General features: G+C 69.7%; 101 protein-coding genes and 3 pseudogenes (1 of these 104 cut by a window edge). 62 read left to right on the forward strand and 42 right to left on the reverse strand.

All coding sequences use genetic code 11. The features are described 5' to 3' along the window. From EU555_RS18530 to EU555_RS18545, 4 genes are all read left to right on the forward strand, one after another. Positions 1 to 230: the final stretch of a branched-chain amino acid ABC transporter permease gene (locus EU555_RS18530; protein ID WP_135416681.1), read on the forward strand. 646 nt of this gene lie to the left of the window's left edge; the window shows 230 of its 876 coding nt (coding positions 647-876); the start codon falls outside the window, past its left edge; it ends in the stop codon at positions 228 to 230. Between the two features lie 34 nt (positions 231 to 264). Beyond that, the gene (locus tag EU555_RS18535) at positions 265 to 1191 is read left to right on the forward strand and encodes a branched-chain amino acid ABC transporter permease (protein WP_135416683.1); all 927 of its coding nucleotides are present in this window, start codon (positions 265 to 267) and stop codon (positions 1189 to 1191) included. A 34-nt stretch (positions 1192 to 1225) separates the two neighbouring features. Continuing rightward, positions 1226 to 2749, forward strand: coding sequence for an ATP-binding cassette domain-containing protein (locus EU555_RS18540; RefSeq protein ID WP_135416685.1), 1524 nt, complete (start codon positions 1226 to 1228; stop codon positions 2747 to 2749). Between the two features lie 127 nt (positions 2750 to 2876). Further along, a complete protein-coding gene (locus tag EU555_RS18545; protein ID WP_135416687.1) occupies positions 2877 to 3128 on the forward strand; it encodes a DUF6894 family protein in 252 nt (83 codons plus the stop codon). 108 nt (positions 3129 to 3236) lie between these two features. Here EU555_RS18545 and EU555_RS18550 read toward each other — a convergent pair whose 3' ends face one another. Continuing rightward, positions 3237 to 4118, reverse strand: coding sequence for a hypothetical protein (locus tag EU555_RS18550; protein WP_135416689.1), 882 nt, complete (start codon positions 4116 to 4118; stop codon positions 3237 to 3239). Positions 4119 to 4469: 351 nt separating this feature from the next. On the opposite strand from EU555_RS18550, the gene EU555_RS18555 reads away from it, so the two are divergent. The 6 genes from EU555_RS18555 to EU555_RS18580 all read left to right on the forward strand — a co-directional run bounded on the left by EU555_RS18555 (position 4470) and on the right by EU555_RS18580 (position 10824). Beyond that, complete coding sequence (locus EU555_RS18555; RefSeq protein WP_135416848.1) at positions 4470 to 5642, forward strand: glycosyltransferase; 1173 nt, start codon at positions 4470 to 4472, stop codon at positions 5640 to 5642. 38 nt (positions 5643 to 5680) lie between these two features. Beyond that, entirely contained in the window at positions 5681 to 6832 is a 1152-nt protein-coding gene (gene glf / locus EU555_RS18560; protein ID WP_135416691.1) for a UDP-galactopyranose mutase, read from the forward strand. Between the two features lie 109 nt (positions 6833 to 6941). Next, complete coding sequence (locus EU555_RS18565) at positions 6942 to 7436, forward strand: DUF2231 domain-containing protein (RefSeq protein WP_135416693.1); 495 nt, start codon at positions 6942 to 6944, stop codon at positions 7434 to 7436. Next, on the forward strand, positions 7433 to 8761 hold the full coding sequence (locus tag EU555_RS18570; RefSeq protein ID WP_135416695.1) for a PQQ-dependent sugar dehydrogenase: 1329 nt from the start codon (positions 7433 to 7435) through the stop codon (positions 8759 to 8761). Before EU555_RS18565 ends, EU555_RS18570 begins: the two co-directional genes overlap by 4 nt. Before the next feature lie 26 nt (positions 8762 to 8787). Beyond that, positions 8788 to 9465, forward strand: coding sequence for an alpha/beta hydrolase (locus EU555_RS18575; RefSeq protein ID WP_135416697.1), 678 nt, complete (start codon positions 8788 to 8790; stop codon positions 9463 to 9465). 48 nt (positions 9466 to 9513) lie between these two features. Next, positions 9514 to 10824 carry an erythromycin esterase family protein gene (locus EU555_RS18580; protein ID WP_135416699.1) on the forward strand — a complete coding sequence of 437 codons (1311 nt, stop codon included), beginning with the start codon at positions 9514 to 9516 and terminating at the stop codon, positions 10822 to 10824. Between the two features lie 132 nt (positions 10825 to 10956). On the opposite strand, the gene EU555_RS18585 is transcribed toward EU555_RS18580, so the two are convergent. Then, a complete protein-coding gene (locus EU555_RS18585; RefSeq protein ID WP_135416701.1) occupies positions 10957 to 11589 on the reverse strand; it encodes an SGNH/GDSL hydrolase family protein in 633 nt (210 codons plus the stop codon). 98 nt (positions 11590 to 11687) lie between these two features. Then, positions 11688 to 11993 carry an alpha/beta fold hydrolase gene (locus EU555_RS18590; protein WP_135416703.1) on the reverse strand — a complete coding sequence of 102 codons (306 nt, stop codon included), beginning with the start codon at positions 11991 to 11993 and terminating at the stop codon, positions 11688 to 11690. 58 nt (positions 11994 to 12051) lie between these two features. Here EU555_RS18590 and EU555_RS18595 point away from each other — a divergent pair, with 58 nt between their 5' ends. Continuing rightward, positions 12052 to 12546, forward strand: coding sequence for a hypothetical protein (locus EU555_RS18595; RefSeq protein WP_342636482.1), 495 nt, complete (start codon positions 12052 to 12054; stop codon positions 12544 to 12546). Positions 12547 to 12629: 83 nt separating this feature from the next. Here the strand turns inward: EU555_RS18595 and EU555_RS37065 are convergent, their stop codons facing one another. Further along, entirely contained in the window at positions 12630 to 13388 is a 759-nt protein-coding gene (locus tag EU555_RS37065) for a hypothetical protein (protein ID WP_245524361.1), read from the reverse strand. After that, positions 13385 to 13765, reverse strand: a complete 381-nt coding sequence (locus EU555_RS18605; protein ID WP_135416706.1) for an SPW repeat domain-containing protein — start codon at positions 13763 to 13765, stop codon at positions 13385 to 13387. Before EU555_RS18605 ends, EU555_RS37065 begins: the two co-directional genes overlap by 4 nt. A 631-nt stretch (positions 13766 to 14396) precedes the next feature. Between EU555_RS18605 and EU555_RS37740 the strand changes: the two genes are divergently transcribed. Next, positions 14397 to 14651, forward strand: coding sequence for an MFS transporter (locus EU555_RS37740; protein ID WP_205820955.1), 255 nt, complete (start codon positions 14397 to 14399; stop codon positions 14649 to 14651). A gap of 695 nt (positions 14652 to 15346) precedes the next feature. Here the strand turns inward: EU555_RS37740 and EU555_RS18615 are convergent. Continuing rightward, positions 15347 to 16876 carry a glycoside hydrolase 5 family protein gene (locus EU555_RS18615; protein WP_245524362.1) on the reverse strand — a complete coding sequence of 510 codons (1530 nt, stop codon included), beginning with the start codon at positions 16874 to 16876 and terminating at the stop codon, positions 15347 to 15349. Between the two features lie 118 nt (positions 16877 to 16994). Further along, positions 16995 to 18473 (reverse strand): protein adenylyltransferase SelO, encoded by a 1479-nt coding sequence (locus EU555_RS18620; protein WP_135416710.1) that lies wholly within the window; start codon positions 18471 to 18473, stop codon positions 16995 to 16997. A 372-nt stretch (positions 18474 to 18845) separates the two neighbouring features. Here EU555_RS18620 and EU555_RS18625 point away from each other — a divergent pair, with 372 nt between their 5' ends. From EU555_RS18625 to EU555_RS18640, 4 genes are all read left to right on the forward strand, one after another. Further along, on the forward strand, positions 18846 to 19088 hold the full coding sequence (locus tag EU555_RS18625; protein WP_135416712.1) for a hypothetical protein: 243 nt from the start codon (positions 18846 to 18848) through the stop codon (positions 19086 to 19088). Positions 19089 to 19630: 542 nt separating this feature from the next. After that, on the forward strand, positions 19631 to 20374 hold the full coding sequence (locus tag EU555_RS37495) for an SRPBCC family protein (RefSeq protein WP_135416714.1): 744 nt from the start codon (positions 19631 to 19633) through the stop codon (positions 20372 to 20374). Positions 20375 to 20388: 14 nt separating this feature from the next. Then, positions 20389 to 21558, forward strand: a complete 1170-nt coding sequence (locus EU555_RS18635) for a zinc-dependent alcohol dehydrogenase (protein ID WP_135416716.1) — start codon at positions 20389 to 20391, stop codon at positions 21556 to 21558. Between the two features lie 993 nt (positions 21559 to 22551). Beyond that, positions 22552 to 24372, forward strand: a complete 1821-nt coding sequence (locus EU555_RS18640; protein WP_135416850.1) for a PAS domain S-box protein — start codon at positions 22552 to 22554, stop codon at positions 24370 to 24372. A gap of 22 nt (positions 24373 to 24394) precedes the next feature. On the opposite strand, the gene EU555_RS18645 is transcribed toward EU555_RS18640, so the two are convergent. The 5 genes from EU555_RS18645 to EU555_RS36275 form a co-directional block, all read right to left on the reverse strand. After that, a complete protein-coding gene (locus EU555_RS18645) occupies positions 24395 to 24967 on the reverse strand; it encodes a type 1 glutamine amidotransferase domain-containing protein (protein WP_135416718.1) in 573 nt (190 codons plus the stop codon). 206 nt (positions 24968 to 25173) lie between these two features. Then, entirely contained in the window at positions 25174 to 26352 is a 1179-nt protein-coding gene (locus EU555_RS18650) for a peptidoglycan-binding domain-containing protein (protein WP_135416720.1), read from the reverse strand. Between the two features lie 498 nt (positions 26353 to 26850). Further along, entirely contained in the window at positions 26851 to 27645 is a 795-nt protein-coding gene (locus tag EU555_RS18655; protein ID WP_135416722.1) for a Crp/Fnr family transcriptional regulator, read from the reverse strand. A 65-nt stretch (positions 27646 to 27710) separates the two neighbouring features. Then, the gene (locus EU555_RS18660; protein WP_135416724.1) at positions 27711 to 28808 is read right to left on the reverse strand and encodes a two pore domain potassium channel family protein; all 1098 of its coding nucleotides are present in this window, start codon (positions 28806 to 28808) and stop codon (positions 27711 to 27713) included. A 134-nt stretch (positions 28809 to 28942) separates the two neighbouring features. Then, complete coding sequence (locus tag EU555_RS36275; RefSeq protein ID WP_167858602.1) at positions 28943 to 29113, reverse strand: hypothetical protein; 171 nt, start codon at positions 29111 to 29113, stop codon at positions 28943 to 28945. Between the two features lie 328 nt (positions 29114 to 29441). Here EU555_RS36275 and EU555_RS18665 point away from each other — a divergent pair, with 328 nt between their 5' ends. The 5 genes and pseudogenes from EU555_RS18665 to EU555_RS37070 form a co-directional block, all read left to right on the forward strand. After that, on the forward strand, positions 29442 to 30617 hold the full coding sequence (locus EU555_RS18665; protein WP_135416726.1) for a zinc-dependent alcohol dehydrogenase: 1176 nt from the start codon (positions 29442 to 29444) through the stop codon (positions 30615 to 30617). Between the two features lie 18 nt (positions 30618 to 30635). Beyond that, positions 30636 to 31235 (forward strand): hypothetical protein, encoded by a 600-nt coding sequence (locus tag EU555_RS18670; RefSeq protein ID WP_135416728.1) that lies wholly within the window; start codon positions 30636 to 30638, stop codon positions 31233 to 31235. A 457-nt stretch (positions 31236 to 31692) separates the two neighbouring features. After that, complete coding sequence (locus tag EU555_RS18675) at positions 31693 to 31977, forward strand: hypothetical protein (protein WP_135416730.1); 285 nt, start codon at positions 31693 to 31695, stop codon at positions 31975 to 31977. Between the two features lie 537 nt (positions 31978 to 32514). After that, a complete protein-coding gene (locus EU555_RS18680) occupies positions 32515 to 33459 on the forward strand; it encodes an AraC-like ligand-binding domain-containing protein (RefSeq protein WP_135416732.1) in 945 nt (314 codons plus the stop codon). 603 nt (positions 33460 to 34062) lie between these two features. Beyond that, positions 34063 to 34194: pseudogene (locus EU555_RS37070) on the forward strand (LysR family transcriptional regulator); the annotation flags it as partial. Here EU555_RS37070 and EU555_RS18690 read toward each other — a convergent pair. Both EU555_RS18690 and EU555_RS18695 read right to left on the reverse strand, forming a co-directional pair. Beyond that, the gene (locus tag EU555_RS18690) at positions 34152 to 35150 is read right to left on the reverse strand and encodes a DMT family transporter (RefSeq protein WP_135416734.1); all 999 of its coding nucleotides are present in this window, start codon (positions 35148 to 35150) and stop codon (positions 34152 to 34154) included. The pseudogene EU555_RS37070 and the gene EU555_RS18690 sit on opposite strands and share 43 nt — an antisense overlap. 678 nt (positions 35151 to 35828) lie before the next feature. Continuing rightward, entirely contained in the window at positions 35829 to 36551 is a 723-nt protein-coding gene (locus EU555_RS18695; protein WP_245524363.1) for a sensor histidine kinase, read from the reverse strand. Positions 36552 to 36855: 304 nt separating this feature from the next. Here EU555_RS18695 and EU555_RS18700 point away from each other — a divergent pair, with 304 nt between their 5' ends. Beyond that, the gene (locus EU555_RS18700) at positions 36856 to 37185 is read left to right on the forward strand and encodes a hypothetical protein (protein ID WP_135416738.1); all 330 of its coding nucleotides are present in this window, start codon (positions 36856 to 36858) and stop codon (positions 37183 to 37185) included. A 172-nt stretch (positions 37186 to 37357) separates the two neighbouring features. Here EU555_RS18700 and EU555_RS18705 read toward each other — a convergent pair whose 3' ends face one another. Together EU555_RS18705 and EU555_RS18710 are read right to left on the reverse strand one after the other, a co-directional pair. Then, positions 37358 to 37759, reverse strand: a complete 402-nt coding sequence (locus EU555_RS18705) for a response regulator transcription factor (RefSeq protein ID WP_135416739.1) — start codon at positions 37757 to 37759, stop codon at positions 37358 to 37360. A 173-nt stretch (positions 37760 to 37932) separates the two neighbouring features. Further along, on the reverse strand, positions 37933 to 38601 hold the full coding sequence (locus EU555_RS18710; RefSeq protein ID WP_135416740.1) for a response regulator transcription factor: 669 nt from the start codon (positions 38599 to 38601) through the stop codon (positions 37933 to 37935). 453 nt (positions 38602 to 39054) lie between these two features. Here EU555_RS18710 and EU555_RS18715 point away from each other — a divergent pair, with 453 nt between their 5' ends. Together EU555_RS18715 and EU555_RS18720 are read left to right on the forward strand one after the other, a co-directional pair. Continuing rightward, on the forward strand, positions 39055 to 39813 hold the full coding sequence (locus EU555_RS18715) for an SDR family oxidoreductase (RefSeq protein WP_135416741.1): 759 nt from the start codon (positions 39055 to 39057) through the stop codon (positions 39811 to 39813). Positions 39814 to 39876: 63 nt separating this feature from the next. Further along, on the forward strand, positions 39877 to 41259 hold the full coding sequence (locus EU555_RS18720) for a mercuric reductase (protein WP_135416742.1): 1383 nt from the start codon (positions 39877 to 39879) through the stop codon (positions 41257 to 41259). 8 nt (positions 41260 to 41267) lie between these two features. Here EU555_RS18720 and EU555_RS18725 read toward each other — a convergent pair whose 3' ends face one another. Together EU555_RS18725 and EU555_RS18730 are read right to left on the reverse strand one after the other, a co-directional pair. Continuing rightward, positions 41268 to 43781, reverse strand: coding sequence for an MFS transporter (locus EU555_RS18725; protein ID WP_135416743.1), 2514 nt, complete (start codon positions 43779 to 43781; stop codon positions 41268 to 41270). A gap of 330 nt (positions 43782 to 44111) precedes the next feature. Continuing rightward, positions 44112 to 46964 (reverse strand): ATP-binding protein, encoded by a 2853-nt coding sequence (locus EU555_RS18730; RefSeq protein WP_135416744.1) that lies wholly within the window; start codon positions 46962 to 46964, stop codon positions 44112 to 44114. A gap of 292 nt (positions 46965 to 47256) precedes the next feature. Here EU555_RS18730 and EU555_RS18735 point away from each other — a divergent pair, with 292 nt between their 5' ends. From EU555_RS18735 to EU555_RS18815, 17 genes are all read left to right on the forward strand, one after another. Beyond that, positions 47257 to 48213: a GlxA family transcriptional regulator gene (locus EU555_RS18735; RefSeq protein ID WP_135416745.1), complete on the forward strand. Its 957-nt coding sequence runs from the start codon at positions 47257 to 47259 to the stop codon at positions 48211 to 48213. 154 nt (positions 48214 to 48367) lie between these two features. Next, positions 48368 to 49336, forward strand: a complete 969-nt coding sequence (locus tag EU555_RS18740) for a GlxA family transcriptional regulator (RefSeq protein ID WP_135416746.1) — start codon at positions 48368 to 48370, stop codon at positions 49334 to 49336. Positions 49337 to 49501: 165 nt separating this feature from the next. Further along, the gene (locus EU555_RS18745; protein WP_135416747.1) at positions 49502 to 49948 is read left to right on the forward strand and encodes a (2Fe-2S)-binding protein; all 447 of its coding nucleotides are present in this window, start codon (positions 49502 to 49504) and stop codon (positions 49946 to 49948) included. A gap of 12 nt (positions 49949 to 49960) precedes the next feature. Next, complete coding sequence (locus EU555_RS18750; protein ID WP_135416748.1) at positions 49961 to 52204, forward strand: xanthine dehydrogenase family protein molybdopterin-binding subunit; 2244 nt, start codon at positions 49961 to 49963, stop codon at positions 52202 to 52204. 442 nt (positions 52205 to 52646) lie between these two features. Next, positions 52647 to 53003: a carboxymuconolactone decarboxylase family protein gene (locus EU555_RS18755; protein WP_135416749.1), complete on the forward strand. Its 357-nt coding sequence runs from the start codon at positions 52647 to 52649 to the stop codon at positions 53001 to 53003. Positions 53004 to 53029: 26 nt separating this feature from the next. Beyond that, a complete protein-coding gene (locus EU555_RS18760) occupies positions 53030 to 53845 on the forward strand; it encodes an alpha/beta fold hydrolase (RefSeq protein ID WP_245524364.1) in 816 nt (271 codons plus the stop codon). Positions 53846 to 53859: 14 nt separating this feature from the next. Beyond that, on the forward strand, positions 53860 to 54588 hold the full coding sequence (locus EU555_RS18765; protein ID WP_135416751.1) for a hypothetical protein: 729 nt from the start codon (positions 53860 to 53862) through the stop codon (positions 54586 to 54588). A 79-nt stretch (positions 54589 to 54667) separates the two neighbouring features. After that, positions 54668 to 55234, forward strand: coding sequence for a histidine kinase dimerization/phosphoacceptor domain -containing protein (locus EU555_RS18770; protein WP_245524382.1), 567 nt, complete (start codon positions 54668 to 54670; stop codon positions 55232 to 55234). Positions 55235 to 56717: 1483 nt separating this feature from the next. Then, the gene (locus EU555_RS18775) at positions 56718 to 56942 is read left to right on the forward strand and encodes a hypothetical protein (protein ID WP_135416753.1); all 225 of its coding nucleotides are present in this window, start codon (positions 56718 to 56720) and stop codon (positions 56940 to 56942) included. 153 nt (positions 56943 to 57095) lie between these two features. After that, positions 57096 to 57302, forward strand: coding sequence for a hypothetical protein (locus tag EU555_RS18780; RefSeq protein ID WP_135416754.1), 207 nt, complete (start codon positions 57096 to 57098; stop codon positions 57300 to 57302). Positions 57303 to 57356: 54 nt separating this feature from the next. After that, positions 57357 to 57875, forward strand: coding sequence for an ion channel (locus tag EU555_RS18785; RefSeq protein ID WP_135416755.1), 519 nt, complete (start codon positions 57357 to 57359; stop codon positions 57873 to 57875). Positions 57876 to 57961: 86 nt separating this feature from the next. Next, entirely contained in the window at positions 57962 to 58177 is a 216-nt protein-coding gene (locus tag EU555_RS18790) for a hypothetical protein (RefSeq protein WP_135416851.1), read from the forward strand. Positions 58178 to 58187: 10 nt separating this feature from the next. Then, a complete protein-coding gene (locus EU555_RS18795) occupies positions 58188 to 58439 on the forward strand; it encodes a hypothetical protein (RefSeq protein ID WP_135416756.1) in 252 nt (83 codons plus the stop codon). A 138-nt stretch (positions 58440 to 58577) separates the two neighbouring features. Beyond that, a complete protein-coding gene (locus EU555_RS18800; protein WP_245524365.1) occupies positions 58578 to 59105 on the forward strand; it encodes a response regulator in 528 nt (175 codons plus the stop codon). Next, on the forward strand, positions 59098 to 59745 hold the full coding sequence (locus tag EU555_RS18805; RefSeq protein ID WP_135416757.1) for a BON domain-containing protein: 648 nt from the start codon (positions 59098 to 59100) through the stop codon (positions 59743 to 59745). Before EU555_RS18800 ends, EU555_RS18805 begins: the two co-directional genes overlap by 8 nt. 90 nt (positions 59746 to 59835) lie before the next feature. Beyond that, a complete protein-coding gene (locus EU555_RS18810; RefSeq protein WP_135416758.1) occupies positions 59836 to 60642 on the forward strand; it encodes a universal stress protein in 807 nt (268 codons plus the stop codon). Positions 60643 to 60783: 141 nt separating this feature from the next. Next, complete coding sequence (locus EU555_RS18815) at positions 60784 to 61128, forward strand: host attachment protein (protein ID WP_245524383.1); 345 nt, start codon at positions 60784 to 60786, stop codon at positions 61126 to 61128. Between the two features lie 67 nt (positions 61129 to 61195). Here the strand turns inward: EU555_RS18815 and EU555_RS18820 are convergent, their stop codons facing one another. The 3 genes from EU555_RS18820 to EU555_RS18830 are packed head-to-tail and all read right to left on the reverse strand — an operon-like array spanning position 61196 to position 63214. Further along, a complete protein-coding gene (locus EU555_RS18820) occupies positions 61196 to 62056 on the reverse strand; it encodes a universal stress protein (RefSeq protein ID WP_135416759.1) in 861 nt (286 codons plus the stop codon). A gap of 16 nt (positions 62057 to 62072) precedes the next feature. After that, entirely contained in the window at positions 62073 to 62399 is a 327-nt protein-coding gene (locus tag EU555_RS18825; protein ID WP_135416760.1) for a c-type cytochrome, read from the reverse strand. Then, positions 62399 to 63214, reverse strand: coding sequence for a universal stress protein (locus EU555_RS18830; RefSeq protein ID WP_135416761.1), 816 nt, complete (start codon positions 63212 to 63214; stop codon positions 62399 to 62401). The genes EU555_RS18825 and EU555_RS18830 overlap by 1 nt, the downstream gene beginning before the upstream one ends. A gap of 143 nt (positions 63215 to 63357) precedes the next feature. Here EU555_RS18830 and EU555_RS18835 point away from each other — a divergent pair, with 143 nt between their 5' ends. Beyond that, positions 63358 to 65964 (forward strand): phosphoketolase family protein, encoded by a 2607-nt coding sequence (locus EU555_RS18835; protein WP_135416762.1) that lies wholly within the window; start codon positions 63358 to 63360, stop codon positions 65962 to 65964. 98 nt (positions 65965 to 66062) lie between these two features. Here the strand turns inward: EU555_RS18835 and EU555_RS18840 are convergent, their stop codons facing one another. The 8 genes from EU555_RS18840 to EU555_RS18875 all read right to left on the reverse strand — a co-directional run bounded on the left by EU555_RS18840 (position 66063) and on the right by EU555_RS18875 (position 72221). After that, positions 66063 to 66353 carry a DUF6894 family protein gene (locus EU555_RS18840; protein ID WP_135416763.1) on the reverse strand — a complete coding sequence of 97 codons (291 nt, stop codon included), beginning with the start codon at positions 66351 to 66353 and terminating at the stop codon, positions 66063 to 66065. 197 nt (positions 66354 to 66550) lie between these two features. Beyond that, positions 66551 to 67027: a hypothetical protein gene (locus EU555_RS18845; RefSeq protein ID WP_245524366.1), complete on the reverse strand. Its 477-nt coding sequence runs from the start codon at positions 67025 to 67027 to the stop codon at positions 66551 to 66553. A gap of 10 nt (positions 67028 to 67037) precedes the next feature. Further along, positions 67038 to 67688 carry a BON domain-containing protein gene (locus tag EU555_RS18850; protein ID WP_135416764.1) on the reverse strand — a complete coding sequence of 217 codons (651 nt, stop codon included), beginning with the start codon at positions 67686 to 67688 and terminating at the stop codon, positions 67038 to 67040. Between the two features lie 62 nt (positions 67689 to 67750). After that, positions 67751 to 68095 carry a DUF1476 domain-containing protein gene (locus tag EU555_RS18855; RefSeq protein WP_135416765.1) on the reverse strand — a complete coding sequence of 115 codons (345 nt, stop codon included), beginning with the start codon at positions 68093 to 68095 and terminating at the stop codon, positions 67751 to 67753. A gap of 43 nt (positions 68096 to 68138) precedes the next feature. After that, positions 68139 to 68831, reverse strand: coding sequence for a helix-turn-helix domain-containing protein (locus EU555_RS18860; RefSeq protein ID WP_135416766.1), 693 nt, complete (start codon positions 68829 to 68831; stop codon positions 68139 to 68141). 722 nt (positions 68832 to 69553) lie between these two features. Then, entirely contained in the window at positions 69554 to 69940 is a 387-nt protein-coding gene (locus EU555_RS18865; protein WP_245524367.1) for a response regulator transcription factor, read from the reverse strand. Between the two features lie 87 nt (positions 69941 to 70027). Beyond that, on the reverse strand, positions 70028 to 70636 hold the full coding sequence (gene fixJ, locus EU555_RS18870; protein ID WP_135416768.1) for a response regulator FixJ: 609 nt from the start codon (positions 70634 to 70636) through the stop codon (positions 70028 to 70030). Continuing rightward, positions 70626 to 72221 carry a PAS domain-containing sensor histidine kinase gene (locus EU555_RS18875; protein WP_135416769.1) on the reverse strand — a complete coding sequence of 532 codons (1596 nt, stop codon included), beginning with the start codon at positions 72219 to 72221 and terminating at the stop codon, positions 70626 to 70628. The genes fixJ and EU555_RS18875 overlap by 11 nt, the downstream gene beginning before the upstream one ends. Before the next feature lie 707 nt (positions 72222 to 72928). On the opposite strand from EU555_RS18875, the gene EU555_RS18880 reads away from it, so the two are divergent. From EU555_RS18880 to copM, 5 genes are all read left to right on the forward strand, one after another. Beyond that, the gene (locus EU555_RS18880; protein WP_135416770.1) at positions 72929 to 73387 is read left to right on the forward strand and encodes a hypothetical protein; all 459 of its coding nucleotides are present in this window, start codon (positions 72929 to 72931) and stop codon (positions 73385 to 73387) included. Positions 73388 to 73473: 86 nt separating this feature from the next. Next, a complete protein-coding gene (locus EU555_RS18885; protein ID WP_135416771.1) occupies positions 73474 to 75225 on the forward strand; it encodes an efflux RND transporter periplasmic adaptor subunit in 1752 nt (583 codons plus the stop codon). A gap of 13 nt (positions 75226 to 75238) precedes the next feature. Further along, positions 75239 to 78385 carry an efflux RND transporter permease subunit gene (locus EU555_RS18890; protein ID WP_135416772.1) on the forward strand — a complete coding sequence of 1049 codons (3147 nt, stop codon included), beginning with the start codon at positions 75239 to 75241 and terminating at the stop codon, positions 78383 to 78385. 40 nt (positions 78386 to 78425) lie between these two features. Beyond that, positions 78426 to 78794 (forward strand): hypothetical protein, encoded by a 369-nt coding sequence (locus EU555_RS18895; RefSeq protein ID WP_135416773.1) that lies wholly within the window; start codon positions 78426 to 78428, stop codon positions 78792 to 78794. A gap of 23 nt (positions 78795 to 78817) precedes the next feature. Then, positions 78818 to 79255 carry a CopM family metallochaperone gene (gene copM, locus EU555_RS18900; protein WP_135416774.1) on the forward strand — a complete coding sequence of 146 codons (438 nt, stop codon included), beginning with the start codon at positions 78818 to 78820 and terminating at the stop codon, positions 79253 to 79255. 34 nt (positions 79256 to 79289) lie between these two features. Here the strand turns inward: copM and cueR are convergent, their stop codons facing one another. Further along, entirely contained in the window at positions 79290 to 79718 is a 429-nt protein-coding gene (cueR, locus tag EU555_RS18905) for a Cu(I)-responsive transcriptional regulator (protein ID WP_135416775.1), read from the reverse strand. 199 nt (positions 79719 to 79917) lie between these two features. Between cueR and EU555_RS18910 the strand changes: the two genes are divergently transcribed. After that, positions 79918 to 82332 carry a heavy metal translocating P-type ATPase gene (locus EU555_RS18910; RefSeq protein WP_135416853.1) on the forward strand — a complete coding sequence of 805 codons (2415 nt, stop codon included), beginning with the start codon at positions 79918 to 79920 and terminating at the stop codon, positions 82330 to 82332. 13 nt (positions 82333 to 82345) lie between these two features. On the opposite strand, the gene EU555_RS18915 is transcribed toward EU555_RS18910, so the two are convergent. Continuing rightward, positions 82346 to 82642: a hypothetical protein gene (locus EU555_RS18915; RefSeq protein ID WP_135416776.1), complete on the reverse strand. Its 297-nt coding sequence runs from the start codon at positions 82640 to 82642 to the stop codon at positions 82346 to 82348. 122 nt (positions 82643 to 82764) lie between these two features. On the opposite strand from EU555_RS18915, the gene EU555_RS18920 reads away from it, so the two are divergent. Together EU555_RS18920 and EU555_RS18925 are read left to right on the forward strand one after the other, a co-directional pair. Then, on the forward strand, positions 82765 to 83427 hold the full coding sequence (locus EU555_RS18920; RefSeq protein ID WP_135416777.1) for a methyltransferase family protein: 663 nt from the start codon (positions 82765 to 82767) through the stop codon (positions 83425 to 83427). A gap of 13 nt (positions 83428 to 83440) precedes the next feature. Then, the gene (locus EU555_RS18925) at positions 83441 to 83671 is read left to right on the forward strand and encodes a DUF2933 domain-containing protein (RefSeq protein ID WP_135416778.1); all 231 of its coding nucleotides are present in this window, start codon (positions 83441 to 83443) and stop codon (positions 83669 to 83671) included. Positions 83672 to 83940: 269 nt separating this feature from the next. Here EU555_RS18925 and aqpZ read toward each other — a convergent pair. Next, a pseudogene (gene aqpZ / locus EU555_RS18930) lies at positions 83941 to 84533 on the reverse strand (aquaporin Z); the annotation flags it as partial. A 234-nt stretch (positions 84534 to 84767) separates the two neighbouring features. Beyond that, complete coding sequence (locus tag EU555_RS18935) at positions 84768 to 86645, reverse strand: mechanosensitive ion channel family protein (RefSeq protein WP_135416779.1); 1878 nt, start codon at positions 86643 to 86645, stop codon at positions 84768 to 84770. 239 nt (positions 86646 to 86884) lie between these two features. Between EU555_RS18935 and EU555_RS18940 the strand changes: the two genes are divergently transcribed. Together EU555_RS18940 and EU555_RS18950 are read left to right on the forward strand one after the other, a co-directional pair. Beyond that, positions 86885 to 87472 (forward strand): HdeD family acid-resistance protein, encoded by a 588-nt coding sequence (locus EU555_RS18940; RefSeq protein ID WP_135416780.1) that lies wholly within the window; start codon positions 86885 to 86887, stop codon positions 87470 to 87472. A gap of 581 nt (positions 87473 to 88053) precedes the next feature. Then, entirely contained in the window at positions 88054 to 88914 is an 861-nt protein-coding gene (locus EU555_RS18950) for a universal stress protein (protein WP_135416781.1), read from the forward strand. 300 nt (positions 88915 to 89214) lie between these two features. On the opposite strand, the gene EU555_RS18955 is transcribed toward EU555_RS18950, so the two are convergent. Beyond that, positions 89215 to 91170, reverse strand: a complete 1956-nt coding sequence (locus EU555_RS18955; protein ID WP_135416782.1) for a heavy metal translocating P-type ATPase — start codon at positions 91168 to 91170, stop codon at positions 89215 to 89217. A 178-nt stretch (positions 91171 to 91348) separates the two neighbouring features. Between EU555_RS18955 and EU555_RS18960 the strand changes: the two genes are divergently transcribed. From EU555_RS18960 to EU555_RS18975, 4 genes and pseudogenes are all read left to right on the forward strand, one after another. Next, positions 91349 to 92074, forward strand: coding sequence for a CBS domain-containing protein (locus EU555_RS18960; RefSeq protein ID WP_135416783.1), 726 nt, complete (start codon positions 91349 to 91351; stop codon positions 92072 to 92074). Between the two features lie 41 nt (positions 92075 to 92115). After that, complete coding sequence (locus tag EU555_RS18965; RefSeq protein ID WP_135416784.1) at positions 92116 to 92853, forward strand: CBS domain-containing protein; 738 nt, start codon at positions 92116 to 92118, stop codon at positions 92851 to 92853. A gap of 118 nt (positions 92854 to 92971) precedes the next feature. Continuing rightward, the gene (locus EU555_RS18970) at positions 92972 to 93319 is read left to right on the forward strand and encodes a phasin family protein (protein ID WP_135416785.1); all 348 of its coding nucleotides are present in this window, start codon (positions 92972 to 92974) and stop codon (positions 93317 to 93319) included. 19 nt (positions 93320 to 93338) lie between these two features. Next, positions 93339 to 93509: pseudogene (locus tag EU555_RS18975) on the forward strand (alcohol dehydrogenase catalytic domain-containing protein); the annotation flags it as partial. Between the two features lie 108 nt (positions 93510 to 93617). On the opposite strand, the gene EU555_RS18980 reads toward EU555_RS18975, so the two are convergent. After that, positions 93618 to 94112: an Hsp20/alpha crystallin family protein gene (locus EU555_RS18980; protein ID WP_135416786.1), complete on the reverse strand. Its 495-nt coding sequence runs from the start codon at positions 94110 to 94112 to the stop codon at positions 93618 to 93620. A gap of 100 nt (positions 94113 to 94212) precedes the next feature. Next, positions 94213 to 95028 carry a universal stress protein gene (locus EU555_RS18985; protein WP_135416787.1) on the reverse strand — a complete coding sequence of 272 codons (816 nt, stop codon included), beginning with the start codon at positions 95026 to 95028 and terminating at the stop codon, positions 94213 to 94215. Positions 95029 to 95212: 184 nt separating this feature from the next. Here EU555_RS18985 and EU555_RS37080 point away from each other — a divergent pair, with 184 nt between their 5' ends. Both EU555_RS37080 and EU555_RS18995 read left to right on the forward strand, forming a co-directional pair. Continuing rightward, positions 95213 to 95995 (forward strand): phosphate acyltransferase, encoded by a 783-nt coding sequence (locus tag EU555_RS37080; RefSeq protein WP_245524368.1) that lies wholly within the window; start codon positions 95213 to 95215, stop codon positions 95993 to 95995. Further along, on the forward strand, positions 95992 to 97179 hold the full coding sequence (locus EU555_RS18995) for an acetate/propionate family kinase (protein ID WP_135416788.1): 1188 nt from the start codon (positions 95992 to 95994) through the stop codon (positions 97177 to 97179). Before EU555_RS37080 ends, EU555_RS18995 begins: the two co-directional genes overlap by 4 nt. A 266-nt stretch (positions 97180 to 97445) precedes the next feature. Here EU555_RS18995 and EU555_RS19000 read toward each other — a convergent pair whose 3' ends face one another. The 4 genes from EU555_RS19000 to EU555_RS19015 all read right to left on the reverse strand — a co-directional run bounded on the left by EU555_RS19000 (position 97446) and on the right by EU555_RS19015 (position 103094). Next, positions 97446 to 97703: a hypothetical protein gene (locus EU555_RS19000; protein WP_135416789.1), complete on the reverse strand. Its 258-nt coding sequence runs from the start codon at positions 97701 to 97703 to the stop codon at positions 97446 to 97448. Positions 97704 to 97842: 139 nt separating this feature from the next. Continuing rightward, positions 97843 to 99453, reverse strand: a complete 1611-nt coding sequence (locus tag EU555_RS19005) for a bifunctional aminoglycoside phosphotransferase/ATP-binding protein (RefSeq protein WP_425375130.1) — start codon at positions 99451 to 99453, stop codon at positions 97843 to 97845. Continuing rightward, the gene (mgtA, locus tag EU555_RS19010; RefSeq protein WP_245524369.1) at positions 99450 to 102041 is read right to left on the reverse strand and encodes a magnesium-translocating P-type ATPase; all 2592 of its coding nucleotides are present in this window, start codon (positions 102039 to 102041) and stop codon (positions 99450 to 99452) included. Before mgtA ends, EU555_RS19005 begins: the two co-directional genes overlap by 4 nt. A gap of 210 nt (positions 102042 to 102251) precedes the next feature. After that, complete coding sequence (locus EU555_RS19015; protein WP_135416792.1) at positions 102252 to 103094, reverse strand: universal stress protein; 843 nt, start codon at positions 103092 to 103094, stop codon at positions 102252 to 102254. A gap of 156 nt (positions 103095 to 103250) precedes the next feature. Here EU555_RS19015 and EU555_RS19020 point away from each other — a divergent pair, with 156 nt between their 5' ends. Next, entirely contained in the window at positions 103251 to 106091 is a 2841-nt protein-coding gene (locus EU555_RS19020) for a cation-translocating P-type ATPase (protein WP_135416854.1), read from the forward strand. A gap of 1094 nt (positions 106092 to 107185) precedes the next feature. Here the strand turns inward: EU555_RS19020 and EU555_RS19025 are convergent. After that, positions 107186 to 107794: a hypothetical protein gene (locus EU555_RS19025; RefSeq protein ID WP_135416793.1), complete on the reverse strand. Its 609-nt coding sequence runs from the start codon at positions 107792 to 107794 to the stop codon at positions 107186 to 107188. 391 nt (positions 107795 to 108185) lie between these two features. On the opposite strand from EU555_RS19025, the gene EU555_RS19030 reads away from it, so the two are divergent. From EU555_RS19030 to EU555_RS19040, 3 genes are all read left to right on the forward strand, one after another. Further along, positions 108186 to 109676, forward strand: a complete 1491-nt coding sequence (locus EU555_RS19030) for a tyrosine-type recombinase/integrase (protein ID WP_135416794.1) — start codon at positions 108186 to 108188, stop codon at positions 109674 to 109676. 644 nt (positions 109677 to 110320) lie between these two features. Further along, complete coding sequence (locus EU555_RS19035) at positions 110321 to 111094, forward strand: hypothetical protein (RefSeq protein WP_135416795.1); 774 nt, start codon at positions 110321 to 110323, stop codon at positions 111092 to 111094. 360 nt (positions 111095 to 111454) lie between these two features. Further along, positions 111455 to 111913 (forward strand): response regulator transcription factor, encoded by a 459-nt coding sequence (locus EU555_RS19040; protein WP_135416796.1) that lies wholly within the window; start codon positions 111455 to 111457, stop codon positions 111911 to 111913. Between the two features lie 279 nt (positions 111914 to 112192). Here EU555_RS19040 and EU555_RS19045 read toward each other — a convergent pair whose 3' ends face one another. After that, positions 112193 to 112576 (reverse strand): response regulator transcription factor, encoded by a 384-nt coding sequence (locus EU555_RS19045; protein ID WP_342636483.1) that lies wholly within the window; start codon positions 112574 to 112576, stop codon positions 112193 to 112195. Between the last annotated feature and the right edge of the window lie 28 nt (positions 112577 to 112604).

The raw sequence follows: 112604 nt of genomic DNA on the forward strand, positions 1-112604 counted from the left end.
TCGGCGTGTCGAGCTACAGCGTCGGCCCGCTGACCGCCAGCGCCTTCTCGATCGTGGTGCTGGGTGGCCTCGGCAGCGTCTCCGGCTCGCTGATCGCGGCCTACGTCGTCGGCTACCTCGAGACCCTGACCGCCTACCTCGTCTCCCCGGCCTACCGGACCATCCCCGCGCTGCTGCTGCTCGTGGCGGTGATGTATGTCCGCCCGCAGGGCCTGCTCGGGCGCCGCTGACGCCCGGCCTTCCTCGATCTCCGCCAGAGGCCCCATGCTCGCAAAGACATTTCGCAACCCGCTGTTCTGGCTCTGCCTGATCGGCCTCGCGCTCGCCAGCGTGCTGCCGCTCTGGGTCTCGGGCTACATCCTCGGGCTCCTCACGGTCGCGTACTATTTCGGCGTGTTCTCGATGGCGTGGGACCTGCTGTTCGGCTTCGCCGGCGAGGTCAATTTCGGGCCGACCTTCCTGATCGGCCTCGGCGCCTACACAGCCGGCATCCTCAACGGCCACGGCGTCGGCATCCCGCTCTGCCTGCTCGCCGGCACCGTCGCGGCGGTGATCGGCGGCCTCGTCCTGGCGCTGCCGGCGCTCCGGGTGCGGGGGCCCTATTTCGGCCTCACCACCGTCGTGGCGGTCCTGATCCTGCAGAACCTGATCGTCGTCTTCGCCGACACCACCGGCGGCGAGATCGGGCTCACCGTGCCGGACGTCATCAGCATCGACGCCGCCACCAACTACTGGATCGCGCTCGGCTTCATGGGGGTGAGCGGGCTCGTCCTCTACGCCATCGCGGTCTCGCCGGTCGGGCTGATCCTGCAGGCGAGCGGGCAGGACCCGGTCGAGGCGGGCGCGCTCGGCTTCAACGTCGCCAAGCACAAGCTCGCGGCGTTCTGCGTCAGCGCGGTCTTCTCCGGCCTCGCCGGCGCGCTGTTCGTCTTCTACATGGGCACCGCCTCGGTCGGCACGCTGATCGACGTCTCGGTCGGCGTGCAGGTCATCATCGGGGCGGTGCTCGGCGGCCGGCGCACCATCGTGGGCGGGGTGCTGGGCGCCGTGTTCCTGATCGCCGCCGGCGAATTGCTGCGGCCGCTCGGCTCGCTCTCGACCTTCGTGGTCTCCGCCGCGGCGCTCGCCGTCATCCTGTTCGTGCCGTCGGGCCTCCTCGGGATCCTGACCCGCCAGGGGCGGCACGCCTGATGTCCACCGTCCCCACCTCACAAGGGTTGCGTTCATGAGTGCGGCCGGCCTCGCCCCCTCCCCCCTGCCCTCCCCGCCCGCCCGGGCACCCGCTTCGGGCCCGCCGCTCCTCGCGGTCGAGGGGCTGACGAAGCGCTACGGCGGCCTCGTGGCGGCGAAGTCCATCGGCTTCTCGGTCCGCGCCGGCGAGATCGTCGGGCTGATCGGGCCGAACGGCTCGGGCAAGTCGACGGTGATGAAGCTCATCATGGGCCTCGAGCGGCCGAATGCCGGCAGCGTGAAGCTCGACGGCACCGAGATCGCCGGCTGGCCCTCGCACCGGGTGGCGCGGGCCGGCATCGGCCTCGTCTTCCAGCACTCGCGGCCGCTCCACCGCCAGACGGTGCTGGAGAACATCAAGCTCGCGCTCCTGCCCGACAGCCTGATCCGGCTCCTCGCCGATCCGGGCGTCGAGACGCGGGCGCGGGCCATCGCCGAGCGGGTCGGCTTGGGCGCCGTGATGGACCGGCGCCCCGGCACCCTGCCTTTCGCGGATCTTCGCCGGATGGAGCTCGCCAAGGCGATTGCCCGCGACCCGAAGGTGGTGCTGGTCGACGAGCCCTTCGCGGGCCTGACCTCGGCGGAGGTCGCGGACTTCTCCGCCCTGATCCGCGGCTTTCGCGACGAGGGCAAGGCGGTGCTCCTCGTCGACCACAACGTGAAGAGCGTCGCCGCCCTCGTAGACCGGGTCTTCGCGATGTATCTCGGCGAGCGCGTCGCCGAGGGCTCGGCCGCCGAGGTGATGCGCAACGAGACCGTGCGCCGGGTCTATCTCGGCGGCAGCATCGAGACCGCGTCGCGGCCCGAGGCGACCTTCGCGGGCGAGCCGCTGCTGAAGGTCGAAGGCCTCGACGTGCTCTACGGCAAGGCGCAGGCCCTGCGCCAGGTCGGGATCCATGTCCACGAGGGCGAGTTCGTCTCGGTGGTCGGCCTCAACGGCGCCGGCAAGACGACCCTGTTCAACGCGATCTCGGGGCTGGTGCCGCATTCGGGCCGCATCCACTTCGCCGGCGAGCCGCTGGCGAAGCGCACCCCGGCCGGCATCGCGCGCGGCGGCATCGTCCAGGTGCCGGAGACCCGCGAATTGTTCGGCGAGATGAGCGTGCGCGAGAATCTGGATCTCGGCGGCCAGCACCTGCCGAAGGCCGAGAGCGCACGCCAGCTCGAATGGCTGTTCGAGCTCTTTCCGATCCTCAAGAGCCGCGGCGGCCAGATGGCCCGCACGCTGTCGGGGGGCGAGCAGCAGATGCTCACCATCGCCCGCGCCCTGATGATGAAGCCGCGGCTCCTGATCCTCGACGAGCCGACCCTCGGCCTCGCCCCGGTGATCCTGGAGCAGCTCTCGAAGGCGCTGGAGCGCCTGCGCCAGACGACGCCGATCACGGTGCTCCTGGGCGAGCAGAACGTCACCTTCGCGCTGCCCCACGCCGACCGGGTCTACGTGCTGGAGCATGCCCGCATCGTCTGGGAGGGAACGCCCGACCGCTTCGCCGCGGAAGCCGGCACCGGCTACCTATAGGCGACGAACAGGCCGGCGGACCAAAGCTCGACCGCAGGCGCAAATCCAAAAACCCTTGACTCGGGTTAAGGCGGCCGGAGACATCCGGCCGTACTCGTACAGGACAGCCATCCCAGGGGAGAGCGGAATGTCCTGCTACTACTTCCACTTCCAGGTCGGCAGCCGCCTCATCCGCGACACGCGCGGCGTCGAGCTCGAGGAGCCGCACGAGATCATCACCTGCTCGGCCCATATCGCGGTGCTGCTGAAGCGCCGCGCCTGCCGAGAGCCGGAGTGGAAGGAGGCGATCATCCACGTCGAGGACAAGGAGCGCCGCTTCAGCCTCTTCCTGCCGATCGCGCGGTTCGCGGACGCGATCCCGCGGTTGCAGGCGAGTTAGGCTCAACGCTCAATCAGCTTGACCGCGCGAAGAGCCGCTCAGGGTGAAAAGCCACGGTACGACACAGAACGACACATCCGCAGGCCAGCCCTTCCTACCCGCGCAACCTTATCCTGAGGCGCTGCTGCTCGCAGCGGCCTCGAAGGAGGCCTCCAAAGGTCTCCGAGCGAGCTGGAGTTCTCCTTCGAGGCCGCTCCGCGGCACCTCATGATGAGGTCGCGGGTCCGGGCAGGCTTCGCCGCCGAGGAAGTCGTCGAGGTCCGACGGCGCGACCCCGGCAGCGCGCGGGCGCGCGTGCCAGGGATGCGCCGGATCGACCCGGCCGCAGAGGAGATCGAGGCTGAGCCAGCGACGCTCGTTCTCGTAGGCCGCTTGGCCCGCGAGCGCCGGCGTGCTGAAGGTCTTGCCGACATCCTCGGTCTGGATCAATCGCGCCGCGGGCGTGACGGCGCGGATCGCCCGCATGGCGAGCAGCGTCGCCCGGCACTGATTGACCACCATGCGCAGGAAGGCGTCCTCTCTGCGGGCGTGCGGGTACCAGTGGCCGTCGAGCCCGGCGAAGCGGGCGGCGGTGAGCGGCTCGTTGACCGGCGTGAAGGCGGTGATCCACGGGTAGCGCGCGGCGACGCGCCCGGCATGCCGGGCGAGCCCGTGCGGGAAGCCGGGATCGAGGAGGTTCGTGGTGCGCGGCCCGCTGCCGTGATGGACGAGGCCGACGACCGGCGCGAGACCGAGGCGCGTCAAGCGCGCCAGCCTGTCGTCGTCCCAGGCCCAATCGCAGGCATCGGGATCCTCCGGCGCAGCCGACTCCCACGGGACCGGGTAGCGCAGGGTGGTGAGGCCGAGGGACGCGATGCGGTCGAGGTCGTCCGGGCGGTCGCCGTGGCCGGTCTCGGCGACCTGGTCGCGCCAGGCGTCGCCCGCCCGCACGATGCTGCACTCGATGCCACCCCAGAGTTCCAGCCTCCCGCCGACTCTCCCGCTCTGCAACCGCCACAAGCCTCTCACGTTGGCTTCATTCCGGGCCGTCGCATGCCTGTTGCGCTGCGACCAACACAAGTTAAAACCCAGCGCACGGGCTGAAAAATCTGCGAAAAACACAAATAATGACATTAACATACGCCTGTTATCGGCGTTAAATATAATCAGAAATGCGAGAACGCCAGAAGATATCCGGCGTTAGTCGGTTCGATCGCCCACTCGCATGAAGGGTAGAGTGTGAAAGACTCGCACGCCATCGACGGCGCACGCCAGGCCGGTCAAAGCCGCAACATGCCTCGTGACCGCGGCCAGACCCATGCCGAGGACACTCACGCCAGGGGCCACGACGGTCCTTCCTCGATGATCGTCGTCGACGCGCCGTCCCGACCGCTCCTGGTCTGCTTCTCGCACCTGCGCTGGAGCTTCGTCTGGCAGCGGCCGCAGCATCTGCTCAGCCGTGCCGCACGACAGTTCGACGTCCTCTTCATCGAGGAGCCGGTCTTCGGACCGGCGGAGTCCCCCCGGCTGCAGGTCGAGGCGGTGGCGCCCGGGATCGCCGTCGCGGTGCCGGTGCTGGCGCAGAGCCGCATTTACGCCGCGGACTGGATCCAGGCGCGGTTGATCCGCGATTACCTGCAGAGATGGGACGGCCCGAGGCGGGTGTTCTGGTACTACACGCCGGCCGCGCTCGGCGTCTCGGCGGATCTCGCCCGCGATCTCACCGTCTACGACAACATGGACGAGCTGTCGGCCTTCCGCGGCGCGTCGCCGGACCTGGTCGCGCAGGAGGCGGAGCTTCTCACGCAGGCCGATCTCGTCTTCACCGGAGGGCGCAGCCTCTACGAGGCCAAGCGCGGGGCGCATCCGTCCATCCACTGCTTCCCGTCCTCCGTGGATGCAGCGCATTTCGCCCGGGCGCGGGAGGCGGGGCCGGACCCGGACGACCAGGCCGCGATCCCGCGCCCGCGCATCGGCTTCTTCGGCGTCATCGACGAGCGGCTCGACAGCGAGCTCCTGGCGGCCACGGCCTCCTCGCGGCCGGACTGGCACTTCGTGATGATCGGCCCGGTGGTGAAGATCGAGCCCGAGAGCCTGCCGCAGCGCGACAACATCCACTGGCTCGGGCCGAAGCCCTATGGGGCGCTGCCCGACTACCTGCGCCACTGGGACCTCGGGCTGATGCCGTTCGCCCTCAACGAGGCGACCCGGTTCATCAGCCCGACGAAGACGCCGGAATTCCTGGCGGCGGGTCGGCGCGTGATCTCGACCCCGATCGTCGACGTGCTGCGGGATTACGGCGAGGCCGGCCTCGTCGCCATCGCCGAGACGCCGGCGAGCGTCGCCCTGTCGATCGATGCCCTGCACGCCGAGCCACTGGCGGCCTGGCGCGAGCGGGTCGACCGCCACCTCGCGCACACTTCCTGGGACCGGACCTGGGACGCGATGCACGCGCTCCTGCGCCAAGGCCTGCGCGAGGGCCTCCAGCGGGAGGCGGCCCCGCTCCTCCTGGCGCAGACGCCCACCCCGGCCTGACCGATCCCCTTTTCCCTGCACCCGAGAGGTCCCGAGACATGTACGATTGGCTGATCGTGGGCGCGGGCTTCGCCGGCAGCGTGCTGGCCGAGCGCCTGGCGCGCCGGCGCGGCGAGCGCGTCCTCCTCGTCGACCGCCGGCCGCATGTCGGCGGCAACGCCTACGACCGTCTCGACGAGGCGGGCGTGCTGATCCACCAGTACGGGCCGCACATCTTCCACACCAATTCCGAGGCGATCGTCGATTACCTGTCGGCCTTCACCGCCTGGCGCCCCTACGAGCACCGGGTGCTGGCGATGGTCGACGGGATGCAGGTGCCGATCCCGATCAACCTCGACACGATCAACCGCCTCTACGGCCTGTCGCTGACCTCCGAGGAACTGGAGGCCTGGTTCGCCGCGCGGGCCGAGCCGGTGGCCGACATCCGGACCTCCGAGGACGTGGTGGTGTCGGCGATCGGCCGCGAACTCTACGGAAAATTCTTCCGCGGCTACACCCGCAAGCAATGGGGGCTCGATCCCTCCGAGCTCGACCGCCAGGTCACCGCCCGGGTGCCGACCCGCACGAACCGCGACGACCGCTACTTCACCGATACGTTCCAGGCCATGCCGGCCCAGGGCTACACGCGGATGTTCGAGCGCATGCTCGACCACCCCAACATCCACGTGATGACGAACGCCGACTTTCGCGACGTGCGCGAGGTGATCCCGCACCGCCGGGTCATCTATACCGGGCCGATCGACGAGTATTTCGACTTCCGCTTCGGCCGGTTGCCCTACCGCTCGCTGCGCTTCGTGCACGTGACCCGGGATGTGGCCCGGCACCAGCCGGTAGCCGTGGTGAACTATCCCCAGACCGATGCCTATACCCGCATCACCGAGTACAAGCACCTGACGGGCCAGGAGCACCCGAAGACCTCGCTCACCTACGAGTATCCGAGCGCCGAGGGCGACCCCTACTATCCCGTGCCGCGGCCGGAGAACCAAGCCCTGTTCAAGCGCTACGAGCGTCTGGCGCGGGCGGAAGCCGACGTCTGGTTCGTCGGGCGGCTCGCGACCTACCGCTACTACAACATGGACCAGATCGTCGGGCAGGCGCTCGCCGCCTTCCGGCACATCGATGCGCAGCTCGGGCGGCCGGCCCCGGCGCGTCCGGCCGCCGCGACCGGCCCGTCGCTCGCCGCCGGCTGACCCCCGTTACGGTCACGACACCGAAACACCCCGACGCGAGGCGCGGTCGCGCCGGAACGTCCGTCCGACCCGACGTTGTCCGACACGCCGGCCGTCCCCCGGAGAATTCATGACCGACCGCGCCGTGACCCGTCGTGCCGCGACCGACCGAGCTTCGGAGCCCGGCAACCCGCCCTCGACGGCGACGATCGCCGGGCATCCGCTGCACCCGATGCTGGTGCCGTTCCCGATCGTCTGCTTCGTCGGGGCCTTCGCCACCGATCTCGCCTACTGGCGCACCGCCGACATGCAATGGGCCAACTTCTCGGCCTGGCTGCTCGCCGCCGGCCTGGTCTTCGGGGTGCTGGCGGCGCTCGCGGGCCTCACCGACTTCCTCGGCCACCGCCGCGTGCGGGCGCAGAGGCCGGCCTGGGCGCACATGCTCGGCAACGTCCTGGTTCTCGGCCTGTCGCTGGTCAACGCCTTCGTGCATAGCCGCGACGCCTGGACCTCGGTCGTGCCGACCGGGCTGATCCTCTCAGGCGCGGTGGTGCTGATCCTGTGCGTCACCGGATGGCTCGGTTGGGCGATGGTCTACCGCCACCGCGTCGGAGTGGCCTCATGAGCCCGCGCCGTCCCGCCATCCTCCTCGCCGGCGCCTTGCTGCTTCTCGCCGGCTGCCAATTCGTCGGCTCTCACGATGAGGACTTCGACGCGCAGAGCCAGGTCGGTCCCGATCCGGTCCTGCCCGAGCCGCAGCACTACCTGCTGCCGCCGATGCGCATCGCGCGCGCCGTCGGCTGGTCCGGGGACGCGACGCCGAGCGTGCCCGAGGGCTTCCGGGTCAAGGCCTTCGCCACCGGCCTCGCGCATCCGCGCCAGGTCACCGTCCTGCCGAACGGCGACGTGCTGGTGGTGGAGGCCAACGGCCCGAACGTCGAGCCGGTGCGGCGGCCGAAGGATCTGGTCATGGGCTGGGTCATGGCCTTCGCCGGGGCCGGCGCCAAGGGCGGCAACCGCATCACGCTGCTGCGCGACGCCGACGGCAACGGCATCCCGGAGGTGCGCAGCGTGCTCCTCGAACACGTCAACTCGCCGTTCGGCGTGGCGCTCGTCGGCCAGGACCTCTACGTCGCCGCCACCGACGCGCTGCTGCGCTTCCCCTACCGCGAGGGCGACACGAAGATCACGGAGCCCGGCATCAAGGTCACCGACCTGCCGGGCGGCCCGATCGACCATCACTGGACCAAGGCGCTCGCCGCGAGCCCTGACGGGAGCAAGCTCTATGTCGGCGTCGGGTCGAACAGCAACATCACCGAGCATGGGCTCGAGGCCGAGCGCGGCCGGGCCGCGATCTGGGAGATCGACCGGGCGACCGGCGCCCACCGCACCTTCGCCAGCGGCCTGCGCAACCCGACCGGCCTCGACTTCGAGCCGCAATCCGGCCGGCTCTGGGCGATCGTCAACGAGCGCGACGAGATCGGGCCGAACCTCGTGCCGGACTACCTCACCTCCGTGCGGGAGGGCGCCTTCTATGGCTGGCCCTACAGCTACTGGGGCCAGCACGTCGACCCGCGGGTGCAGCCGCCTCGGCCAGACCTCGTGGCGAGCGCCGTCAAGCCGGATTACGGCCTGAGCTCCCACGTCGCGCCGCTCGGCCTCGCCTTCTCGCGCACCGACCGCCTCGGCCCGGACTTCCGCGGCGGCGCCTTCGTGGGCGAGCACGGCAGCTGGGATCGCCAGGAGCTCAACGGCTACAAGGTCGTCTACGTGCCGTTCGCCGACGGGCGGCCGAGCGGGAAGGCCCGGGACGTGGTGACGGGCTTCCTCGATCGCGAGAACCGGGCCCGCGGCCGCCCGGTCGGCGTCGCGGTCGATCCCCGCGGCGCCCTCCTCGTGGCGGACGATCTCGGCAACACGGTCTGGCGGGTCACGCCGGCCGTGCCGTGACCGCGGCCGATCCGGAGGTGGGACGGATGGAGCGGGCAGACCCCCATTCCTCGGGGATCCTCACGTCCCGGCCCTGCGACGGGCCGACGGATCCCGCGGCGGCCGGGACGCATCCGCTCGGCCTTGGCCGGGGACGGGACGGGGTCTTCCACGTTCCGGCCGGCGCCACGCGGCCGGTCCCCCTCCTGATCATGCTGCACGGGGCCGGAGCCTCGGCACAGGACGTCCTGCCCCTGGTTTCCGCGGCAGCGGAGGAACACGCCGTGGCGGTGCTGGCGCCCGATTCGCGCGGGGCGACCTGGGACGTCATCCAGCACGCCTACGGGCCGGACACCGATTTTCTCGACGCGGCCCTGGCCCAGGTCTTCGCGCAGGTGCCGGTCGACCCTCGGCGCATCGCGATCGCCGGCTTCTCGGACGGGGCGTCCTACGCGCTCTCGCTCGGCCTCGCCAACGGCGACCTCGTCCGGGACGTCCTGGCCTTCTCCCCCGGCTTCGCCGCGCCGGCGCGCCGGGAGGGCGCACCCCGCCTCTTCATCTCGCACGGGCGGCAGGATCCGGTCCTGCCCTTCGCACGCTGCGGCGACCGCCTGGCGGCGGCGCTGGCGCAGTCGGGCTACGACGTCGCCTATCACCCGTTCAGCGGCGGGCACGTGGTCCCGACTGAGATCGTCGAGGCCGCGTTCCGCCGCTTCCTCGCCTGAGGCCGCGGCGGCTCGCGAGGGCAGCCCGTCAACGAAAGGACAGCCGGCATGGTCGTCTCAGTGGCCCGGACCCGGATCACGCCGCTCCTGCGGGAGCGGCTCGTGCCGTTGCCGGAGGTGGAGGATCCCGACTTCGCCGCCTTCGCCGACCGGTTCGCGCAGGCCCGGGTCGTATTGCTGGGTGAGGCGACCCACGGCACCTCCGACTTCTACCGGGCGAGAGCCGCCATCACGCAGCGCCTCGTCGCGCGCCACGGCTTCCGCGTCGTCGCGGTCGAGGCCGATTGGCCGGATGCGGCGAGGATCGACCGCTATCTCCGCCACCGGGCCGACACGCCGTTCCCGGACGAGACCTTCGCCCGCTTCCCCACCTGGATGTGGCGCAACCGCGAGATCCTCGACCTCGCGTTCGGCCTGCGCACCTTCAATGCGGGGCGGCAGGCGGCGGACCAGGTCCGCTTCCGTGGTCTCGACGTCTACAGCCTCGGCGCGTCCATGGCGGCCGTGCTCGACTACCTCGACCGGGTCGATCCTGCCGCGGCACGCCAGGCCCGCGACCGGTACGGCTGCCTCTCGCCCTGGCACGCCAAGCCCGAACGCTACGGCCGCGAGGTGATGTTCGGCGCCAAGCACCCCTGCGAGGAGGCGGTTACACGGATCCTGCACGACCTCCAGGAGAAGCAGCTCGCCTACACTGCCCAGGATCCGGATGCCTACCTGGACGCGGCGCAGAACGCCCGAATCGTGCGCGCGGCCGAACAGTACTACCGCACCATGTATCGCGGCTCCGTCGAGTCCTGGAATATCCGCGACCGGCACATGTTCGACACGCTCCAGCACCTGATGGCGGGCGGTCGCAAGGCGGTCGTCTGGGCCCACAACTCGCATATCGGCCACGCGGGCGCGACCGCGATGGGGTGGGAGGGCGAGTTCAACATCGGCGAACTCGCCAAGACAGCCTACGGCGACGAGGCGGTTCTCGTCGGCTTCGGGACCGACCGCGGCACGGTGGCGGCGGCCGACGACTGGGACGAGCCGATGCAGGCGATGACCGTGCGGCCGGTCCGGGAGGACAGCCACGAGGCGCTGTTCCGGGAGGCGGGCCTGCCGCGCGCCTTCCTCGACCTGCGCGAGCCGGGTTCGGCGGCATTGCGGGAGGCCTGGACCGCGCCGCGCCGCGAGCGGGCGATCGGCGTCGTCTATCGCCCGCGCAGCGAGCTGCAGAGCCACTATTTCGAGGCCGTGCTGCCGGAGCAGTTCGACGCCTATGTCTGGCTTGAGGAGACGCGCGCCGTTACGCCGTTACAGGCCGGAGAGATCCGATCCGGCGAGAGCGAGACCTTCCCGAGTGGGTTGTGAGCCCGGCAAGCCGCTCGCGATTGCCGCAGCAGGGCCATGGCGAGGGCCGGATCATGGCGAGCACTGGCTCAGCGCCCCGAGGAATGCTGAGAGGACACGCTGGCGGCGCCCTCGCGCCGGGGCGGTCGGTCCTCAGGGCCGCGCGATGATCAGGCCCCCGGCCAACCCGGCGTCCCGGCGCAGGAACGCCGCGATCGCCGCCGCGATCTTCTCCCCACCCTGAACCGACGGCTCGATCGGGTTGGCAAAGTCCGCATCCTCGCCGCACAGCACCCGCAGGTCGAGGAGCGTGAGGCTCCGCGCGGCCGCCTCGCGCGTCACGACGTCGTTGAGGATCGCCAGGGCCGTCGCGGTCAGGCGTCGGCGGACCGGATCGGGATAACGCGGGTCGTAGATGGTGCAGAGGGCCGTCGGGCGCCCGCGCGCCAGCACGGCGTCCAGCATCGCGCGGTACTCCGCCCGGAAGCGATCCTGCGTGCTCGCGAGCCGGTCGATCGCCTCCGCCACCGAGCGCACCGGCCCATCGAGCACGCCGGACGCACGCAGGGCGTCGTTGCCGCCCGCGCTGACGACGAGGTGGGTCGCGTCCTCCGGCAGGCCGGCGAGCTGGCGCGGCACGTCCGCCAGCACCGCCCCGTCGACCGCGCGCAGCGTCGCTCGCCCGCCGGGCAGGAGAGCGCGCAGCTGGCGCAGCACGTCGGGACCGCCGCGCACGTAGGCGGCGTTGTCGAACACGGAATCGCCGATCAGGACCGCGTGCGTCATGAACCTCTCCGTCTCGGGCGTCTCGTCGCCTGCGCGCGCCGACACCCCTCGCGCGAGGACGAGCACGGACGCGGCGAGGACCTCGCGCCGTCCCGGCCTCATCCGGTCAAGCTCCGCCGCCACCCCCTCCGGCTCCGCGTGGTGCGGTTGTAGCCGCGCAGGTCGGGTGCCAGGACTCGCAAACCGGCCGCCGCGAGTGGGCCGATCTGCCGCCGGGCGAACCACGCCTCGGGAAAGCCGTGGAGCAGGATCGTCAGCGGCCCGTCCGCCGGGCCGGCCGCGGCGAGGTGCAGGGTCATACCCGCCAGAGGGACCATGGAGAATTCGGGATCGGGCCAGGATGCCATCACGGAACCAGGAAGACGTTGCTTGGCAAGGATGCCTCGCGCCCGCGCGGCGGGCATGGGCAACGTCCCCTCGCTGCGGCGGATCCCACCGCGAGGCGGGTGCGTTGGCGAGGTGATGCAGCTCTATCTCGACTGTGACGGCGTGCTGGCGGATTTCGACGCGGGCGCGACCCGCGTGCTCGGCTGCCCGCCGCGCGAGTACCAGCGGCGCCACGGCCCTGCCCGGTTCTGGGCCGCGCTCGCACGCGCCCCGGATTTCTACGGGCAGCTCCCTCTGATGCCGGACGCGATGGCGCTGTTCGACGCCGTTCGGCCTTTGGAGCCGGTGATCCTCACCGGGTGCCCGCGCGGGACCTGGGCGCAGCCGCAGAAGCACCGCTGGGCGGCGGAGCACTTTCCAAATACGCGCCTCATCACCTGCCTGGCGGTCGAGAAGCGTCGCCACTGCCGTCCGGGCGACGTGCTCATCGACGACACGCCGACCCACCGCGCGCTCTGGGAGGCGGCGGGCGGCACCTTCATCCTGCATCGCTCCGCCCGCGCCTCGCTGAAGGCCCTGGCGGCTCATTGGCCCCGCGGTCCGTCCGGCGGGGGACCCGACGTCGCGTGACATCGGCCTCGTGATCGCGAGGGACGCCAGGGCCCTCGACGAGGCGCGGGGGGATCCCGCCGTCGGGATCGCGGCGTGACCACTCAGCTCGTCGACTGCATGTTGGGATCGTCGCTCGGTCCGATCGGCGGCAGGGCGCCGGTGCCCGGCGTCACGTCCGGATTCATGTGGCGCGGATCGGCGTGCGGGCCCGCCGCGGGCATCCGCACCGAGGCGTCGCTCAGGCGCCGGAGTGTCTCCGGCGGCGTCTCGGCTTCGGTCGCCGCGACGGTGTCGGCGCTGCCGCCCGCCACCGCGTCGAGCCGGGCCCTGTCGGAGGCGATCCGGACGACCTCCGCCTGCCAGTCGGGCTCGCGGTCCATCCGGCGCCGCAGGTCGTCGGGCCGCGCGACGTCGAGGGGATCGTCCTGCCCGAAATCCTGGCCGTTACGGTCGGTGTAGGGGTCGAAATCGCGTAAGCTTCGGCGGGGCCGGGCAACCCTGCGGTCCGGTTCCGTCCCGGGCTGGTCCGGTCCGCGGTCGCTCATCGCCACCAGAACGAGTTCGGCGAGGCCGAGCGCCACCAGCAGGGCACGGTCCTCGCGCCGCTCCTCGCGCATCAGCAGCCCGGCACCGACGAAGGAGACGGCGCTCGCCGCGTCGAGGGCGAGATGCGCCCGCATCGAGAGGACGGGCAGGAGGCCGCCCTCGTGCCGCGTGAGCAGCGTGTAGGCGAGGTGCCAGACCGGTCCGACGCTCATGATCCGGCGTGTTCCGGGGCCGCGCCCCTTGGTCCGACCGAGCGCCGCGATGAAGGCCGGAATGGCGTAGTCGCTGGCGGCGTGGAGGCGTCTGCTGATCACGCGGCGGCTCCCGTGGAGGTAGCGATGCGGTCGTCGCGCGCGGCGCGCGTCGTCAGTCCCGCTCCGATCTCGAGGACGCCCATGACCACGTGCGGCCACGTCACCCGGTCGGCGAACCCGAACAGCCACGGCGAGACGACGAGCAGCAGCCCGGCCGCGACGTCGGCGCCGAGATGGACCGGCAGGGGGACGAGCTTGACGGCGGAGAGCTCGTAGTCGGTGCACAGGCTCATCAGCAGGAGCGCGGCGCCGACGGCCTGCATGACGTACTGCGCCGCCGTGCCGTCGGCGAAGCCGACCAGATAAGGCAGCGCGATGAGCACGAGCCCGGCTCCGTAATCGAGCATGGCGTGGACGCGTGAGGGAATGAACCGCATGGATCGCTCGCGAGAGGGGGCGGAGCCTCGAAGCGAGGTCCGGCCCGGGGAAAAGATCCACAAGCAGCGCGGAGACGATCGCCAGCGCGGGAGCCGCTGGCCGGGAATGATCGCTGGCCAGTGTGCCGGAACGCCTCCGCGCCTGGTGGGTTGGCTGCATGCAAGACAACACGAAAGCCGGTATGCGCTCATTGACTTTCGTTAAATCGACTTCTCTTCATGAGGCATCGATTTGATGAATGTTAAGCGAAGCGCCGGATTTGCTGGACTTGTTTCAGCATGCGCGTCGGCGCGTTCCGTCGTGATCCCTCGAGGCAGGGCGGCAGCGCGACAGTCAGCGGGGATGAGGCCTGGCGAGAGACGACAGGCCGAGCGATGAGGGAGCGAGGGATGTCGCAGGACGGACGGTGGTGATCACGGCCGCGTCCAGCGGGATCGGATGGGCGGCCGCCCTGGCACAAGACGGTCGCGGTGCAGGTCGAGCCCTACGCCTCCCTCAAGCTGGCGCAGGATCCGGGGACCGAGATCCTGCCCGATCCGTGCGCCGGCGGCGCCTCCGGCTTCAGCCGGCACCGCGATGTCGAGAAGCAGATCAAGGGCCGGCTCCTCAACGGCACCCACCTTCTGCGCGATGTTCGCCCCGCCGGAGAGCCCGCGCTGGCTCGTCGCCCACGACCGCCGCGACGAGGCACGCCGGGCCCTCGCCCGGGTCCGGACCGAGGGCGCGGATCTCGGCGCCGAGATCGCGGCGGTGGCCGAGGCGGTGTCCCGGAGCGCGGACGCGCGGACCCGGGGCTGGCGCGGCCTCACCCGGCAGCACTGCCCTCTTCAGCTGACGTGGGCAGCGTTGGGACGGGTTGCGCCGTCGGCCCCTATCTCCATCTGATCGGTCGTCGCACTTGCTTGTCTCAAGACGCCGTATCCGACATTATCTTCGACGATTGCGACAAGCGCCAGATAGCGACTTGTACATGGAGCACTTCGTGATGATCAATCATGCAGCGAACGGGAACTCGTCGCTCCATGAGCCGGTGAAGGAGTCACTCACCTGTCCTTCTCAGGACGTGGTGGTCGACTTGTCGACGGACGGAGCTATGGTTTGTAGCGGTCTGCCGGCGAGGGCCGATCCGGATCGCCCGCAGGACCCGGCACCGCGGTGAGCCGCCGGTTGATCAAGGAGCGATCGCCCCGCTCGATGTGGTCAGGGTCGCTCTGGCTCGGGTTTCCGGGGCTCGCCTCGACGCTCCGCTTCGCGAACCCCTCCACGCGATCTTCGCCTTTTGGCTCGGCCATCGTCAGCGCCCTTCATTCTTCGGAGAGCCGCTCGGCTCGCCCTTGGTCTGGCGCGCGGCTCAGAGCCTTGGCGGCCTCCAGACCTGCAGATCCGCCTCCGATGATGATCACGCGACAGGTATTCGTCGTGAGCTATCCTGGACAGGCGCCCAGCCGACGAGCGCTACCTGGATCAGTTCCGAGAACTGCAACCCGAATGCCGTCACTGGGCGCACAAAATTCCCTGGTGCACTCAGCTGTAAAGGATAAGTTCGTCGACCGGCGAGCGGAAATACGTCGAAACTACGCTTACACTCGCCTCAACGCCAGTGCAATGTCCGCTATGAATGGCCCTGTCTCCACTTCGGTCGGCACCGAGCCGCCGGCAGTCACCTCGCACGTTTTGCGCAGGAGTCCAGCCTCGGTGTCCCAAGCTGTAACGGAGTAACGGCCTGCTCGCAGACCGGGAAGCGCGAGGCGGGGTGAAACAGGACGCCCATCCCGACGCACTTGGCCATTGGCTGCGACCATGTTCGTCCGCAGGCACCAGACAATCGCCTGTTCTGTGTCTCCACAGGCGAAGACCGCCACATCTTGCTGTGAAATGTCGATATCCTGGCTCAGATTGCGCCGCCGGAAACGGTTCCAGTCGATCAATCGCAGAAAGCCGGAGAGGCTACGCTGAGCGGCCCGCATTCCGGCTGTGAGGCGGTGTGGATGCCGGTTCGGCCAGCGCATCCCACCGCCAACCCCGCCACTCGCCAGATGCGCCCACTGCAGATGGCGAAAGTACTCGTCATCGAAGGCGGCGGGCAGCGTGACGTGCCGATCCTTGAAGCTGTGGATCGGGCCGTGCTCCGTGTCGAGAAAGGGCCGGCCGTCATGAATCTGGGCCAAACTCTCGCGAACGATCCGTCCCATGGCGATCGCGGGATCGACGGTGTTTCGCGGGTCGTCGATGGTCCCTTCGGCATAGATATGGATCGTCGCGAAGTCGAGATCGGGATGACGGAAGATCGGCTCCGCCATCGGCAAATGCGATCGCCACAGAAGTTCAGGCCCGAACAGTGACACCGTTTGCGGATGGCTACGCCCGTACAGCCTCATCTCGAGCGCCCGGACATGCTGGCTCAGGTCGGCGATGAAGGGGGCAAAGCCGTCAGCATTGTCCTCGGCATGCGCCGGGTGAATCTCGTTCCAGAGATCCCACCCGAACAGCACGCCGGACCCGCCCCAGCGCTCGACCGCAAAGGCCAGCCTGTTCTTGATCGCGGCACGCACCGCCTCGTCGAGGAGGAAGCGCGAAGGATGGGCCAGTGGTCCGCCGTTGTGACGATTGTAGGGATGGTGACGCCAATGCCGCCACATCCAGAACGTGTCGAAGGGCGTGAGCAAGATGCGGAGCCCCACCTTCTCGCACAGGGCGAAGAGGTCGTCCCACACCCGAACCATCGCTGGCACAAACCGGCCAACAGGCTGCTCGATGTAGCGATGACGGACCTGAGCATATTCGAGCATCAGGCGCAGGCAGGTGACACCGTGATCTGCCAGATAGCAGAGGTAAGCTTCAACGGCAGGAAGGTCGCGGCGACGAAAGAGACCGGCGAGTTCGACCCAGCTGATTGCGTCGTTCTGACCGATCGGCGTCCAAGCAGTGCCTGTCTCGGTAACGAAGTAGGGCGCACCAAATTTTGCAACTTGGATCCAGGGTAGCGGTCGGGACTCACGGCTTTCAATGTGACCAGCTTTTTGGGAACCTGCCGTGCAATGTCTCTTGAGTTTGATATCATCAGCAGCCTCCAAACGGAAACCGTGGCTACGTTGCTCGTACTCATCCATTTGACAGCAAACTCTCAGGGCTATCCCGGCCAAACTTCATCAAAATTCGAGACGAGATGTTTGCGATAGGCCGTGAGTTCTATCATGCCGATTATTGCCTCCCAGACGGTCGCCCTGCTCAAGTTCCACAGAACGTCCGGTACCCGATGCCGCCATCTCTCGGGGCCTCGGCGTAGCGCGCATGCATCGGCTGATCCTCGTATGGTCTTGAGAGAACTGCCAGAAGATCCTCGAAAGGTGCAAAATCGGCGCGCTCGACAGCGGCTTCGATCATCTCCTCCACGCGGTGATTGCGCGGGATGAAGGCCGGATTGACCGCGCGCATGGCGGCCGCCTTGGAGGCCGCGTCGCCCGGTTCCTCGGCCTGCCGCTGTCGCCAGCGAACGGCCCAGCGGTCATACGCGGTCGGATCGACGAACAGGCTGCGCACCGCCTCGTCAGCCTCGGCCGCCTCGCAGGCCCGGCTCAGGTTCCGGAACGTGAGCGTGAAGTCGGCCTGGTTCTCGGCCATCAGCTTGAGGAGGTCCCCGGCCAGAGCTGGATCTCCGTCCTGCATGGTCGCAAGACCGAGCTTGCGATTGAGGCCGCCGTGGAAGGCGGCCTCGAACCGCGGCCCGAAACTGCCGAGGGCCTCTTCGGCCTCGGTCACGGCTCGCGGCTCGTCCGGATCCAGGAGCGGCAGCAGGGCCTCCGCCAGGCGGCTCAGGTTCCACAGCGCGATCTGCGGCTGAGCACCGTAGGCATAGCGTGCATGCTGGTCGATGGAACTGAAGACGGTTCGAGGATGGTAGGCGTCCATGAAGGCGCAGGGGCCGTAATCGATGGTCTCACCGGCGACCGACATGTTGTCGGTGTTCATCACCCCGTGGATGAAGCCGACGAGCAGCCATCGGGCGACGAGATCGGCTTGGCGCGCTGCGACATCGGCGAGGAGGGCGCGATACGGCTTCTCGGCCGCCCTGGCCTCCGGGTAGTGCCGCTCCAGCACGTGGTCGGCCAGCGCGCGCAGGCCCGCGATGTCATCGCGCGCGGCGAAGAACTGGAAGGTGCCGACACGGATGTGACTGGCCGCGACGCGGGTGAGCACCGCGCCCGGGAGCAGGGTCTCGCGGACGACGCGTCCGCCCGTCGCGACGGCAGCCAATGCGCGAGTGGTCGGTATGCCGAGAGCCGCCATGGCCTCGCTGACCAGATACTCGCGCAGCACCGGACCGAGGGCTGCCCGCCCGTCCCCCCGGCGCGAGAACGGCGTCGGACCCGAGCCCTTCAGCTGGATGTCACGGCGCTGGCCGTCACGGTCGAGGATCTCACCGAGCAAGAGGGCGCGTCCGTCGCCGAGTTGCGGCACGAAATTCCCGAACTGGTGGCCGGCATAGGCGGTGGCAATCGGCTCGGATCCCTCGGCAAGGCGGTTTCCAGCCAAGATCTCGGTGCCGTCAGCGCTCGCAAGCCAGTCTGGATCAAGGCCGAGGTTCAACGCGAGCGCACGGTTCAGGTGGATCAGCTGCGGCTCGGGAACGGGTGTCGGCTGGGTACGAGCGAAGAAGCGGTCAGGTAGGCGGGCGTAGCTGTTGTCGAACGGGATCTGGGGCTTCATGCGCGCACATGGTTGTGAGGAAGCTGCATAGGGCCAACGGTGAGAGGAGCTTCAGGTTCAAATCAGCGGATCGTTGCACTCAGCTCTCAGTCGGCCTTTCAAGCCGTTCTGTGACGACGCGCCCCGAATCCCGCAGGGCGCCGCAGCGATCGCAAGCACTGAGCCTTGCTGGCGCGAGCTTCTGGTGCGGACGATTCCGGATCGGCCCCGGATGCGGATCGCCCGAAGTGGTGACCTCGGGCCATGGTCCGGCGCGCCCGACGCGCGACGACCACGGGACCGGCAGGCGAGAAGCTTCCAATGTGGTAATTGTAAATTAGCGGCTGTATCCCAATCTGTAACACGTGCAGTCAGCGGAAATTGGGAAATTCCATGCATATCGATGACATCATTCGCGAAAAGGCGGCCGAGGATGGTCAATTTGCTATTGCCTATGCAATTCAGCAACTTGCTCATCAATTATATAGATTAGGCATCGGAAGCGCGTCGACAGATGTTGGGGCATTGGAATACGTAGGTGGCCAGGTTGGTAAAGTTGCCGATGCTTTGAATAAAGTTTCATTGTCAATGGGAGAGGTGGCCACGGTCAGGCCTCCTGACGAGTCGGGCGCATAGTCGTTACCATTTCCTGGATACGACGTTGCTCTGAGGAAGGCCCCTGGCTGCCCGACGGCAGGCCGGGGGCCACGTCGTCAGGCCTTCTTGGACAGCATTGGGGCGGGCCCGCCCATCGGCGCGTTCACGGGCGTCCAGACGCCGCCGGAGCATCGCCATGACTTGGCGGACTGGGTTGCGGATGCGCACGTTCCTTCGCGCCGAGCCAAGCGACGCGACGCCGACGGACGCCCGATGGGCCGAGCCGGCCCTACCGACCGAAGCCGGCCGGCCGAACAGGCAAGACCCCGCATAGTCTGCAGGATCGTCCCTGAGGCATTCCTCGTGCGGAGGGCCGACGTGAACGAACTGATGCATGTTATTGCTTCACGCATCATGATGAGCTCTGATCTCGCCGAGCCGAAGCTCGTTATAGTGACGCCCGATCACGCAGCCTGAGAATGATAGATCGCCGATTCCGAGGGCGTTGAGCTGCCATAACTCGTGGGCTGAACGCACGCGCGGGCGGGCTCTCGGCTCCTTCGACGCGTCAGAGGTGTGCGATGACGGACCAACACGATGGGCGCCTCCCAGAGGATCGCAGCGACGGTCCGGCCGGCGCTCGCGCCACGGCGCGCGCGGGGTCGTGGGCCGGCCGGCGACGAGGGGGGCATGACGGTCTCGGCGGCGTTTCCAGCCCCGGCCTGGTCGGCCTTGCCCTCGCGGCCGCCGCCGGTGTCGCCGTCATCGGTCTGATCGGCGCCGGGACGGGTCCCGCGAGCCGAACCGGGGCGGGGCCGACCCGTCGGCGGTCGGCCGCGACGCCGGAGCCGGAGATCACGCGCTCGATCACGATCGAGGATGTGTCCGCGGACGAGCTCTACCGTCGCTGGCGCGACCCGGACACCTTGCGCCGGGTCATGGCGCCCTTCGCCGATGTCGAGCCTACGGGTGACGGGCAGACGCGCTGGAGCGCCGGACACGATCTCGGGTCCTGGGAGATGCGCCTCGTCGATGACCGGCCCGGCGAGGTCCTGCGCTGGGAGGCACAGGGCGAGGGCGCCCTGGTCCGGGAAGCCTCGGTGCGCTTCCACCCCGCCGGCGGCGATCGCGGCACGGTGGTGACCCTGCGCGCCAGCCTCGATCCGCCCGGCGGCATGCTCGGCCGGGTCGCGGCACGGATGCTGGGCGGCGCGATCCCGGCGACGCTGGCGGGCAAGTCGCTCCACTTCTTCAAGGCCCTCGTCCAGACCGGCGAGATCCCCACGACCGACCGCCAGCCTGCGGCCCGGCCCGATCCCCGCTGACGAGGAGGCTTCACATGCGCGCGCTCATCTGGAACGGCGTCAACGACCTGCGCGTCGAGACGGTCAAGGATCCCGAGATCGTCAATCCGCATGACTGCATCCTGCGGGTCACCATGTCGACCACCTGCGGCTCGGACCTGCATTTCATCGACGGCTACATCCCGACCATGAAGGCCGGGGACGTCATCGGCCACGAGTTCATGGGCGTCGTCGAGGAGGTCGGGCCCGAGGTGCGGAAGGTCAAGAAGGGCGACCGGGTCGTCGTCCCGTCCTTCATCACCTGCGGGCAATGCTGGTACTGCAAGAACAAGCTGCATTCGCTGTGCGACAACACCCATCCCAAGCCGGAGCTGCAGGAGCCCGTCTTCGGCTATGCGACCGCCGGCATCTACGGCTACACGCATGCCTTCGGCGGCTATGCCGGGGCGCACGCCCAGTACGTCCGCGTGCCCTTCGCCGACAACGACTGCTTCAAGGCGCCGGACGGCCTGCCGGACGAGCAGGTCCTGTTTCTCTCCGACGCGGCCCCGACCGGCTACATGGGGGCGGATTTCTGCAACATCCGGCGCGGGGACGTGGTCGCGGTCTGGGGCTGCGGCGGCGTCGGCCTGATGGCCCAGAAGAGCGCCTTCCTGATGGGGGCCGAGCGGGTGATCGGGATCGACCGCATGCCCGAGCGGCTGCGGATGGCCCGCGAGCATGTCGGCTCCGAGACCATCAACTACGAGGAGGTCGACAGCGTGCTGGAGGTGCTGCGGGAGATGACGGGCGGGCGGGGTCCCGATTCCTGCATCGACGCGGTCGGCATGGAGGCGCACGGCACCGGCCTGCAATACGCCTACGACCGCGCCAAGCAGCTCACCTTCATGCAGACGGATCGCGGCCAGGCCCTGCGCGAGGCCATCCTGGCCTGCCGGAAGGGCGGGACGCTCTCGATCCTCGGCGTCTACGGCGTGATGGACAAGTTTCCGATCGGGGCGATCATGAACAAGGGCATGACCGTGCGCACCGCCCAGCAGCACGGGCAGGCCTACATGGACCGCCTGCTCGACCACGCCCAGAAAGGCGAACTGAACCCGTCGTTCCTGGCGACTCACCGCTTCTCGCTCGAGGACGCGCCGCGGGGATATGCCATGTTCAAGCACAAGACCGACGGCTGCGTCCGATCCGTGTTCATTCCTTGATGGTCTGGCAAGGCAAAAGCAGATGTGAGGTCACGGCAGGGCCGGGCGTCACCGCCTCGTGCTTCGGGCGACCGGCTCTCTGAGCCGGTTTGGTTCGTCCAGCACGATGAACACCCTCCCTCGTCGTTCCAGGGCTGCGCGGCGGAGCCCGAAATCCAAAAAAAAACATCGGTGGGCGGTACGCGCTCCGCTCTCTTCCGACCCCCCCCCCCCCCCCCGGCATTTCTGGATTCTGGGCTCCGCTGCGCGGCCCCGGAGTGACGCGGTGGGACAGAGATCGGTCCGAGCAAGTCAAACAGGCCCTCGGAGTGGCCGCCATGTCAGCGTCGCAGGCCTCGCAACGGCGATCTTGCGCACCGGAAGCCACGTGGCTTCCCAAAAAGCTCGTTCCGGGTCGACAGTCTGCCGTCGGTTGCGCCGCGAGCGCGAATTGCCGTTGCCGCTCCTTGTCCCAGTCGCATCGGATCGCAGGTGTCGTGCGGCGCAATCATGGGGTCTCGATGCGCGCACGAGAACGTCGAATCGTCTCGGACAAGATGCCAGTTGGTTCAAAATCTCATCTCGGGATTGGGCAGGAGCGCGGCCATGCATGGTCAATCTAGCATAAAAAAACACACGCCTATAAATAGATAATCGAATGATCGTAAGTTTCTGAGATAATTTTAACTACTGCTCTAGATCGATGTGCGCGAATTCCATGTCGAAGTATTTATTTTTGGAAAATTAATATTGTTTAATTTATCATGTCAGATCAGATGGCCCCTTATCATATCGGCTCCAATCGTTTGTTGTACTTCTCGACATCATAAGTGATTGCAGCAGCGCCGATGATCCACTTCGAGTTGAACCTCGAAGGAGGTCGCCGTGGACAATGGAAATTTCCTCACGGGCGGTGGTCGGATTGCCGATCGCATTCGCGCGTACGACTGGAGATCCTCGCCGCTCGGCGCGATCGAGGCGTGGCCGCAGGCGCTGACGTACACGTTGAGCGGCATGCTCAACTCGGCCTTTCCGACCTATCTCGCCTGGGGCCGTGACCTCATCAGCTTCTACAACGATGCCTATCGTCCGATCCTGGGCATCAAGCCCGAGGCGCTCGGGCGCCCCTTCCCGGAGGTCTGGGGCGAGTCCTGGGACCAGATCGGACCGGTGACGGAGCGCGCGCTCGGCGGTGAGGCCAGCTACCTGGAAGACTATACCGTGACGGTGAACCGCGACGGATCCCGGGAGAACACCGTCTGGACCTTCGCCTACTCGCCGGTCCGGGACGAGCACGGGAGCGTGCGGGGCGTGCTCTGCCACGTGCACGAGACGACCGGGCGGGTCCGCACGGAGGAGCGGCTCCGGTCCGCCCTGCGGGAGATCGAGGTGCAGCAGGCGCGCTTCGGCACGCTGATCGAGCACCTCCCGTTCGCGGCCGGGCTGTTCGGGGCCGATGGGCGCGCCCTGCTCACCAATCCGCTCTGCCGGCGGTTTCTTCCCCGCGGCATCGTTCCCGCGGTCGATCCGGCCGTGCAGCCCCAGTGGACCGGCTTCGACGCGGAGGGCCGGGTCGTGAGCCCGTCCGATTATCCCTTCGCGCGGGCGGTGCGGGGCGAGGTCGTGCAGGACATGAGCTTCCTGCACCGGTCCCGCGAGGGCGACGAGAGCTGGATGCGGGTCAGCGGCATTCCGGTGCGGGAGCACGACGGCAGCATCCCGCTCGCCATCATCGTCATGCAGGACGTCGACCGGGAGAAGCGCGCCGAGGCGGCCCTGCGCGAGAGCGAGGAGCGCTTCCGGCGCTACGCCGAGCACTCGGCCAACGTGCTCTGGCTCGCCGACCTCAAGAGCGGGCGGCTCGATTACCTCAGCCCCGCCTTCGCGCAGGTCTGGGGCATGCCCGTCGAGGCCATGCCGGACCTCGCGGGCTGGCTCGCCAGCGTCCATCCGGAGGACCGCGACGAGGCGGCCCAGGCGCTGGAGCGTGTCGGCGACGGCGAGACGCTGGTGCTCGGGTACCGGATCCTGCGCGCCTCGGACCATGGGGTGCGCCGGATCCGCGACACCTTCTTCCCGATCCCCGGGCGCGACGGGCAGATCCGCTTCGTGGGCGGGATCGCGCAGGACGTCACCCCCGACACCGGCCAGCGCGTCTACGTGGTCGCGGCCGGGGAGGACGCCCGGCATCGCTTCGGGGCGGCCCTGCAGGCCGCCGACTACGAGGTGCAGGCCTTCGCGAGCGGCCAGGCCTTCCTCAAGATCGCCGGCTCGCTGATGCCGGGCTGCGTCGTGCTCCACCTGGAGGAGGCCGGTAGTTTCGGGGTGGCGAGCGCGCTGAAGGCGGCACGGTCCCATCTGCCGGTGGTGGCGGTCGGCGCGAGCGGAGGCGATGTCGGCTTCGGGGTCCGGGCGATGAAGGCGGGCGCCGTCGATGTCCTCGAAGAACCCTGGACGGCGGACGGGCTGCTGCTGGCGGTCCGATCGGCCCTGGTCGAGATCCGGGACGTCGCGGACCGGACGCGCGAGCGCGACGCGTCGCATCATCGCATCGCCGCCTTGTCGGCCCGCGAGCGCGCGGTGCTGGAGGGCCTGCTCGCGGGCGGCACGAACAAGACCATCGCCCGCACCCTGGGCCTGAGCCCGCGAACGGTGGAAATCCACCGCGCGAAGGTCATGGAGGCGCTCGGGGCCCACACCCTGCCCGAGGCGGTCCTGATCGCCACCGCCGCCGGCGTGCGCCCGGCCGATCAGCCCGGCGCGCCGGGCGACGCGGCCGAGAATCCTCTCGGGAGCCGGGCTGCCCTGACCCCCGAGATTATCGGCGGGCGCTGAGCCCGATCCGCCCTCGCTCGGCTTAACGGGCGGGCCGTCCGCCTTGCGCCCGGGACCGGCCGAACAGCGCGACGATCTCGCGGTTGAAGGCCGGGATGTCGTCGGGCATCCGGCTCGACACCAGGTTGCCGTCCACGACGACCTCCTGGTCCAGCCACTCGACGCCCTGCGCCTCGAGGTCCGTCTGCAGCGACGGCCATGACGCCATCCGCCGGCCCCTCAGCGTGCCGGTCTCGATCAGCGTCCACGGGCCATGGCAGATCGTGGCCACGGGCTTGCCCGCATCGAGGAAGGACTGCGCGAACGCGATGGCGGTCTCGTCCATCCGGAGGGTGTCCGGGTTGATGACCCCGCCCGGCAGCAGGATGGCGTCGAAATCGTCGGGCCGCGCCTCTGCGAGCGGAACGTCGACGGGCAGCGTGTCGCCCCAATCGGTGAAGTTCCAGCCTTTGACCCGGTCGGGCTTGGGCGAGACGAGCCGCGTCTCGGCCCCGGCCTCGTCGAGGGCCCTGCGGGGCTCGGTCAGCTCGACCTGCTCGAAACCGTCGGTGACCAGGATCGCGACCCGTACTCCGTTCAGTGATCCGTGCGCCATGGGGCTCCCTCCTGCGGCTTGGTCGGCGGTGGACGAGGCCGGACGGTCCTGTGGACGAGGCCCGGTGCCTCCGGTGCGGTCGGGCGTCTCGGCTCCGAGGAGATCGGGGCGGCCTTGCGGATCCCGAGAGGCGCCCGCCCGGCACGAATGCCGGGCGGGCCATGGCCGCGGCGGGGGACGAGCCCGCCGCCTTCGCGCGCGTCCGGCTACCGGGTGCCCGCCGCGGCCTGTCCGTCGCCGCTGCCCTGTCCGGCGGGAGAACCGGCGCCCGCGGAGCCGCCGCCAGTCGCGGCGCCCTGTGCGGACGAGCCCGCACCGCGGGCCGACGAGACGGTGCCGGTCGTCTGCGGATTGGGGTTGCCCGCCGCGTTGGCATTCGTCGTCATGCCGGCCAGGAACTCGCCCCGCTGCCAGCGCGGCATCCCGATCGAGGCCAGCAGGTTCGTGGTCAGCGTGCCGGTCGGCTCCAGGCCCTGCGCCTGCTGGAAGTGGGTCGCGGCGAGCGCCGTGTCGCTGTTCCAGTTGCCGTCGAGATGGCCGGCCGCGTAGCCGCGCTGGTTCAGCACCTGCTGGATCTGGCGCACGCCGTCGGAATTCAACCAGAGCGGCTCCCCGGGGCTGTCGGCGCGCTCCAGGGCGATGCGCTGGTTGTCGACCTGCTTGTCACCGCCTGCGCCGGCCGCCTGGGTCGGTTGCGGCCGCGCCACGGCGGCGGCCTGCGCGCCCGTGCCGTGCCCGGCCGAGAAGATCGGATCGGTCAGGCCGAGCGCCGCGATGAGGCCGACCTCGAGCCGTCCCGTCGGCTCGAGCCCGTGCACCTGCTGATAGCTGCGCGCCGCCTGCACGGTCGCCGGTCCCCAGCGGCCATCGACCTGGCCGGTGTTCCAGCCCTGCTGGTTCAGGGCCTGCTGGATCTGCCGGACGCCGGCCGGGCTGACATGGAGCGGGGTGCCGCGGCTGTCGGCGCGCTCGACGACGACGCGCTGGTTGTCGGCCTGCTTGGTCCCCTGGTCGCCGGACTGGCCGCCGCCTTGCCCGCCGGTATTCCCCAGGATGATGTCCTGGTCGAGACCGAGGCCGTAGACGAGCGGGATGGTGAGCGTGCCGGTCGGCTCCATGTTCTGCGCCTGCTGGAAGCTGCGCGCCGCCGCAGCGGTCTGTCCGTTCCAGCGCCCGTCGACGTTGCCCGTGCTGTAGCCTTTCTGGGTCAGCGCCTGCTGGATCTGCCGCACTCCGGCCGAGCTCACGAAGATCTGCGTGCCCTGTCCTTCCGACTGATCCTGGACCGTGCGCTGGTTGCTGACCGCCGATTGCTGCGCTTGCGCGTATCCGCCGACCATGGCGGCAAGGATTGTGCCCGCAAGGAAGACTTTTCTCAATGCCATGAATACCTCCTGCCGATGCGGCGTAGATCCGAACCAGGACGGCCTACCCCCGTTCCTACGGAGGATCCCTCAGGACATGTCCGGATCGGGCTCGTTTCCGCCAGGTTTTGCTTCGTGGGCGCGCCGAATAATTGGGCACGAAGCGTCCATTTCAGCGCAATGCACCTCTGACGATTGAGGCTTGACCTTATTCAGCCGCGCGCAGGCGGCCGATCTCCGCACGCGGTCATCCGGCCGTTCGTGCCGGCCCGATGCGGTGGGTGCGCGGGAGCGGCGTCGATCGCGAGTGCCCGCGCCGGATGTCGGGTGAGCGGCGCGGGAGCCGCTGCGTCGGGGAGGTGCGTGAGGTGACCTGCGTGAGGTGACTCGCGTGAGGTGAACTGCGCCGCCCACACCGACGCAGGCGAAGCCCAGAGCATTCGCCGACGTGGTCACCGGTTCGGCGGTGGGCGTGATGCGCGGCCGAGAGGTCGGAAGCGTCGCAGGGGGCCGCTCTGCTCAGAGATAGCCGGCCTCGAACTCCGCGAGAGCGCGCAACTGCCGCGGCGCGAGGATCCGCAGGCGTTGCTCGCGCAACGAGATCAGCTTGTCGCGCCGCAGGGCTTGCAGCACGCGATTCAGGTGCACGCTCGACAGGCCGAGGGTGTCAGCGAGATCCACCTGCGTCAGCGGGAGGTCGTACTGACCGTCCGTGACCTGGCCGATCATCCCCAGGCGCTCCATCAGCTCGCACAGGAGATGCGCCGTGCGCTCGGTGCCCGAGCGCATGCCGACATTGGCCACCCACTCATGCGCCGTCGCCTCCTCGGCCAGCCGCGCCCGCTGCAGCGCGAGGGCGATGCGGGGGTGCCGGCCGAGCAGATCGAGGTAGGCCGCGCGCGGGACCTTGGCGACGAGGCAATGCGTGAGGGCCTCGATCGTGTGGTCGAGCGGGTAGTCGTGAAGGACGCCGCGGTCGCACAGGTCGCCGGGGATAAGATAGGCCACGATCTGGCGGCGGCCTGACGCGCGGTGCTTGTCACGGCTCGCGAACCCGGCGAAGACGATGAGCGCGTGATCGGCCACGCCGTCCTGCTCCACCAGGACGGTGTGCCGCTCGACCGGCCGGACATAGCCGGTCAGGCCCTCGAGCGCCGCGCGGTCCTGCTCGTCGAGCGGGCCGAAGCCGGCGAGCTTGCGCGCCAGCGCACAGCCTGGGCGGGACCGGCCGGCCGCCGGAGCCGCGTGTCGTCGCGTGCGGGCGAACCCGGGAACGGCGGGATCCATCACGGTGGCCGTGGCGAATGTCTCCATCAGGCTTCCTCCATTACAGGTCCTTATTCACCCTCGCCGCGGGACGAAGACATCCGGCCGGTCCCTTAGGACTTCTCCGGTCCGCGCGATTCGATGTCGTCGCTCCGGTAGGCCATCGCGGGAGCGAGCCGCGCGATATGCGGCCACCATTGCGCGCGCAGGTCGAGATAGGCCCGCGCGGCCGCCTCGTCGCGCGCGACCGCGATGCCGGCCTCGGCGAGCCGCGCCGCGGCCCGCTCCCACTGGACGCGCCAACGCTGCCGCTCGCGCGGATCGACAGGCGTCGCGGCCGGCGGATCGCCCGGCAGGAACGCCGTCTCGAGCGTGACGACCAGCATCTGGGCGACGCGCCAGAGGGTCTCGACCGCGGCGGCCTCCTTCAGCCAGGCCGTGTCCTCGCCGGCGAGCGTGCTGCGGATCAGCGAGGCGGTGTCGAGCGCGAGGTGGGCCTGCGCCGAGACCGAATAATAGGGCTGCCGGAACCGGAAGTAGAACAGCACCGGGTAGAAGTGATGGGCCTCCTTCATCGCCGCCATGGCCTCGCCGAGCGCGGCGAGATGGCTGTAGCCGGCGCTGAACTGCCCGCGGGGGCCGAGCCGCGCCAGCAGCTCACCGGCGTCGGAGGTCGCCCCCGAGAGAAGGTGGAACTGCAGCCCGAGCGCGTTGCGCTGCTGCAGGGCGCCGTAGACCTGCATGACGTAGGTCAGGACCAGCGAGGTCACCGACATGCCGATGAGCGAGTTCGCCAGGTAGACGGCCCGGTAGGCATCGGTCGTGGGCCGGAAGTCGCTGGCGCCGACGATCGCCATGCTGCTGCCCCCGGCATAGAGCGCCGCGAGGACATCCGTCGGCGTCGGGCCGTTGGCCGCCTGCACGCCCGTCCCGAGACCGGGATGGATGATGAGACCGGCGCCGAGCGTCAGGCCGCCGGCCCAGAGCAGGACGTACAGAACGAGGATCGTCGGGCCGCAGAAGGACAGCACGGTGCCGCGTCGCGGGCCCGCCGCCTCGGCGGCGACGCGAAAGGCGATCCAGGCGAGATGGGCGGCACGGTCGGCGATCAGGCCGGTGCCGATGCGGGCGTAGAGGACGGTGAGAAAGACGTCGAGGAGGACGATCCCCATCACGAGGACGCCCGACGCGCGTTCGAGGAAGGACACCATGATCCGCCTGCCGCGAGGCTCCGTGCGCCGCAGGCGCCACTCCCGTCGCGAACCGGCCGCTGCTGTCCTGGTTCCTGGGCGACATCCTTAGGGCCATACCGGGTGGCGCGACGCGGAGGCCGGTCCGTCCAGGCTCATCCCTGGCGCCGCTCACCGGTCTGGGCCTGCGAGCGATACAGCCTGGCGACGGCAACCCAGAAGGCGCTCCTCATCTCCGGCGACAGCCGGTCGAGCACCGCCTCGAGCGCCGTCATGCCGTCATGGGCGCAGGCGTCCCGTTCGGCGTCTGAGAGAGCATCGGTCACGGCTTTCCTCCCGCTCGGCGGGCGGCCCGCGCCGCCCTCACGGCCGCGACCATGACGCCGCCGGCCCCGCGGGACGATCGGAGATGTCCATAGGTGCGACGCGAATCCGGCCCGCCCGCCCGGACAGGCCTTTGGAAACCCTTCGGCGAGCTGCGAAACCGGCCCGCACCGGAGGCCCCCTAAGGATTCATCCGCGGGAACGCGGCCTTTCTCCATCCGGTTCGCCTCATCGCAGTCCCGACCACCAATCCCGCGAGAGCCCGGGCCCGACAGGGCTGTACCGCTGCGAGGCCGGCTCTCGCCCCTCAACCGACGGGAGACGAAGGCGATGCGAGCCCTGGTTTGGCATGGGAAGGAAGACATCCGCTGCGACACGGTCACCGATCCGGAAATCGAGGGTGAGCGCGACGTCATCGTCAAGGTCACGAGCTGCGCGATCTGCGGCTCGGACCTGCACCTGTTTCACAACTTCATTCCCGCGATGCTCCCCGGCGACGTCATGGGTCATGAGACCATGGGCGAGGTCGTCGAGACCGGGCGCGGGTTGAACGGCAAGCTGAAGAAGGGCGACCGGGTCGTGGTGCCCTTCACCATCGTCTGCGGCGAGTGCGATCAGTGCAAGCGCGGCTACTTCTCGGTCTGCCAGCGGAGCAACCGCAAGAAGCACCTCGCCGACAAGGTCTTCGGCCACACCACGGCGGGCCTGTTCGGCTACACGCATCTCACCGGGGGCTACCCGGGCGGCCAGGCGGAGTACCTGCGCGTGCCGTTCGCCGACTCGACCGTGCAGAAGGTGCCCGAGGGCATTCCGGACGAGAAGCTGCTCTTCCTCTCGGACATCTTTCCGACCGGGTGGCAGGCGGCCGTGCAGGCGGACATCCAGCCCACCGACACGGTGGCGATCTGGGGGTGCGGTCCGGTCGGCCAGATGACGATCCGCTCGGCCGTGCTCCTGGGCGCCGAGCAGGTCATCGCCATCGACCACCTGCCCGAGCGGCTGGACATGGCCGAGGCCGGGGGCGCCATCACCATCAACTTCAAGGAGGAGAACGTCGTCGAGCGGCTGAATGAGCTGACCGGCGGCGAAGGTCCGGAGAAGTGCATCGACTGCATCGGCATGGAGAGCCACGTCACCCCCGCCATGCCGGACACGGTCTACGACCGCGCCAAGCAGATCCTCCTGGCCGAGAGCGACCGGCCGCACGTGCTGCGGGAGATGATCTACGTCTGCCGGCCGGGCGGCCTGATCTCGATCCCGGGCGTCTACGGGGGCCTCGCCGACAAGATCCCGATGGGCGCGGCGATGAACAAGGGCCTGACGTTCCGCATGGGGCAGACCCACGTCCAGCGCTGGACCGCCGATCTCCTCCGGCGGATCGAGGAGGACCAGATCGACCCCTCCTTCGTCATCACGCACGAGGTTCCGCTCGATCAGGGACCCGAGATGTACCGGACCTTCCGGGACAAGCAGGACAGCTGCATCAAGGTCGTCCTCAAACCCTGACAGATTGGGACAAAGATCATGACGAATCTCTCCAGCCTCACGAACTTCTCGAACATCACGCGATCCGAGGGCGATCCCAAGGTCATCCACTCCGGGCCGAGTTCGCGCGGCGTACCGGACAGCCTGGCCCGAGGGCTCGGCTGGTTCAGCCTCGGCCTCGGCCTGACCGAGCTTCTGGCGCCCGGGCGCATCACGCGCGCGCTCGGCATGGAGGGCAAGGAGGCCCTGGTGCGCGTCTACGGCGCCCGGGAGATCGGCAGCGGCATCCTCTCGCTGTCGGTCGACAAGAAGCTCGGGCTCTGGAGCCGCGTCGCCGGCGACGGCCTCGACATCGCGACCGTGATGACGGCGCTTCGGCCCGACAACCCGAAGCGCGACAATGCCGTCATCGCCCTGGCGCTGTTGCTCGGCATCACGGCGATCGACCTGATCGACGCCCAGGCCACCACGATGCGGCACAGCCGCAGCGCGGGCCGGAGGCGGACCTACCGGGACCGCAGCGGATTCCCCCGCGGCGTCGACGCCTCCCGCGGCGCGGCGCGGGACTTCAAGACACCGCCCGACCTGCGGCACGCCCCCGCCCTGGCGGCGGTTTCCCCGCGCACCTCCGCCGCCTGAAGAGACGGCCGCGGGAGGTGCGATCGACACCCCGTCGCTCATGCCCGCGCGCCGTCGCATCGCCAGGCGCTGATGCGCCGAACGCCGTCGCATCGACGTATCGATGCGACGGCGCCAGGGTATGAGACGCACGGGGCGCCGCCGGAGGGCGCGGTGCCGATCCCCATCGGCGGATGACGGCCCGCAAGCCTGGCCGGATGACGGAGCCGCGTGCTCGGCTCCGTTCCCGACGCGCCGCGGGAGTTCAGGGGTATTCGCAAAGCCGAGAGATCGTGCCGATCCGGCCGATCCGCGCATGGCCGGGCGTTCTACAGGATGCTCTCGCACACTCGGAAATCCCCTGCGGCGTAGCCACCGAAGCCGTCTTGCACACGGGTCGGATCCCTCGAACGAGGCAGGAGCCGTCGGGAGACGCACCGTCAATCATGATCGCTCGCATCGTCTCCAGAACGAACACATGGATCTGAAGCTCGTACCGGTCGAAATCGCCGTATCCGGAAGCGTGGAAGGGCGGCTCGTGTTCCTGGCAGACAGCCTCGTCGCAGTGCTTGTCTTGCTGGGAGATCTGCACGAAGGCAACGCGGGAAAGTGGTTTCTGGAAATCGCATTTCACGAGAAGATCATCGATCGTGGTCACATCTTCGGCAGCTTGATCGAGGCCGAGAGCTGGATAACGGATTGTCTGGCATCGTCGTGCAATCGCGAAGACCATATCCGCCGCACGAAGCCAAATCGGACCTGAGCCGCAAGCGCGAAAGCGACATAACGAGCGCCAATTCGGTTTTAGAGAAACTTGGACTTCCTATGGGCGACACGCTGTCGAGAGACAGCTCCGCTCGGGAATAATCATCAGAAGCCTTGGACGGCATGCGGCTCTGGTTGACCAATCGCACCGACGACGGCCGACATCACGCTCTGGAAGGCCTGTCGCGGGCCGTCGAGGACGGGCAGCGTGAGGCGACCTCCGCGAGCGGGTCTGCCTTGCCCCCTCCGCAACCCTCAACCCGACGGGCTTCGTTCATCAGGGCGTCGTGACCGGATGGCCGCCCTGCGGCCCTGGATCGTCGCGCAGGACAGTCTCCGACGCGGGCCAAAGCCGGGCCAGCCGGTTCCGACCTCGGGACGGTTCAGCGCCGAGGCCCGTCCTGTTGTCAGGACTTGACGACGGCGCACGTCTTCGTCTGACTCGATCGTCTGCCGTGATGCACGGCCGTGGGACAGGAATCCTCCCGGTGGGCGCACGTCGTCGACGGGCCGACGGGGCCGCAGGGAAGTGACGATGGAGACGGTTTTCACGACGGACCACGTTCACCAGCGCGACCGGTTCGACTACTGGCATGAGGTCGCGTGTCGAGACGTCGTCGACCATGACTCCAAGCCGGATTGCAGAAGAACGTTTGAGGCGGAGCTGCGAGCCGGTTCGATCGGCTCACTCGATCTCGTTTGCTTTCAGAACTCGGGGATGACGGTCAATCATACGTTGCACCATCTTTCTCGCACGAGTCACGATGAAGTTTTTTTATGCCGTCAGTTTCGGCAGCGCGTCGCTCTCGAGCAGAACGGCCGGCAGACCGTGTTGGAGCCGGGCGATCTCACGCTGATCGATCCGCGCCTGCCCTACAGGGGGCAGTTCTCCGACGGTTCTGAGGTTCTCGTCGTCAAGGTTCAACGCGCCCCTCTGGAGCGCCGTCTCGGGCCGATGCGAGATCTGCTCGCTCACACGCTGCCGACCCCGGAAGGCCGCCTGGCATCCGCCTATCTGGCCATGCTCCCGTCGCATGTCGACGTCGCCGGCACGGCCGCCGACGTGGTCCAGGCGCACCTGCTCGATCTGATCGCCCTCGCGTTCGGGCGAGCGGCGACCGGGCCGACGCCCCGCCCCTCATCCGCTCGTTCGCTCGTTCGCATGCGGCTGCACACCGCAGTCGAAGCGCGCCTGGCCGATCCCGCGCTTCGTGCCGGCACGATCGCTGACGCCGCGGGCGTGAGCGTGCGGTACGCGAACGTGGTGCTGGCTGACGAGGACACCTCGATCGCGCACCTCATTCAGACAAGGCGCCTCGCGCGCTGCCGGCAGGCGCTGGAGGACCCTGCGCAGGCGCATCGCACGGTGAGCGAGATCGCCTATGGCTGGGGCTTCTCGGACATGACGCATTTCGGACGCCGGTTCAAAGCCGCCTTCGGCTTGTTGCCTCGCGAGTGTCGCCGGACGAAGACGGGCTGACCGGGTCCTGCATCAGTCGGCCAGAACGCCCGAGAGCAGAACGACGGACAGGTCCTCTGCGGCGTCATCGGCGACCGTCGTCATCCACGTCTTGCCGAACCAGACGTCTCCCGCCGCATTGTCTGGGCTCGGTGACGGAGCAGCTGGTCCGGCAGCCTTCGGGACAGGTTACGGTCGGCGACACGGGTAAGGTGGATCAGGCTTCAATCGGCCTTGACACGGTCGCCAGCCGGATGCGCGAGCCGGACGAGGCGGGGATCATCGGCCGGGGGTCCGGACGCATGACCTGCCCCTCAACGGAGCCGCCCGTGCCGTGGTCGAGCGCATGTTGATGCGGAAATGACCCGTCGAAGTGGCTGTTCCCGGGCCTGCCTCCGCAGAAGGCGGGCGACTTCGTCACGCACGTCAACGTTTCGGCGTTGAACCACAATACGGTGCCGGTCGAGACGCGGGTCGTCGTCCTGCCGGCCGACGAGCATGTCGAGCCCGCCGGGCCGCCGGTCGCGCGGACCGCGTCGGGCGAGGTCGGGCGGTCCCGATCTTGACGGTCCGCACCATTCTGCGGGAACGACCCCGCATCGTGGGAGAGGAGCAGGCGCGACGATGCGCTACCCGGACCTGGAGATCGATCTTCTTCGCGCCTTCGTGGCGGTAGCCGAGACCGGCAGCTTCACCGCCGCGGCCGACGTCGTTCACCGCTCGCAATCGGCGGTGAGCCAGAAGGTGCTGCGGCTCGAGGAGATCCTGGGGCGGCGCGTCTTCGACCGCACCAGCCGTACGCTCGGCCTGACCACGATCGCGGCGGCGCCGAGGATCAGGTCGGGGCCCGGGCTCTCGCGCAGGGCCGCCATGGAGAAGGCGAGACCGGCGACCGGCACCGCCAGCATCAGGGTCGACATTGCGCTCGCCGGCAGCCGGGCGCTCGCGGCGTTGACGGCGCAGAAGCAGAAGGCCGTGGCGACCGGGCCGACGAAGGCGAGGCAGGCCCAGAGCGTGGCCGTGCCGTCGCCGGTGAACGGCCCCTCGACCGCGCGGGCGAGCGGAACCAGGATCGCCGCCGCGAGGAGCATCTGCCAGGGCGCGAGCCGGAACGCCGGCGAGGGAGCGCGGCCGTAGCGCAGGTGCAGGATGCACAGGACCCAGGCGGCGGAGGCGGCGAGCAGCATCGCGTTGGCGGCGAGACCCGACGTGTCCCGCCGGTCGATCGCGTACGGGTTGATGAGCGCGAGGACGCCGAGGCCGGCGACGCCGATGCCGGCCTGGCGCCGCCGCCCAATCCGCTCGCCGAACAGCAGGAGCGCGGCGGGAAGTACCCAGACCGGCGTGGTGTAGCTCAGGATCGCCGAGCGGCCGGCCGGCAGGTGGGTCATCGCCACGGCGCCGAGCGCCGTGAACAGCGTCATCTGCAGGAGGCCGATCGAGGCGACGACCGGCAGGTCGGCCCGCTCCGGCAAGCGCAGCTCCCCGCGCGAGGCCTGCCAGGCGAACAGGCAGGCCGCGCCCGCGGTGAAGCGCGAGGCGGAGAGCCATAACGGCGAGATGTGGCCGAGGCCGACCTTCATCACCGGCCAGTTGGCACCCCAGAGCAGGATCGCGCCGCCGAGCAGGAGCGCGGGGCCGCATCGCGCCCGCAGGCCGGGGGGCGTGAGGGCGGGCGAAGCCGGGCTGGCTTCGGAGGATGAGGCGGACATGAGGAGCCTCGTCGGAATTGGCGTCGGAGTTCGAGCCCGCCGGCCGGATGAGCGGCGGCGTGGCGTCCGCGACGATCGAGACGAGGCGAGGATGTCGTCGCCAGATCGATCTGATAAGCGCATAGTTCAAATCGCCATGATCTGTATTTCGACTAAATCGACGGCAATGCCGTTTGATCCGGAATGCCGCGCCGGGTCGCCGGGCGTGCAGAGCGCAGGGCTCAAGCCCGTCGCGCGCTCGCCTTCGAACGGGCAGGAGCGCCTTGCGCCGGGAACCGGGCCGCCGGAGAACCGGATGTCGTCGTTCCGGTCACCACGTCGGCATCGTGCGGGGCGCCGCCCCGTTGCCGAATAGGTCGCCGGGGGCCTCGTTCGGCACCTCGATCCGCACCCCTCAAACGCCGATCGTTTGCGTCTGCCGCACCAAGGCGCCGCCGGTCTCGGCAACAATCGTCGTACCGATAATCAAGCGATGCGACATCTGAATGTCTCCGATCTCACGATACATGCAAAAATGGCGCCTTTCTCGAAGATATTCTATGCAAGAATAGCCGCTATCACTATCGGAGATACGTGGATTTATGCGCTGATCTGCATGAAGCATACGAAGGTATCGGGCGAGCAGATTCGACGCCGGGTGCCATGCGGAGCGGATGGCCCCATACGCCCAGAACCGCCTCAGACGAAGGATGCGAGTTCCCTCCGCGCCGCATCGACGGTCACGCCGAAGACCGATCCCCGACCGCAGCGGGACTGAACCACGACCGGATGGCCAAGCGACTGAGCGGTCTGGCGCACGATGTGGAGCCCGAGGCCGAGCCCGGCCCCGTCGCGGCGGCCGGCGCGGTCGAAAGCCTCGAAGATGCCGGCGAGGCGCTCCGGCGGAATGCCCGGCCCGTCGTCGTGAACCTCGATCGCGATCCGGCCGGCCCGCCGCCGGCACCCGACGACAAACCGGCCACCCCGGCCCGCATACTTGACGGCGTTGCCGACGAGGTTGCGCAGGATCGTCGAGAGCATCGCGGCCTCGCTCTCCGCACACAGGTCCGCGCCACGAACATGCAGCCGGACCCCGACCGCCTCGGCATAGGGCTGCCATTCGGTCGCGACCGCGGCGAGGAGGGGGGTGAGCGGCACCGGGCCGAGGCGCGGTGGCGCCCCACCGACCTGTGACGTGCGGGCGATGTCGTCGAGCTCGCGGCCGAGGCGCACCAGGGCGTCGCTGGCCAGGCCGAGCCGCGCGGCGGCGCGCGGCGCGACGCCGTCGGAGACGGCGCGCTCGATGGCCATGAGGGCGACCTGGAGCGGCTGCTTGAGATCGTGTCCGGCGACGGCGAGGAGCCGGGACATGGCATTGCGGGCGGCTTCGGCACGGGTGAGAGCATCGCCGCCGGCCGGCATCGCCACCATCGTTCCCATTGCTACCTCCTCGATCGGTCCCAACCCGGGACGGCGCGTCCATGAGCCGGACCATGCATCTTGGCCGTGAGGCGTGAAATCATACGGAGGTTTGCCCCAGCCGGCCCGTGATGTCGCCCCTCGCCACTGACGCCAGCCCGCGGACCTATACTGCGGTATGAGACCATCACCCGTCGTCACGATATCGGCAGACGCTGGTCTGACTGCTGCGCTGTACGGTCTCGGCTAGATTGATCTCGTCTCCGAGCGGAGACGAAGGCTCATCGATCGAGACGAGGAAGAGACCATGATGACACGGAACCTGCTCTGCGCGCTGGTCCTCGCGGCCTTTACCGGCGGCGCGGCCGCGCAGGACGCCCCGTCCGCTTACCGGTACTCGGGCCAGCATTCCGGAGGGCCCGCCGGCGCGCTCGTCCCCGAAGGAGCACCGGCTCCGGTGGTGCATCGCCCGGTCGATCCGGCCTATCGCTATTCCGGCACCCATGCGGGCGGCCCGGCCGACGCGCTGGTGCCGGCGGGCACGCCCGTTCCGGCGACGCGCAGGGCGACGGACCCGGCCTACCGCTACCCGGGCAGCCATGCCGGCGGTCCCGCCGACGCCCTGATCCCGGAGTGAAGCCGGGAGACGGGTCCGCCGGACATCGGTCCGGCGAACCCGCCCAAGGGGCGTCGGGAGAGCCGACGCTTAGGACCGGGTTCGAGCCGCGCGGGCTCGCCGACCGAAGGCTTGAAGCCTCCGGCCGGCGCGTCCGCGCAGCCTTGCGGCGCATCCCACGGAATGGCCGTGGTCAGGACCGGACGGTGTCCTCGAGGCAGCGGATCAGCGCGTCGGCTGCGAGGGGCTTGCGCAGGAGATCCCGCGCCCCGCCGGCAAGGGCACGCCGGCGGATCGCATCGTCGTAGAACCCTGTCATCATGATGATCGGCAGATCGGGCCGGGTCCGTCGCACGCGCTCCTGCAGTTCCAGGCCGTTGATGCCCGGCATGTCCACGTCCGTCAGGAGGCAGGCCAGTTGCCCCGCGGGACGGCCCGACGCCTGGGCGCCCAGGAACGCGTCGGAAGCCAGGAACGCCGCGCCCGAACTGAACGCCACGGCCTCGTAGCCCAGCGACTCGAGGAAGCCGGACGTCGCGTCCAGTACCCCCTCGTCGTCGTCGACGACCGCAACCGTTGCCTTTCCGACCGACAAGGGGCGTCCCTTCCGATGTCCCGTGGGCATGCTCGCCCCCGCCCGAGATGGGCCGGGCGCCGATCGAACGGAATCATACGATGGTGTGGTGCGACCGGATCGTCCCCAGCCGCCCGTGCCGCTCCGCGGGGATCATCGACGAACCCCACCGGGTGCGGAATGCGGGGGGGCCGTCAGCCCTCCGACACCTTCAGCGCCTCGGCCTTGCGCACGAGGTCGGCGACCGAGCCCGCCTGCATCTTCCGCATGACGTTGCCGCGGTGGATCTTCACCGTGATCTCGCTGATGCCGAGGGCATGGGCGATCTGCTTGTTGAGCAGCCCCTGGACGACGTGCTGCATCACCTCGGCCTCGCGGGCGGTCAGGGTCGCGGCCAGGCGGGCGAGTTCGGCCGTGCCCGCGCTCTCGGTCCGCCATGCCCGGTCGCGCTCGATCGCGACGGTGATCGCGTCGAGCATGTCCTGGTCGCGAAAGGGCTTCGTCAGGAAGTCGAGCGCCCCCGCCTTCATCGCCCGGACGCTCATCGGGATGTCGCCGTGGCCGGTCATGAAGATGATCGGCAGGCGGCTGCCCATCGCGGCGAGCTTCGCTTGCAGGTCGAGCCCGCTGGTGCCGGGCAGCCGGACATCGAGGACGAGGCAGCCCGGCCTGTCCGGCAGGCTCGCCGCGAGCAGATCGGCGGTCGATCCGAAGGCGATCGCATCAAGGCCGACCGACCGCAGCAGGTCCTGGAGGCCCTCGCGGATCCCCTCGTCATCCTCGACGATGACCACGAGCGGGGCCATCGCCGCAGCGGCGGGCGGGCTCGCGCCCGGGCCTCGGATGTTTCCTGCCACCGTCATCGCCGCGTCCTCGCGAGCCTCGCCGCGCCCTCGCCCCACCGGCATAGTGAACGGACCGATCCGGCTCAAGGCGACGGCCAAGTTATTCGTCCCGTTCCGGTGGACGATCCGTGTTCATCGTGATGACGCCACATGCCGCGCCCGACGGAAACGAGTCCACCAAAACGAAGGCTATCCCTGCGTCAATCACCGTGTGCGGACCATCGCCTGACACCTTCGTATGATCACGCATGCACAAGGTGTGATCGCGCTCAGACCAGCCGTCGATATCGCGGCCGGGCCGAACCGGTAAGCTGATCCTCGTCGCCGGCCTTGAGGCATCGATCCACGGGGCTGGCCCTCCTCGAACCTGCCACACCACCGATCCCCTCGTCCGGGAGGGCCCGCCCCGAGCGGCGCGACCCCGGTCGTCCGGCCCATGCCCATCCGGCCCATGCCCTTGGAGACGAAACGATGCAGCTCACCGGCAACACCATCCTCATCACCGGCGGCACCTCCGGCATCGGCCGCGGCTTCGCCGAGGCCTTTCACCGGCTCGGCAACCAGGTGATCGTCGCGGGCCGCCGCCAGGCGCTCCTCGACGAGGTCACGCGGGCCAATCCCGGGATGGCCTCGATCGCCCTCGACATCAATGATCCGGAGGCGATCCAGAGGGCCGCCACCAGGGTCGTGGCCGAGTTCCAGGCGCTCAACGTGCTGTTCAACAATGCCGGCATCATGCCGTTCGACGACGCCTCCGGAATCATCGACGATGCGGTCGCCCAGGCGATCCTGACCACCAACCTGCTCGGGCCGATCCGGATGACCTCCGCCCTGATTGAGCACCTCAAGGCGCAGCCGCGGGCGACGATCGTCAACAACACCTCGATCCTCGCCTTCCTGCCGCTTGCAAGCACGGCGGTCTATTCGGCGAGCAAGGCGGCCCTGCACGCCTACACGCTCTCGCAACGCTTCATGCTGCGGAACACCCGCGTCACCGTCCAGGAGATCGCGCCGCCCTGGGTCGATACCGACCTGATCAAGAAGAGCGGCGATCCGCGCGCCATGCCCCTCGATGCCTTCATCGCCGAGACGATGATCGGGCTCGGCACCGAGGCCGAGGAGGTCGTGGTCGAAGCGGTGCGGTCCGTGCGCGACAATCCCGGCGCCAAGGAGCACGCGATGGTCGACGCCTTCAATGCGGCGCTCGTCGCCAACCCGATCCCGGTCTGAGACCCGCCCCGGGCGGACCGCGAAGGTCCGCCCATCGGCAACCCGCTTCGAGGAGGACATGCGATGAGCGAGCGATACGACGCCGTGGTGATCGGCAGCGGCGAGGGCGGCAAGTTCCTGGCGTGGGATCTGGCAAAAGGCGGTCAGCGGGTCGCGGTGGTCGAGCGCCGCTGGATCGGCGGCTCCTGCCCCAACACCAACTGCCTGCCGAGCAAGAACGAGATCTGGAGCGCCGAGATCGCCCATCTCGCCCGCAACGCAGGCCGCTACGGCGTCGAGACCGGCCCGGTCCGGGTCGACATGCGCCGCGTGGTCGAGCGCAAGCGGGCGATGGTGGCCGGCCTTGTCGAGATGCACCTCGACAAGTACCGCGACAGCGGCGCCGAGCTGGTCATGGGCAGCGCGCGGTTCACGGGCCCGAAGACGATCGCGGTCGACCTGAACGCGGGCGGGGAGCGGGTGCTCACCGCCGACACCATCGTGCTGAACCTCGGAACGCGTCCGGCGGTTCCGGACGTTCCGGGCCTGCGCGAGGCGGAGCCGCTGACCAACATCGAGGCGCTCGAACTCGACGCCCTGCCCGACCACCTGATCGTGCTGGGCGGCGGCTATGTCGGCCTCGAACTGGCGCAGGCCTATCGCCGGTTCGGCAGCGCCGTCACGGTGATCGAGCGCGGTGATCGGATCGCGGGCCGCGAGGACGCGGACGTGGCGGACGAGCTGGCGCGGCTCCTTAAGGCCGAGGGGATCGCGCTGCGGACCGGCACCGGTGTGGTGAGGGTGCGTGGCCGCTCGGGCGAAGCCGTCGAGGTCGTGGTGCGCTCGAGCGACGGCGAGTCAGTGGTGGCGGGCAGCCACATCCTGGTCGCGGCGGGGCGCACGCCCAATACCGACGGGATCGGGCTCGATCTCGCCGGTGTTGCGGTGACGGAGCGCGGCACGATCCGGGTCGACGACCGCCTCGCCACGACGGCGCCGGGCATCTGGGCGATCGGCGAATGCGCCGGCAGCCCGGCCTTCACCCACGCCTCGGCCGACGATTACCGGGTGGTGCGAGACGCGCTCAAGGGCGGCGGGCGCTCCACCGCCGGCCGTCAGATGCCCTACTGCCTCTTCACCGACCCGCCCCTCGCCCGCGTGGGCGCGAGCGAGGCGGAGGCGCGGGCGGGCGGCGCGGAGATCCGGGTCGCCAAGCTGCCGATGCGGGCGGTCTTGCGCACCCGGACCACGGGCCTGACCGACGGATTCATGAAGGCGGTGATCGGGCCGGACGACCGCATCCTCGGCTTCGCGATGCTGGGCGCCGACGCCGGCGAGGTCATGGCGACGGTGCAGGTCGCGATGCTGGCGGGGCTCCCCTACACGGCGTTGCGCGACGCGATCCTGGCACATCCGACGACGGCCGAGGGGCTGAACGCTCTGTTCGCGGCGGTGCCGGCGCGCTGAGCGTGCTTTCAGGCGTCCGCGGTGGCTGGCTCGGCTGCCGCGGCGCGGGCCGCCTCCTCGTGCAGGGGCAGCTCGACCGCGAAGGTCGCGCCCGGTCCCTCGTTGTTGTGGCCTCCGAGCGTCCCGCCATGGGCCTCGACGATCGCCTTGCAGATCGACAGGCCGATGCCCATCCCGTCGCGCTTGGTGGTGAAGAAGGGGCTGAAGAGTTTCGGCAGCTGGTCGGGCGCGATGCCGGTGCCGCAATCGCTCACCGTCAGCCGGACCCGATCCAGCGACGGGGCGGAGACCGCGATCTCGAGCCGTCGCCGGGCCTCCGGCACCGTCCGCATCGCGTGCAGGCCGTTCATCACCAGGTTGACGACGACCTGCTGCAGCTCGACCCGGTCGGCGAGGACCCGGGCCTCGGGCACCGAGACGCGCATGCGCAGGCTCGCCGAGGCGGCGGAGATCTCGCGGTCGAGGAGGTTGGCTGCTTCGGCGAGGACGTCGCGCAGGTCGACGATCTCAGGCGCGCGCCGGTCGCGCCGGAGCTGCTCGCGGGTCCGCTGGACGATCTGGCTCGCCCGTAGGCCGTCGCGCACCGCCCGCTCGGCCGCGCGCTCGGCGGCCGCGAGGTCGGGCGTCTCGCGCCGCAGCCAGCGCAGGCAGGCCTCGGCGCTCATCACCATGGCGCCGATCGGCTGGTTGACCTCGTGGGCGATCGAGGCCGAGATCGCCCCCACCGTCGCGACCCGGCCGGCCCGGGCGAGCTCGCCCTGCGCGGCGAGCAGTGCCTCCTTGGCGCGCTCGCGCTCGGTCACGTCGATCATCGCGCAAGAGACCCGGTCGTAGCCCGACGCGTCGTCGGGCAGCGCCAGGACGAGGATTGCGGTGACCTCCCGGCCGTCGGCCCGCAGGAGCTTCCCCTGCATCTCGTATCGGCCGCCGCCCTGGCCGAGCCGCGCGAGGAGCATGGCGAGGAGGTCGCTGCCCGGCGGCAGGAAGCGGGTCACCGAGCCGAGGACCGCCTCCCGCGAGGCGCCGCCGAGGAGCTGCACCGTCGCCTCGTTCACGTCGATCAGCGTCACGTCTGGCAAGGCATCGCGGCGTGCAAGGGCTTCCTGGAGGATCGATCCGGGGGCCTGCGCGCCACTCGACGCCGTCACCGCCTCGTGCGCGGCGGACAGGTCGATCTCGCAGAGCGCGACGTGGGCCTGCTCGAACAGTGCGCGATAGCGCCGCTCGCTGCGGGCAAGCGCCCCGAGGGCGCGCCGGCGGGCGCTCACGTCGAAGGCGATCAGGCTGACCCCGCCGGTCAGCGCGAGGTAGAAGCCGACCGCGGTCAGGCCGCTGCGCTCGGCGAGTCCTTGCGCGATCATCGGCGAGAACGCGCCGCCGACGATGCCGCCGACGTTGAAGGCCACCGAGGTGCCCGAGTAGCGCACCCGCGGCGGAAACAGGCTCGGCAGCCAAGCCCCGAGCGGCCCGTTGACGAAGCCCATCACCCAGAGGGCGAAGGCCAGGAACACGAAGGTCGTGACGAGCGATCCGCTGCCGAGCATCGGCGCCAGCAGGATGCCGGCGACGATCGTCCCGGCACAGCCGACGATGAGGACGCGGGTCGGGTCGACCCGGTCGGACAGCCAGCTCGCGGTGACGATCGCGGCCGCCATGAACAGGATCGCGCCGAGCTCGACCAGGAGGAACGATGCCCGGGAGTGCCCGAGCGTGGTCGTGCCGTAGCCGAGCGCGAAGGCGGTCGCGGTCCAGAACAGCGAGAAGCAGGCCACGACCCCGAAGATCCCGGCGACCACCTGGCCGGCATGGAGGCGCATCAGCTCGACGAGCGGCGCGCGCGGGGGCTTCGCCTCCTTGAGCGAGGCGGCGAATTCCTCGGTCTCGCGGAGATGGGTGCGCACCCACAGCCCGAGCCACACCAGCGGCACGCTGAGCAGGAACGGCACCCGCCAGCCCCACTCGGCGAACTGCTCCGGCGTCAGGGCCAGGGTGAGGATCAGGAACAGCCCGTTGGCGACGAAGAAGCCGAGAGGCGCGCCGAGCGGCGCGAACATGGCGTAGCGCGCCCGCCAGCCCGGCGGGGCGTTCTCGAGCGCCAGAAGGGCCGCCCCGCTCCACTCGCCGCCGAGCGCCAGGCCCTGCCCGAAGCGCAGGAGACAGAGCAGGGCGGGCGCGAGCCAGCCGGCGAGGGCATAGGTCGGCAAAAGGCCGATCGCCGAGGTCGAGAATCCCATCAGCAGGAGCGAGGCGACGAGCGTCGCCTTGCGCCCGACCCGGTCGCCGAAATGTCCGAACACCGCGCCGCCGATCGGCCGGGCCACGAAGGCGAGGCCGAAGCTCGCATAGGCGCTGATCAACTCGGCCGATTGCAGCGCGGCCGGGAAGAACAGCGGCCCGAAGACCAGGCTCGCGGCGGTGGCGTAGATGTAGAAGTCGTAGAACTCGACGGTGGTGCCGATCAGGCTGGCGAGGAGCACGCGCGCCGTGGTCTGCCCGGAGGCCGGCTTGTGCGATACCGTCATGCTCTCGCCTCGTCCTCTCGCACGCCGGTCGGGTCGTTGCCCGGTCGCGCGGCTCCGTCTCAGGATCGCTGCGCCCCATCACGGCGAGGCGCAGCTGTTAGCTCATAGCTCGGCCGTTGATCGAGGGCCCGCGCCGGGCCGGTCGCCGCCCGTGGTCGCTGAGCGCGGCTCGCCTCTCGGCTATGCCAGCTCGATCTCGACGCTCCGCCCGCGACCGTGGCCCGCTCGAACTTGCCGCCGGTGATATCGGCGAGGGGGGAAGATGTACCGAGAGGGCTTGTGAGATCCTGTGAGACGGGACGAAGCGAGCCGCGGGCGTGCCGGGTCCCGTCATGCGGTCAGGCGCTTGAGAAGGCGCGTCGCCCTCAAGACATCTTGCGTGGAACGGCCCTCCGTCAGCGCATCGTAGACGTCCGAGAGCAGGCCTGCCGCCTCGCCGGCACGATCCCGGCCGGAGAGGTATTCGGCGAGATCCGTCGCGGCTCGGAGACGATAGGACAACGCCCCCTGATCCTGCGCGATCCGGAGGGCGTGACGGAACGCTTCCTCCGCCGGTCCCGCCTCCTGGTCCGCTTCCTGAGCCGCGAGGGCCCGGCCCTTGATGCGCCACGCCTCGGGGACGAGCGTCAGCTCCTCGTCGCGCTCGATGCGGACCAGCGCAGGCCCAGCTTCAGCGAGGGCCTCGCCGGGCCGCCCCGCCTCGATCAGGGCCTCGGCGAGGGCGAGCTGCAGGGCCGAGTTCATCGTCAGGTGCGACACCTCGGCGAGGCCCGCCAGACCCTCGGACAGGAGTGCGACGCCGCTCTCCAGATCGCCGCGGAGCGCGTGGAGCTGCCCGGTCAGCGCCCGGGCGAGAAGCTCGTAGGGGACGAGCGAGTGCCGGGAGGCCAGCACCCGCCCCGTGGCGAGTGCCTCCGCCGCCCGGTCGAGATCGCCCGACCACAGGGCGACCGGCGCCGTCCAGAGCAGAGCCGTGCACAGCGAGACGGGATGGCCGATCGCATCGGTCTCCCGCACCACCCCGTCGACGGCCGCCGCGGCCTGGTCGGGGAGGCCCTGCACCCACAGCGCGCGGGCGATGGCGCAGTGGGCCAGCATGCGCTGGTCGATACCGAAGCGGACCACCTCGGGCCGGCGCTGGAGCGGGAAGTTGCGCAGAGCATGCCCGCAGCGCAGTTGCGCCTCGGCCTGACGCCCCATGAAATGATCGAGGACGCCTACCATCCAGTCGCCGGTCGCGAGGCCCGTATCGCTGAGCGAGTGCCATACGCTGGCCCGGCCGCGCTCGGCATAGGCCATCGCGGCCTTGAAGTCCGCGAGGCGGAGCGCGAAGATGTACAGGCCCTCCAGCAACCGGATCTGGTACGCGAGATCCTGCTCGGCCTCGGCCAGGTCCAGGGCCTCGTGGAGCGCGGTTCGCGCGTCCTCGCCGTTACCCCTGGTGTAGCGCAGGGCGACGCTTCGTGCCGCCTTCAGTTCGAGCCGCGGCTTCGGCCCGAGCGCGGCGAATTCCTTCGCCCCGAGCGCCCGCCCGGTCCACTCGACGCATTCGGCCAGGAGCGACAGGTGAAGGAACAGGGGCGCGGAACAGGCCGCGAGCCGGACCGCCAGCTGCGCGTCGCCGCCCGGCCCGAACGCCCAGACCAGCGCGGCGCGGACATTGCCGATCTCGAAGGCGAGGGCCGCCACCCCGTCGCCACCGTGCCGCGTCCCGCTCGCCGCCCGCGCGCCCTCGAGCAGGCCGGCGTAGCAGGCGACGTGCCGGCGGGCGACGCCCGCGTCCTCGCCCGCCGCCCGGAGCTTCCGGAGGGCGAACTGGCGCGTCATCTGGAGCAGGCGGTAGCGGGCGCCGCCCTGGGCGGCCTCCAGCACGAGATGGGACTTGTCGGCGAGCGCGCTGAGGACCTCCAGGTGATCGGACCGGTCCCTGCCGTCGTCGAGGACCGACAGGGCCGCATTCAGCGAGAAGTGGCCCGTGAAGATCGACAGGGCCCGCAGCGCGCGGGCCTCGGCCTCCGACAGAAGGGCGTAGCTCCAGTCGAAGGTGGCCTGGAGGCTGCGGTGGCGGGGGACGGCGCTGCGGTGGGCGAGCTCGGCGCCGGTGCGCAAAAGCTCGACGAGGCCGGCGAGACCCAGGGTCCGCATGCGGGCCGCGACGAGCTCGATCGCCAGGGGAAGACCGTCGACCTGCCGGCAGATCTCGCCGACGAGCCGGGCCTGGACCGGATCGAGGGCGAAGTCGGGGTATTGCAGGCGTGCCCGGTCGCAGAAGAGCTGGACCGCCGAGAAGGCGAGCGGGTCGTCCGTATCGGCGAAGGGCGCCGCCAGCGGCAGGAGGTGGTGGACGGCCTCGCCGGACAGCCGGAGCGGTTCGCGGCTCGTCGCGAGGATGCGCGCGGCGGGCGCGCCGCGGAGGATGGCCTCGGCCGCGAGCGCGACGGCATCGATGACGTGCTCGCAATTGTCGAGGACGAGGAGGGCGTCCGCATCCGCCAGCACCTTGACGACCTGCGGCAGCGGAGTGGCCGATCCGACCGGGACGCCCAAAGCCGAGGCGACGGCGCTCGGCACGAGGCGCGGATCGTCCAGCGTCGTCAGGTCGACGAAGGTCGGCGACGGCCCGGCAGGGCCGCCGGTCCGATGCATGACCGCCGCGGCGAGCGTGGTCTTGCCGACGCCGCCCGTGCCAACCACCGTCACCAGCCGATGGCGCGCCAGGCACGCGAGCAGGATCTCGACATCGGCCGACCGGCCGATCAGGTTCGACGGCTCGGGCGGCAGGAGCGACGAGCCGGCCGGCCGGATCATGACCGGCTGGGCCGGCGCGCCGGACGTCACCATCGCCGTGAAGCAGTAGCCGCGGCCCGGCACGCTCGTCACGTGCTCGGCCCCCTTCGCGTGCTCGGCGAGCGCCTTCCGCAGCTGCCCGATCTGGAAGCGGAGGTTGCTCTCCTCGACCTGCGCCCCGGCCCAGGCGGCTGCCGTCAGCTCGCGGTGGCTGATCACCTCGCCGGGCCGTGACGCGAGATGGATCAGGAGATCGAGGGCGCGGCTGCCGAGCTTGACGACGGACGACCCCGCCAGAAGGCGCCGGTGCTCGGGGAGCAGCGTGAAGACGCCGAACACGATCTCCGGCCGCGCCGCGCCGGGCGGGCCCGCCGTGGCGTCGCTTGCCTTCGTCATGCCGCCGCTCCCGCACCTGCCCGACACCGATCGCCCGGGCCGCTGCCGGCCCCGTCCCTTCCGGGGCGGCGCCCCGCACGCGAAACCGGCCGGCGCACCATAGCGTAGCCGTATCGCCGATCATCCAGGTCCTCGGACGTAGATGCCACCTTTCCGGACATTCCGCCGCCGGAGCGCACACCTTCCGCAGGGGAAAGCCGCATGGAAAAGGCCAGGCCTCGTTTCCGGCCGTCCCGCTTGCCAGTGCCGGAACCCGGGCCGATGGTGCGGCGCGAGAAGGGGGACGGAGCCGATGACGACGACGCGCCGCACAGGGCTGGTGATCGGCCCCGATTTCGACTTCATGGGCCTCGCCGTGACCACGCCCTTCGTGGTGGCGAACCGCTACGCCGGGGCGGCGCTCTACGACGTCCACCTGCTGTCGGAGCGCGGCGGCCCGATCCGGTCCGGTCTCGGCCCCGACCTCGCCACCGAGCCGCTCGGCGACCCGGCGGCCTTCGACACGCTCCTCGTCGCGGCCGGCATCAGCATACCCCAGACCTCCCCCGTCCTCGCCGACCATCTCCGCGCGGCCGCCCGCTCGACGCGGCGGGTCGCCGGGCTGTGCCTGGGCGCCTTCATGCTGGGCGATGCCGGCCTGCTCGACGGGCGCCGCGCGACTACCCACTGGCATTTCGCGCCGCAGTTCCGCGCGCGCTATCCGGCCTGCCGGCTCGATATCGACAAGATCTACGTCGTCGACGACACCATCTGGACCTCGGCCGGCATGTCGGCCGTCATCGATCTCGCGGTCGGCATGATCGAACACGATCACGGCCGGGACCTCGCCGTCAGCGTGGCCCGCGGCCTCGTCATGGAGCGCCGTCGGGCCGGCGGCCAGGCGCAGCACTCGGCCTTCCTCGATCTCGACGCCCGCACCGACCGGATCCAGGCCGTCCTGGCCTATGCGCGACGCAACCTCCACCTGCCGTTGACGACCGAGGCGCTGGCGGCGGTGGCCTGCCTCAGCCCGCGCCAGTTCACCCGGCTGTTCCGGGCGGAGACCGGCACCTCGCCGTCGAAGGCGGTGGAGCGCATCCGCCTGGAGGCGGCGAAGCTGATGCTGGAGCAGAGCCGTCTGCCGATCGAGGAGATCGCGCGCGAGACGGGTTTCGCCAACCGCGAGCGGATGCGCCGGGCGTTCCTGCGGGCCTACGGGGCGGGGCCGCGCAACGTCCGCGTCGGGGCGGGGCCCGTCGCCGCCCTGTGACCGGGTAAAGCCGGTGGCCCGGTCCGACCGGCCGAGAATGTCCGGAATCGTGACATCAACGTCCGGATCCGCCGCTGCCTCCCTTGCTTGATGGTCTAACATGCGCCGAAGCCCGACCGCCTCCCGTTCGGTCCGGCAGCAGGCAGGCGAGCCGATGCGGAAGGTGGGAGTTGTGGTCGCCCCGGGCCTGCAACTCATGTCGATCGCGGCGCTCGCGGTCTTCCAGGCCGCCAACGTCCTGTTGGAGGATCGCGTCTACGAGACCCGCCTCGTGTCGGAGGGCGGCGGCGAGGTCCCGACCGCCGCCGGCTTCGCGGTGGCGAGCCGCCCCCTGGAGCCGGAGATCTACGACACGCTGCTGGTGGCGGCCCGCATCGGCACGGAACCGGCCCCCGCCGCCCTGGTCGCGTTCACCCGCGAGGCGGCGGCGACGTCGCGCCGGGTCGGCGCCCTGTGCACCGGGGCCTTCACCCTGGCGCAGGCCGGCCTCCTGTCGCAGCGCCGTGCCACGACGCATTGGCGCCACGCCCGCGAGCTGCAGGCGCGCTTCCCCGACATCCGGATCGAGGCGGACCGTCTCTTCGTCAATGACGGCCCGATCTGGACCTCGGCCGGGATGATGGCCGGGATCGACATGACGCTCGCCCTTGTCGAGGCCGATCTCGGCGCCGACGTCGCCCGCACCATCGCGCGCCGGATGATCCTCGACCGCCGGCGGCCGGGGGCGGATCCGCAGGCCTCCGGGCTCCTGGAACTCGAACCGCGGACCGACCGGATCCGTAAGGTCCTGGATCACGTCCGGCGGCACCTGCGCGACGACCTCTCCGTGGCCCGGATGGCCGCGGTCGCGAACCTCTCGCCGCGCCAGCTCGGGCGGGCTTGCGCCGCCGAATTCGGCGAGTCGCCCGCGAAGCTCGTCGAGCGGCTGCGCGCCGAAGCGGCCCGGGCGCTCCTGATCGAAGGCCGGCATTCGTGCGAGGCCGTTGCCGACCGGGTCGGCTTTGCCGACCGCGAGCGGATGCGGCGCGCCTTCCTGCGGCTTTACGGCCGGCCGCCCCAGGATTTCCGGCGGACGACCCATCCATCCGTCCGGCCGGCGGGGACGGCCCGCGAAGAGGCCTGACGGAGCCGCCGGCTCACGGAATCTCACGAGGCCTCGCACGACACCCGCGCGGCCCGGCGCCTACGACGGGCTCCACACGCACGATCCCGGCAGGCCGCGGGCGCCCGGACTCCCGGCGGTCATCCAGGCTCGCCATCCAAGCTCGCCATCCAGGAGAGATCCGCCATGTTCGATCTGACCATCAACGGCCAGTCCCGCCGCGTCGATGTCGAGCCCGACACGCCGCTGCTCTGGGTCCTGCGCGACACGTTGGGCATGACCGGCACCAAGTACGGCTGCGGCATCGCGCAATGCGGCGCCTGCACCGTGCTGATGGACGGCCAAGCGACCCGCTCGTGCCAGGTCACGGTGGACTCGATCGGCGCGGCCAAGGTCGAGACGATCGAGGCGGTGGAGGCCGATCCGGTCGGCCGCAAGGTGGTCGCGGCCTGGATCGCCGCCCAGGTCCCGCAATGCGGCTACTGCCAGTCGGGGCAGGTGATGGCCGCGACCGCGCTGCTGCGCGAGACGCCGAAGCCCAGCGACGACGATATCGCGGGCGCGATGACCAACCTGTGCCGCTGCGGCACCTACAACGCCATCGCCGCCGCCGTGCGGCACGCCGCGGCCTGAGGGGAGGCGACCATGGACCAGATCCTGCGCTCGCCCGCCCGGGCCCCCGAGGGTACCGCAACCCTCTCGCGCCGCCATCTCCTCGGCGCAGCGGCCGGCGCGCTGGTGCTCGCCGTCGCGCTGCCCGCCCGCGTCCGGGCCGAGGCGCAGGGACCCGCCGAGGGCGCCGGCGCGATCGCTCCGAAGCCCGGCACCCGGGTCCCGGCCTTCCTGGAGATCCGCCCCGACGGGACATTCCGCTTCCTGTCGCCCTTCGTCGAGGGCGGCCAGGGCATCGCCACCGGCATGGCCCAGATCGTCGGCGAGGAGCTGGACGTCGATCCGGCGCGCTTCGTGGTCGAGTGCGCCCCGCCCGGCCCGGATTACGCGGTGGTCAACGGCATCCGCATGACCGGCGGCAGCTTCTCGACGCGTTCCAGCTATCCGCTGATGCGCCAGCTCGGGGCCACCGCCCGCGACATGCTGGTGCGCGCGGCGGCCGCGCGGCTCAAGGTGCAGGCGGCCGAGCTCACCACCCGCGACGGCACCGTTGTCCACGCCGCGTCCGGCCGCACGCTCGCCTACGGCGCGCTCGCCGCCGACGCGATGGCGCTCAAGCCCAACGAGTCTGCGCCCCTGCGCGACTCCAAGACCTTCCGCTACATCGGCAAGCCGGTGGCCCGGATCGACGTGCGCGACAAGGCGACGGGCCGCGCCGTCTACGCCATCGACCAGAAGGTCGAGGGCATGCTCTACGCCGCGGTGGCGCACGCGCCGCATCCGGGCACCGAGCCGGTCGGGCTCGACAACGAGGCGGCAGTCCGCTCGATGCCGGGCGTGCATTCGGTCCACCGCCTTCCCGGGGCGGTGGCGGTCGCCGCCGACAGCTGGTGGCGGGCGCGCAAGGCCGTCGAAGCGCTGACCGTGCGCTGGAGCGCCCCGAAGGCGACCGGCCTCGACACGGTCGCGGCCGACTTCTCCTCCGACGGGCTGCTCGCGGTGCTCAAGGCCTCGGCAGAGGCCGGCCACGCGGCGGAAGCGGAGGGCGACGTGACCGGCGCCTTCGCGCGTGCCGCCAAGGTGGTCGAGGCGGAGTACGCCGCGCCCTACCTGGCCCACGCCCAGCTCGAGCCGCCCTCGTCGATCGCACGCTTCAACCCTGACGGCACCCTCGACGTCTGGCTGCCGAACCAGATGCCGGAGCTGTTCCAGGGCATCTCGGCCAAGGTCGCGGGGGTGTCGCCGGACAAGGTCCGCATCCACTCGCCGATGCTCGGCGGGTTCTTCGGCCGGCACTTCCCCTACGATTCCGGCAACCCGTTCCCGCAGGCGATCCTGCTCGCGAAGGCGACCGGCCGTCCGGTGAAGGTGCTGTGGTCGCGCGAGGAGGAGTTCGCCCGCGACGGCCTGCGTCCCCTGAGCTTCAGCCGCTTCCGCGCCGCCCTCGACGCGGCCGGCAACCCGACGGCGATCGAGGTGCGCACGGTCGGAGAGGGGCCGATCGGCCGCTATTTCGGCGCCCTGATGAAGACGCCCGTCGATCCCTCCGCCGTCGAGGGCATCGTCGAGAAGCCCTACGCGATTGCGAACCGGCGGATGACCTTCACCAAGGTCGCGCATCCGGTGACGATCGCGTTCTGGCGCTCGGTCGGCCACTCGATGAACGACGCCTTCTACGAGAGTTTCCTCGACGAGGTGGCGCAGGCCGGGGGGCACGACCCGTTCGAACTCCGGATGACGCTTCTGAAGGACAAGCCGCGCCACCTGCGACTCCTACGCGAGGTCGCCGACCTCGCCGGTGGTTGGCGGCGCGGCCCCTACGCGGCCGGGGCTGGCCAGAGGGCTCGCGGCGTTTCGCTCGCCTCGCCCTTCGGCTCGGAGACCGCGACGATCGCCGAAGTCTCGGTCGAGGGCGGCGAGGCGCGGGTGCACAACCTCTGGATCGCCTTCGATCCGGGTTCGGTCGTCAACCCGGCGATCGTGAAGGCGCAGGTCGAGTCGGCGGCCGCGCTCGGCACCTCCTCGGTGCTGTTCGAGCAGATCGTCTACCGGGACGGCCTGCGCCAGTCGCGGAACTTCGACACCTACCCGATCCTGCGCCGCGAGCACATGCCGGCGGTCCATGTCCGCATCGTCGAGAGCGGCGCCCCGATGGGCGGGGTCGGCGAGCCGGGCCTGCCGGGCGTGCCCTCGGCGATCCTCAACGCCATCGCGGCGCTGACCGGGCAGCGGATCCGCTCGTTGCCGGTCGCCAACACCAAGCTCGCCGGCGCCTGACCGGCAGCAGGACCCGACGTTCGAGCGATGCGCCGACGGGAGGGGCTCCTGCCGTCGGCGTCACGGCCGATGCTCTCGCGCCGGCCCAAGCATGAAGGCGCCGCAGCCCGGTCCGCGCCCGTCATAAGCTGCGTCGTGGAGCGAAGACCAACGAGGCTGCGCCGGCTTGCGGCGGCCTGCTCGGGCACGATTCCGCGTCGCAGCTCCGCTTGATCCGGCCAGGCCGATACGCGGCCTTCTGGGCCCATCCCGGTCGGTCGCCGATTCCGGATCCGCCCCGCCGTCCTCGGACCTGCGAGCGCTCGTGAGGCGCAAGACGTGGTGCCGCGCACTCCCTCACAACGTCTCACGACGCCTCTCACGACGGGAGCCGTCGAACCGCTTAGCCCTGGAGGCCATGGACGAGCCGCCGGCTGCGCTCCGGGCGGACAGCGACAGGCACATGATGGATTGGAACCTCTACCGGCAGCAGGTGACGGCCGGCGTCGGCGGGTTCGCCAAGCTCAGCCCGGAGACGATCGGGGGCTACGGCGCGCTGAGCGCGGCGGGACAGAAGACCACTCTCCTCGACGCCAAGGTGCGCGGGCTGATCGCGGTCGCCGTCGCGGTGACGCTGCGCTGCCACGGCTGCATCACCGTCCACGCCGACGCGGCCGGCACGCTCGGCGCGACGCAGGAGGAGCTGGTCGAGGCGCTCGGGGTCGCCGCGAGCCTCGGGGCGGGAGCGGCCATCGTCTACGACACCCGCGCCCTCGACGCCTTCGCGGCCTCGGCCGAAGCCCGCTCCCCGACGCCGTGACGACGCGACAGCCGGAGGCCATGACCATGCCTGCACCGCTCCAGACAATCCCGACCCCGTTCGGCGACCTGGCGTTCCGCGCCGAAAGGCCGGAGACCGGGATGCCGCTCCTGCTGCTCCAGCGCTTCCGCAGCACACTCGACGACTGGGATCCCGACTTCCTGGCGCGCCTTGCCGAGGGGCGCCGCGTCATCCGGTTCGACAATGCCGGGATCGGCGCCTCCGGGGGCACGGTGCCGGCCACCGTCGAGGGGATAGCCGAGGTCGCCCGCGCCTTCATGGACGCCGCCGGGCTCGCGCGGGCCGATATCCTCGGCTGGTCCCTCGGCGGCTTCGTCGCCCAGGACCTCGCCCACGCGGCCCCGGAGCGGGTGCGCCGGCTGATCATCGCCGGCTCGGGACCGGGCGGCGTCGCTGAGGGGCCGCAATCCCACCCGCGGGTGCCGGAGGTCATGGCCCATTCGCAGAACACCGAGGAGGACTTCCTCTTCCTGTTCTTCACCGGCACGGAGACGGGCCGCGCGGCGGGCCGTGCCCATCTGCGCCGCCTCGCGGCGTTCCCCGAGCGGGTCCCGGCGGTCACGGGCCCGGCCTTCCTGACGCAGCTGCGGGCGATCGGCGGGGCGGCCGGCTTGCGCGAGCGGCTCGGCGGGCTCGCGATGCCGGTGCTCGTCGCCAACGGCGTCGCCGACGTGATGATTCCGGCCTACCGCTCCTACGCCATCGCGCAGGAGGCCCCGGACGCCACGCTCGTCCTCTATCCGGATGCGGGCCACGGCTTCCTGTTCCAGCACATCGCCGATTTCACCGCCGAGGTCGGCCGCGTCCTCGCCGACCACTGAACCGGATGAACGACATGATGACCTTGCTCGCGACCGTGCTCGACGCCCATGGCGGCCTCGCACGCTGGAACCAATTCTCGACGATGACAGCGCATCTCGCTCAAGGCGGCGCGCTCTGGGCTCTGAAGGGGAAGGCGGGGCTGCTCGACGCAGTCGACGTGACGGTGGGCCTGCGCGACGAGTGGGCGTCCCACGCGCCGTTCGGGAGCGACGGACGCCGCTCCCGCTTCACGCCCGATCGGGTCTCGATCGAGGATGCGGCCGGGTCGACGATCGAGGAGCTCGTCGACCCGCGCGCGTCGTTCCAGGCTCACACCCTGGAGACGCCCTGGAGTGATCCTCAACTCGCCTACTTCGCCGGCTGTGCGATGTGGACCTACCTCAACATGCCGTTCCTGCTCGCCTATCCGGGTGTCGAGACGCAGGAGATCGAGCCCTGGCGCGACGGCGACACGGTCTGGCGTCGCCTGCGGGCGACCTTCGCGCCCGGCATCGCGACGCACAGTCGGATCCAGACGCTCTACGTCGATGCCGACAACCTGATCGCCCGGCACGACTACGACGTCGAGATCGCCGGAAGCACGCCGGGCGCGCATTTTCTCTCGGATTACGTCGACGTCTCCGGAATCAAGGTCCCGACGCGGCGACGGATCTTCCCGCGGCGGCCCGACGGCCGGCCTATGCCCGAGCCGCTCGTGGTGTCCATCGATCTCTCCGCCATCACGCTGAGCCGAGGGGCTTAGGTTCGACCAAGAATTTTCCAGCCGAGGCGTTCTTCCCATGATGCCGTCGACAGATCAGTACCGAAGCTCCGGTCATACGATGATACTACTCCAGGAGATCCATCATCGGGTTGCGAACGAGCTTCAGGGCTTGGTCGGAGCCCTTTCACCACCTCGCGCGAAGCAGATGCTCGACGGCTCCGCTGCCGTCGTGCGGGCCGTGGAGCGCATCGGGCACATCGCCCGGCTCAACCGCCAGATCTACGAAGCGCCCGCCTCGCTCGTGTTCTCCCAGCACTGCCGCGAACTCTGTGCCGGTGTTCTGTCCGCCTTCGGTCGGTCGGACATCGTCCTGCTCATCGACTTCACGGCCGAACCTGCGAGCCGAGAGCAGAGGCTGACGATCGCGCTGATCGTCGTCGAGTTGTTGACGAACGCGGTCAAGCACAGTCTTGCGGACGAGAGGGAAGCGTGCATCCGGCTCGAGCTCACCTCGACGCCGTGCGGATCGGTGCGGCTGATGGCCTCCGATAGTGCGACCATCCAAGAACCGACGTCACTCACGTCATCGTCAATCGTCCGCCTGCTCGCCGAGGACGCGGGAGGGTCGGTCACAATCACAGCAGACCCCGGCTACGTTGCGACTATTATTCTGCCAAAATATTGATTTCACATCCGTTTTAAGGCGGTTCCGCCAGAACGGCCGTGGTCGCCCACTCGAAGCCGAGTTCGGCATGCTGCCCTTCGGACTCGCCATGCCGGCCCTTCCATCCATTGGATGACACCTGCCCATCGCAGGCCCGCGACATGCGGCGACCTTGCCGACGATCCCAGTAAAGGCCGGGTTGCCCTCCGTGATCCGCGTTGGCGTGCCCGCGACGACGGTCCGGAAGCCGCCGGGCTCCACGACGGCGACTTGCGCGGCAAGCGGCTTCATCCTCATGCACGGCACCTCGGAAAATTCCTCCCTGCGACCTTTGCGGCAGGGTACGGGCTCCGCCCGGTCGCGGAGCGTACTTCCACGCATGGATTCAGCGACTGTTCGTTGCCGAGGATATTGTGTCACCCGGCTTGCCTGTTCCGTGCGATGGCGGCCTGGAGGAGAAGAGCGGCCCTTTCAGAAGCCATGTTCGACGGTCCGAAAGTGGCGCGATGCTGACGCCCTTCGCTCGTTCCCGAGCGGCCGCCTTCCTCGAGCCCGTATCGATGCGTCTGAGAAATCGACCGGGACCATGACTCGAGCGTAAGGTCCCGGGGCGGACCGATTAACGATTAGGACCGGGCACGGGGCAGCACGGACAGGCTGCGGACCGTCCAGCTGGAGCGTCGGGCAGCTGTCCCATGTCATGCGCCGACAACAGTTTTATCAGTCTGGCTGGCCGATGTTACGCGTCACGCCGCATCTGAACGCTCTCTGCAACGACAAGAGGTCGGCACTCAATGCGGGCGACTTCCAGCACAACCGCGACATCCTCGACGATCATGCGTTGCGCCTCATATCGGTCGCGCCCCCGCGCGCGCACCTTCGCTGTTCGTAGCGCATCAGCTCCCGGTCTCTTGGGCAGAGCTGCACGTCAAACGCGCGTTCTTAAACAGCATTCGACGAATTGTCAGTAAAATTCGAGCATGTAAATTCTGTCACAGACTTATGTATTTAAGGCATATCGATGCATTCAGAGATATTTCCTCCACAGATATTAATTTTTCAAAGCAGTAAATTGCGCGCATTACGTGCAATCTCAACAATGCGGCGGAAGACATCCTCCTGAGCACCCGAACCATGCTGCTAGCGGCCGGAATGGTGCTGACCCCTCGGCTCCTCGGCTCCTCGGCTTTCTGGTGGAAGAACGTCCGATCTTCAGTCTACGGGCTTGTGCCGTGCTGACGGCTGTCCCTGCAGCGCTTTCCGTGAGACGAGCCTACGATCCGGGTGAGGCTGGTCTCACTCTTGCCGGTCTCTGGACCTGCGCCGCTCCTTCGCTGCTCGGGTTCCGCCACGCTTCCATTCCCCATTTGGCCCATCTTGGCTTCGGCGTCGCCATCATCGTCTCGGCTCTCTCCAGCCTGTGGCGTCTGCGAAGGATGTCCGGCGCCGGTCCAGCCTGATGCCACGAATCTTTCGACCGAGCTTTCTCGCAGTGCAGGTCGCCATGAAACCCGATCCGTTCAGCCTCGTCCTGGCGGTAACCTTCACGGCCAGATGCGCGACCATCCATGCCTGCCGACATCGGCCCGACGACGTCACCCTCGTGCTCGGGCTGCTGCTGGCTCTCTTGTGGAACCTGAGCGGCGCGGTCGTGGACGGACAGGCGGATTGGCCGCTTGAACCCGGGCTCACGGTCGAGCTTGCCAGCTACCGACCAGTGCACGACTGATGCAGAGACGCAACGGCGCGCCGCGGGGACTTGGTGCACCGTCATTCACTCGCTGGACGATCGCAGCATCGCCACGACCCGTTTGAGCTGGATCAAGGCTGCCACCGCCCACCGCGCCATTGTGGACGCCGTGTTCAACCACGGGGGACGACGATGATGCCGATCGCGGATCTAACGGGCATGCTTCACCCACGCACGGCGCGGATGCCGAGCGATATCGTTCGACCGCAGGAGGCGTACCGCGCCGTAGTCACGGTCGACGACGGATACCGGTATCGGACGATCGGAAGCGCCATGGCCCTCCTCATCGCGGTCGCCGCATCCCTCCTGGTGACGGGGCTGCTCCGAATCGTGCTCTGACGAGCGGACCCGAAGCAGCGGGACGCGGCGCCGTTCCAAGAAATGGGTCGAACCATGCTCGTCGTGATGGCCGCCAGCGTCGTTCTCGTCGCCATCACCATCCTGGTGCTCTACGAGACCTTGCGGCTGACCTCGGAGCATCTCGCCGAGCTGCCTGTGCCGCCCCGCACACGGATCATCGTCGTGGTGCTCGCGGCCTTCGTCGGGCACACTGTGGCGGTCTGGGTCTATGCCGGCGCCTATTGGGTGCTGGTGCTGCGGCTCGGGCTCGGCGCGTTCTCGGGCGTGCCCGTCGAGACCTTCGAGGATTGCCTGTTCGTCTCCGTCGTCGCCTATACCTCGCTCGGCTACGGCGATCACGCGCCCCTTGGCCACGCCCGGCTCCTGACCGGGGTGGAAGCGCTCAACGGCCTCTTGCTGATCGGCTGGTCCGCGTCGTTCACCTACCTGGCGATGGAGCGCTACTGGCCGTTGCACGGCAGGACGTCCTCCCGGAAGGCATCGAGGAGCCGGGGCCGCGCGGCGGCGAGGCCGGCCCGGCCCCCCGCCTTCGTACCGCGGGCCGAGCCTTGAGCTGCACCGCGACCTTGCGCTGGATCAAGGTCGCGGCCCTACGCAACGCCGACGATCCCGCATCCTGCAGACGGAGAAGGGCCATGCTGCGCGAGTACCTCGTGACCTTCCACAAGGTCGTCTCGGACGATACCGGTCATGAACGCCGAGTCCTCCAGCAGCAGGCCGTGGTCGCCGCGCCCTGCCCGGTCTCGGCCCTCACCATGGCCAAGGCCCTGTTCTGCGAGACCGCCGGCATCGTCGACTGGCGCCTGCGGGCGGACATTTGCGAGGTCGTGGTCCTGACCGAACGCGCCGCATGAGGAGGCCGCGATGAGTCAAGACCTTGCCCAGCCCATCCATTGGCAGGGGCGACAATGGGCCGTGACGGCCTACGGGATCGAGGCGCTCGACGGGATGTACCACGTCCCGTTCTCCGAGATTCCGCAGGCGGATGACGGACCCGCGCCCTGGCTGGAGGCGCTGCGCCGCCGTTACGGTACGGATCGCGACGACCTCGACGCCGCCCTGAAGGTGGCACGTGCGGTTCTGACGGATGCCACTCCCGCGCCTATGGGGAATTGAGGAGAGCCGGTCCGAGCCTCGCGGTGCCTGCCGCCTCGGACGTACGACGCTTGATCCAGCGCAACGCGAACCCGCCACGCCCGTCCATCTGTGGCTGGTTTGCGAGCGTTCACGGAATGGGGCCAGGGGAGTCAGGCGATGCAGACGATGACATCCGCGCCGGTCGTCCTGGTAGCCGAGCCGCAGGCCTTGCTGGGCCTGTGGCTGGAGGACGTGCTGACTGACGCGGGCTGCACGGTCAGCGGTCCCTTCGGCACCTGTTCCGACGCTCTCGCGAGCCTGGATGCGCCCCCGCACTTCGCCGTGGTCAGCACGGACCTGAACCGGGGCTCGGGCTTCCCGCTCGCCTGCGCGCTGCGTCGGCGGGGCATCCCCTTCGCCCTGATCGCCGGGACGGCGCGGATCCCCCGTGCCTTCGTCGACGTGCCCGTCTTCGACCGGCTCTTCGGGGCGGGCGAAATGATCGGGACCGTCGCGGCTTGCCGCGCGGGTCCGGGCATGCGTCGGGAAAGCCGGGCCTGCCCGATGGCGGACCGCCTGTCGGCCGGCGGCGCGCTTGCGCTGGATCAATGTCCGGCCGCCTGCCGGGCGTCAGCCTCATCGTCGGCCGGGTCGGTCCTTGATCGGCCCCGACCCCGGCGCGATCAAGGAGGCACTCATGAGTGACAGGACGATCCGCCAGAACGTCATCGACGAACTCGACTTCGATCCGAGCATCGACGCCGCCGGGATCGGCGTCGCGGTCGAGGACGGCATCGTCACGCTCTCCGGGCACGTCGCGAGCTACACCGAGCGCGTCGCCGCCGAGAAAGCTACCCGCAAGGTGCGCGGAGTGCGCGGCGTCGTCGAGGAGATCAAGGTCCGTTTCGCCGGCGACAAGCCGCCGCGCGACGAGGACCTGGCCCACCGGGCGGTGCAGATGCTCGACTGGGCCGTGACCGTGCCGAAGAACGCGGTGCAGGTGAAGGTGCAGGACGGCTGGGTGACGCTCACCGGCGAGGTCGAGTGGCAGTACCAGAAGGAAGAGGCGCGCGCTGCGCTGAAGCGGCTGACGGGCGTCGCCGGCATCGTCAACATGATCGACGTGACCCCGCGCGCGGACGCGGCCGACGTGCGCAAGAAGATCGAGGCGGCGCTCAAGCGCAGCGCCGAAGTTGAGGCAGACGCAATTCGGGTGACGGTCAAGGACGCGCAGGTGACGCTCGAGGGCAAGGTGCACGCCTGGCATGAGCTCAGGCTGGCCGAGGCCGCGGCGTGGTCCGCGCCCGGCGTCCGCGCGGTCGTGGACCGGCTCACTGTCGCCTGAACCCGACGCCTGAACCGTGGCGCGGGGCGGGCCGGCCTGCCGTCGCGCGCTCCGGCCCGGGAACCGCTCTAGACCGATCGGAGCACCCGCATGACCATCGCCAGCATCCTGGTGGCCGTCGACCTCGAGCCCTCGGCGCGCGAGCGCCTGCGCCTCGCCGGCGCTCTCGCCGATGCGTTCGGAGCCGGCCTGATCGGCGTGGCGGCGGACGAGCCGCCCTACGGGGTTCCCCCGGTCGGCCCGACGCTCGGCAGCACCTACGCCCTGGCGGCCGCGAGCGAGATGGTGATGAACGATCTCACGCGGGCGCATGCGGTCTTCGAGGCGGAGATCGGCCGGGACCGGCGCAGGGCGTGGCGGTCGAATCTCGGCCCCACGCTTCCCTTCCTGATCGCGCAGGCCGCCGCAGCCGATCTCGTCGTGGTCGGCCGCGGGGAAGCGCCAACCCTCTTCGCGATCGACCCGGGCGATCTCGCGATGCAGCTCGGAGGACCGGTGCTGGTCGTGCCGCCAGGCATCGACCACCTCGACGCCAAGCGTGTCCTGGTCGGCTGGAAGAACACCCGCGAGGCCCGCAGGGCGGTGAGGGACGCCATGCCGTTCCTCGAGAAGGCTTCCCAGGTCGTTGTCGCCTCGGTCGATGACGGGTTTGGGTCGGCCGACCCCCGGGACCTCGTCGCCCTGCTTCGAGCCCACGGGATCGCGACGCGGGCCGTGACCCCGGACGCGACCGGCACCACGGTTGCGGAGGCGCTCACGGAGGCCGCCGCGGAGTACGGCGTCGACCTCGTCGTCGCGGGGGCCTACGGCCATTCGCGCCTGCGGGAATGGGCCTTCGGCGGGGTCACCCGGGACCTCATGGCCGGCAGCCCGGTCTGCTGCCTGATGAGCCATTGAGTCCGACGGCGGTCGAGACGCGCGGGAGCGACCCGATGATCGCGAAGCCTCCCCTCCTGACCCCGCATCGCGGATGCGCCCTCGAGGCCGACGGCCGAAAGGCGCTGGTGCTGCACAACGAGGGATATCCGCTCAACCCGGATCGTCAGGTCCAGCAGGCGATCGAAGCTCCGCCCAACCCGCCGGGCCGCGAGCAGCGTACCGACCGGCCGCCCCGTGTCCGGGGTCGACGAGCGCCGCAGCGCCATCGCGCAGACGGACCGGCACGAGCTGGCCGAGCAGCGCTTCGCGGCCGAGGTCGCGGCCGGGCTCAACCGCGTCGCCGGCCCGGTCTCGGCCCTGGTCGTCGTCGCCCCGCCGCGGATCCTCGCCGCCCTGCACCTTGACCTGTCCGAGGGGCTCCGTCGCGTCCTCATGGCGGAGATCGATCAGGATCTTACGAAGACTGCGGTGAGCGAGATGCAGCGGCATCTCTGCGGCCGATGATCCTCGTTCCTTCGATCTCGGCAAGATCGATCTCGGGAAGCCAATCCGAACACCAGCGCTGCCGGCCTCAATGGGCCATCAGCACCGGCATGCGCGCGGTCTCGATCACCTGGCGGGTGACCCCGCCAAGCAGGAACTCGCGCACCCGGCTGTGGGTATAGGCGCCGAGCGCCAGCAGGGTGGCATCCATCCTCCCGGCGGCATCGAGGATGGCGGCGCCCACGGAGGTCCCCTCCCCGACCGTCAGGTTGCTGGCATGGGCCACGATGCCGTGCCAGCGCAGATAGGCGCACAGGTCCGCGGCTCTTGCCTCCTCGGCGCGGTCCGTGCGCGCCTGCACCACCGTGACCCGGCTCGCTGCGTGCAATAGCGCGATCGACTGGCCGACGAGGCGCGTCCCCTCCAGGCTGCCGTTCCAGGCGACCACCACGTGCTCCAGGAGATCGTGGGGAACGACCTCGCCCACCATCAGGGCGGGCCGGCCAACCGAGAACAGCGCGGTGTCGAGGGCCCGGCCGGTGAAGGGTTGTGCAGGATCGGGCCGGTCGACGATCACGAGGTCGGCGACCCGGCCGGCCAGCGTCAGCATGCGCTCGACCTCGCCGGACCACTCGGTCCAGGTGGCGAAGGTGGCATCCAGCCGATCGACTGCGGGCATGAACGGCACGCCCTCGCGCGCGCACCAGGCCTGGAGCGCCGCCTTGCCATCGGCAGCGGCGGCGCGCATGCCCTCCTTGATGGCGGCGATGGTGGCGCTGCTCACCGGCGCCGTGCCGGCCAAAGCCGCGAGCACGGTCTCCGGACCGGGAGCGATGAAGCCGACGCCGATATGGGCGTGGAGGCGCCGGCTGAGGCGTAAGCCGGCGTCGAGCCGGCGGGTCGGATCGAGGCCGGGCGCGGTCGGGACGAGGAGGCAGCGCAGGAACATCGGAGGATCCTCCGGCTCAACGTTCGAGGGACTTGAGATAGGCGATGAGGGATTGCGCCTGGTCCGGGTCGAACCGGAACTCGGGCATGCTCGGATGGCCGGTGCGGATGCCCTCGGCCAGGGACTCCGCCAAGTCCTCGACGGGATAGCGGGCGTGCAGGTCGCGGAACGGCGGCGCGGCGGCCAAGGGGCTGGTCCCAGAGCGCCCGACGGCGTGGCAGCGGGCGCAATGCGCGCGCGCCAGCGTCCGACCCTGCTCGACCTGCCGGTCCCAGGCCCGCACGGGAGTGGACAGGGACAGGAGCACGACGGTGCCCGTCGCGAGCAGGAAGCGGGCGCGCATCAGTGGCTCATCAGGCAGCAGAGGGAGGTCGTGCGCAGGACGTCGCGGGTGACGCCGCCGAACACCCATTCGCGCAGGCGCGAATGGCCGTAGGCCCCCATCACCAGCAGGTCCGCGCCCTCACGCTCGCAGAAGCGCAGCAACTCGTCCGCCACCGACAGGGCCGGGTTCGGCAGCAGATGGGTGGTGGCGGCGATGCCGTGCCCGGACAGGTACTGGGCCGTCGCCTCAGCGCCCCCATGATGAGCGTCCGGCCCCGCGGCCACGACGCAGACCCGCTCGGCGCCGGCAATGAGCGGCAGGGCATCGTGGACGGCGCGACGGGCCTCGCGCGTGTCTTTCCAGGCGATCACCACCCGCTTGGGCACGAGGCGCTCCAGGCCCGGTGGCGCCACCAGGACGGGCCGGCCGGCCTCCATCAGCAGGGCACCGGGGGAGACGCCCATCGGCCCCGGATCCCCGTCGCCAGGCCCGTGCCGCCCGACGATCACGAGATCCGCGGCGCGGGCCTGTTCGGCCGTATAAGCCAAGGGCAAGGCCAGGCTGCTGCCCCAGATGCGCTTCGCCACGGATCCGGCCTCGCGCTCGAACAGCGCCTTGGTGGCCGCTAGCCGCTCGCGGGCTCGTTCCTCCTCCGCGTCGTAGACGCGCTCGGCCACGACCCCGTCGCGGGCCGGAACAATGACGGGAACCGGGCAGGCGGCGATGCCGACGAGCCGTGCCGAATGAGTTGCAGCGAGCCCGGCTGCGAGCTGGACGCGATCCGCGCCGTTAGGCCCGAGATCGACGGACACCAGGATGGAGGAGAGCGTCATGACGATCTTCCGTGCTGGAGCTTGATCTTCCGTGTCGGCATCACTCTCGCGCGCGGCCTCGCCCGGGGCCTTGATTCACCTCAAGGCCGGGATCGCGCCCCGCCGGCAGGCTCGCCCGAGATCTGCGGCATCGGGAGGCGGACATGCGGGAGACGAGCGCGGGCACGGCGCAGCCCGGCGACGAACGGAACGACGAGACCGGCCTCGCCTTCGTGCCCGGTCCGCTCGGGCCGCGAAGCCTGCGCGAGATCGACGCCTATTGGCGCGCCGCGAACTACCTGTCGGTCGGGCAGATCTACCTGATGGACAACCCGCTACTGCGCCAGACGCTGGCCCCACAGCACGTCAAGCCGCGGCTCCTCGGGCATTGGGGCACCACGCCAGGGCTCAACTTCATCTATGCGCACCTGAACCGGGTCATCCGCCAGCGCGACCTCGACATGATTGCCGTCTGGGGTCCCGGCCACGGCGCTCCCGGCCTCGTCGCGAATGCCTGGCTCGAAGGGACCTACGGCGAGATCTATCCGGACGTCTCGCGCGACGCCGACGGGATGGCGCGCCTGTTCCGGCAGTTCTCGTTCCCGGGCGGCATTCCGAGCCACGCATCGCCGGACCTGCCGGGCTCGATCCACGAGGGCGGAGAACTCGGCTACGCGCTTGCCCACGCCTTCGGGGCCGCACTCGACAATCCGGGCCTGACCGTCGCCTGCGTGGTCGGCGACGGCGAGGCGGAGACGGGACCCCTCGCCGCCGCCTGGCATTCGAACAAGTTCCTCGATCCGCTGCGCGACGGCACGGTCCTGCCGATCCTGCACCTCAACGGCTACAAGATCGCCAACCCGACCCTGCTCGCCCGCCTGGAGCGAGACGAGTTGGAGAGCCTGCTCGTCGGCTACGGCTACGCTCCGGTCTTCGTCGAGGGTCAAGAACCCCATCCCTTGCCCGGCCCGATGCACCAGGCGATGGCAGCCGCCCTCGACGCGGCCCTTGATGCCATTGCGACGATTCGCGAGCGGGCGCGGCGCGGCGCGACCGGGCGCCCGCGCTGGCCGATGATCGTTCTGCGCAGCCCGAAGGGCTGGACCGGGCCGCGGACGGTCGACGGCAAGCCGGTCGAGGGGACGTGGCGGTCGCACCAAGTCCCGGTCGCGTCGGTGCGCGAGAACCCGGAGCACCTCGCGGTCCTGGAAAGCTGGATGCGCTCGTACCGCCCACAGGAGCTGTTCACGTCGGACGGAGCGCTTGCATCGGATCTCGCAGGACTGCCGCCGAAGGGTCCGCGGCGCCTCTCGGCCAACCCGCACGCCAACGGGCACGGGTCGCGGCCCCTGCGTCTGCCGGAGATGACACCGCTCGCGGTCGAGGTGCCGGCGCCCGGGCGCGTGACGGCGGAGGCGACGCGCGCTCTCGGCGGCTACCTGCGCGAGACCCTGGTGCTGAACCGAGAGGCCCGCAACTTCCGCATCATGGGACCCGACGAGACCGCCTCGAACCGCCTCGACGCGGTGTTTTCCGTCACGAGCCGCGCCTGGCAGGGCCCGATCCTGCCGGGCGACGATCACTTGAGCCGGGACGGCCGCGTGATGGAGGTCCTGAGCGAGCATCTCTGCGAGGGCTGGCTCGAGGGCTACGTCCTGACCGGCCGCCACGGCCTGTTCGCGACCTACGAGGCCTTCGTGCACGTGGTCGATTCGATGGTGAACCAGCACGCCAAATGGCTCAAAGGGTCCCGTGCCCTGCCCTGGCGCCGGCCGGTGCCCTCGCTCAACATCCTGTTGTCGTCCCACGTCTGGCGCCAGGATCACAACGGCTTCAGCCACCAGGATCCGGGCTTCATCGACTTCCTCGCCAACAAGCGCGGCGACACCGCCCGCATCTACCTGCCGCCGGACGCCAACACGCTGCTCTGCGTCATGGACCACTGCCTGCGCACCCACGACCGCATCAACGTGGTGGTGGCCGGCAAGCAGCCGGCCCTGCAATGGCTCGACCTTGAGGCGGCAGCCGCCCACTGCGCGGCGGGCGCCGGGATCTGGGGCTGGGCATCGAACGAGGGCGAGGGAGAGCCCGACGTCGTGATGGCCTGCGCCGGTGACGTGCCGACCCAGGAGATCCTTGCGGCGGTCGAGTGGCTGCGCCGGCACGTCCCGGACCTGCGCCTGCGCGTCGTCAACGTCGTCGACCTGATGACGCTGGCCTCGCCCGAGATGCATCCGCATGGGCTGGACGACGCCACCTTCGACAGCCTGTTCACCCGCGACCGCCCGGTGATCTTCGCCTATCACGGCTATCCCTGGCTCATCCACCGGCTGACCTACCGGCGCCGCAACCACGACAGTTTCCACGTGCACGGCTTCATCGAGGAGGGCACCACGACGACGCCCTTCGACATGTGCGTGCTGAACCGGCTCGACCGCTACCACCTCGCGCAAGCGGCCCTGCGCACCGTCCCGCGCCGCCTCGGGACACGGGGCGACCATGCCGAGCAGGCATTGCGGGACGCGCTCGCCGCCCACCATGCCCATGTCTGCCGGACCGGCGAGGACCTGCCGGAGATCTGCAACTGGGCCTGGGCCGGGCGGCATGGTTCGATGCGGCCCGATCCGCGCCGGGTCGAGGGGGACGTCATGCAGGGAGATGGAGGTCAAGGGGATGGAGAGACCAGGGACCGGCATCCCGGGGCGACGGCGCCGAGCGGATCCGGCTCGGGTGAGACCGTCGACGGCTGGGCCATCGCGCCCGAGGCGTGAGGCCGAGGTGAATCGTGCCCGCATCGCGGATCGATGCCGGGGAGCCTCGAACGATCAGCCGCGCGCCGGAACCGGAGCGCAGGCCCGTCTGATCCGTCCTACGGAACGTCGAGACCGGAACGTCGGCGACCCAGCCGCGTCGCGTGCGCGTGCGCCATAACAGCCGATCGCACGATGCTGGAATCGAGGCGGAACAGGAGGAGGCCGAGTTCGTCCGTGATGTCCAGGTGCCAGTCCTCGCCGGGAGCGATGCGCGCGGCGTCGCGCTGGAGCACCTCGCCCGTCGCCGCGATGGCGCAAGTCTGCGACGCCTGCCAAACAGGCAACTCCCTCCCCACGGGATCGAAGAGGCCGGCGCCGTCGAAGATGTGGAAGAAGAAACGCAGCATCAACGCTCCGACCGAGGGATGGCGGGAGCGGATGCTCTCGATCGCTGCGCGCCAGATGCTCGAAGCCTGCAAGTGGTCCTTGTACGATCCTACGAACTGGGGAGAGCTTTCTTTTTTGTTAGGCGATCAGTTACCGGTCGTCATTGCTGCAGGCACGGGCCGTCCGCCGCGGCCGGCGGGACCGCAGCGCCTAACGGTCACGGTTCCCGGTCCGGCATCGTCGCGCTCACATAAGCGACCATGAAGGTGTGGAAGTCCCCGCTGCCGGCGTCGCGGATCGAGACGTACTCGCCCACCACGAAGGCGTGCGTTCCGAGGCGGTAGCCGGGCTCGTCGTCGTCCGTCGTGCGGTCATCGTAGTCGATGAGCCAGGTCGCTCCGTCCTCCCCGCCCGCCCGATGGACGAGCCGGCCGTGGCGGTCCGGCTCGCCGGTCCAGAACCGGCGGACGCGGCAATGGTCGCGGGCCTCGCGCCAGAGGGCGGCGTCGAGATGGCCATCCGGCCCAAGCGGGGCGACGATGTCGTAGCCGCGCCCGGCGCTGCCGTCGGGATGCTCGGGGCAGCGCGCCAGGGTCAGGGTCACGCGGTGCAGCTCGGCCGATGCGGCCCGGACGGAAGCGGTGGCGCCGGGGTCCTGCGCCCGCCTTCCGGGTGCTTGCGTTCCATGAGCCATGATCGCCTCCTCAGGTCAGAGCGACGGTCCGGTCGTCGACGGCGCGCACTTCCGGGACCGACCAGGCCGCCCGCTCGGCCGCGTCGCGCTCGGCAGGCGACGAGACGGCACCCTCCAGGGTGACGCAGTCTCCCTCGACCCTGATCGTGATCGCATCCGCGTCGAGCAGGGCGCGGCGCCGGAAAGCCTTTAAGATGTTGCTCCGGACCGCGCTCGGCCGCACCTCCGGCCGAACCTCGATGAGGTTCGACACCCCGACGACGCCGGACAGCTTGCGGACCGCAGCTTGCGCCTCCACCATCTGATACCGCCAGGGCACGGCCCCGGTCAGGGTGATCCAGCCTTTGGCGACGCGGACCCGGATGGCGTCCTTCGGCAGATGCACACAGCGGTCGATGATCGCCAGGGCGCGTGCGGCGATCCGGTCGTCCATCACCTTCTTGGCCTGGGGGAAGCGGACCTCGATCTCCTGGGCGATGGCGCGCACGCCCTTCGCCCGGCGTACCGCGCGCTCGGCCCCGACCTGCTCGGCGTCGCTGCCGACGTGGCCGGTCAGGGTGACGACGCCCTCGGAGACGGCGACACCGATCTCGGCCGCGTCGAGGCTGGGATCGAAGTCGAGTTCGTCGAGGACGTCGCGGGGCAGATCCTTGTCGGTCATGGCATGGCTCCCCTTCAATCGCTTCCAACGGCGCGGCTGCCTTCGTCGAGATCTTGGGCGAGCTACGGAGACGAGCCTTGATCCAGCGCAAGGCCGGCGCGGCCCTCCGCCCGGGCGAGCCTGGCGCACCGTTGCATCTCCCGGCGCAGCACGGAGACCGGCTCGTCGGTCCCCGCCGCCGCGAGTTCCACGGCCAGGCGCGCCAGGAGCGCCTCATCGTCGAGGGGCACGGTCTGGGCGACGAAGGAATCGGTGAAGTGCGGGGCCGCGTCGGGGCCGAGCGCCATCCGCTCGCAGGCCCAGCGCGCCAGGAGCCGGTTGCGCCGGGTGCGCTCCTGGAAGCGCCTGTCTTCCTCGTGCACGAACTGGCGCTCGAAGGCCTGCTCGCGTTCGTCGAACGTCGTCATGACGACCTCCCGTCTCTGCTGTCGCGTGTGCGGGCTGGGCCGCTCAATCCTCGACGAGCCGGTGCATCCGGCCACGGCGCAGGCTGACCTGGCGTCCCCCGGTGCGCAGGAGCGCCCCCTCGGCTTCCAGCTGGGTGATCGTGCGCGACACGGTCTCGATGGTCAGCCCGAGGTAATCGGCGATGTCGCGGCGGGTCATCGGAAGGTCGAAGGTGCCGGTCCCGCCCAGCCGCAGGTCGACGTCGAGCAGGAAAGCGGCGACGCGCTCCAGCGCCGAGCGCCGCCCGAGCAGCAGCATGTGGTCCTGGGCTTGGCGCAGGGAGCAGGTGGCCAAGCTCCAGAGCTGGCAGGCGACCTCTGCGCGATGGGTGGCGATCCGCTCGACCTGCCGCCGCCTGAAGATCAGGACCCGGGTCCCGGACAAAGCCTCGGCACTGTGCCGATGGGCCTCGCCCGGCTCGAAGCCGAACAGGTCGCCGGGCAGGTGGAAGCCGGTGATCTGGCGCCGGCCGTCGCTCAGGACCTTGTGGGTGCGGACCGCGCCCTGCATCACCCGGTAGACGCTCTCCGCCTCCTCGCCCTCGCCGAAGATCTCCTCCTCGCGGTCGTAAGCGGCAGGGGTGCCGATGAGTTCGGGGCAGGCGGCGAAGAGGCCAGGGCCGCCGCCGGCCGTCACCGGCGCGCGGGAGCCTACGACCGGAGGTGAGGCGGGGGGCAGGACCATCTCTCGCGACATCTTTCCGCTCCTCATCTCGTCGAACGAGGGCGAGAATGGCCGGAATATTGTCCTGCAGAAATTCCGGTAGGGCGCTTAAGCGGACTTGCTTAAGGACTAATACGTAGGCACGAAAGGCGAAGCTGCGACCGACCCCGCCCCCGGAAGCCTCGCCCCGCGTTGCACGTCGTTTTCCATCGTGCCGGCGCCGGGCGGCAGGGCTCGGGACGGGCCGTGGCCGATCGGCGGTTGCCTGGGCGGTCCCGGTGGCCCGCGACGATCACGCCCCGACGGCAGAGCCGATGGTCGAGGCCGCGAAGAGCTGCAGGGCCGGCGCAGGGCTTGCGCCGTCCTCCAGTCGGCGCGGCATAGATAGCTGCCGTCGAATTGGGCGACGCGCCGCAGGGCGGAGAAATCGGGAATGTTGAGCTGCTGACGTTTCAACGTATCCCCGCGTTGATCAGGGGCAAATTCTGCACCTTGGCTTGTCTCGCCCAGCCGCTTCCGTTCGAGACAGCCCAGTCGCGGTGATCACTTGCGCTGGATCAAGGCGCCCAGGGCGGGCCCCGTCAGGCTCGATCTCCAGCCGGAGCGGGGAAAGCGGGTCTCGCCCTCCCGAGCCCGCCCTGGGCCGTTCCGCGAAGAGCCGCCGCGCCCGCGAAATCCCGCGGCGGGCTGCCTGGCCGTGGCAGGCCGCGAACGAGTGCCGTTCGCGAACCAGGACATGTCACGACCGCTCGCCGTCAGGGCGATTCTCGGGGGGCTGATGCGGTACGACCGGCCGCGAGGAGGCCGACGAGCGCCTCGAAGGCGAGCGGCTTGTCGACGAGGGGCACGCCGGCCTCGCGTGCGCGGGTGCGGATGCGCGGGTTGGGATGGCCGGTGATCAGGATGACCGGGACACGGGCATCGATGTCCCACAGGCGCCGACAGACCTCGAGCCCATCCATCCCCGGCATCACATGATCGAGGAGCACGCAAAGGGGACAGGGACCGGGGAAAGCCGCCAGGAGTGCGAACCCGCTGGCGAAGGTCTCGACGCGGTGCCCTTCGCTCTCGAACAGGAAGCGGGTCGAGTGCAGGACCGCCGGGTCGTCGTCGACGACGTAGATGGGGGAAGCGCTCACCATGGGACCGGCCATGCGGATCGAGGCGCGGATGCGAGATCCGACCATCGGTGGCCCGAGGGCGGCCCGCCTTGACCTGCCTCAAGCGGATCAGGCGAGGCCGGCCAGCACCGCCCGGCGCACCAGGTCCTGAAGGCTGGTCGCCTGCGTCTTGGTCATCAGCTTCGCCCGGTAGATCTCCACGGTGCGCGGGCTGATGTCGAGGGCGCGGCCGATCTCCTTGCTGGTCGCGCCGGCGACCAGGCGGTCGAGGACCTGACGCTCGCGCTCGCTGAGCGTCTCGACCCGCCGCAGGAAGTCCTGCACGATCGGATCGGCCGCGGTGGAAGTACGTCCTGGCGACAGGGCGTGGCGCAGGGCCCGGAGCAGCACCTCGTCGTCGAACGGCTTCTCAATGAAGTCGCAGGCACCACGCTTCATCGCCTCCACGGCGAGCGGAACGTCGCCGTGGCCTGTCATCACGACCACGGGCAGGGTGTTTCCGGTCTCGCGCAGGTGGCGGAGCAGGTCGAGGCCGTCGAGGCCTGGCATGCGAATGTCGGTCAGGACGCAGCCCGAGACCAGGGTCGCGAGCCGCTCGAGCAGCGCGGTCCCGCTCTCATAGAGGCGCACGGCGAAGCCGGCGGTCTCAAGCAGGAAAGCAAGCGAGTCCCGCATCGCGGGATCGTCGTCCGCCACGTGCACCAGCTCATGCCCCATGGTTCGGCTCCTCTTGACCCGGCTTCTCTTGGCCCGGCTTCTCTTGGCTCGGCTTCTGTTGCCGATTCGCCGGCAAGGTCAGCCGGAACGTGGCACCGCCGGCCTCGTTGGGCTCGACCTCCAGCCCCCCGCCATGCGCCTCGCTGATGGTGCGGCAGATCGAGAGGCCCACCCCCATCCCGTGCGCCTTGGTGGTCACGAAGGGCTGGAACAGGCGCCCGGCCACGTCCCCGGCGATGCCGGGCCCGGTATCCGAAACAGCGATCTCGACCCTGTCAGGGGGGAGGAGCTTCGTGGCGATGCCGAGCTCACGTCGCGGGCCCTGCGCCATGGCCTCGCGGGCGTTGCGGATCAGGTTGATCAGGACCTGCTGGATCTGCACCCGGTCGGCGAGGACCGAGCCGACTCGGCGATCGAGCGCGAGGTGCAGGACGACGCCCTGCTCGCGGGCGCCGACCATGGCGAGCGCGCAGGAATCCTCGATCAGCTGCGTGACCGGCTCGACCCGCCGCTCGGTCTCGCCCCTTGCCACGAAATCCCGCAGCCGGCGGATGATCTGGCCGGCCCGCAGCGCCTGCTCGGCGACCTTGTCGAGGACGTCCACCGCCGTGGCGACGGTGGCGGGATCGGGTTGAGCGAGGAGGCGGCGGCAGCCCTTGGTGTAGTTGGCGATGGCGCCGAGCGGCTGGTTGAGCTCGTGGGCGAGCGTCGAGGCCATCTCGCCCATCGCGCTCAGGCGCGAGACGTGAACGAGCTCCGACTGGAGTTCCTGCAGCCGGGCCTGGATCCGCTGGTACTCGGTGAGGTCGTTGATGAAGCCGGTGAAGAAGACCTGCCTGCCTGATCTCATCTCCCCGATGGCAAGCTCCATCGGGAAGGTCGACCCGTCGCGCCGGCGCCCCGTCACCACCCGGGTGGTACCGATGATACGGGGCTCCCCCGTGCGGTGGTACCGGGCGAGGTAGCCGTCATGCTCGGCTCTCATCGGCTCCGGCATCAGGATCCGGACATTCTGCCCGATCGCCTCGTCGGCCGCATAGCCGAACAGGCGCTCGGCGGCGGCGCTGAAGGAGTGGATCAGGCCGGCCTCATCGATGACCACCATCGCATCCGGCACGGTGTGGAGGATCGAGCGCAGATGCGCCTCGCTGGCGCGCAGATCCTCCTCGACCCGCTTCTGCCCGTCGATGCTGACGACGATGCCGCGGTGCCGGCAGGGCCGGCGATCCGCGTCGAGCAGGACGCGCCCGCGCGAGCGCAGCCAGCACGCCTCCCCGCCGGGATGAACGACGCGGTAGTCGATCTCATAGGCGCCGCCCTCACGCAGCGCGCGCCCGATGGCATCCGCCCGGGCGCGGCGGTCGTCGGGATGCACCAGGTCCTGCGTCGCGGCAAAGGACGTCAGCCGCTCGGAGGGAACGCCGAAGAGGCGGGAGCACGCCGAGGATACGGTGATCCGGTGCGTCGACAGGTCTAGCGACCAGGTGCAGACGCCAACCTCGTCCAGGGTGTGGAGGAGCTCGTCCGTGCTGAGTAGGTCGGCGCTGCCTGGATCCGCGGGCGTTGGGGCGACCTGATCGACCATCGTTTTCGTCCGGAAGCGGGGGTGCCAAGCCCATTCCATCCAGCAGTATGGCTTCGTGAGTCCGACTCGTGGCCATCATTTGATAACGGTGCGTTCCTGGCGGGATCCCTTCCACCCTGGAACCGTTTCGCGGGCCGGCAGACGCTGCGCCGGCAACCATCTGTGCTTGCAGAGCATCAAGTACTAGCATTACAGTTGCAGGCATTGATTTCGCCGGAAACCGCCGGTGTCGGCCCGCAGTCGCCGAGGTCGTTCGGCACCCGCACGACACCCGCTTGCAACTATAGTGCTACGGTCTAGACCCGATCAGCTTGACTGCATGAAGGGCCGCCTTGAACGAAGGACTGCTCAGGGTGAAAAGCGGTGGTTCGCCATATGAATGCCGCCCAGTCAGATCGCGCCAGTTACGGACCTCCGGTCCGGGTCGTCCGAATGGCCGCTCCTCATCCGACACCGGACATCCAAGCTTCGCCGTTCGCGTCACAGCCTCCGCGCTCATTGGCGTAAGGGAGGCGTATGGAACCACGCACACCGGATGGACACGAGGAGCTGCATCAGCCTCTTGGCCGCACGGATGCCGGAGCGGTATTCCAGGCTGCCTTGCACGTGCCACCCCACGAAGCCACATCACCCCCGACGGGTTGGAGGTTCAGCACCAGCATGAAAACCTTTCTGCTCCGGGATTACGTGTGGTAGGCTAGCCGCCGATGAACCGTGACCGGCAACTCGCGCGCCTGATGGCGGTGGTGATCGTAATGATCGCCGCCTGCTTCGGCGCGTCAGTAGCCCTGGCGCATGAGGGGCACGCCCATCATGCCCCGGCACCGGTCAAGGTCAGCCAGGCGGCACCGACGGTTGCGGCCCTGCCGGCCAAGACCGTCCAGGCGGTTGACGCAACGATCACAATCAGCGCCCCAAACGCGTCGGTCGCCGTGACCGCCGTGCCGGTGAGTCGCCAGATCATCGGGCAGGTGCCCGGTGAGCGCCCCTGCAACGGGGTCTGCTGCTCCATGGGCGCCTCCTGCTGCGCCCTGGGCCTGCTGCCCGATGTTTCCCTCATGCCGCTGGCGTTGGCCGGTGGCAGCCGGGTGGTGTTCTCCGAACAACCGGCCGTGCCCAGCCTCGCCCGCGAGGCCCTGCCCAAGCCCCCTCGATCCTTCGCCTAAACCCCGCGTCCCCACGCCTGGGGCAGCGCTGTGGTGCGCTGCTGCGCGTGCGTGGACGCTTGCGTCCACCGGCGAAAGATTGATCCATGATGTCCCCTATAACGGCCGCGCTGCGTGCGCTGGCCATGGCGTTCGCCCTTGCTGCAGGCTCCGCCTATGCCCACGAAGGGCACGACCACGGCGCCGCGCCGCCGCCGGTCTCCAAGACCATTGCGCCCCGCGGTGAGGCGGTGTCGTCCGGGTTCGAGCTGGTTGCGGTGCCCCGCGACGGCATCCTCAGCCTGTACCTCGACCGCATTCAGAGCGGCGAGCCGGTTCCCGGCGCGACCCTGGAGATCGACACCCCTGCCGGTACCGCGACCGCCCAGCCTGCGGCGCCGGGTGTGTACCGCCTGCCAGCGCCCTGGCTGAACAAGCCCGGCCACTACGACGTGATGGTCACCGTGACCGCCGGCAGTGACGTCGATGTGCTGCCCGTCGCCCTGACCGTGCCGGACCCGACCGCCCTGGTGACCGCGGCGCCCAAGCCGGTCAGCGCCAGGCAGCAGATCAGTGCCACTGTGACCCAGGCCGTGCCGGCCCTCGCCCACGGGGTTAGGAATCGCATCAACCGCGCTGATCCGGTGCTGATGGCTGTGGCTGGCGGCAGCTTCCTGCTCAGCATCCTGGTTGTGCTGGCCGTCCGTGGCCGGCGCCGCGTGCCGGCGCTCGCATTGCTGGCCGTCACCGTCACGGTGCTGCTGAGCGCCAGCGCCTTTGCACATGGCGGCGAGGACCACGACGACAAAGCCATTCGAGGCGCGGCGCTGATCCAGCCCGCCCCCGGCACGGCACCCACCGACCTGGCACAGCGCCTGCCCGACGGCAGCGTCTTCGTGCCCAAGCCGACTCAGCACCTCCTCGGCCTGCGCACGGTGATGACCGAGATCGGCACCTTCTACCGCACGATCGGCCTGCCCGGCCGGATCATTCCAAACCCGAACGCCAGCGGCGTGGTCCAGTCGTCCGTCGGCGGCCGGCTGTCACCGCCCCAGAACGGCCAGTTCCCGCGTCTGGGTACGCCGGTGAAGAAGGGCGACGTGCTCGCCTACGTGACCCCGCCAGTCGCGCGCGTCGATGTCTCCGACATGCGCCAGCGGCAGGGCGAACTCGATCAGCAGATCGCGATCGTGCAGCGCCGGGTTGAGCGCTACCTGAAACTCGCCCCGAGCGGCGCGGTCTCCCAGGTGCAGCTCGAGGAGGCGCAGGACGAACTGAAAGGCCTGCGGGACCGGCGGACCGCCCTCGACACGGTCCGCCTGGAGCCCGAGGCGCTGGTCGCACCCGTCGACGGCGTGATCGCCGAAGCCGCCGCGGTCGCCGGCCAGATGGCCAATCCGGGCGCGATGGTCTTTCAGATTGTCGATCCGAAAAGCCTCTGGGTGGAAGCGCTGAGCTTCGATGCTCTCGGCGGCGCCGAGAACGCCAGCGCACGCCTCGCCGACGGCCGGACCCTGCCGCTCACCTATCGCGGTTCGGGGCTCGCCGACCGCAACCAGGCCATTCCGGTGCAGTTCGCCATCTCAGGCGACACCAGCGGCCTGCGGGTCGGCCAGTTCGTCACCGTGCAGGCGGCCACCACCACCGAGTTGCAGGGCTTGGCCCTGCCCCGCGCTGCGGTCGTGCGCAGCAGCAACGGCCAGGATGTCATCTACGAGCACACCGGCGCCGAACGCTACGAGGCCCGTCAGGTCCGCGTGACGCCGCTGGATGGCAACCGGGTGCTGGTTGCGGCTGGCCTGGGCGCCGGCAAGCGCGTGGTGACCCAAGGCGCCGAGCTGCTGGATCAGGTGCGCTGAGGAGGGCTGGCCAGTGTTTACGTTCCTTGTCAGCCAATCGCTGAAAAACCGCCTGCTGGTCCTCGCCGTCGCCGCCGTGCTGGTGCTCTACGGCGCGTTCACGGTCACCAAGCTGCCCGTCGACGTCTTTCCCGACCTCAACCGGCCGACCGTCACCATCATGACCGAGGCCGAGGGCTATGCCCCGCCCGAGGTCGAGCAGCTGGTCACCTACCCGATCGAAACTCGCATGAACGGGCTGCCCGGCGTCAGCCGTGTGCGCTCGGTCTCCGGCGTCGGCCTGTCGGTCACCTATGTCGAGTTCGATTGGGGTACCGACATCTACCGCAACCGCCAGCAGGTCGCCGAGCGCCTGAGCCTGGTGCAGGACCAGCTGCCGCGCGGCGTGACCCCTGGGATGGGGCCGATCTCCTCGATCATGGGGCAGATCCTGCTGGTTGCCGTGACCAGCGACAAGGCCACGCCCATGCAGGTGCGTGAGGCGGCCGACTTCGTGATCCGCCCACGCCTTCTGACCATCCCCGGGGTCGCTCAGGTCATCCCGATCGGGGGCGAGGTGCGTCAGTTCCGTGTCGCGCCGAATCCGGCCGCGATGCGCGCCCTGGGCGTGACCAACGCCCAGCTGGAAACCGCTCTGCAGCAGTTCGGCACGAACGCCGGCGGCGGGTTCACCGACCAGTACTCCCGCGAATACCTGATCCGGAACATCGCGCGCACGCTCGACCTTGACGACCTGCGCAATGTCGTCATCGCGACGGTCAACAATGCGCCGGTGTATCTGCGCCAGATCGCCGAAGTGTCGTTCGCGGCCAAGGTCAAACGCGGCGATGCCGGTTACCAGGGCAAGCCGGCGGTGATCGTTTCGGTCGAAAAACAGCCCGACGTTGATACCGTTAAACTGACCCGGCAGATCGAGCAGGCCCTGGGCGAGATCACCCAGACCCTGCCAGATAGCATTCGGGCCGATCAAATCCTGTTCCGGCAGGCCAACTTCATTGAGACCTCGATCAGCAACGTCGAGCGCGTGCTGCTGGAGGCAATCGTGGTGGTGGCCGCGGTGCTGTTCCTGTTCCTGCTGAACGTTCGCACCACCGCAATCTCAATCCTGGCAATCCCGGTGTCGATCTTGACCACGGCGGTGGTGTTCCACTTCTTTGGGCTGTCGATCAACACGATGACCTTGGGTGGGCTGGCGATCGCGATCGGCGAGCTGGTCGATGATGCCGTAGTCGACGTGGAAAACATCTTCCGGCGCCTTGGCGAGAACCGGAAGGCCGGCAACCCCAAGAGCGTCTTTCAGGTGGTGGTCGAAGCATCCAACGAGGTGCGCTCCGGCATCGTCTACGCGACGCTGATCATCATCCTGGTGTTCGTGCCGCTGTTCGCCCTTTCGGGCATCGAAGGCCGGCTGTTTGCCCCCTTGGGGCAGGCCTACATCATCTCGATCCTGGCCAGCCTCTTTACCTCGATCACGCTGACCCCGGTGCTCGCCTCCTGGCTGCTGCCGGGGCTCAAGAACCTTGAGGAGCACGACAGCTGGTTCCTGAAAGCGCTCAAGCGGGGCAACGCCACGCTGCTGGCGGTTGCCTTCCGCCATCAGCGCCTGCTGGCCGGCACGGTCGCCCTGGCGGTGCTCGGCGCTGGCATTGCCGCCTGGCAGCTGCCGCGGGCGTTCCTGCCGCCGTTCAACGAGGGCAGCTTCACTGTCAACATGACGTTCAACCCGGGTATCTCGCTGGCCGAGAGCAACCGGGTCGGCCTGATTGCCGAGCAGCTGCTGCGGCAGATCCCCGATGTGGCGGCGGTCGGCCGACGCACCGGCCGGGCCGAGCTGGATGAACACGCCGAAGGCGTCCACTCCTCGGAAATCGAGGTCGAGCTCAAACCCGGCGAGGGCCGCCCGAAGGAGGCCCTGGTCGCCGACCTGCGCAAACGCCTGGCGGTCCTGCCGGTGTCGGTCAACGTCGGCCAACCCATCTCCCACCGCCTCGACCACATGCTGTCCGGAGTGCGTGCCGAGATCGCGCTCAAGATCTACGGCGAGGACTTGGATGCGCTCCGGCGGATCGCGGGCAGCCTGCGCGAGCGGTTCGCTACGATCCCCGGCCTGACCGACCTGCAGGTGGAAAAGCAGGTACGCATCCCGCAGCTGGAGATCCGCGTCGACTACACCCGCGCGGCCCTCTACGGCGTCCAGCCGGCCGCGGTGGTCGACCAGGTCAGCCGCCTGTCCAACGGCCGGGTCGTGTCCACCGTGGTCGACGGCGTGCGGCGCTTCGATGTGCTGATCCGCCTGGCGGAGGACCAGCGCACCACCGCAGGCCTTGGGGATCTTCTCTTGGAAACCCCCTCCGGCTGGGTGCCAGCGCGCCAGGTTGCGGACATCCGCGAAACCGACGGTCCCAACCAGATCCTGCGCGAGAATACCCGCCGCCGCATCGTGGTGCAGGCCAACACCAATGGCGACAGCGACATGACCACCATCGTGGCGGCTATGCGTGCGGCGATCGCCCAGGAGAAACTGCCGCCGGGGTTCTTCACCAGCCTGGAGGGTACGTTCCAGGCTCAGGAGGATGCCACGCGGACCATCGCCGCCCTGTCGGCGCTGTCGCTCGCACTGGTCTTTGCGCTGCTCTACAGCCGCTACCGCTCAGCCGCCCTGGCCCTGATCATCATGGGCAACGTGCCCCTGGCGCTGATCGGCAGCGTCACCGCACTGTGGCTGGTCGGACAGCCGCTCAGCGTGGCCTCGATGATCGGGTTCATCACGCTGACCGGCATCGCCGCGCGCAACGGCATCCTCAAAATCAGCCACTACCTCAACCTGGCGCTGCACGAGGGTGTGCCGTTCGGGCAGGACCTGGTCGTGCGTGGCAGCCTGGAGCGGCTGACCCCGGTGCTGATGACGGCCCTGTCGGCCGGCGTGGCCCTGGTGCCGTTGCTCTACGACGCCGCCTCCCCGGGCAAGGAGATCCTGCACCCGGTCGCGGTGACGATCTTCGGCGGGCTGATCAGCGCCACGCTGCTCGACACGTTCCTGACGCCGATCCTGTTCCTGCATTTCGGCGGCCGGCCGCTGGCGCGGCTCCAGGCCGCCCAGGACCAGGCTCACGCCGCTCACCCCGCGACGGCCGGCCCGCCGCCGCGCGAGGCGTTCTGAGCCCCTTCCCCACCACGCAACCCAACCAAGGAGAACCGCAATGATCCCCTGGAGAGCCGCCCTGCTGACCAGCGTGGTGCTGGTGGCCGCCCCGGTCTGCGCTCACGAAACCGCCGGCAAGTGCGGCGGCCGGGTCACCAACGCCGGCAACTACGGCGTCGAACTCGTCGCCAAGGGCCAGACGGTCGACGTCTGCCTGCTCGACGGCAGCGAGCAGCCCGTGCCCGCGGCCGGGTTCAAGGCCACTGCCATTCTGGTCGAGGGCGGCAAGCCGGCCCGCATCGCGCTGACCCCCGCCGACGGCAACCGCCTGACTGGTCAGGCCCAGGTTCCGCTGGGCACCGCCCCCAGGGGCGCCGTGCAGCTGACAGCTCCCGATGGCGCCTCCGCCAGCGGGACGTTCAACTAACCACCAACGAGAGGAATAACCTCATGACCACCACCCTTACCCTGCTGGCCGCTGCCCTGCTCACCACCGGTCTGGCCGGCGCCGCGACGGCGCAGAGCGCTCACAGCCATGGCAACCACATGGCCAAGCCCGGCAGCACGTCGATGGGCGACATGCAGGCCGACATGCAGAAGATGATGGCCGACGTGATGCCCAAGCCGGGCGACGCGCCATCGACCAAGGACTTCAAGGACGCCGACATGGCGATGATGCACAACATGCACGTCGCCTATACAGGCAATGCTGACGTCGACTTTCGCACGCACATGATCCCGCACCATCAGGGCGCGATCGACATGGCCAAGGTTGCGCTCAAGCACGCCAAGGACCCCGCTACAAAGCAGATGGCCCAGAAGATCATCGACGATCAGGAAAAAGAGATCGCGGAGATGCAGGCTTGGCTGAAGCAGCACGGCAAGTGAGCCGGCAGCACACCCGATCCCATTGCGGGCGCGGCTAATGCCGTGCGGGGTGCACGCTGTGACAGGCGGGCTCCCCGCCAGCTTCCAGACCCTGGATGATCGGGCAATCCGGCCGGCCGTCGCCGTCGCAGGCCTGCGCCAGGGTGCGCAGATTGTCGGCCATCTCCTGCAGCTGCCGCGCGCGCTCCTCCAGTTCCTGGATGTGCGTCAGCGCGATCGCCTTCACCTCGGTGTTGCTACGGTGGGTGTCGCTCCACAGCTCCAGCAGCAGCCGGATGCGCTCGACCGAAAACCCCAGGTCGCGGGCGCGGCGGATGAACCCGAGGCGGTGCAGGTCGGCCGGCCCGAAATCACGGTAGCCGCTGTCGCGGCGGCCCGCCGGCGGCACCAGCCCGATGCTCTCGTAATAGCGGATCATTTTGGTCGAGACACCCGAGGCTTGCGCCGCCTGCCCAATGTTCATCGCCCCTGCCCTTCCCTGTTGACCTTCCCATCATGGGAAGGTGCAGGCCATCCGGCAAGAGGATCAAGACAGGACCCCAGCCATGACCGGGAAGACCGATCAACCCCACCGCCACGCCCACGACCAGCCGCCGAATAAGGCCACCGGGGCTGCCGGCTGCTGTGGCGGCAAGAGCCAGGCTACCGCCACCGATCAGGCCATGCCGGTCGCCCACGGCCACAGCTGCTGCGGCGGCCACGCCAACGCGGCGCCGGCTGCCCATGACCACGCACATCACGGGCATGGTCACCACCATCACGGTCCCGCGGTCGCGGCGGCGAACCTGGTCAAGGATCCGGTATGCGGGATGAGCGTCGATCCGCATACCGCCCAGCACCGGGCGGAGCACAACGGCCACCCGTTCTATTTCTGCTCGGCCGGCTGCAAGACCAAGTTCGAGGCCGATCCGGCCCGCTACCTCGATCCGGCCAGCGCTGTGGCCAAGGCCGAGCCCGTGCCCGAGGGTACGATCTACACCTGCCCGATGCACCCTGAGGTGCGCCAGGTTGGCCCCGGCGCCTGCCCGATCTGCGGCATGGCCCTGGAGCCAGCGATGATCGGCGCCGAGACCGGGCCGAGTGACGAGCTGGTCGACATGACCCGGCGGTTCTGGATCGGTCTCGCCCTGACCGTGCCGGTGTTCGTTCTCGAGATGGGCGGCCATCTGTTCGGGCTGACCGAGCGCCTGGGACAGCAGACTTCCAACTACCTGCAGCTGGTGCTGGCAACGCCCGTCGTGCTCTGGGCCGGCTGGCCGTTCTTCGTGCGCGCCGTGGCCTCGGTTCGAAGCCGCAACCTCAACATGTTCACCCTGGTAGCCATGGGCACGGGCGTGGCCTGGCTCTACAGCGTGGTCGCGACGTTGGCGCCCGGACTACTTCCCGCCGCGCTGCGCGGCCATGACGACGCCGTGCCGGCCTACTTCGAGGCGGCGGCGGTGATCACCGCTCTTGTGCTGCTCGGCCAGGTTCTCGAGCTGCGCGCCCGGGAGAGCACGAGCGGCGCGTTGCGCGCGCTTCTCGACCTGACGCCCAAGACGGCTCGCCGTGTGCGGCCTGACGGCAGCGACGAAGAAATCCAGCTCGACGCGGTCCAGGTCGGCGACCGCCTGCGCGTCCGGCCCGGCGAGAAGGTGCCGGTCGATGGCGCCGTGGTCGAAGGCCGTTCGTCCGTCGATGAAGCCCTGGTCACAGGCGAGTCCATGCCGGTCAGCAAGGATGTGGGCGCCAGCGTCATCGGAGGCAGCCTCAACCAGAGCGGCGGCCTGATCATCGAGGCGCAGAAGGTCGGCCGCGACACCATGCTGGCGCGCATTGTCCAGATGGTGGCGGACGCGCAGCGCAGCCGGGCCCCGATCCAGAGGCTGGCGGACCATGTCGCCGGCTGGTTCGTGCCGGGGGTCATCGCCGTAGCCGTCCTTGCCTTCATTGCCTGGTACGCCTTCGGTCCCGAGCCGAGACTGACCTACGGGCTGCTGGCGGCGGTTGCTGTGCTGATCATCGCCTGCCCCTGCGCCCTTGGGCTGGCCACGCCGATGTCGATCATGGTGGCGGTCGGCCGTGGCGCCCAGGCCGGGGTCCTGATCAAGAACGCCGAGGCCCTGGAACGGCTGGAGAAGATCACCACCCTCGTGGTCGACAAGACCGGCACGCTCACCGAGGGCAAGCCGTCGGTGACCAAGATCGTCCCTGCGGCCGGCTTTATCGAGCAGGAGTTGCTGCGCCTCGCCGCCAGTGTCGAGCGGGCCAGTGAGCATCCCCTGGCCGTGGCGATCGTCGCCGCGGCCGAGGAACAGGCCCTGTCCCTTTCGCCAGTTGCCGACTTCGACAGTCCGACCGGCCGGGGCGCCCTGGGCACGGTCGACGGCCGCAGGATCAGGATCGGCAACGCCAAGTTCGTGGCTGAGACAGGGACCAGCACGGCTGCGCTTGACGAGGAGGCCGAGAGGCAGCGCCAGCTGGGCGCCACGGCGATCCTCGTGAGCGTCGACGACCGTGCGGCCGGCATGATCGCGATCATCGACCCCTTCAAGGAGACGACGGCGCGGGCACTGAACGCGCTGCGGGCGGATGGTATCCAGGTGGTGATGCTGACCGGCGACAACCGCACGACCGCCGAGGCCGTCGCGCGCCGGCTCGGCATCGAGGAGTTCCGGGCCGAGGTGCTGCCCGATCAGAAGAGAGAGATCGTCAAACAGCACCAGGCGTTGGGCCGCGTGGTCGCCATGGCCGGGGACGGGGTGAACGACGCCCCTGCCCTTGCGACGGCGGATGTCGGCATCGCCATGGGCACCGGCACGGATGTGGCGATCGAAAGCGCCGGCGTGACCCTGCTCAAGGGCGACCTGATGGGGATCGTGCGGGCGCGCAAGCTGTCCCGCGCCACGATGAGCAACATCCGGCAGAACCTGTTCTTCGCGTTCATCTACAACGCGGCCGGCGTGCCGATCGCAGCCGGGGTGCTCTACCCGTTCCTCGGCATCCTGCTCTCACCGATCATCGCTGCCGCGGCCATGGCCCTTTCCTCGGTCAGCGTGATCGGCAACGCCCTGCGCCTCCGCGCCGCTCAACTCTGAGCGGCGCGGCCTCTCAGCGTTCTGCCAACCGGTTGTAGACCGGAACGAACAGCGCGGCCGCTACCCATGCGGCCGCAGCGCAACCCAGTACGCCCTCGACAAACATGCGGGTGAGAGAGTCGGGCTGGGAGGCAAACAGCCGGACCCAGGCATGGGAGCCGCCGCCTGCCGGCCAGGCGAACGACAGGGCGAAACACAGGATGAACAGCCCGACCAGAGCGCTGGTCAGGCCCCAGCCGGTTGCGACAAGGTTCAGTGGGGTTTTCAGGCCCATCCCCGCGGATGCGCGGCCTGAAGCCAGCGTGGCCATTATGGCCTCCCGGTTCCATGATCTGTCGCAGACCTTCCATCCGACCTGCGGCTTCCTAATTGATTTCGATCAAGGCCGCTGATGCTGCCGGGCGCCATCCTAGCAGGATAGGAGCGCCCGCCATGCACGACGTCACATCCGCCTACGGCCTATGGGGCTACGCCCTGGTCAACGCCGCCGTGTTCATCATATTCGCGTTCAGCTTCGCCAAGCCTAAAACCGCGCGCGACTGGCGCTCGTTCGGCGCATTCAGCGCTTTCTTGGTCGCACTCTTCGCCGAGATGTACGGGTTCCCGCTGACCATCTACATGCTGTCAGGCTGGCTGCAGTCCCGCTTCCCGGGAGTCGATTGGTTCTCGCATGACGCCGGACATCTGCTCGAGATGATGTTCGGCTGGAAGACCAATCCGCATTTCGGCCCCTTCCACGTCCTCAGCTACGCGCTGATCGGCGCCGGGTTCTGGCTGACAGCCGCGGCCTGGAGGAGTCTTTACGACGCTCAGCGCACCGGCCAGCTCGCTACTGCCGGCGCCTACGCCTCCATGCGTCATCCGCAATACGTCGGCTTCGTGCTGGTGCTGCTCGGGTTCCTGATCCAGTGGCCGACCCTGCTGACGCTCGCGATGTTTCCTATGCTGGTCGTCATGTACGTGCGACTCTCCCGTAGCGAGGAGCGCGAAGCTTTGGCGCAGTTCGGCGATGCCTACAGAGAATATATGCATCGTGTTCCGGCCTTTGTCCCGCGGTGGGCAGCCCTGACCGGCCACCCCGCAGCGCCGGTCTGACAGGAGGGCCTCCATGGACCAACCATCCCAGCCACAACATCCCTACGGCAAGGTCACGGCCTGGGCCGCTTCATCATGGGGGCTGCTCCTCACACTCGTGCTGGCCGCGCTCGGGATTTACCTGCTTATGAGCCACACCGGTCATATGCTGAGTGCCCTTCCCTATCTCCTCCTGATCGCCTGTCCCCTGATACACGTGTTCATGCACCATGGTCATCGTCATGATGAACGGCATGACATCTGACATGTTCGGCATGATGAGCGTCATGGGCCTCATCGCCCTGCTCGCTCTTGTTTTTTTGGCGCTGGCGATCATCGCCCTCATCAAGCATCTATTTTTTCGTTGATATTTTTCTGGCGTCGCCGGATCGGTTGGCGGCCGGAATCGGAGATGTGTGACGATATATTTACATCGATCCAAATCAAGGATGGAAAATTCAGAGACTGATAAAATTACCGTATTCAATAAAGAGACGTAGGACGCAACATGCCTGTACCGATGGCGCAGTCCGATCCGACGAACACGGCCGGGCCGGTCGGGCGGGCCGGATTGACCGAGAGATGGGTGATCGGGATGCCGACGAGGTGGATCAGGGTCGGCAGAGCCCGATCACCAGCGGCGCGAAGCCGACCGGCGCCTTGCCGTGCGTCGCCCCCATGATGACGAGCGGGAACATCATGGCCAGCACCACCTCGGCGAGGAGGCATGACATGCGGGAGTGCTGCCCGGGCGAGTGCTCGCCGTAGCCGTTGGCCGCGAACCCCTTGGCGAGGTCGAAGCCGGGTGCGCCCGAGGCGATCGCGTAGAGCAAAGCCGCCGCGACGAGGCCGCCGGCGACTTGCGAGACCAGGTAGGGCGCGATGTCGTGGGCGGGAGACCGGCCTCCAGCGGCCAGACCGCAGGTCACCGCCGGGTTGAGCTGGCAGCCGGAGACGTGGCCGATGGCGTAGGCCATGGTGACGACGGTGAGGCCGAAGGCGAGCGCGACGCCGAGGAGGCCGATCCCGACCTGCGGAAAACCGGCGGCGGCGACGGCGCTGCCGCAGCCGGAGACGGTGAGCCAGAAGGTGCCGATCCCCCCGGCGGCGCATTTGCGGAGGTCCATGGCAGCCTCCCGCGGACGGGTGGGCTGCTCGCGGAGCGCGGCGGATGACGATGCAGCCTGTCGCCCGCGGCCGTCGTGATCGGCAGGGTAGGAGCGGTTCGGCTCGGCAGGTTTGACGTCCGTCAATGCACGGCCGCAGGATGGCGGAGCACGCGCCGCGTCCGCGTGAGGAACCGGGCCGCGCGGAGCGTCGTTGCGCGTCCCTTCAGCGTCGACGGTAAGGGGAGCGGAGGGTCAGCGGGCGCCGTGCTCGCCGAGCGCGCCGCGCACTCCCGGCATCAGGGCCGGATGCGCGACCGCGACGATGCCGTTGGCGTGGAAGGCCCGCTGCACCGCCGCCAGCACGGCCCTGCGGATCGCGAACTGGCGCCCGGCGCGCGCCTTGAACTTGCCCCGGATGACGAGCGTCCCGTCCTCGACCGCCGCGATGCCCTGGCTCTTGAACGGCTCCAAGAGATCCGGGCGCAGTTCCGGATCGGCCTCGAGGTCCCGGCCGATCTGCTTGAACAGCCGGCGCACCGTCTCGACGTCGGTGTCGAACGCGACCCGAAAGGCCAGCTTCTCGATGACCCAGTCGCGGCTGTGATTCTGTACCTTGCCGATCTGGCCGTAGGGGATCGTGGCGAGCGCGCCGCGGGGATGGCGCAGCGAGACCGAGCGGATCGAGATCTTCTCCACGCTGCCCTTGGCGCCGGCGGTTTCGATGTACTCACCGAGGCGGAAGGCGTCGTCGGCGAGGAAGAACAGGCCCGACACGACGTCCTTGACCAGGGATTGCGAGCCGAAGCCGATGGCGAGGCCGAACACCGACAGCCCGGTGACCAGGGGCCAGACGTTGATCCCGAGGGCCAGGAGGACCGACAGGACCGCCAGCGCGGCGAGCCCGGCCTTGGCCGCCCCGCTGAGGAGCGGCAGCACGGTGTCCAGGCGCGTCCGCGGCGCCTCCTCCGCCTCCTCGGCCCCGGTTTCCATCCGCGCCCCCCGCTCCTCGGCGAGGAGCCGGCCGGCCGCGACGCCGATGACGTTCCACAGATAGGCGGTGGCGAGCGCGATGGCGGCGATCTCCGCCAGGATTCGCGCCAACGTCCCGACCTCGAGGCCGAGGCCGGGGGCGGCGGGCGCCCCCCACAGGGCGGCGAGCGCCGCGCCGATCACCGCGGCGAGCGCCATCCGGGCCGTGCGGCGGGCCGCGACGGAAGCGGCCGGGACGGCATCGGCCTGGAATCCGCGCTCGGCCCAGGCCGCGATCCACCGGTCGAGATGCGGCCAGGTCAGCACGAGGATCAGCGTCGCCAGGGTCGCGAGCGGCGGGAGGGGACGCCCGAGGGTCGTGGCCACCTGCGAGGCTCCGACCGTCAAGGCGACGACGGCGACGGCGATCACCGGCCAGCACCGGGCGAGGAGGCGCCGCGCGCCGCTGCGCGGACGCGGACCGGCCAGCGCGGCGGCGAGCGGCCGGCCGGAGCGCGCATAGGCGCCCGCGATGAGGCCGGCGGTCGGCAGCGCAACGAACGCCGTCCCAACGAGGTCGCGCAAGCCGATTCCCGCGTTCCAAAGCTCGAGGGTCCTCAGGAGCGCGATGCCGCCGAGCGCCCAGGCCGCCGCCATCGCCAGACCATGGACGAGCGGGACGAGACGCTTGCGGCGCGGGGAGGATTCCAGGATCGCGCTCTGGATCAGCGACGCGGCGAGCCCGGCGAGCGGCACGACGAAGGCCCAGTTGCGGAGGGAGTGGCGTGCGGCTTCGGCCTCCCCGGAGACGGGGGCGGCGACGACGAGACCAGCTCCCAGAGCGGCGGCGCCACGGACGAGGCTGCGCAGGATCCGTCCTCCTCGTACCCCGCCCGCGTGGCCGAGGGCGCTGGCGCTCACCCGGTCCGCCGCCAGGCCGGCGACCACCACGGCCGCGATGGCGGCGAGGAATTGCACCGGCGACCAGCCGGCGGCGGCGAGGGTGGACAGGACGAGATCGAGGTCGGTGCCGGCCGCCCCGATCCGGTCGAGGCGCGCCAGCAGACCGTCCGATATCGCCGCCACGGCGCGGTCCACCGGCTCGATCACCGCCTCGGACCAGTCGGAGCGCGCGGAGGCGGCACGGCCCTCTGCCTTCATGAGGATCAGGGCCAGACAAGCCGAGGCCGGGAGGCCAGTCGGGAGCGAGCGGCGGCGATCGAACACGGCAGGGATGTCCCGTCTCGCAAAGCCCCTTCGGCCCGGGATCGTACTGCGCCCGGCGGAGATCTCATTTTGATCCACATCAACGCTGCCTCGTCAATATCGGTCACACAATCCCGACCATTCTCACTGTATCGACCGTGTTTCGCAGTCAAAACTGATGATGGAGGCGAAAGATGAGCGGTCCGGCAATCTTCGATCGCCCACCTCTCGGTGCGGGGCGTGACCGCGGATGGTTCATCGCGATCGGCTGTGCCCTGCTCCTCCTCGGAGCCGCGGGCCTGTTCATGGTCACGACGCTCACGCTTGTAAGTACTCTGTGGTTCGGCATCCTGTTGATCGTTGCCGGCGCCGTCGAGATCGTCGAAGCTCTCGGGCGGCCCGAGGCTTCCGAAGCCTTGAGTTCCCGCATCGGGCGCTTCCTGGCCGGCCTGATCTATCTCCTCGGCGGGCTCGCCGCGGTGTTCCGGCCTCTCGAAGCCTCGTTCGCCCTCACGCTGGTCCTCGGAGCGACCCTGATCGCCTCGGGCGTGGCGCGCGCAGTCTGGGCCTTCGCCTACGAGGTGCGGACGTCCCGCGCCGCCGTGATCCTCTTCGCCGTCCTGTCGGTGCTACTCGGCGCCGCCATCATCGCGAAGTGGCCGTATTCCGGCCTGTGGGCGATCGGGCTGTCCGTCTCCTGCGACCTCCTGAGCACCGGATTGTCGTGGCTCGGAGTCGGTCTGTTCGGCGAGGCGCAGACCTCGCCGGCCATTTCGCGGTGAGACGAGGCTGCTCGGCGTCGCGGGCAAGGGCTCCGCCGAACGCCCGGGCAGGACATTCGATCCGGACATCCGGGCTCCGGCCTGAGGGACCGGCTTTGCGGTCTAAACAGGGAGTGAAGGCCTTGGGATCGATGACACGCGAATTGCTGTCGCGTCGTGCGGTCCGGTTCGGCGCGCTCGGCACGGGAGCTTCTCGATCGGCTCAACGAGGTCTCGTTCAACGCGGTCCTGCTCAAGGAGCTCAGGATGATGGCCGTGCTGCGGCCGGTCGCGCCGGCCGACGAGACCGAGGGGGCGAGATGGGCCGCGATGCGGATGCACCGCATCGCGAAAGACGTCATGGCGGAACTCGGCTCCTCCTCGCAGCTCGATGCCGAACGAATGCTCCTGGCAATGCTGCGGGACGAGGGCCGTCGCCGCGCCGAGGCCTTCCTGCGCAACAGCGGGGCGGAGCTGGGCCGGCGCTCGTCGTTCGATCTCGACCAATTGCTCGACGGGGTGCGAGCCCGCTTGAGCTGGATCAAGGCCGCCGGTTTCCGCCAGGGCGAACCATGGCGTCGAGCCCAGCCCGGAGACGATCCATGTCGATGCACGCTCCCTCCCCGCTCGCCGCCCTGCGCGACGTCCTCATCGGCACCATCGTGGAGGACGAGCGCGACCCGGTCTCCCCGGCCATCGGGTACGGGCTCTCGCTGGCGGAGGCGGCGCGGGCCCACGTGACGATCCAGTCGTCCTCGTGGTGCCTCGTCGGAACCGATGCCTGGCTCCAGGGCACCGGCGATCCAGGCATCGGGGTCGTCGACCGCCGCCTCGACGCCCTCGCCCGCGCCTTCGCCGAGAACGCGGCCGGCGCGGCGGCGCAGGCGGGCCTGGTCTGCACCTGGGAGACGCCGCGCCTGCCCTATCCCGAGGTGGTGCATCGGTTGGCGGCCGAGGCGCGGCTGCACGACCTGACGGTGCTCGACCTCGATCCGCGCAGCGAGATCCTCTCGCGCGAGACGGTCGAGGCGGCGCTGATCGGCAGCGGCCGGCCCGTCCTCGCCGTGCCGCGCTCGCACCCGGCCTTCGCCGGACGGCGGATCCTCGTGGCCTGGGATGGCAGCCTGCAGGCGGCCCGCGCTGCCAACGACGCCCTGCCGCTCCTGCGCGCCGCGGACGCGGTCGAGATCGTGTCGGTCGGCGACGCGGACGACCTGCTTACGACGGTGCCGGGGGCCGAGTTCGCCCGCCACCTCGCGCGGCACGGCGTCGCCGTCACGGTCAGCGACCTGCCGCAGGTCGGCAGCATCGCCGACACGCTCCGCAGCCATGCCGGCCTGGTGCGGGCCGACCTGATGGTGATGGGAGCCTACCGGCATTCCCGCGCGCGAGAATTCATCTTTGGCGGCGTGACGCGCTCGCTCCTCATGGACGCGCCGGTCCCGCTGTTCCTCGCGCAGTGATCATGGAGGTTCGTCATGATCCGGAAGCAACCGACCCAGACGGCATCGGTCCGGGCGGCGCGCAGGCGCAAGGCCATCCGGCAAACGCTCAGGCCAGCGGTCGCACCGACGCGGTCGCCCCCCGAGGACGAGGCGCCTATCCCGCCGGTCGCGACGGACGCTCTCGAGCCGTTCGACGAAAGCGACCTGCGCGCCCTGAGATCCGGCTGGCATTTCGTCGAGTGACGCATGATCGCGCCATCGCGGCCCCCGCTGAGACCTGCCGGCAGGGCTGACGTGGCGCGCGCCTTGAGATCGGCATCAGGTCGCGGGCTTTCCGGGGTGGGACTCGCGATCGGGCCCCGCGAGGGCCCGCATGGCATTCAGGATTACCGCCACGTCGATCGCCTCCTGCAGCAACGCGCCCTGCACGGGCGTGAGCGCGCCGAGTGCCGCCGCGACCATCCCGGCGAGCGAGAGGCCGAGCCCGACGAGCACGCTCTGGAGCGCGATGGCGCGCGACGCCTTCGCGATGCGGATGGCGTCCGGCAGCGGCGCCAGGCTGTCGACGAGGAGGACGACATCGGCCGCCTCCGCCGCGGCGGCGGCGCCCCGGGCGCCCAAAGCCACGCCGAGATCCGCCGCCGCGAGCGCCGGCGCGTCGTTGATCCCGTCGCCGACCATCATCACCGGCCCGCGCAGGCGCTCCTCGAGGACGACCTTCGTCTTGTCCGCCGGGTCGAGGTCTGCCGCGACCGCATCGATCGGGAGCCCCGCCGTGAGCGCCTCGGCAACCTTGCGCCGGTCCCCCGTCGCGAGCACAACCCGGGCGATGCCGCTTTCCCTCAGAGCGGCCAGGATAGCGGCACCGTCGCGGCGCAGCGGATCGGCGAAGGACAGGATCGCGGCCGGCCGGCCGTCGACCGCCACCAGGACCGTGGCCGACGCGGCCGGCCCGTCCGCGTCGGAGCCTGCGGACGGAAAGGCGATCCCTTGCGAGCGCATCAGGCGCGGCCCTCCCGCGCTGACGCGCCGGCCGTCCACCAGCCCGATCACGCCGTCGCCCGGAACCTCGGTCACCGCCGACGGCGAGGCGAGGCTCAAGGCCTGCGACTTCGCTTCCTCGACCAGGGCCCGGGCGATCGGGTGGGCCGAGGCCTGATCGAGGGAGGCCGCCAGCCGCAGGGCTTCCCCTTCCCCGAAGGGCGGCAGCGCCGCGACTGCCCTCAAGCGCGCCCGGCCGTGGGTCAGGGTGCCGGTCTTGTCGACCACCAAAATCTCCGCCTTGGCCAAGGCTTCCAGGGCACCACCACCTTTGACGAGGACCCCGCGCCGCGCCGTCCTCGACAGGCCGGAGACCAGGGCGACCGGCACCGCCAGGATCAGCGGGCAAGGTGTCGCCACCACCAGCACGGCCAGCGCCCGCAAGGCCTCGCCCGTCGCGGCCCAGGCCCCGCCGGCGAGGACGAGCGTCACGAGGAGGAAGACGAGCGCGTAGCGGTCGGCGAGCCGCGCCATCGGTGCCTTGGCGTCGCGCGCCGCCTCGACGAGACGCACGATGCCCGCATAGGTGCTCTCCGCAGCCGGCCGCTCGGCCATGAGCGTGAAGGCTTGGCCGACATTGAGGCTGCCGCTGAGGACCGCCGCGTTCGCCCCGAAGGAGGCGGGCAGCGACTCGCCGGTGAGGCTCGACAGGTCGAGGACGGCGCGACCCGCGGCGACGCGCCCGTCGACCGGCAGGACGTCGCCGGCGCGCACCAGGATGCGGTCGCCCGGGGCGAGATCCGCCAGGGGGACCTCGCGCATGCGAGGCGGGTCGCCATCGCCCCCCTCTTCACGAAGGGCGGTGCGCGGCTGGCGCGCGACCAGGGCGGTCATCGCCCGGCTCGCCCGCCCGGCGGCGTAGGCCTCCAGTGATTGGCCGCCGGCAAACATCAGCGCGATGACGGCACCGGCCAGGGGTTGCGACAGGGCGAGCGCCCCGCCCATGGACAGGACGGCGACGAGGTCGAGCCCGACATCGCCCCGCGCCAGGCTCGTCGCCACCTGGACCAGCAGAACGGCGAGGACCGCCAGGGTCGCGAGGCTCCAGGCCAGGGCGGCGGCGTCGGCGTGACCGACGGCCCGGGCCACGAGACCGGCGCTCAGCCCGAGGAGCGGCAGCGCCACGAGGCCGCCGCGCAGGGCCGCCGCCCATTCGACCGGGGCCTTGCCGTCGGGAACCTTGTCGTGAGCAGCCTTGCCGACTGCACCTCCCGTTGCGGGTGAGTGCTCCATGGCTGTCCTCGCCTCCCTGGCTCTGCCTGTCCAGACACGCACCGAAGACGGGAGCGGGGCCTTGCGCTGGATCAAGCGCGGGCCGGCGCGGCGGAGGCGGCCAACCCTTGAGCAGGATCAATGTCGGGCGACGACATCGGACGGAGGATCCCCGCATGCCCGAACGGAGGGGAATTCCATGCTGGCACGCGACATCATGCACCGCGACGTCGTCACGGTGACGCCCGAGACGCCGCTCGGGGAGATTGCCCGGCTGCTGGTCGAGAAGCGGTTCGGCGCCGTGCCGGTCACGGACGAGACCGGCGTCCTCGTGGGGATCGTGAGCGAGGCCGACCTGCTCCACCGCGAGGAGCTCGGCACCGAGCGGCGGCGCAACCGCTGGCTCGATGCCTTCGCGTCGATCGAGACGCTGGCGAACGCCTATCGGAGCGCCCACGGCCTGCTGGCGCGCGACGTGATGGCCCGCACCGTCGTCACCGCCGCCCCCGATGCGCCGCTGACCGAGATCGTCGAGCTGATGGAGCGCCGGCGCATCCGCCGGGTACCGATCGTCGAGGCGAGGCCCGACGGGAGCGAGCAACTCGTCGGGATCGTGACCCGCGGCGACCTCGTGCGGGCGCTCGCGACCCTGGTTCCGGCCTCCCCCGCCCCGACCACCGATCGGGCCCTCAGCGACCGGCGCATCCGCGACATGCTGCTGGCCGAACTCGCCCGCCAGCCCTGGACCGACAAGGCCGAGGGCAACGTCACAGTGCTCGACGGCGTCGTGCATCTCTGGGGTGCCGTCACGAACGAGGCCGAGGCGAGGGCGCTGGTGACCGCGGCGGAGGGCATCCCGGGCGTCGTCGCGGTGCGCGATCACACCTTCGTCGCCTACTGGGGCGCCGATCCGATCATGCTCTGAAGCCCGCTGGCGAGGGCCGGCCCATGTCGTCGGAGGCCGCGATGATCGTGCGTAACGTGATGACCCGCAAGGTCGCTTCCGTGCAGGCCGGCTCCTCGATCGAGGCAGCCATCGCCCTGATGCTGGAGCGGCGGATCAGCGGCCTGCCCGTCCTCGACCGCGAGGGCGCCATCGTCGGTATCGTCACCGAGGGCGATCTCCTGAGGCGCCCCGAGCTCGGCACGGCCCCGCCGAAGCCCGGCTGGATCCAGTTCGTCGTCGATCCGGACCGCCTGGCGGAGACCTACGCGAGGGAGCACGGGCGTCGCGTCTCCGACGTGATGACCCGCAGGCTCGTCACCGTCTCGCCCGACGCGACGCTCGCCGAAGCCGCCGAATTGATGGCGCGCCACCGTATCCGGCGCGTACCGGTCATCGTGCACGGACGGCTCGCCGGAATCCTCGCCCGGGCGGATCTCCTGCGTGCCCTGCACGCGGCCCTGACGAGATCCCGCGCGACGCCGTCCCGAAGCGATGCCGAGATCCGCGCCGCCGTCGAGGCGGCCATCGCCGAAACGGGCCTCTTTCCCGCCGGCCGGGTCACCGTCGCGGTCGCAGGCGGCGACGTCATCCTGCACGGCACCCTGACCGGCGAGCGACAGCGCGCCGCTCTCCGGGCGGCGGCCGAGGCGGTGCCCGGAGTGCGGATGGTCTGCGACGGGCTGGCCTGTGTCGCCCCTCCTGCGGACCACGCCCCTCCGGTGACCGATGACGGTCCAGGTGGCGACGTCCGCGCCTGACGGTTCCCGTGCGGCGGCGATGCGTCCACCCCGCCCGGCGTGACGGCCATTCTCGAATGTCATCTTGCCGTCACGGCCACCTCGGACGCGAACACCCGGACGCGAACAGGAGACGATCATGACCTCCAGGACCACAGGCTCCGAGACACCGCGGGTCTCCGGCTTCGGCGACATGTCCGCGCTGCTGACCACCGAATCCAAGCTCTGGCGCAGCTTCGGCGTCGACCTGCCGCTGCGGCTCACCGCCGAGATCCTGAGCTTCGGCAGCCGTCGCCTGCAGGCCCAGGCCGAGCACGTCGCGGCGCTCGGACGCTGCGGCTCACCTGCCGAGACGATCAAGCTCCAGGCCGACTTCGTGATGAAGACCCTCACCGACTACCAGCGCGAGGCGGACACGCTCTCCCGCGACGTCGCCGACGCCGCCGTGCCCGGGGACGGCAAGACGAGCCGATCCGCGTCCGCCTGAGACCCCGGAGGCCAAGCCCGTGGACGCGGTGGCCCTGCACCGGATCGGTGGTCCGCTGGTCCGGGAGTCCCGGCCCGACCCGGTGCCGGGCCTGGGCGAGGTCCGCATCAGGGTCGAAGCCTGTGCGGTGTGCCGTACCGACCTCCACGTCATCGACGGCGAGCTGCCGGACCTCCGCCGGCCGATCGTACTCGCGTGTTTCGCCTCGCCGAGGCCGAGGCGGCCATCGCCGCGCACCGGGCCGGGATCGAGGGAGCGGCGGTGCTCGTGCCGTGAGCGCCGCCGCAGCTGTCAAACCTCACGCCGCCTTGATCTCGATCGCCTTCGGGGTGACGGCGGCGGTCTTGGGCTTCGGCAGCTTCAGGGTCAGGACGCCCTTATCCATCCGGGCATCGATCTCGTCCGGCTTCGTGCCGGGCGGCAGCTCGATCGTGCGCGAGAAGGCGCCGTAGCTGCGCTCCGTCACCTTGCGGGCGCCGTTGGTCTTCTCCTTCTCCTGGCGTTTCTCGCCGCGGATCAGGAGCAGGTCGTCGGCGAGCTCGATGTGGACGTCGCTCCGCTCGAGGCCCGGCAGCTCGGCCGTCACCTCGACGTGGTCGCCCCGCTCGATCACGTCCATCCGCGGGAACGGTCCGGCCTGGACGAAACCAGGGATTCCCGACAGGATATTGCCGGACCAGACCTCGCCGAGCATCCGGTCGATCTCGCGCTGGAATGGAAACGCCGCCGGCAGCGCCCGCTCGGACGCGCCGCCGCTGCGGTCGCTGAAGGCGAGGAGGGATTTGAGGTTCATGGCGGTCTCCCTGTTCGAGGCCGGCCCGGAGCGGCCGGCAGGAACGGAGGAGGCCACCATCGCGACGCGCTCGCGTTGAGGTGCATCAAGGGCGCTTTCGTCAGCGCGACATCAGCACCGGGACGGTCATCGAGGCGAGGATCGTCCGGCTGGTCCCGCCGAGGATCGCCTCGCGTAGGCGCGAATGGCCGTAGGCGCCCATCACCAGGAGATCGGCGCCGCGATCGGCGACATGCGAGAGCAGCGCCTCGCCCACCGGAACTCCGCCGGGGATGACCTCGAACGTCGCCTCGATCCCATGCCGTGCGAGGTGGCGGATCGCGCGCCAGCGCATCGCCTCCGGCACCGGCTCGTCGATCACGCTGACGAGCTCGACGCGCGCCATGCGGCGCAGGAGCGGCAGCGCGTCGCCCAAGGACCGCGCCGCGGGCGCGCTGCCGTCCCAGGCGACGACCGCGCAGGCAAGCCCGGGCGGCGCCTCCTGGATGTAGGGCACCATCAGCACCGGTCGCGCGCCCTGGAACAGCAGCGAGGCGAGATAGGCGTCGGCCGGCTTGGGCGCGGTCTCGTCGGCCTGCTCGATCACCGCGAGGTCGCTCAGGTGCACGAAGCCGGCGAGGCGTAACGGCGCGAGCGGCGCCGAGGTGCAGATCGCGCTCGTCTCGCACGGGAGCCCGGCCTCCCGGGCGGCACTGGCCACGGTCTCGACCGCTGCGGCGGCCTGCTCGCGGGCATCCTGCTCGGCGGCCACGACCAGGTCGTAGCGGATCTCGGATTGCGCGAAGGTCTGGAACGGCACGAGCGGCAGGACGCTCACGGCAGAGACGGTCGCGTCGAGCATCGCCGCGAGCTTGACCCCGTACGGCGCGGCGCGCCGGCCCACCCCGTCGACGACGATCGTCAGATCCTTGATCACGGCTGATCTCCCGCTGATGGAACCCGGGGAGGATCCGCCCGGCGGGGAGGCGCCACCTTGATCCAGCGCAAGCCGGCTCCTCAAGCCTTGATCCGTCTCAAGGCGGCATTGGACAGGACGGGCTAGCGAGCGCTCGTGGGGGCGCCTCTCGCCGAGGGTTCGCTCCCGCCCCGGGGGCGACGGCATGCCGACAGATCTGCACACGGACACGGCCGACCTTGCCCGAACCCGGCGGCAGGACCGGCCCGAGGTCGCCGGCCCGGCCCCGCGCCGCACGGCTCCAGGCCTGCTGGCCTTCCTCTGGCGCGAGCGCGCGCTGGCGCAGGTCGGGCTGGCGCTGCTGGCCGTCGCGATGTTCCTGGCCGGTCTCGCGCCGATCGAGCTGCAGCGCCGCGCCGTGGGGCTGGCCGTGCGCGGCTCCGATCCGCATCCGCTCCTCGGGCTCGCCCTGCTCTACGTGCTGGCGGCTGCCAGCCTTGGCAGGCTCCTCTGCCGGACTCTCGGGATCGCCGAGCCGAAGGCCGCGATCCTCTCGGCGGTCGAGACGGTGGCGACGAAGCTCGGCTCCACCCTCGACGCGGCGGCCCTGTGCAAGATGGCTGAGCGCGGGCAGATCACCGGCGGCCGCGTCGACGGCCCGCTCGCCTTTGACACAGCGGTCTCGCGAGAGGCCGCGCGAGCCAAGGGCCTGGGCGAGACGGTGGCGGGGGATTCCGACATCCTGGTCGCGCCGGACCTCGTGTCCGGCAACATGCTGGCCAAGCAACTGATCCATCTCGCCGGTGCGGAGGCCGCCGGGCCCATCATCGGGGCGCGCGTGCCGATCGTCCTGACGAGCCGGGCCGACGGTGCCGAGACCCGCGCTGCCTCCTGCGCCCTCGCCCAGCTTTTCGTGCACGGGGGCGGGGCGGCCTCCCCGGGCGCGGCTCCGTGTCCGGATGCCCGGCCGACGGGAGCCGCCGCATGACCGACGCGACCACGACCGACGCGATCCTGGCGATCAACGCCGGCTCCTCAAGCCTGAAATTCGCCCTCTACGAAGCGGAGTCACTCGCTCTCCTGTGCCGCGGCGGGGTGTCGGGTCTCGGCGGCGGCGCCCGGCTCGAGACCTCCGGCTCCCTGGTGCTCACCGGCGCCCCGCCGCCGGCCTGCGACCATACCGGCGCCGTCGCCTGGCTCCTCGACGCGCTCCGGCGCGTGCCGGGCCTCGCCGTGCGGGCGGCGGGGCACCGGGTCGTGCATGGCGGACGGGACTTCGCGGCGCCGGTGCAAGTGGATGACGAGGTTCTGGCCCGCCTCGACCGGCTGGTACCGCTCGCCTCAGGCCACCAGCCCCTCAACCTCGCGGGCCTCCGGGCGGTGGCGGAGGCCTGGCCCGGCCTGCCCCAGATCGCCTGCTTCGACACCGCCTTCCACCGCAGCCAGCCGCGCCTCGCCCAGCTCTTCCCGATTCCGCGGGCGCTCTCGGACGAAGGCCTGCTGCGCTACGGTTTTCACGGCCTGTCCTACGAGCATGTCGCCGCGGTCCTGCCGGAGGTGGCGGGACCGCGGGCGGAGGGCCGGGTGATCGTCGCGCATCTCGGCCATGGCGCCAGCCTCTGCGCCCTGCGCAACCGGCGCAGCATCGCCTCGACGATGGGCCTGACGGCCCTCGACGGGTTGATGATGGGCACCCGCTCAGGCTCGGTTGATCCCGGCCTCGTGCTCCACCTGCTCCGCGAGCGGGGCCTGTCGCCTGATGAGGTGGCGGACCTCCTCAACGCGCGCTCGGGGCTGCTCGGGGTCTCAGGGATCAGCGACGACGTGCGGGTGCTGCAGGCCTCCGACGATCCGCGGGCGGCGGAGGCCCTCGACCTCTTCGCCTACCGGGCGGTGCGGGAGGCCGGCTCCCTGGTGGCGGCGCTCGGCGGGCTCGACGCCGTGGTGTTCACGGCGGGTATCGGAGAGCACGCGCCGCGGATGCGGGCGGCGATCGCGGCCGGTCTCGCGGCGTTCGGCGTCGCGCTCGATCCGGCCCGCAACGCGGGCGGCGAGCGGTGCATCAGCCAGGCCGGATCGCGGGTCGCGGTCTACGTCGTGCCGGCGAACGAGGAGCTGCCGATCGCCCGGGCGGTGGTGCGCTGCCTCGCCGAGGCCGCCAGCCGGGGCTGAGGCCGGGCTCGTCCCGATGGACCTGGATTCGAACATGCTCGGCTTGGTCATCGATGGCCACCGCCGATATCCGGCACATGCGCGATGGTAGCCCCTCGCGTGACGGTGAGGCGATCGTTGCGGAGCGGCCTGCGCGTCGAGTCCTGACGGCGTCCCGCCCGTCAGGGACAGATTAAACGGACATCCACCTCTCCTGCCTCCGGCGTTCAGTGTGTGGTGCCCGTGAAATACGTGATGCGCCGATGTTCCAGCCACAGCTCGAAGGCTCACCCTTCGGCTATCATCTTGCTCAGGATGATCGTCTCTTCATCGCCCGTCGCAAACATCGTTTGCATGTCGAGTAAATTGACGGATTTACTGAGAATGACGAGCGTGTACCGCAGCTCCGGCGACGGAACGTCCGGGTGGACAGGTCGCTTCCGGCAGGTGGCATGGATGCACCTTTCAGACGACGGCTCGCCGGCCCCAGGCATGATCAGGCTGATTTTCGAAACGAGTATTTGGCTTGAGGCTGATGCAATCATTGATCAGGATCAATCCAGAGTTGAGAAAAGAAAAGAATCTGCCGCATGTCACACGGGCGCGGAGGCTCGCGGCTTCCACCGGCTCCGGCTGATCGAGCATTGGCCGGTCGGGCTTCGAACCCAGCCCGCCGGCTCTCTTCTATGCCGATGCGAGGATCGCGCTCGTCACGGGTCTCGCCTCTCCGGCTGTGCCGTCCGCGATCCCGGCCCGCAGCGCCTCCCGCGCCAGCGCCTCCGGCGCGAGCCCCGCATCGAGCCGGTGCCAAGTGATCGTCCCACAATCCCGCCGCGCCTGGGCGGCCAGGATGGCGGGCGTGGCATCGGACGGGTCGCCCCGCCGGGCGACGATGCGCTCGGTCAGGGTGGCGAGCGGTGCCTCCAGCCAGAATCCCTCGAACGTCGCGCCGCAGGCGGCCGCGAGGCTCTTGGCGGCCTCCCGCTCGGCCGGCCGTGCGAATACCGCGTCGAGCACAACCGACGCCCCGCTCGCCAGGACCTGGGCGGCCTCGTCCCGCATCGCCGCGTAGACCTGTTCCGAGACGGCGGCCGCGTAGGCGCCCGGGGGCAGACGCGTCAGGGGCATAACCCCGTGCAGGCGCTTGCGGGTGCGGTCGCTGCCGATGATCCGGGCGCCCGGGCCCGCGCCAAGCCGGTGCGCCAGGGCGGCGGCCAGCGTCGACTTTCCGGACCCGCTCACGCCCCCGACCGCCACCAGGCAGGCAGGCCGCTCGACGAGCAGGTCGCCCGCGAGGGCGAGGTAGGCCTGCGCCTCGGCGCGGAGCGCCGGTCCATGGGTGACGGCGGGCCGGCTCGCCGTGATTTGGCTGGCCGTCACATGGGCACGGATCACGGCGCGCAGAGCCATCAGGAACGGCATCAGCCCGGCATCGGGTGCCTCGCCGGTCTCGTCGACGTAGCGGTTGAACAGCAGGTTCGCGAGATCGGGCCGGCCGCGATGCCAGAGGTCCATCAGCACGAAGGCGAGGTCGTACAGAACGTCGATCGTGGCCAGGCGCTCGTCGAATTCGAGGGCGTCGAACGGCGTCGGCACGCCCTCGAACAGGCAGATGTTGCGAAGCGTCAGGTCGCCGTGGCAGCGCCGGACCCTGCCCTCCCGGCGCCGCGCGTCGAGCCGGTCGGCATGGCGGGCGAGTCGTGCCCGGAACGTGTCCGTGAGGGCATCCACCTCCCGGTCGTGGACGAGGCCGCACGCCCGCAGGCTCCGGTCGTTCAGGGCGATGAGATCGGTCATTGCCGTCGCGCCGCCCTCCCGGCGGCCCACCGGCGCCCTGGCGTGGAATGCCGCGAGGCGGCCGGCGAGATCGGCCACCAGCGCCGGCGTGAGGCGCCCGTCGCGGACCATGCGGTCGAACAGGTTCTCGGCGGGGAAGCGCCGCATCGCCACCACGGCATCGACGAGGGGACCGTCCCCGTCGAGGGCGAGGCCGCCCTCCGGCGTGCGGGTGATCCGGTGCACGCCGCGATAGAGGCCGGGCGCCGCGCGGCAGTTGACGGCGAGTTCGGCCATGCAGGCGGCGAGCCGGCGCTCGGGAGTCGAGAAGTCGAGATAGGGCAGGCGCACCGCCCGCTTGAGCTTCAGGACTTGGTCGCCGCTCAGCAGGACGGTCGAGACGTGGGTGTCGATCCGTTCGACGGCCCCCTCCCCGGCCAGGAGGTGCGCCAGGAATGCCCGGGTCTCGGAATCGGGCCCGGCAGCAGGCTCGATCACGTTGCGGGTCTGCGTGCTCACCGCCGCCATCCCTCCGTGTCCGCTCGGAACGGGCGGCCCTGCGGCGTCGCGAGCGGCCGTTGCCGTTCGCCCGTCTCCCGGGATGCCATCGCCCGAGTCTTCAGCGCCCGCGTCTTCATGGCCCAAGGCTTCACCACCTCTGCCGCCGCGAGGTAGAGGGCCGTGATCCCTGCGACGGCGATCAGGATCGCGGGCGCCGGCGCCGCGAAGCCGAGCCAGCCACCGAGGGGTGTGAACGGCAGCGCCAGCGCCACCGCCAGGGCCGCCAGCGAGGAGATTGCGAGGGCGGGGCCCGGCCGGTCGCGCCACGGCCGCGCCGCCGTGCGGATGACGACGATCACCAGGATCTGCGTCGCCATCGATTCGAGGAACCAGGCGGTGCGGAAGACCTCCGGCCCCGCCCCGAACCCAAGGAGGAGCACGCCGAAGGTGAGGAGATCGAACACCGAGGAGAGCGGTCCCATCACGGCGGCGAAGCGCAGGAGGGCCTGCCGGTCCCAGGCCTGCGGATGCGCGATCGCCTCCGGTCGCACGCGGTCGAACGGGATCCCCAGCTCCGAGAGATCGTAGAGCAGGTTGTTGAGCAGGATCTGGATCGGCAGCATCGGCAGGAACGGCAGTACCGCGGCCGCGAGAGCCATCGACAGCATGTTGCCGAAATTCGAACTCGCCCCCATGCGGATGTACTTGAGGATGTTGGCGGAGGTCCGCCGCCCCTCGGCGACGCCGGCTGCCGCGACCGCGAGGTCCGGGGCGAGGAGGATCATGTCGGCCGCCGCCTGCGCGACGCCGCTCGCGCCGGCCACCGACAAGCTCACGTCCGCGTGCCGCAGACCGGGGGCGTCGTTGATCCCGTCGCCCAGGAACCCGACCACCTCGCCGCCCGCCTGGAGCGCCTTCACGACGCGGACCTTCTGGTCGGGGCTGAGCCGCCCATAAGCGTCGACCCGCCGGACCTGCGCGGCCAGCGCTTCGTCGTCCATGCCTGCGACCTCCGGCCCCGTCAGGACCTCGCCGACGCTGAGCCCGACGAGCCCGGCGAGGCGCCGCACCACGACCGGATCGTCGCCCGACAGGACCTTGACCCGTACGCCCGCATCCGTGAGCGCGGCGAGCGCCGCCGCCGCGCCGGCCTTAGGAGGGTCGGCGAACGCACAGATTCCCTCGAGGACGAGATCCGCCTCGTCGGCCTCGGCCGGTCCCAGGGCAAGCCGCGACGCCACCGCGATGCCGCGCAGCCCTTCCGCGGCGAGTGCCCGGACATGCGCCGAGACCGCCTCGCGCTCCGATGCGCCGAGGGCGGAGACCGCCTCCCCGCTCCGATGGGCGGTGCAGCGGGCGAGCACGGCCTCGGGCGCGCCCTTGACGATCAGCGTTAGCCCCTCCGGCCCGTCCGCCAGGACCGAGCCGGTGCGCTGCGCGTAGTCGAAGGGGCGCTGGCGGACGAGCCGCCAGCCCGTCGCCGCCCCGGGGCTCGCCTGCACCAGGGCCGCGTCGAGCGGTCCTCGGTCACCGCCGAGCGCCGCCGCCACGGCGCCGAGCCGGGCCGGCCGCGGCGCGGCGGTGCCCGCCGGATCAAGGCTCCGCGCAAGCGTGATCTCCGCCGAGGTCAGGGTGCCGGTCTTGTCAGTGCAGAGAACTGTCATCTCGCCGAGATCGTGGATGGCGGCGAGGCGCTTCACGATGACCTTGCGGTGCGCCATCCTGAGGGCCCCCCGGGCGAGGGTCACGGTGGTGATCATCGGCAGCAATTCGGGGGTGAGGCCGACCGCCAGCGCCACGGCGAAGAGAAGGGATTCGATGACCGAACGCCCGAACGCCACCCTCACGACGAGGACGCCGAGGACCAGGACGAGGGTCAGGCGGGCGATCAGGAGGCCGAGGTCGCGCAAATCGCGCTGGAACGGCGACGGGCCTGCCTCCTCCGACAGCGACGCAACGGCTGCGCCAAACACCGTATCGCGGCCGGTGGCGGCCACGAGGGCGACCGCCTCGCCGCTCTGCACCACGGCGCCGCGAAACAGGGCGTTCGTGGCCTCGGCCGGGCTCGCCGACGCGACGAGGCCGGGGCGCTTCCCGACCGGGTAGGGCTCGCCGGTGAGCGCGGCCTCCGCCGCGGTCAAGCCGAAGCTCGCGAGCACCAGGGCGTCCGCCGGCACGATGTCGCCCGCCCGCACCCGGATCACGTCGCCGGGGACCAGGCCCTCGACGGGAACGACCCGGAAGGCGCCGTCGCGCCGGACCTCCGCCTTGAGCGCCACGCTCTGCCGCAGGGCTTCCGCCGCGCGCAGGGCCTGGCCCTCCTGGATCGTGTCGAGGCCGATCGAGAGCGCCAGGATCGCGATGATGACCGCCCCGCCGGCCCAGTCGCCGGTGAGGATCGTGACCAGGCCGGCGGCGATCAGGACGAGGGCGAGGGGCTCGCTCGACCGCCGCAGGACCGCCCGCGCGGCGCCGTCGACCCGGGCCTTCGCGTCGCGGTTCGGCCCGTGGCGCGCGAGGAGACGCTCCGCCTCCGAGGCGGTCAGGCCGTCCGGCCCGCAGCCGAGGCGCGCGCGCAGCACCTCCGGCGCAAGGGTCCAGAACACCGGCCCGTGCTCACGCAAGGAAGAGGGGCCGTGCGCTGCGGGAGAACGACACTCGGAGATGACCGGCGCCGTCTTCCGCTCTCGTCGTGGTGCTTGCAGGTCGTCCACCATCGCCGGCTCCCCCCGGCCTTCCGTGGCCGGCGCGGGCAGAGTGCAGAGGTCCCGGCTCCGCGCCTTGATCCGCCTCAAGGTGGGACGGGTCCTGCGGGGTCAATGCGCCATCAGCAGCGGGACCGGGCAGGCGCGCAGCATCTCCTGCGTCACCCCGCCGAGCACCGTCTCGCGCAGGAGCGAGTGGACGAAGGCGCCCATCACGATCATGTCGGCCTCCCTCTCCATCGCGTGGCGGCGCAGGGCACCGGCGACGTCCCCGTCCCGGGCCGGCAGGTCGGTGACGGTCACGGCGACGCCGTGATGCGCGAGGCCCGGCGCCAGTTCGGCCCCCGGGACCGCGTGCGACAGATCCTTCTCGCCCGTCACCACGACGATCTCGACGCTCTCGGCCTGGCGGAGGAACGGCAGAGCGTCGTGCAGGGCGCGGGCCGCCTGGGCGCTGCCGTCCCAGGCGACGAGGATGCGTTGCGTCGCGACCGTCCCGCAGCCCGGCGGGACGACGATCAGCGGGCGGCCGCTCTCGAACAGCAGGGTCTCGATCAGGCCGCGGTCGCCCGTCAGCATCCGCGGCTCGGCGTCGATCACCGCGAGGTCGTGCAGCCGGGCCTGGGCGGAGAAGCGCGCGAGCAAGCGGTCATAGGACAGGTGCTCGGCCTGCGCCGTACACAGGATGCCGGCGGCGGACGCATCGCCCCGGGCTCGTTCGGCCGCTTCCTCGGCCAGGTCCCGCAGCCGCCGGTTCTCGGCGGCGACGACCATGCCGACGAAGCGGCTGATCCAGGCATGCGGCAGGACCAGCCGGACCGAGACCGCCTGGACTGTCACCCGCGCATGCGCGCGTTCCGCCAGCGACAGGCCATAGGCGAGTGCGCTCGACGGGGTCTCGTCGCCCAGGCGCTCGGTCAGGGCGATCAGGATGGTGCGCAGGTTCTCGATCATGGCCGCCCCGCTCGTGTCCGACACGGGGGAGTCTGGCAGACGGGCCCACGGGCACGTTGCGGTGGATCAACGACGTACCGGCCGATCGGTCGTCGGACTGGGCCGGGCGCGGCCGATCGCGGCCGGATGAGGAAGGGGCCGGTGGGCGAACCGATGATGAGGGTCCGGACACCGTCGGGCCCGATCGAGCCCGGCGACGATGCGGGCCCGGCGGACCGCGAGACTTGTCGCGAGCCATGGCGCGAGATCGAGCGTCTGCCCCCCGGCGCGGTGGCGGCCGCCCTCGGCGTCGATGCGGTCTCCGGCTTGAGCCGGGACGAAGCGCGCGCCCGGGTTGGGCTCTGGGGCCCGAACGCGCTGCGGGTCCGGCCGCCAGTCCCGGCCTGGCGCCGCCTGCTGGCGCAGTTCGCCGACCCGCTGGTCCTGCTGCTCGTCGCCGCGGCGGCCATCTCGGCCGGGTTGTGGCTTCGGGAGGCGGTGGCGGACGGGCGGACCGACCTGCCCTACGAAGCCCTCGCCATTCTGGCGATCGTGGTTCTCAACGCCGCGATGGGCTTCATCCAGGAGGCGCGGGCCGAGCGGGCCGTCGCAGCCCTGCGGCGGATGTCGGCCGCGCGGGCGCGGGTCGTCCGTGACGGAATCCGCCGGGAGATCCCGGCGACGGAGCTGGTGCCGGGCGACGTGATCCGCATCGAGGAGGGCGATGCGATCCCCGCCGACGCGCGGCTGATCGAGGCGATCGCCGTGCAGGCCAGCGAGGCCGCCCTGACGGGCGAGAGCGTTCCGGTCCCGAAGGATGCCGCACCCCTCGCCGGCGACGCGAGCCTGGGCAGCCGGCGCAACACGGTGTTCAGCGGCACCGCGATCGTCAACGGGCGGGGCGTCGGCATCGTGACGGCGACCGGGATGCGCACCGAGCTCGGCCGCATCGCCGGGATGCTGGAGGAGACGCCGGAGGAGACCACGCCGCTCCAGGCCGCGCTCGCCCAGCTCGGCCGGCGCCTCGGCCTCGCGGTCCTGGTCGTCGCCGCCGCGCTGGCGGCGACCATCGTCCTCGTCGAGGAGATCCGCACCCTCCCGGCCCTGCTCGACACCCTGATCGTCGCGGTGGCGCTCGCCGTCGCGGCGGTGCCGGAGGGACTACCGGCGATCGTCACCGCGGCGCTGTCGCTGGGCGTGCTGCGCATGGCCCGCAGGCACGCGATCGTGCGACGGCTCGCCGCCGTGGAGACGCTGGGCTCGGCCGACGTGATCGCCTCCGACAAGACCGGCACGCTCACCCGGAACGCGATGACGGTCCGGGTCGTCGCGACGGCGAGCGGCCGCTGCCGGCTCGACGGCGCCCAGGCCGGTCGCGCCGACGACAAACGGCTGAGCGGCGAGGCGGAGGCGGCGCTCCTCGCGGGCGCCCTCGCCAACGACGCCGTCCTGCAGGAGCGCGACGGCGGCTGGGTCGTCCAGGGCGACCCGACCGAGGGCGCCCTGCTCCTCGCCGCCCGGAACGCCGATCTCGACGTCGGCCTCGGCCGCTTCGTCCGCCTCGGCGAGATCCCGTTCTCGTCCGAGCGCCGGCGGATGAGCGCCGTCTGCCGCGAGGCGGGCCGGGATGGGCTGCTCGTCGCCCTGAAGGGCGCACCCGACGTCGTGCTGGCGCGCTGCACGCATGAGCGCGTCGGCGATCAGGAACGCCCGCTCACGCCGGAGCGCCGCGAGGCGATCCTCGCGGCGAATGCGGGCCTCGCCGGGAGCGGCCTGCGGATGCTGGGCGTCGCCCACCGGCGGATGTCGGACGGGAGCTGCACCGCTCCGGGCGAGGGCGTCGAGCAGGATCTCGTCTTCCTCGGCCTGATCGGCATGCGCGATCCGCCCCGCCCGGAGGCCCGCGAGGCAGTGGCCCGCGCCGCGGCCGCCGGCATCCGGTCCGTCATGATCACGGGCGATCATCCGAACACCGCCGCGGCGGTCGCGGCCGAACTCGGCATCGCCTTCGATGGCGCCGTCCTCACGGGGTCCCGGATCGACGCGCTGGCGCCGGAGGAGCTGGAGGAGGCGGTGCGGCACGTCTCGGTCTATGCCCGCGTCACCCCCGCGCACAAGCTGCGGATCGTGCGGGCACTCCAGCGCAACCGCCTCGTCGTCGCGATGACCGGCGACGGCGTGAACGACGCGCCCGCCCTGAAGGCCGCGGAGATCGGCATCGCCATGGGCGTGACCGGCACGGACGTGTCCCGCGAGGCGGCCGACATCGTGCTCGCCGACGACAACTTCGCCACCATCGTGGCGGCGGTCGAGGAAGGGCGGGCGATCTTCGCCAACATCCGCAAGGTGCTGCGCTACCTGCTGTCGTCGAATCTCGGCGAGGTCATGGTGATGGCCCTCGGCATCGTTCTGGCCTCCGTGCTCGGATTGGCGCCGAGCCCCGGCGAGGTGATGCTGCCGTTGCTCGCGACACAGATCCTGTGGATCAACTTCGTCACCGACGGCGCGCCGGCGCTCGCCCTCGCGGTCGATCCGGCGGATCCGGCCGCGATGGCCCGGGCTCCGCGCCCGCGGGGCGAGGGCGTGCTGACCGGCACGATGGGGTGGAGCATCGCCTTCGTCGGCCTCGTGACCGCGTCCTGCAGCCTGTTCGTGCTCGACGCCTGCCTGCCCGGCGGGCTCGTCGAGGGCACCGGCAGTCCGGCCTACGCCCGGACGATGACCTTCACGACGCTTGTCCTGTGCCAGCTCTTCAACGTCCTCAACGCCCGCTCCGGGGAGGCGAGCGCGCTCGACGGCCCGTTCCGGAACCGCTGGCTCTGGGCCGCGATCGGCGTCTCGCTCCTGCTCCAGGCCGCCGTCGTGTACACGCCCATTCTTCAGCAAGGCTTCGCGACGGTGAGCCTGACGTCCGGCGACTGGCTGTTCTGTGCCGGCGTCGCGAGCATCGTGCTGGTTCTCGAGGAGTTGCGAAAAGCGGTCGTTCGCGCGAGGCGGGCCGCTGCTCCGGCAGCCTGAGCGAGGAGAAGGCGGCGGGCTGGCCGTCCTCCACCCTCGAGACGGCCCGCCAGTGATGCCAGCGGCCACGGCCGAGAAGCAAGGCCGCGAAAGACGGCCGAGAAAGCCGCCAAGACTAGGCCCCGCCGTTGCTGCCCGACATCACCGGGCCAGGACGCCGCCGCCGGCGCGGACCGCGTTGAGCGAGATCATCCGCGTCCAGGCCAGGGCCGGTATCCTCCGACCTCGACGCCGACCACCGAGCGGCAGCCGACGCCGGATGGAGCCATCCAATGCACCGATCCCACCCCGAAGCCCGCTGGCCTCCCCGGACGGACGAGATCCTGCTCGCCGCCGTTCAGCACGCGGCCGGCACTGCGCTGCTCGTCGCCGCGTCGGCCCTGATCATCGCCGGGAACGCCGCGGCGGCGGCCTCCGCCGTGCCGCCGGGGTTGATGATCCTCGTGCTCTCGGGGCACGGTGCGCCAGGACGCCGACGACGCCGGCAGCGCCGAGCCGGACGGCAGCGCCTTCACCCGCATCACCGTCTACCGCGTCATCATCACCGAGATCACCGAGTAGGGCCATGGACTGGAGCAAGGCATATCCGGCGCCGGCCACGCGCTTCGGCCTGTCACGCCTCGCCGCGGTGGCCGGAGTGGACGTGCGCACGGTCCAGCGGTGACCGCACATCGGCGCCCTGCCGGGTAGACGCGCCGGACGCGGGACGGTGCGGAGCTACGACGTGTGGGACGCTCTGCGGCTCCAGTGCCTCGCCGAGGTGGTGAAGCTGGCGATGCGCCTCACCGGCCCCGGCCTGCACCTGTCGAGCGCCCTGACCGGCATGGTGCTGTTCGAGGTGGCGCAGCGCGGGAGCATCGAGGCGTGCCGGCGACCTCCGGCTCTCCCCGGACGGCGAAGACTGGCGGATGCAGTGGGACCCGCGCGTGCTGGGCCCGGAGGGCTCGCACATCAGGATCAACCTGCGGGCCGTAGCCGAAAAAGTGTCCGATGCGGACGATCGATGGAAGCCGTGAGATCCTTAAGAATTTAGATCAATGCTGAAGGGCGTGCTCCGCGAGGGGCACGCGTATTTTTATGGCCTTATTCTGATATCAATATTTGTAATGAAATCTCGCATCGTTTTTCCTAGCTTCCCATGCCGTATTTAATGTATAATATAAATACAAATAGAAAACCTTAGCTTTTATTTTTTCTATGGCATTTCTTGTTATAGCTATAAATTCACTCCGAAGAGGCAGTTTGAGGATAAAATGCCTTGGATATCGTAACTCATCTACACAGTTCATATCATGAAATCTTTCAGGCAATTGTTGTAGCTTATCAACATGCTCGGTAGATTTTTCTAAGCACTTGTTATATATTTTTTCAATATTGTGAACGAATTTTTTATCTTTCAATTCTTGTTTGGTGATACCGCATGCAACGAGGTACGATTTAAGTATAAGCTCTAAGGAATGCGCAAAAATGTAATAGTTGGCATAAGGTTCATTTATTTTATCTCCGGATGTCAATCTCTCAAACGCAGCCAAATATTCTTTGCCCCTTTGCAATAATTTATAGGGAAAACGACCAAGTGGCTCATTTTTCTCAATTAATTCGTATTTAGAAAACAACGCACGCTCGTTGAATTGCATTCGGCCTTTGAAATCGCCCTCGACATCGCCTTCTGCTGTCCCAACCGTTTTGCATCCGTGTTGCACGGAGCAACCTACGCCCAACCGTAACCCATCGTAAAACAACGATCCGTGTTGCAGGCCAACGCAACACTTTTCGCCAGGGAAGAGAACACGAAAAAGCCCGCCAAGTCATTGCTCAAGCGGGCGAAACGGATGGTAGCGGAGGAGGGATTTGAACCCCCGACACAAGGATTATGATTCCTGAGCGCTATTTCGGACGGGGGTGCCCGGGGTGGTTTTCCACAGGGGGAACAGCCGCCCGGAAAAGCAAGCCGCGACAGGGCGTTGTGGAAGCTAACTGCCCTCAGCTTCCACGGCAACGTTCACCAAGCAGCCAAAAGCCGTCTTGCGGCCAGGGTTTACGCCGGCGAGAAAATCCCGTCCGAGACCCGTCCGAGTTCGCGCGGCGTTCCGAGTGGCCACAGGCATCGCCGAGCCCGACGTCAAGCTGGCCAAGAAGGGCCTCCCTGCCGGAAAAGCCGCCTACGACCTGAACGACGGCAAGACTGGCCTGGTGCTGCGCGTCGGGCGCCGCGCCGCTAAGTGGGCGTGGCGGACCGAGGTCGCCGGTCGGACCATCCGCCTGACGCTCGGGGACATCGACTTGCTCACGCTTACGCAGGCCCGAGCGCTCGCCGGAGAGGCGATGCACCAGGTCCGGGACGTGCGGAGCAAGGTCGACGACGATTGGGTCCGTGCCGAGCTCGTTCGGATGCGCGTCGTCCCTGCCCCTCCCCCGCCGGAGCCCAGGAAGGAGACGCTCAAGGAGCTCCTGGACAAGCTCGACCGGGACAAGCACTGGACCTTCGCCCAGGCCCGCGAGCGATACTTCGACGAGGTGAGAAGGACCAAGCGCGAGGACACCTGGAACGATTACCGCGCCATTCTTCACGCGCCCGAACTCGCGCGCTTCGACGATACGAAGGTCTTCCTGATCACCGTTGAGCGGCTCGCCGAGGTCATCGCCGAGACGCATAGGAGTGGGCGGGAGCGTCGGGCGGAAAAGCTGGCGGATTGCATTCGCCCGATGTGGACGTGGATGGCGAGCAGCGCGCAGAAGTTGAGCAGCGGCGTCACGCCGGGCGTGATGAAGGAACTCAAGACCCCGGAGCGCTCGCGCAAGGAGGCTGGGCAGGAGGACGTGGACGAGGATGGTGAACCGGGAAGCTACGTGCCGCCGGTCGCCGAGTTCGGGCGCATCCTGGCCATTTGCCGCGCCGGCGTCATGCACCCGGTCGTGGCGGCCGCCATCGAGCTCGCGATCCTGACGGTCCAACGTCGACGCACGATCGTGAATGCCAGACGCAGGGACTTCGTCGTCGAGGGCGATATGCTGGTCTGGAAGATTCCCCCTGCGCACCGGAAAACGGCCCTGAAGCGGGGGGATGTCCGGACGCATGACTTGCCCCTCAACGGCGCCGCCCGTGCCGTGGTCGAGCGCGTGCTGATGCGGAACGACGATTCGAAGTGGCTGTTTCCCGGCTTGCGCCCTCAGAAGGCAGGCGACATCGTCACGCACGTCAACGTTTCGGTGTTGAACCACAACACGAGGATCATGCCCGGCGTCGAGGCGAGTCCGCACGACTTCCGACGCGGGTACACGACGCACACCCAAGAGCTCCTCGACTTTACCCTTTTCGAGACGAAGTACGTCTTAGACCACAACGAAGGCATCGACACCCAGGATGTCACGGAAAGCGCCTACTCCCGCGCCCGACGCCTGCAGAAGAAGGCCGCATTCCTCGACCCGTGGATTGAACTCGTCGAGCAGGCCGCGGTCGCCGCGGCCCCCCTCCTTCCGCCGCCGGGGGCCATGCGCGCCGCCATGACCGAGGCCCGCAAGCCGAAGATGTCAAAGCCGAAGGCGAAACCGGGGATCGCCGAGGGCGACGAGCATGCCGCCTGACGCGCCCCTCTACCTTTCGCATGACGGCCCCGGCGCCGTCAGAGTCGTTGAGGTCACCATGCAGGTGATGATCGGATCGGACCGGAGCACGGTCGGCGCCTGTTCGATGGGAAAGGCGCGGCACGGCCCAAGATGGGTTATTGTCTCCCGGACCCTCTCGTCGCCTTCAGCCCCCTCCCCTCTCCTGGCAGGTATCCGGGCGCCGCACGCAGGACCGTGACCATGTCACGGCGGAACAGGATCATGGATCCTACGCAGTCCCTCGGAGGCATCAACCGAACCATCCGTATGATGACGAAGTCACACCTCGTTTCGTTCGGCTTCACGCCATTTGCTGACCTTAGACCAACACCGCTGGTATAGCGGCGCTTGGCCTGGAAGCGGGCATTGCAGGGAAAGAAGCACTTCAGCGAACCTCGTGCCCATATGCACGAGAGTGGCATTTGCATGTCACCTCCGATGTCTGCGCCAGAATGGCATCGCGCCGTCCTCGCAGCAGGATGATTGGCGGTCCGAGCATTCTTCTGCCGCGCATTGCCTCACGACCTCGTCGGCCCTCGACGCCGACAGCAATCCAGACGCCCGTCGGACGGGCCGCACAGACGCCAAGGCGAATTTTGCACCGTTTTACACGTGCCGGCGCCGTGAACCGCTACGGTACGCCTCGTTGGATGCGCGACGGACGGAGGTCGAACGGCATGATGCGGCGAACACGGGAGTTGGAGCGATCTTTATCGCAGGCCCTAAAGGCGGCAAAGCTCGATGCTTTCGAAAGTGAGATTGTGTGGCGCATCGTAACCGAAGCGATTAAGACTGAGAACGGCTGCGAATTTGAGCAGATCATGCGTACGCCAGTCAAATCATCGAGGCGGCGACTGCGCTCGCTCGTTCTTATCACACACGATCTCAATGGATGCATGTCCCAGCTCCGGCTCTCGGTGGAAGGCGACGGTGAAGCCGTTCTCGAATGGCAATGGCCAGCGAACGACCAGGTCCTCTGGTCCCATGACAAGGGCCGGCGCACTGTCACGGAGACTGCCGAGGCACGCGACCCATGCAGAAAGCCGGCATCCTTAGACTCGATCCTCCCGATTTGCTCCGGAGTAGCAATAAACGTCGCAGGCATTCCAATGATCATAGCCCCCGATAGCCCCAAAAATGCCGATGCGCTCACGATTGTCGTGCGCGAGCCGCCGGTGGATCAGTGTCGGGAACGCCGCGTTACGGGCGACCTCGCTTTTCACGACGACGCCGACCGGCGCAGCGGGCTCGCCGACGCCTTCACGGCCATTCTGATGCATGCCGAAGCTGTTCGACGTCGCTCTGCAACGGACGACGAAGAGGCGGCAGAGATCGCAAGATCGTCGGAGCAGATTATCTTTGCTGCGCGCCGAGCCTGGAACCTTCTAGAGAGCTGAAATAGGACAATCTCGTCGGAGCTGCCCGAGATAGAAATGGTCGGGAGCCGATCGCAGCACTGTCCCTTCGGATGATGCAGCACCGAGTCGCGTGGAGTCCGGCCGACCACGACTCCGGAGCGAGCCGTTGGCTGAGAACCCGAGCCCTGCGGAGCGGACGGCGCGGCTTTCGGGATGGGGGCATGTTCAGTGGCCCGCCATGACCCGGAAGGCCTGAGCTGCAGCGTAAAATTTCAGCCGGATGGAGTGAATGGCAAACCTCTGTATGATTTCCGGAACGCCCCCGGGCCCTTAGGTACTGGCTGAGATGCTGCGTTAGGCGATTTTTCCCCTAGGACCTGACGCGGCGAGGCGAATGCCATGACACAAGAAGCAACGATCGCGATCGTGGATGACGATGAGGGCGTCCGCCTGTCCATGGCGAGCCTCGTCCGCTCGCTCGGCTACCTCGTCCGCACTTACGCTTCCGGCTCGGACTTCCTCCGCGACGCACTGGATCAGGAGCCAGCGGTCATGATCTCCGACCTTCGGATGCCGGGCATGAATGGTGACGAGCTGCAAGCGCGATTGCTTGCGGACGGTCGGCGGTTCCCGATCATCTTCCTGACGGGCTATGCGACTGATGCCATCAAGCAGCGCGTACTGGATGCCGGCGCGACCTGCCTACTGAGCAAACCCGCCGATGGCGAGACCATCGTCCGCTGCATCGAACAGGCACTCGACCGCTCTCGCGTGATGCACCAAGCTATCGATGTTTCAACAAGGAATCCGCCTGAGATCGCCGTAGCCTGTGTGGACCTGACAACCCCGGCGAAGTGACGGGAAAGGGTTCCGACGCCGAAAGGTCAGGCCGGACGAGACGCCTCGATAGGCACGGCTTGCGGCGTTGCCTGCTCCAACTGTCAATCCTGGGGTGGCCGAGGGCTCAAGCGGTCGCAGCCGCCTCCGGGGGGACAGCCTCACCTCGTCAGGCACGGTCCGCCCCTCCGCGGACGACGATCGGGGCGGATGGCCTGAGGTCGCAGGCAAGGCCGGGACGCACTGCAGGACATGTTGTCGACGACATCCGGCCGTGTCTTTGGAGCTGGCGGAGATGTGTCACGACCGTCCTATGCGGGCGAGCACGCTCTCAAGAACCTCCGATATCACGTCGCCATTGAAGGGCTTCTCGAGGAAGGCCGCCGCTCCGCTCGCCACGGCGCGCTGACGCAGGACCTCGCTGTGGAACGCCGTGGTGATGATGATCGGGAAGGTTCTGCCTTCCGCCTGCAGTTGGTCTTGCAACTGAAGCCCTGTGATCCCTGGCATCTGCACATCCGTGATCAGGCAGTCGGGGGGCGCAGCCACCGGATCGCGAGCCAGGTCGGCCAGGAAATCCTCCGCGGAGGCATAGGGTCGAGCGGCGTAGCCGAGGGAACGGACGAGGCTCGCGGTGGCGACGCGCACGGCTTCGTCGTCGTCCACGATCGCGATGGTCGGCATGTCCAGCATCATTCGCCTTCGCAGATCG

Origin of the sequence: Methylobacterium nonmethylotrophicum (assembly GCF_004745635.1) — a bacterium.
In the GTDB taxonomy this organism is placed as follows: domain Bacteria; phylum Pseudomonadota; class Alphaproteobacteria; order Rhizobiales; family Beijerinckiaceae; genus Methylobacterium; species Methylobacterium nonmethylotrophicum.

What these genes read in the sequence shown, in the direction of transcription:
- EU555_RS18535 (WP_135416683.1), top strand. Translation starts at nt 265, where the DNA reads ATGCTCGCAAAGACATTTCGCAACCCGCTGTTCTGGCTCTGCCTGATC.
- EU555_RS18540 (WP_135416685.1), top strand. Translation starts at nt 1,226, where the DNA reads ATGAGTGCGGCCGGCCTCGCCCCCTCCCCCCTGCCCTCCCCGCCCGCC.
- EU555_RS18545 (WP_135416687.1), top strand. Translation starts at nt 2,877, where the DNA reads ATGTCCTGCTACTACTTCCACTTCCAGGTCGGCAGCCGCCTCATCCGC.
- EU555_RS18555 (WP_135416848.1), top strand. Translation starts at nt 4,470, where the DNA reads ATGATCGTCGTCGACGCGCCGTCCCGACCGCTCCTGGTCTGCTTCTCG.
- glf (WP_135416691.1), top strand. Translation starts at nt 5,681, where the DNA reads ATGTACGATTGGCTGATCGTGGGCGCGGGCTTCGCCGGCAGCGTGCTG.
- EU555_RS18565 (WP_135416693.1), top strand. Translation starts at nt 6,942, where the DNA reads ATGACCGACCGCGCCGTGACCCGTCGTGCCGCGACCGACCGAGCTTCG.
- EU555_RS18570 (WP_135416695.1), top strand. Translation starts at nt 7,433, where the DNA reads ATGAGCCCGCGCCGTCCCGCCATCCTCCTCGCCGGCGCCTTGCTGCTT.
- EU555_RS18575 (WP_135416697.1), top strand. Translation starts at nt 8,788, where the DNA reads ATGGAGCGGGCAGACCCCCATTCCTCGGGGATCCTCACGTCCCGGCCC.
- EU555_RS18580 (WP_135416699.1), top strand. Translation starts at nt 9,514, where the DNA reads ATGGTCGTCTCAGTGGCCCGGACCCGGATCACGCCGCTCCTGCGGGAG.
- EU555_RS18585 (WP_135416701.1), bottom strand. Translation starts at nt 11,589, where the DNA reads ATGACGCACGCGGTCCTGATCGGCGATTCCGTGTTCGACAACGCCGCC.
- EU555_RS18590 (WP_135416703.1), bottom strand. Translation starts at nt 11,993, where the DNA reads ATGCCCGCCGCGCGGGCGCGAGGCATCCTTGCCAAGCAACGTCTTCCT.
- EU555_RS18595 (WP_342636482.1), top strand. Translation starts at nt 12,052, where the DNA reads ATGCAGCTCTATCTCGACTGTGACGGCGTGCTGGCGGATTTCGACGCG.
- EU555_RS18605 (WP_135416706.1), bottom strand. Translation starts at nt 13,765, where the DNA reads ATGCGGTTCATTCCCTCACGCGTCCACGCCATGCTCGATTACGGAGCC.
- EU555_RS37740 (WP_205820955.1), top strand. Translation starts at nt 14,397, where the DNA reads ATGTTCGCCCCGCCGGAGAGCCCGCGCTGGCTCGTCGCCCACGACCGC.
- EU555_RS18615 (WP_245524362.1), bottom strand. Translation starts at nt 16,876, where the DNA reads ATGGATGAGTACGAGCAACGTAGCCACGGTTTCCGTTTGGAGGCTGCT.
- EU555_RS18620 (WP_135416710.1), bottom strand. Translation starts at nt 18,473, where the DNA reads ATGAAGCCCCAGATCCCGTTCGACAACAGCTACGCCCGCCTACCTGAC.
- EU555_RS18625 (WP_135416712.1), top strand. Translation starts at nt 18,846, where the DNA reads ATGCATATCGATGACATCATTCGCGAAAAGGCGGCCGAGGATGGTCAA.
- EU555_RS37495 (WP_135416714.1), top strand. Translation starts at nt 19,631, where the DNA reads ATGACGGACCAACACGATGGGCGCCTCCCAGAGGATCGCAGCGACGGT.
- EU555_RS18635 (WP_135416716.1), top strand. Translation starts at nt 20,389, where the DNA reads ATGCGCGCGCTCATCTGGAACGGCGTCAACGACCTGCGCGTCGAGACG.
- EU555_RS18640 (WP_135416850.1), top strand. Translation starts at nt 22,552, where the DNA reads ATGCTCAACTCGGCCTTTCCGACCTATCTCGCCTGGGGCCGTGACCTC.
- EU555_RS18645 (WP_135416718.1), bottom strand. Translation starts at nt 24,967, where the DNA reads ATGGCGCACGGATCACTGAACGGAGTACGGGTCGCGATCCTGGTCACC.
- EU555_RS18650 (WP_135416720.1), bottom strand. Translation starts at nt 26,352, where the DNA reads ATGGCATTGAGAAAAGTCTTCCTTGCGGGCACAATCCTTGCCGCCATG.
- EU555_RS18655 (WP_135416722.1), bottom strand. Translation starts at nt 27,645, where the DNA reads ATGGAGACATTCGCCACGGCCACCGTGATGGATCCCGCCGTTCCCGGG.
- EU555_RS18660 (WP_135416724.1), bottom strand. Translation starts at nt 28,808, where the DNA reads ATGGTGTCCTTCCTCGAACGCGCGTCGGGCGTCCTCGTGATGGGGATC.
- EU555_RS18665 (WP_135416726.1), top strand. Translation starts at nt 29,442, where the DNA reads ATGCGAGCCCTGGTTTGGCATGGGAAGGAAGACATCCGCTGCGACACG.
- EU555_RS18670 (WP_135416728.1), top strand. Translation starts at nt 30,636, where the DNA reads ATGACGAATCTCTCCAGCCTCACGAACTTCTCGAACATCACGCGATCC.
- EU555_RS18675 (WP_135416730.1), top strand. Translation starts at nt 31,693, where the DNA reads ATGGATCTGAAGCTCGTACCGGTCGAAATCGCCGTATCCGGAAGCGTG.
- EU555_RS18680 (WP_135416732.1), top strand. Translation starts at nt 32,515, where the DNA reads ATGGAGACGGTTTTCACGACGGACCACGTTCACCAGCGCGACCGGTTC.
- EU555_RS18690 (WP_135416734.1), bottom strand. Translation starts at nt 35,150, where the DNA reads ATGTCCGCCTCATCCTCCGAAGCCAGCCCGGCTTCGCCCGCCCTCACG.
- EU555_RS18695 (WP_245524363.1), bottom strand. Translation starts at nt 36,551, where the DNA reads ATGCCGGCCGGCGGCGATGCTCTCACCCGTGCCGAAGCCGCCCGCAAT.
- EU555_RS18700 (WP_135416738.1), top strand. Translation starts at nt 36,856, where the DNA reads ATGATGACACGGAACCTGCTCTGCGCGCTGGTCCTCGCGGCCTTTACC.
- EU555_RS18710 (WP_135416740.1), bottom strand. Translation starts at nt 38,601, where the DNA reads ATGACGGTGGCAGGAAACATCCGAGGCCCGGGCGCGAGCCCGCCCGCC.
- EU555_RS18715 (WP_135416741.1), top strand. Translation starts at nt 39,055, where the DNA reads ATGCAGCTCACCGGCAACACCATCCTCATCACCGGCGGCACCTCCGGC.
- EU555_RS18720 (WP_135416742.1), top strand. Translation starts at nt 39,877, where the DNA reads ATGAGCGAGCGATACGACGCCGTGGTGATCGGCAGCGGCGAGGGCGGC.
- EU555_RS18725 (WP_135416743.1), bottom strand. Translation starts at nt 43,781, where the DNA reads ATGACGGTATCGCACAAGCCGGCCTCCGGGCAGACCACGGCGCGCGTG.
- EU555_RS18730 (WP_135416744.1), bottom strand. Translation starts at nt 46,964, where the DNA reads ATGACGAAGGCAAGCGACGCCACGGCGGGCCCGCCCGGCGCGGCGCGG.
- EU555_RS18735 (WP_135416745.1), top strand. Translation starts at nt 47,257, where the DNA reads ATGACGACGACGCGCCGCACAGGGCTGGTGATCGGCCCCGATTTCGAC.
- EU555_RS18740 (WP_135416746.1), top strand. Translation starts at nt 48,368, where the DNA reads ATGCGGAAGGTGGGAGTTGTGGTCGCCCCGGGCCTGCAACTCATGTCG.
- EU555_RS18745 (WP_135416747.1), top strand. Translation starts at nt 49,502, where the DNA reads ATGTTCGATCTGACCATCAACGGCCAGTCCCGCCGCGTCGATGTCGAG.
- EU555_RS18750 (WP_135416748.1), top strand. Translation starts at nt 49,961, where the DNA reads ATGGACCAGATCCTGCGCTCGCCCGCCCGGGCCCCCGAGGGTACCGCA.
- EU555_RS18755 (WP_135416749.1), top strand. Translation starts at nt 52,647, where the DNA reads ATGATGGATTGGAACCTCTACCGGCAGCAGGTGACGGCCGGCGTCGGC.
- EU555_RS18760 (WP_245524364.1), top strand. Translation starts at nt 53,030, where the DNA reads ATGCCTGCACCGCTCCAGACAATCCCGACCCCGTTCGGCGACCTGGCG.
- EU555_RS18765 (WP_135416751.1), top strand. Translation starts at nt 53,860, where the DNA reads ATGATGACCTTGCTCGCGACCGTGCTCGACGCCCATGGCGGCCTCGCA.
- EU555_RS18770 (WP_245524382.1), top strand. Translation starts at nt 54,668, where the DNA reads ATGATACTACTCCAGGAGATCCATCATCGGGTTGCGAACGAGCTTCAG.
- EU555_RS18775 (WP_135416753.1), top strand. Translation starts at nt 56,718, where the DNA reads ATGAAACCCGATCCGTTCAGCCTCGTCCTGGCGGTAACCTTCACGGCC.
- EU555_RS18780 (WP_135416754.1), top strand. Translation starts at nt 57,096, where the DNA reads ATGATGCCGATCGCGGATCTAACGGGCATGCTTCACCCACGCACGGCG.
- EU555_RS18785 (WP_135416755.1), top strand. Translation starts at nt 57,357, where the DNA reads ATGCTCGTCGTGATGGCCGCCAGCGTCGTTCTCGTCGCCATCACCATC.
- EU555_RS18795 (WP_135416756.1), top strand. Translation starts at nt 58,188, where the DNA reads ATGAGTCAAGACCTTGCCCAGCCCATCCATTGGCAGGGGCGACAATGG.
- EU555_RS18800 (WP_245524365.1), top strand. Translation starts at nt 58,578, where the DNA reads ATGCAGACGATGACATCCGCGCCGGTCGTCCTGGTAGCCGAGCCGCAG.
- EU555_RS18805 (WP_135416757.1), top strand. Translation starts at nt 59,098, where the DNA reads ATGAGTGACAGGACGATCCGCCAGAACGTCATCGACGAACTCGACTTC.
- EU555_RS18810 (WP_135416758.1), top strand. Translation starts at nt 59,836, where the DNA reads ATGACCATCGCCAGCATCCTGGTGGCCGTCGACCTCGAGCCCTCGGCG.
- EU555_RS18820 (WP_135416759.1), bottom strand. Translation starts at nt 62,056, where the DNA reads ATGTTCCTGCGCTGCCTCCTCGTCCCGACCGCGCCCGGCCTCGATCCG.
- EU555_RS18825 (WP_135416760.1), bottom strand. Translation starts at nt 62,399, where the DNA reads ATGCGCGCCCGCTTCCTGCTCGCGACGGGCACCGTCGTGCTCCTGTCC.
- EU555_RS18830 (WP_135416761.1), bottom strand. Translation starts at nt 63,214, where the DNA reads ATGACGCTCTCCTCCATCCTGGTGTCCGTCGATCTCGGGCCTAACGGC.
- EU555_RS18835 (WP_135416762.1), top strand. Translation starts at nt 63,358, where the DNA reads ATGCGGGAGACGAGCGCGGGCACGGCGCAGCCCGGCGACGAACGGAAC.
- EU555_RS18840 (WP_135416763.1), bottom strand. Translation starts at nt 66,353, where the DNA reads ATGCTGCGTTTCTTCTTCCACATCTTCGACGGCGCCGGCCTCTTCGAT.
- EU555_RS18845 (WP_245524366.1), bottom strand. Translation starts at nt 67,027, where the DNA reads ATGGCTCATGGAACGCAAGCACCCGGAAGGCGGGCGCAGGACCCCGGC.
- EU555_RS18850 (WP_135416764.1), bottom strand. Translation starts at nt 67,688, where the DNA reads ATGACCGACAAGGATCTGCCCCGCGACGTCCTCGACGAACTCGACTTC.
- EU555_RS18855 (WP_135416765.1), bottom strand. Translation starts at nt 68,095, where the DNA reads ATGACGACGTTCGACGAACGCGAGCAGGCCTTCGAGCGCCAGTTCGTG.
- EU555_RS18860 (WP_135416766.1), bottom strand. Translation starts at nt 68,831, where the DNA reads ATGTCGCGAGAGATGGTCCTGCCCCCCGCCTCACCTCCGGTCGTAGGC.
- EU555_RS18865 (WP_245524367.1), bottom strand. Translation starts at nt 69,940, where the DNA reads ATGGTGAGCGCTTCCCCCATCTACGTCGTCGACGACGACCCGGCGGTC.
- fixJ (WP_135416768.1), bottom strand. Translation starts at nt 70,636, where the DNA reads ATGGGGCATGAGCTGGTGCACGTGGCGGACGACGATCCCGCGATGCGG.
- EU555_RS18875 (WP_135416769.1), bottom strand. Translation starts at nt 72,221, where the DNA reads ATGGTCGATCAGGTCGCCCCAACGCCCGCGGATCCAGGCAGCGCCGAC.
- EU555_RS18880 (WP_135416770.1), top strand. Translation starts at nt 72,929, where the DNA reads ATGAACCGTGACCGGCAACTCGCGCGCCTGATGGCGGTGGTGATCGTA.
- EU555_RS18885 (WP_135416771.1), top strand. Translation starts at nt 73,474, where the DNA reads ATGATGTCCCCTATAACGGCCGCGCTGCGTGCGCTGGCCATGGCGTTC.
- EU555_RS18895 (WP_135416773.1), top strand. Translation starts at nt 78,426, where the DNA reads ATGATCCCCTGGAGAGCCGCCCTGCTGACCAGCGTGGTGCTGGTGGCC.
- copM (WP_135416774.1), top strand. Translation starts at nt 78,818, where the DNA reads ATGACCACCACCCTTACCCTGCTGGCCGCTGCCCTGCTCACCACCGGT.
- cueR (WP_135416775.1), bottom strand. Translation starts at nt 79,718, where the DNA reads ATGAACATTGGGCAGGCGGCGCAAGCCTCGGGTGTCTCGACCAAAATG.
- EU555_RS18910 (WP_135416853.1), top strand. Translation starts at nt 79,918, where the DNA reads ATGCCGGTCGCCCACGGCCACAGCTGCTGCGGCGGCCACGCCAACGCG.
- EU555_RS18915 (WP_135416776.1), bottom strand. Translation starts at nt 82,642, where the DNA reads ATGGCCACGCTGGCTTCAGGCCGCGCATCCGCGGGGATGGGCCTGAAA.
- EU555_RS18920 (WP_135416777.1), top strand. Translation starts at nt 82,765, where the DNA reads ATGCACGACGTCACATCCGCCTACGGCCTATGGGGCTACGCCCTGGTC.
- EU555_RS18925 (WP_135416778.1), top strand. Translation starts at nt 83,441, where the DNA reads ATGGACCAACCATCCCAGCCACAACATCCCTACGGCAAGGTCACGGCC.
- EU555_RS18935 (WP_135416779.1), bottom strand. Translation starts at nt 86,645, where the DNA reads ATGAAGGCAGAGGGCCGTGCCGCCTCCGCGCGCTCCGACTGGTCCGAG.
- EU555_RS18940 (WP_135416780.1), top strand. Translation starts at nt 86,885, where the DNA reads ATGAGCGGTCCGGCAATCTTCGATCGCCCACCTCTCGGTGCGGGGCGT.
- EU555_RS18950 (WP_135416781.1), top strand. Translation starts at nt 88,054, where the DNA reads ATGTCGATGCACGCTCCCTCCCCGCTCGCCGCCCTGCGCGACGTCCTC.
- EU555_RS18955 (WP_135416782.1), bottom strand. Translation starts at nt 91,170, where the DNA reads ATGGAGCACTCACCCGCAACGGGAGGTGCAGTCGGCAAGGCTGCTCAC.
- EU555_RS18960 (WP_135416783.1), top strand. Translation starts at nt 91,349, where the DNA reads ATGCTGGCACGCGACATCATGCACCGCGACGTCGTCACGGTGACGCCC.
- EU555_RS18965 (WP_135416784.1), top strand. Translation starts at nt 92,116, where the DNA reads ATGATCGTGCGTAACGTGATGACCCGCAAGGTCGCTTCCGTGCAGGCC.
- EU555_RS18970 (WP_135416785.1), top strand. Translation starts at nt 92,972, where the DNA reads ATGACCTCCAGGACCACAGGCTCCGAGACACCGCGGGTCTCCGGCTTC.
- EU555_RS18980 (WP_135416786.1), bottom strand. Translation starts at nt 94,112, where the DNA reads ATGAACCTCAAATCCCTCCTCGCCTTCAGCGACCGCAGCGGCGGCGCG.
- EU555_RS37080 (WP_245524368.1), top strand. Translation starts at nt 95,213, where the DNA reads ATGCCGACAGATCTGCACACGGACACGGCCGACCTTGCCCGAACCCGG.
- EU555_RS18995 (WP_135416788.1), top strand. Translation starts at nt 95,992, where the DNA reads ATGACCGACGCGACCACGACCGACGCGATCCTGGCGATCAACGCCGGC.
- EU555_RS19000 (WP_135416789.1), bottom strand. Translation starts at nt 97,703, where the DNA reads ATGATTGCATCAGCCTCAAGCCAAATACTCGTTTCGAAAATCAGCCTG.
- EU555_RS19015 (WP_135416792.1), bottom strand. Translation starts at nt 103,094, where the DNA reads ATGATCGAGAACCTGCGCACCATCCTGATCGCCCTGACCGAGCGCCTG.
- EU555_RS19020 (WP_135416854.1), top strand. Translation starts at nt 103,251, where the DNA reads ATGAGGGTCCGGACACCGTCGGGCCCGATCGAGCCCGGCGACGATGCG.
- EU555_RS19040 (WP_135416796.1), top strand. Translation starts at nt 111,455, where the DNA reads ATGACACAAGAAGCAACGATCGCGATCGTGGATGACGATGAGGGCGTC.
- EU555_RS19045 (WP_342636483.1), bottom strand. Translation starts at nt 112,576, where the DNA reads ATGCCGACCATCGCGATCGTGGACGACGACGAAGCCGTGCGCGTCGCC.